The sequence below is a fragment of the Tropicibacter sp. Alg240-R139 genome, from assembly GCF_900537075.1.
In the GTDB taxonomy this organism is placed as follows: Bacteria; Pseudomonadota; Alphaproteobacteria; order Rhodobacterales; family Rhodobacteraceae; genus Falsiruegeria.
The window spans coordinates 228,374-343,087 of record NZ_UNRA01000004.1 but is presented as its reverse complement, the minus strand read 5'-3'; the positions used below and the strand labels follow the sequence as shown (position 1 = coordinate 343,087).

Annotated in this window: 110 protein-coding genes, 1 tRNA gene and 1 pseudogene (1 of these 112 running past the window's edge); 47 read left to right on the top strand and 65 right to left on the bottom strand. The window is 57.4% G+C overall.

What is annotated here, in order from left to right; genetic code table 11:
• Positions 1–44 precede the first annotated feature (44 nt).
• The 7 genes from mltG to fabD all read right to left on the bottom strand — a co-directional run bounded on the left by mltG (position 45) and on the right by fabD (position 6,362).
• A complete protein-coding gene (mltG, locus tag G6R15_RS17375; RefSeq protein WP_164661238.1) occupies positions 45–1,199 on the bottom strand; it encodes an endolytic transglycosylase MltG in 1,155 nt (384 codons plus the stop codon).
• Positions 1,199–2,464 (bottom strand): beta-ketoacyl-ACP synthase II, encoded by a 1,266-nt coding sequence (fabF, locus tag G6R15_RS17370; RefSeq protein ID WP_164661237.1) that lies wholly within the window; start codon positions 2,462–2,464, stop codon positions 1,199–1,201. Before fabF ends, mltG begins: the two co-directional genes overlap by 1 nt.
• 161 nt (positions 2,465–2,625) lie before the next feature.
• A complete protein-coding gene (locus G6R15_RS17365; RefSeq protein ID WP_164661236.1) occupies positions 2,626–3,369 on the bottom strand; it encodes a HisA/HisF-related TIM barrel protein in 744 nt (247 codons plus the stop codon).
• A 126-nt stretch (positions 3,370–3,495) separates the two neighbouring features.
• On the bottom strand, positions 3,496–4,035 hold the full coding sequence (locus tag G6R15_RS17360) for a GNAT family N-acetyltransferase (RefSeq protein ID WP_164661235.1): 540 nt from the start codon (positions 4,033–4,035) through the stop codon (positions 3,496–3,498).
• Between the two features lie 140 nt (positions 4,036–4,175).
• Positions 4,176–4,409, bottom strand: coding sequence for an acyl carrier protein (locus tag G6R15_RS17355; RefSeq protein WP_028091986.1), 234 nt, complete (start codon positions 4,407–4,409; stop codon positions 4,176–4,178).
• Positions 4,410–4,621: 212 nt separating this feature from the next.
• Positions 4,622–5,359: a 3-oxoacyl-[acyl-carrier-protein] reductase gene (gene fabG, locus G6R15_RS17350; protein WP_164661234.1), complete on the bottom strand. Its 738-nt coding sequence runs from the start codon at positions 5,357–5,359 to the stop codon at positions 4,622–4,624.
• A 64-nt stretch (positions 5,360–5,423) separates the two neighbouring features.
• Positions 5,424–6,362 (bottom strand): ACP S-malonyltransferase, encoded by a 939-nt coding sequence (gene fabD / locus G6R15_RS17345; RefSeq protein ID WP_164661233.1) that lies wholly within the window; start codon positions 6,360–6,362, stop codon positions 5,424–5,426.
• Between the two features lie 185 nt (positions 6,363–6,547).
• On the opposite strand from fabD, the gene G6R15_RS17340 reads away from it, so the two are divergent.
• A complete protein-coding gene (locus G6R15_RS17340; protein WP_164661232.1) occupies positions 6,548–7,771 on the top strand; it encodes a cytochrome b/b6 domain-containing protein in 1,224 nt (407 codons plus the stop codon).
• Between the two features lie 69 nt (positions 7,772–7,840).
• On the opposite strand, the gene G6R15_RS17335 is transcribed toward G6R15_RS17340, so the two are convergent.
• The 3 genes from G6R15_RS17335 to G6R15_RS17325 all read right to left on the bottom strand — a co-directional run bounded on the left by G6R15_RS17335 (position 7,841) and on the right by G6R15_RS17325 (position 9,990).
• Positions 7,841–8,413 carry a YceI family protein gene (locus G6R15_RS17335; protein WP_164661231.1) on the bottom strand — a complete coding sequence of 191 codons (573 nt, stop codon included), beginning with the start codon at positions 8,411–8,413 and terminating at the stop codon, positions 7,841–7,843.
• A gap of 137 nt (positions 8,414–8,550) precedes the next feature.
• Positions 8,551–8,997, bottom strand: coding sequence for a hypothetical protein (locus G6R15_RS17330; RefSeq protein WP_240336796.1), 447 nt, complete (start codon positions 8,995–8,997; stop codon positions 8,551–8,553).
• 372 nt (positions 8,998–9,369) lie between these two features.
• Positions 9,370–9,990, bottom strand: a complete 621-nt coding sequence (locus tag G6R15_RS17325) for a hypothetical protein (RefSeq protein ID WP_164661229.1) — start codon at positions 9,988–9,990, stop codon at positions 9,370–9,372.
• A 334-nt stretch (positions 9,991–10,324) separates the two neighbouring features.
• Between G6R15_RS17325 and rpsF the strand changes: the two genes are divergently transcribed.
• From rpsF to G6R15_RS17290, 7 genes are all read left to right on the top strand, one after another.
• Entirely contained in the window at positions 10,325–10,678 is a 354-nt protein-coding gene (gene rpsF, locus G6R15_RS17320) for a 30S ribosomal protein S6 (protein WP_164661228.1), read from the top strand.
• 28 nt (positions 10,679–10,706) lie between these two features.
• Positions 10,707–10,934: a 30S ribosomal protein S18 gene (rpsR, locus tag G6R15_RS17315; RefSeq protein ID WP_138165171.1), complete on the top strand. Its 228-nt coding sequence runs from the start codon at positions 10,707–10,709 to the stop codon at positions 10,932–10,934.
• A gap of 12 nt (positions 10,935–10,946) precedes the next feature.
• Positions 10,947–11,567 carry a 50S ribosomal protein L9 gene (gene rplI / locus G6R15_RS17310; RefSeq protein ID WP_164661227.1) on the top strand — a complete coding sequence of 207 codons (621 nt, stop codon included), beginning with the start codon at positions 10,947–10,949 and terminating at the stop codon, positions 11,565–11,567.
• Between the two features lie 194 nt (positions 11,568–11,761).
• On the top strand, positions 11,762–12,226 hold the full coding sequence (locus G6R15_RS17305) for an aggregation factor core (protein ID WP_164661226.1): 465 nt from the start codon (positions 11,762–11,764) through the stop codon (positions 12,224–12,226).
• A 19-nt stretch (positions 12,227–12,245) separates the two neighbouring features.
• The gene (locus tag G6R15_RS17300; RefSeq protein WP_164661225.1) at positions 12,246–12,725 is read left to right on the top strand and encodes a TspO/MBR family protein; all 480 of its coding nucleotides are present in this window, start codon (positions 12,246–12,248) and stop codon (positions 12,723–12,725) included.
• A 10-nt stretch (positions 12,726–12,735) separates the two neighbouring features.
• On the top strand, positions 12,736–13,287 hold the full coding sequence (locus G6R15_RS17295; protein ID WP_164661224.1) for a CIA30 family protein: 552 nt from the start codon (positions 12,736–12,738) through the stop codon (positions 13,285–13,287).
• Between the two features lie 132 nt (positions 13,288–13,419).
• Complete coding sequence (locus tag G6R15_RS17290; RefSeq protein WP_164661223.1) at positions 13,420–13,899, top strand: transglycosylase SLT domain-containing protein; 480 nt, start codon at positions 13,420–13,422, stop codon at positions 13,897–13,899.
• Positions 13,900–13,951: 52 nt separating this feature from the next.
• Here G6R15_RS17290 and aqpZ read toward each other — a convergent pair whose 3' ends face one another.
• Positions 13,952–14,641 carry an aquaporin Z gene (aqpZ, locus tag G6R15_RS17285; RefSeq protein ID WP_164661222.1) on the bottom strand — a complete coding sequence of 230 codons (690 nt, stop codon included), beginning with the start codon at positions 14,639–14,641 and terminating at the stop codon, positions 13,952–13,954.
• Between the two features lie 358 nt (positions 14,642–14,999).
• On the opposite strand from aqpZ, the gene G6R15_RS17280 reads away from it, so the two are divergent.
• The 3 genes from G6R15_RS17280 (at position 15,000) to G6R15_RS17270 (ending at position 17,121) form a co-directional block, all read left to right on the top strand.
• Positions 15,000–15,404 carry a helix-turn-helix domain-containing protein gene (locus G6R15_RS17280; protein ID WP_164661221.1) on the top strand — a complete coding sequence of 135 codons (405 nt, stop codon included), beginning with the start codon at positions 15,000–15,002 and terminating at the stop codon, positions 15,402–15,404.
• A 36-nt stretch (positions 15,405–15,440) separates the two neighbouring features.
• The gene (locus tag G6R15_RS17275) at positions 15,441–16,142 is read left to right on the top strand and encodes a LuxR family transcriptional regulator (RefSeq protein WP_164661299.1); all 702 of its coding nucleotides are present in this window, start codon (positions 15,441–15,443) and stop codon (positions 16,140–16,142) included.
• 97 nt (positions 16,143–16,239) lie between these two features.
• Complete coding sequence (locus G6R15_RS17270; RefSeq protein ID WP_164661220.1) at positions 16,240–17,121, top strand: acyl-homoserine-lactone synthase; 882 nt, start codon at positions 16,240–16,242, stop codon at positions 17,119–17,121.
• Positions 17,122–17,219: 98 nt separating this feature from the next.
• On the opposite strand, the gene tig is transcribed toward G6R15_RS17270, so the two are convergent.
• From tig to G6R15_RS17250, 4 genes are all read right to left on the bottom strand, one after another.
• Complete coding sequence (gene tig / locus G6R15_RS17265; RefSeq protein ID WP_164661219.1) at positions 17,220–18,551, bottom strand: trigger factor; 1,332 nt, start codon at positions 18,549–18,551, stop codon at positions 17,220–17,222.
• Between the two features lie 188 nt (positions 18,552–18,739).
• Positions 18,740–19,861, bottom strand: coding sequence for a porin (locus tag G6R15_RS17260; protein ID WP_164661218.1), 1,122 nt, complete (start codon positions 19,859–19,861; stop codon positions 18,740–18,742).
• 432 nt (positions 19,862–20,293) lie between these two features.
• Positions 20,294–21,400, bottom strand: coding sequence for a porin (locus G6R15_RS17255; protein ID WP_164661217.1), 1,107 nt, complete (start codon positions 21,398–21,400; stop codon positions 20,294–20,296).
• 363 nt (positions 21,401–21,763) lie between these two features.
• Positions 21,764–21,848 (bottom strand) — tRNA-Leu (locus G6R15_RS17250).
• A gap of 233 nt (positions 21,849–22,081) precedes the next feature.
• On the opposite strand from G6R15_RS17250, the gene G6R15_RS17245 reads away from it, so the two are divergent.
• Positions 22,082–22,591: a Hint domain-containing protein gene (locus G6R15_RS17245; protein WP_164661216.1), complete on the top strand. Its 510-nt coding sequence runs from the start codon at positions 22,082–22,084 to the stop codon at positions 22,589–22,591.
• On the opposite strand, the gene G6R15_RS17240 is transcribed toward G6R15_RS17245, so the two are convergent.
• Positions 22,588–24,180 carry an NAD(P)H-hydrate dehydratase gene (locus G6R15_RS17240; protein WP_164661215.1) on the bottom strand — a complete coding sequence of 531 codons (1,593 nt, stop codon included), beginning with the start codon at positions 24,178–24,180 and terminating at the stop codon, positions 22,588–22,590. The two genes, G6R15_RS17245 and G6R15_RS17240, sit on opposite strands and share 4 nt — an antisense overlap.
• Positions 24,181–24,348: 168 nt before the next feature.
• On the opposite strand from G6R15_RS17240, the gene G6R15_RS17235 reads away from it, so the two are divergent.
• The 7 genes from G6R15_RS17235 (at position 24,349) to G6R15_RS17205 (ending at position 29,967) form a co-directional block, all read left to right on the top strand.
• Positions 24,349–24,687, top strand: a complete 339-nt coding sequence (locus G6R15_RS17235; RefSeq protein WP_108789117.1) for a P-II family nitrogen regulator — start codon at positions 24,349–24,351, stop codon at positions 24,685–24,687.
• A gap of 42 nt (positions 24,688–24,729) precedes the next feature.
• On the top strand, positions 24,730–26,136 hold the full coding sequence (glnA, locus tag G6R15_RS17230) for a type I glutamate--ammonia ligase (RefSeq protein ID WP_164661214.1): 1,407 nt from the start codon (positions 24,730–24,732) through the stop codon (positions 26,134–26,136).
• 141 nt (positions 26,137–26,277) lie between these two features.
• Entirely contained in the window at positions 26,278–26,472 is a 195-nt protein-coding gene (locus tag G6R15_RS17225) for a hypothetical protein (protein WP_164661213.1), read from the top strand.
• A 130-nt stretch (positions 26,473–26,602) separates the two neighbouring features.
• Positions 26,603–27,121 carry a hypothetical protein gene (locus G6R15_RS17220; RefSeq protein WP_164661212.1) on the top strand — a complete coding sequence of 173 codons (519 nt, stop codon included), beginning with the start codon at positions 26,603–26,605 and terminating at the stop codon, positions 27,119–27,121.
• A 24-nt stretch (positions 27,122–27,145) separates the two neighbouring features.
• Complete coding sequence (locus G6R15_RS17215) at positions 27,146–27,985, top strand: amino acid ABC transporter substrate-binding protein (RefSeq protein ID WP_164661211.1); 840 nt, start codon at positions 27,146–27,148, stop codon at positions 27,983–27,985.
• Between the two features lie 59 nt (positions 27,986–28,044).
• Positions 28,045–28,845, top strand: coding sequence for a lytic transglycosylase domain-containing protein (locus tag G6R15_RS17210; protein WP_164661210.1), 801 nt, complete (start codon positions 28,045–28,047; stop codon positions 28,843–28,845).
• Positions 28,846–29,055: 210 nt separating this feature from the next.
• Positions 29,056–29,967: a hypothetical protein gene (locus G6R15_RS17205; protein WP_164661209.1), complete on the top strand. Its 912-nt coding sequence runs from the start codon at positions 29,056–29,058 to the stop codon at positions 29,965–29,967.
• Between the two features lie 31 nt (positions 29,968–29,998).
• Here G6R15_RS17205 and G6R15_RS17200 read toward each other — a convergent pair whose 3' ends face one another.
• Positions 29,999–30,748, bottom strand: coding sequence for a DUF3445 domain-containing protein (locus tag G6R15_RS17200; protein ID WP_164661208.1), 750 nt, complete (start codon positions 30,746–30,748; stop codon positions 29,999–30,001).
• A 114-nt stretch (positions 30,749–30,862) separates the two neighbouring features.
• Between G6R15_RS17200 and dddP the strand changes: the two genes are divergently transcribed.
• Positions 30,863–32,203, top strand: coding sequence for a dimethylsulfonioproprionate lyase DddP (dddP, locus tag G6R15_RS17195; RefSeq protein ID WP_164661207.1), 1,341 nt, complete (start codon positions 30,863–30,865; stop codon positions 32,201–32,203).
• Between the two features lie 4 nt (positions 32,204–32,207).
• On the opposite strand, the gene G6R15_RS17190 is transcribed toward dddP, so the two are convergent.
• Complete coding sequence (locus G6R15_RS17190) at positions 32,208–33,212, bottom strand: Hint domain-containing protein (RefSeq protein ID WP_164661206.1); 1,005 nt, start codon at positions 33,210–33,212, stop codon at positions 32,208–32,210.
• Entirely contained in the window at positions 33,203–34,072 is an 870-nt protein-coding gene (locus G6R15_RS17185; RefSeq protein ID WP_164661205.1) for a phosphotransferase, read from the bottom strand. Before G6R15_RS17185 ends, G6R15_RS17190 begins: the two co-directional genes overlap by 10 nt.
• 282 nt (positions 34,073–34,354) lie before the next feature.
• Between G6R15_RS17185 and G6R15_RS17180 the strand changes: the two genes are divergently transcribed.
• Positions 34,355–35,584, top strand: a complete 1,230-nt coding sequence (locus G6R15_RS17180; protein WP_164661204.1) for a bifunctional alpha/beta hydrolase/OsmC family protein — start codon at positions 34,355–34,357, stop codon at positions 35,582–35,584.
• An 8-nt stretch (positions 35,585–35,592) separates the two neighbouring features.
• Here G6R15_RS17180 and G6R15_RS17175 read toward each other — a convergent pair whose 3' ends face one another.
• Positions 35,593–36,180 carry a hypothetical protein gene (locus G6R15_RS17175; protein ID WP_164661203.1) on the bottom strand — a complete coding sequence of 196 codons (588 nt, stop codon included), beginning with the start codon at positions 36,178–36,180 and terminating at the stop codon, positions 35,593–35,595.
• Positions 36,181–36,324: 144 nt separating this feature from the next.
• Entirely contained in the window at positions 36,325–36,657 is a 333-nt protein-coding gene (locus G6R15_RS17170) for a hypothetical protein (protein WP_164661202.1), read from the bottom strand.
• Between the two features lie 87 nt (positions 36,658–36,744).
• Here G6R15_RS17170 and purB point away from each other — a divergent pair, with 87 nt between their 5' ends.
• The 7 genes from purB (at position 36,745) to G6R15_RS17135 (ending at position 43,110) form a co-directional block, all read left to right on the top strand.
• Entirely contained in the window at positions 36,745–38,049 is a 1,305-nt protein-coding gene (gene purB / locus G6R15_RS17165; RefSeq protein ID WP_164661201.1) for an adenylosuccinate lyase, read from the top strand.
• A 165-nt stretch (positions 38,050–38,214) separates the two neighbouring features.
• A complete protein-coding gene (locus G6R15_RS17160) occupies positions 38,215–38,877 on the top strand; it encodes a hypothetical protein (protein WP_240336795.1) in 663 nt (220 codons plus the stop codon).
• An 88-nt stretch (positions 38,878–38,965) separates the two neighbouring features.
• The gene (locus tag G6R15_RS17155) at positions 38,966–39,124 is read left to right on the top strand and encodes a hypothetical protein (RefSeq protein WP_164661200.1); all 159 of its coding nucleotides are present in this window, start codon (positions 38,966–38,968) and stop codon (positions 39,122–39,124) included.
• A gap of 101 nt (positions 39,125–39,225) precedes the next feature.
• The gene (locus tag G6R15_RS17150; protein ID WP_164661298.1) at positions 39,226–39,774 is read left to right on the top strand and encodes a hypothetical protein; all 549 of its coding nucleotides are present in this window, start codon (positions 39,226–39,228) and stop codon (positions 39,772–39,774) included.
• Positions 39,775–39,842: 68 nt separating this feature from the next.
• A complete protein-coding gene (locus tag G6R15_RS17145; RefSeq protein ID WP_240336794.1) occupies positions 39,843–40,955 on the top strand; it encodes a flagellar motor switch protein FliG in 1,113 nt (370 codons plus the stop codon).
• Between the two features lie 367 nt (positions 40,956–41,322).
• Positions 41,323–42,186: a DMT family transporter gene (locus G6R15_RS17140; protein ID WP_164661199.1), complete on the top strand. Its 864-nt coding sequence runs from the start codon at positions 41,323–41,325 to the stop codon at positions 42,184–42,186.
• 9 nt (positions 42,187–42,195) lie between these two features.
• Positions 42,196–43,110 (top strand): lysophospholipid acyltransferase family protein, encoded by a 915-nt coding sequence (locus tag G6R15_RS17135; RefSeq protein WP_164661198.1) that lies wholly within the window; start codon positions 42,196–42,198, stop codon positions 43,108–43,110.
• Here the strand turns inward: G6R15_RS17135 and G6R15_RS17130 are convergent.
• Positions 43,107–43,808, bottom strand: a complete 702-nt coding sequence (locus G6R15_RS17130) for a thioredoxin family protein (RefSeq protein ID WP_164661197.1) — start codon at positions 43,806–43,808, stop codon at positions 43,107–43,109. The two genes, G6R15_RS17135 and G6R15_RS17130, sit on opposite strands and share 4 nt — an antisense overlap.
• Positions 43,809–44,043: 235 nt before the next feature.
• Here G6R15_RS17130 and acnA point away from each other — a divergent pair, with 235 nt between their 5' ends.
• Together acnA and G6R15_RS17120 are read left to right on the top strand one after the other, a co-directional pair.
• Positions 44,044–46,731: an aconitate hydratase AcnA gene (acnA, locus tag G6R15_RS17125; protein ID WP_164661196.1), complete on the top strand. Its 2,688-nt coding sequence runs from the start codon at positions 44,044–44,046 to the stop codon at positions 46,729–46,731.
• 120 nt (positions 46,732–46,851) lie between these two features.
• Complete coding sequence (locus G6R15_RS17120; protein WP_164661195.1) at positions 46,852–48,354, top strand: BCCT family transporter; 1,503 nt, start codon at positions 46,852–46,854, stop codon at positions 48,352–48,354.
• A 76-nt stretch (positions 48,355–48,430) separates the two neighbouring features.
• Here the strand turns inward: G6R15_RS17120 and G6R15_RS17115 are convergent, their stop codons facing one another.
• The 10 genes from G6R15_RS17115 to yajC form a co-directional block, all read right to left on the bottom strand.
• Positions 48,431–48,970, bottom strand: a complete 540-nt coding sequence (locus G6R15_RS17115) for a DsbE family thiol:disulfide interchange protein (RefSeq protein ID WP_164661194.1) — start codon at positions 48,968–48,970, stop codon at positions 48,431–48,433.
• Positions 48,963–49,121, bottom strand: a complete 159-nt coding sequence (gene ccmD, locus G6R15_RS17110; protein WP_205520549.1) for a heme exporter protein CcmD — start codon at positions 49,119–49,121, stop codon at positions 48,963–48,965. The genes G6R15_RS17115 and ccmD overlap by 8 nt, the downstream gene beginning before the upstream one ends.
• On the bottom strand, positions 49,118–49,891 hold the full coding sequence (locus G6R15_RS17105; protein WP_164661193.1) for a heme ABC transporter permease: 774 nt from the start codon (positions 49,889–49,891) through the stop codon (positions 49,118–49,120). The genes ccmD and G6R15_RS17105 overlap by 4 nt, the downstream gene beginning before the upstream one ends.
• Positions 49,892–49,936: 45 nt before the next feature.
• Complete coding sequence (gene ccmB / locus G6R15_RS17100) at positions 49,937–50,593, bottom strand: heme exporter protein CcmB (RefSeq protein WP_164661192.1); 657 nt, start codon at positions 50,591–50,593, stop codon at positions 49,937–49,939.
• Entirely contained in the window at positions 50,590–51,204 is a 615-nt protein-coding gene (gene ccmA / locus G6R15_RS17095; protein ID WP_164661191.1) for a heme ABC exporter ATP-binding protein CcmA, read from the bottom strand. The genes ccmB and ccmA overlap by 4 nt, the downstream gene beginning before the upstream one ends.
• A 154-nt stretch (positions 51,205–51,358) precedes the next feature.
• Positions 51,359–51,712 carry an Mth938-like domain-containing protein gene (locus G6R15_RS17090; RefSeq protein ID WP_164661190.1) on the bottom strand — a complete coding sequence of 118 codons (354 nt, stop codon included), beginning with the start codon at positions 51,710–51,712 and terminating at the stop codon, positions 51,359–51,361.
• Positions 51,712–52,476, bottom strand: coding sequence for a sulfite exporter TauE/SafE family protein (locus G6R15_RS17085; RefSeq protein WP_164661189.1), 765 nt, complete (start codon positions 52,474–52,476; stop codon positions 51,712–51,714). The genes G6R15_RS17090 and G6R15_RS17085 overlap by 1 nt, the downstream gene beginning before the upstream one ends.
• Complete coding sequence (gene secF, locus G6R15_RS17080; RefSeq protein WP_164661188.1) at positions 52,469–53,437, bottom strand: protein translocase subunit SecF; 969 nt, start codon at positions 53,435–53,437, stop codon at positions 52,469–52,471. Before secF ends, G6R15_RS17085 begins: the two co-directional genes overlap by 8 nt.
• 1 nt (position 53,438) lies before the next feature.
• Complete coding sequence (secD, locus tag G6R15_RS17075) at positions 53,439–55,100, bottom strand: protein translocase subunit SecD (protein ID WP_164661187.1); 1,662 nt, start codon at positions 55,098–55,100, stop codon at positions 53,439–53,441.
• Between the two features lie 33 nt (positions 55,101–55,133).
• Positions 55,134–55,418 (bottom strand): preprotein translocase subunit YajC, encoded by a 285-nt coding sequence (gene yajC / locus G6R15_RS17070; RefSeq protein ID WP_164661186.1) that lies wholly within the window; start codon positions 55,416–55,418, stop codon positions 55,134–55,136.
• 207 nt (positions 55,419–55,625) lie between these two features.
• Between yajC and G6R15_RS17065 the strand changes: the two genes are divergently transcribed.
• From G6R15_RS17065 to serS, 3 genes are all read left to right on the top strand, one after another.
• Complete coding sequence (locus G6R15_RS17065) at positions 55,626–57,284, top strand: mechanosensitive ion channel family protein (RefSeq protein ID WP_240336793.1); 1,659 nt, start codon at positions 55,626–55,628, stop codon at positions 57,282–57,284.
• A 54-nt stretch (positions 57,285–57,338) separates the two neighbouring features.
• Positions 57,339–58,757 (top strand): pentapeptide repeat-containing protein, encoded by a 1,419-nt coding sequence (locus G6R15_RS17060; RefSeq protein WP_164661185.1) that lies wholly within the window; start codon positions 57,339–57,341, stop codon positions 58,755–58,757.
• 121 nt (positions 58,758–58,878) lie between these two features.
• On the top strand, positions 58,879–60,171 hold the full coding sequence (gene serS / locus G6R15_RS17055; RefSeq protein ID WP_164661184.1) for a serine--tRNA ligase: 1,293 nt from the start codon (positions 58,879–58,881) through the stop codon (positions 60,169–60,171).
• A gap of 51 nt (positions 60,172–60,222) precedes the next feature.
• On the opposite strand, the gene G6R15_RS17050 is transcribed toward serS, so the two are convergent.
• The 5 genes from G6R15_RS17050 to G6R15_RS17030 all read right to left on the bottom strand — a co-directional run bounded on the left by G6R15_RS17050 (position 60,223) and on the right by G6R15_RS17030 (position 65,823).
• Positions 60,223–60,849 carry a helix-hairpin-helix domain-containing protein gene (locus tag G6R15_RS17050; protein WP_164661183.1) on the bottom strand — a complete coding sequence of 209 codons (627 nt, stop codon included), beginning with the start codon at positions 60,847–60,849 and terminating at the stop codon, positions 60,223–60,225.
• A 92-nt stretch (positions 60,850–60,941) separates the two neighbouring features.
• Complete coding sequence (locus G6R15_RS17045; RefSeq protein WP_164661182.1) at positions 60,942–61,934, bottom strand: fatty acid desaturase; 993 nt, start codon at positions 61,932–61,934, stop codon at positions 60,942–60,944.
• A gap of 322 nt (positions 61,935–62,256) precedes the next feature.
• Positions 62,257–63,717: a ribosome biogenesis GTPase Der gene (gene der, locus G6R15_RS17040; RefSeq protein WP_164661181.1), complete on the bottom strand. Its 1,461-nt coding sequence runs from the start codon at positions 63,715–63,717 to the stop codon at positions 62,257–62,259.
• A gap of 52 nt (positions 63,718–63,769) precedes the next feature.
• A complete protein-coding gene (locus G6R15_RS17035) occupies positions 63,770–65,092 on the bottom strand; it encodes a PQQ-like beta-propeller repeat protein (protein WP_164661180.1) in 1,323 nt (440 codons plus the stop codon).
• A gap of 59 nt (positions 65,093–65,151) precedes the next feature.
• The gene (locus G6R15_RS17030) at positions 65,152–65,823 is read right to left on the bottom strand and encodes a hypothetical protein (protein ID WP_164661179.1); all 672 of its coding nucleotides are present in this window, start codon (positions 65,821–65,823) and stop codon (positions 65,152–65,154) included.
• Between the two features lie 226 nt (positions 65,824–66,049).
• Between G6R15_RS17030 and G6R15_RS17025 the strand changes: the two genes are divergently transcribed.
• Both G6R15_RS17025 and G6R15_RS17020 read left to right on the top strand, forming a co-directional pair.
• The gene (locus G6R15_RS17025; RefSeq protein WP_164661178.1) at positions 66,050–67,297 is read left to right on the top strand and encodes an efflux RND transporter periplasmic adaptor subunit; all 1,248 of its coding nucleotides are present in this window, start codon (positions 66,050–66,052) and stop codon (positions 67,295–67,297) included.
• Positions 67,294–71,076: an efflux RND transporter permease subunit gene (locus G6R15_RS17020; RefSeq protein WP_164661177.1), complete on the top strand. Its 3,783-nt coding sequence runs from the start codon at positions 67,294–67,296 to the stop codon at positions 71,074–71,076. The genes G6R15_RS17025 and G6R15_RS17020 overlap by 4 nt, the downstream gene beginning before the upstream one ends.
• A 17-nt stretch (positions 71,077–71,093) precedes the next feature.
• Here G6R15_RS17020 and G6R15_RS17015 read toward each other — a convergent pair whose 3' ends face one another.
• The 3 genes from G6R15_RS17015 to G6R15_RS17005 all read right to left on the bottom strand — a co-directional run bounded on the left by G6R15_RS17015 (position 71,094) and on the right by G6R15_RS17005 (position 76,261).
• Positions 71,094–72,650, bottom strand: a complete 1,557-nt coding sequence (locus tag G6R15_RS17015) for a phospholipase D family protein (RefSeq protein ID WP_164661176.1) — start codon at positions 72,648–72,650, stop codon at positions 71,094–71,096.
• Between the two features lie 69 nt (positions 72,651–72,719).
• Entirely contained in the window at positions 72,720–74,543 is a 1,824-nt protein-coding gene (locus G6R15_RS17010) for an ABC transporter ATP-binding protein/permease (protein ID WP_164661175.1), read from the bottom strand.
• 59 nt (positions 74,544–74,602) lie between these two features.
• Positions 74,603–76,261, bottom strand: a complete 1,659-nt coding sequence (locus G6R15_RS17005) for a LysM peptidoglycan-binding domain-containing protein (RefSeq protein WP_164661174.1) — start codon at positions 76,259–76,261, stop codon at positions 74,603–74,605.
• A gap of 131 nt (positions 76,262–76,392) precedes the next feature.
• Between G6R15_RS17005 and G6R15_RS17000 the strand changes: the two genes are divergently transcribed.
• On the top strand, positions 76,393–76,944 hold the full coding sequence (locus G6R15_RS17000) for a TIGR00730 family Rossman fold protein (protein WP_164661173.1): 552 nt from the start codon (positions 76,393–76,395) through the stop codon (positions 76,942–76,944).
• Here the strand turns inward: G6R15_RS17000 and rarD are convergent.
• On the bottom strand, positions 76,851–77,801 hold the full coding sequence (gene rarD, locus G6R15_RS16995; RefSeq protein WP_164661172.1) for an EamA family transporter RarD: 951 nt from the start codon (positions 77,799–77,801) through the stop codon (positions 76,851–76,853). The two genes, G6R15_RS17000 and rarD, sit on opposite strands and share 94 nt — an antisense overlap.
• 472 nt (positions 77,802–78,273) lie before the next feature.
• Between rarD and G6R15_RS16990 the strand changes: the two genes are divergently transcribed.
• Positions 78,274–79,779, top strand: coding sequence for an MFS transporter (locus tag G6R15_RS16990; protein WP_306432352.1), 1,506 nt, complete (start codon positions 78,274–78,276; stop codon positions 79,777–79,779).
• On the opposite strand, the gene G6R15_RS16985 is transcribed toward G6R15_RS16990, so the two are convergent.
• A complete protein-coding gene (locus G6R15_RS16985; RefSeq protein WP_164661170.1) occupies positions 79,776–80,723 on the bottom strand; it encodes a LysR family transcriptional regulator in 948 nt (315 codons plus the stop codon). The two genes, G6R15_RS16990 and G6R15_RS16985, sit on opposite strands and share 4 nt — an antisense overlap.
• Positions 80,724–80,807: 84 nt before the next feature.
• On the opposite strand from G6R15_RS16985, the gene G6R15_RS16980 reads away from it, so the two are divergent.
• Both G6R15_RS16980 and G6R15_RS16975 read left to right on the top strand, forming a co-directional pair.
• On the top strand, positions 80,808–84,140 hold the full coding sequence (locus tag G6R15_RS16980; RefSeq protein ID WP_164661169.1) for an SDR family NAD(P)-dependent oxidoreductase: 3,333 nt from the start codon (positions 80,808–80,810) through the stop codon (positions 84,138–84,140).
• Positions 84,141–84,195: 55 nt separating this feature from the next.
• Positions 84,196–84,588: a DUF2147 domain-containing protein gene (locus tag G6R15_RS16975; protein ID WP_164661168.1), complete on the top strand. Its 393-nt coding sequence runs from the start codon at positions 84,196–84,198 to the stop codon at positions 84,586–84,588.
• A gap of 66 nt (positions 84,589–84,654) precedes the next feature.
• Here G6R15_RS16975 and G6R15_RS16970 read toward each other — a convergent pair.
• The 10 genes and pseudogenes from G6R15_RS16970 to G6R15_RS16925 all read right to left on the bottom strand — a co-directional run.
• Positions 84,655–84,756: pseudogene (locus tag G6R15_RS16970) on the bottom strand (integrase); the annotation flags it as partial.
• A 358-nt stretch (positions 84,757–85,114) separates the two neighbouring features.
• The gene (locus tag G6R15_RS16965) at positions 85,115–86,041 is read right to left on the bottom strand and encodes a carbohydrate kinase (protein WP_164661167.1); all 927 of its coding nucleotides are present in this window, start codon (positions 86,039–86,041) and stop codon (positions 85,115–85,117) included.
• A gap of 71 nt (positions 86,042–86,112) precedes the next feature.
• Positions 86,113–87,609: a mannitol dehydrogenase family protein gene (locus G6R15_RS16960; protein WP_164661166.1), complete on the bottom strand. Its 1,497-nt coding sequence runs from the start codon at positions 87,607–87,609 to the stop codon at positions 86,113–86,115.
• A complete protein-coding gene (locus G6R15_RS16955) occupies positions 87,609–88,382 on the bottom strand; it encodes an L-iditol 2-dehydrogenase (protein ID WP_164661165.1) in 774 nt (257 codons plus the stop codon). Before G6R15_RS16955 ends, G6R15_RS16960 begins: the two co-directional genes overlap by 1 nt.
• Positions 88,379–89,383, bottom strand: a complete 1,005-nt coding sequence (locus G6R15_RS16950) for an ABC transporter ATP-binding protein (protein ID WP_164661164.1) — start codon at positions 89,381–89,383, stop codon at positions 88,379–88,381. Before G6R15_RS16950 ends, G6R15_RS16955 begins: the two co-directional genes overlap by 4 nt.
• A 9-nt stretch (positions 89,384–89,392) precedes the next feature.
• A complete protein-coding gene (locus tag G6R15_RS16945; RefSeq protein WP_164661163.1) occupies positions 89,393–90,226 on the bottom strand; it encodes a carbohydrate ABC transporter permease in 834 nt (277 codons plus the stop codon).
• Between the two features lie 12 nt (positions 90,227–90,238).
• Positions 90,239–91,177 carry a carbohydrate ABC transporter permease gene (locus G6R15_RS16940; RefSeq protein ID WP_164661162.1) on the bottom strand — a complete coding sequence of 313 codons (939 nt, stop codon included), beginning with the start codon at positions 91,175–91,177 and terminating at the stop codon, positions 90,239–90,241.
• Positions 91,178–91,328: 151 nt separating this feature from the next.
• A complete protein-coding gene (locus tag G6R15_RS16935) occupies positions 91,329–92,615 on the bottom strand; it encodes a sugar ABC transporter substrate-binding protein (RefSeq protein WP_164661161.1) in 1,287 nt (428 codons plus the stop codon).
• A gap of 117 nt (positions 92,616–92,732) precedes the next feature.
• Positions 92,733–93,764 (bottom strand): LacI family DNA-binding transcriptional regulator, encoded by a 1,032-nt coding sequence (locus tag G6R15_RS16930; protein WP_164661160.1) that lies wholly within the window; start codon positions 93,762–93,764, stop codon positions 92,733–92,735.
• Between the two features lie 528 nt (positions 93,765–94,292).
• Positions 94,293–94,730 (bottom strand): DUF4345 family protein, encoded by a 438-nt coding sequence (locus tag G6R15_RS16925; protein ID WP_164661159.1) that lies wholly within the window; start codon positions 94,728–94,730, stop codon positions 94,293–94,295.
• Between the two features lie 125 nt (positions 94,731–94,855).
• Here G6R15_RS16925 and G6R15_RS16920 point away from each other — a divergent pair, with 125 nt between their 5' ends.
• Together G6R15_RS16920 and G6R15_RS16915 are read left to right on the top strand one after the other, a co-directional pair.
• On the top strand, positions 94,856–95,491 hold the full coding sequence (locus tag G6R15_RS16920; protein ID WP_164661158.1) for a TetR/AcrR family transcriptional regulator: 636 nt from the start codon (positions 94,856–94,858) through the stop codon (positions 95,489–95,491).
• 418 nt (positions 95,492–95,909) lie between these two features.
• A complete protein-coding gene (locus G6R15_RS16915) occupies positions 95,910–96,926 on the top strand; it encodes a PIN domain-containing protein (RefSeq protein ID WP_164661157.1) in 1,017 nt (338 codons plus the stop codon).
• A 290-nt stretch (positions 96,927–97,216) separates the two neighbouring features.
• On the opposite strand, the gene G6R15_RS16910 is transcribed toward G6R15_RS16915, so the two are convergent.
• Positions 97,217–97,816, bottom strand: a complete 600-nt coding sequence (locus G6R15_RS16910; RefSeq protein WP_164661156.1) for a superoxide dismutase — start codon at positions 97,814–97,816, stop codon at positions 97,217–97,219.
• A 106-nt stretch (positions 97,817–97,922) separates the two neighbouring features.
• Between G6R15_RS16910 and G6R15_RS16905 the strand changes: the two genes are divergently transcribed.
• Positions 97,923–98,684, top strand: coding sequence for an FkbM family methyltransferase (locus G6R15_RS16905; protein WP_164661155.1), 762 nt, complete (start codon positions 97,923–97,925; stop codon positions 98,682–98,684).
• A 23-nt stretch (positions 98,685–98,707) separates the two neighbouring features.
• On the opposite strand, the gene G6R15_RS16900 is transcribed toward G6R15_RS16905, so the two are convergent.
• The 6 genes from G6R15_RS16900 to G6R15_RS16875 form a co-directional block, all read right to left on the bottom strand.
• The gene (locus tag G6R15_RS16900; RefSeq protein ID WP_164661154.1) at positions 98,708–99,208 is read right to left on the bottom strand and encodes a hypothetical protein; all 501 of its coding nucleotides are present in this window, start codon (positions 99,206–99,208) and stop codon (positions 98,708–98,710) included.
• A gap of 69 nt (positions 99,209–99,277) precedes the next feature.
• On the bottom strand, positions 99,278–99,856 hold the full coding sequence (locus G6R15_RS16895; protein ID WP_164661153.1) for a sarcosine oxidase subunit gamma: 579 nt from the start codon (positions 99,854–99,856) through the stop codon (positions 99,278–99,280).
• Entirely contained in the window at positions 99,849–102,866 is a 3,018-nt protein-coding gene (locus G6R15_RS16890) for a sarcosine oxidase subunit alpha family protein (protein WP_164661152.1), read from the bottom strand. The genes G6R15_RS16895 and G6R15_RS16890 overlap by 8 nt, the downstream gene beginning before the upstream one ends.
• A gap of 68 nt (positions 102,867–102,934) precedes the next feature.
• Positions 102,935–103,264: a sarcosine oxidase subunit delta gene (locus G6R15_RS16885; protein WP_164661151.1), complete on the bottom strand. Its 330-nt coding sequence runs from the start codon at positions 103,262–103,264 to the stop codon at positions 102,935–102,937.
• Between the two features lie 18 nt (positions 103,265–103,282).
• On the bottom strand, positions 103,283–103,609 hold the full coding sequence (locus tag G6R15_RS16880; protein ID WP_164661150.1) for a TfoX/Sxy family protein: 327 nt from the start codon (positions 103,607–103,609) through the stop codon (positions 103,283–103,285).
• Between the two features lie 76 nt (positions 103,610–103,685).
• Entirely contained in the window at positions 103,686–104,930 is a 1,245-nt protein-coding gene (locus G6R15_RS16875) for a sarcosine oxidase subunit beta family protein (protein ID WP_164661149.1), read from the bottom strand.
• Between the two features lie 189 nt (positions 104,931–105,119).
• Between G6R15_RS16875 and ccmI the strand changes: the two genes are divergently transcribed.
• From ccmI to G6R15_RS16860, 3 genes are read left to right on the top strand one after another with little or no spacing between them, the layout of a single operon-like run.
• On the top strand, positions 105,120–106,352 hold the full coding sequence (gene ccmI, locus G6R15_RS16870; RefSeq protein WP_164661148.1) for a c-type cytochrome biogenesis protein CcmI: 1,233 nt from the start codon (positions 105,120–105,122) through the stop codon (positions 106,350–106,352).
• Complete coding sequence (ruvX, locus tag G6R15_RS16865; protein WP_164661147.1) at positions 106,349–106,816, top strand: Holliday junction resolvase RuvX; 468 nt, start codon at positions 106,349–106,351, stop codon at positions 106,814–106,816. Before ccmI ends, ruvX begins: the two co-directional genes overlap by 4 nt.
• A gap of 24 nt (positions 106,817–106,840) precedes the next feature.
• Positions 106,841–107,071, top strand: coding sequence for a DUF1289 domain-containing protein (locus G6R15_RS16860; RefSeq protein WP_164661294.1), 231 nt, complete (start codon positions 106,841–106,843; stop codon positions 107,069–107,071).
• Between the two features lie 113 nt (positions 107,072–107,184).
• Here the strand turns inward: G6R15_RS16860 and G6R15_RS16855 are convergent, their stop codons facing one another.
• The 5 genes from G6R15_RS16855 to G6R15_RS16835 all read right to left on the bottom strand — a co-directional run bounded on the left by G6R15_RS16855 (position 107,185) and on the right by G6R15_RS16835 (position 111,634).
• The gene (locus tag G6R15_RS16855; RefSeq protein ID WP_164661146.1) at positions 107,185–107,913 is read right to left on the bottom strand and encodes an STAS/SEC14 domain-containing protein; all 729 of its coding nucleotides are present in this window, start codon (positions 107,911–107,913) and stop codon (positions 107,185–107,187) included.
• A gap of 36 nt (positions 107,914–107,949) precedes the next feature.
• Positions 107,950–108,735 carry a hypothetical protein gene (locus G6R15_RS16850; RefSeq protein ID WP_164661145.1) on the bottom strand — a complete coding sequence of 262 codons (786 nt, stop codon included), beginning with the start codon at positions 108,733–108,735 and terminating at the stop codon, positions 107,950–107,952.
• Positions 108,729–109,553 carry a sulfite exporter TauE/SafE family protein gene (locus G6R15_RS16845; protein ID WP_164661144.1) on the bottom strand — a complete coding sequence of 275 codons (825 nt, stop codon included), beginning with the start codon at positions 109,551–109,553 and terminating at the stop codon, positions 108,729–108,731. Before G6R15_RS16845 ends, G6R15_RS16850 begins: the two co-directional genes overlap by 7 nt.
• Before the next feature lie 39 nt (positions 109,554–109,592).
• Positions 109,593–110,621: a tRNA dihydrouridine(20/20a) synthase DusA gene (dusA, locus tag G6R15_RS16840; RefSeq protein WP_164661143.1), complete on the bottom strand. Its 1,029-nt coding sequence runs from the start codon at positions 110,619–110,621 to the stop codon at positions 109,593–109,595.
• Between the two features lie 113 nt (positions 110,622–110,734).
• The gene (locus G6R15_RS16835; RefSeq protein WP_164661142.1) at positions 110,735–111,634 is read right to left on the bottom strand and encodes a LysR family transcriptional regulator; all 900 of its coding nucleotides are present in this window, start codon (positions 111,632–111,634) and stop codon (positions 110,735–110,737) included.
• An 80-nt stretch (positions 111,635–111,714) separates the two neighbouring features.
• On the opposite strand from G6R15_RS16835, the gene tcuA reads away from it, so the two are divergent.
• Entirely contained in the window at positions 111,715–113,097 is a 1,383-nt protein-coding gene (gene tcuA / locus G6R15_RS16830) for an FAD-dependent tricarballylate dehydrogenase TcuA (protein ID WP_164661141.1), read from the top strand.
• Positions 113,087–114,163, top strand: a complete 1,077-nt coding sequence (gene tcuB / locus G6R15_RS16825) for a tricarballylate utilization 4Fe-4S protein TcuB (RefSeq protein WP_164661140.1) — start codon at positions 113,087–113,089, stop codon at positions 114,161–114,163. Before tcuA ends, tcuB begins: the two co-directional genes overlap by 11 nt.
• Before the next feature lie 142 nt (positions 114,164–114,305).
• Here tcuB and G6R15_RS16820 read toward each other — a convergent pair whose 3' ends face one another.
• Positions 114,306–114,714, bottom strand: the final stretch of a protein-coding gene (locus tag G6R15_RS16820; RefSeq protein ID WP_164661139.1) for a phage tail sheath subtilisin-like domain-containing protein. Its footprint extends 689 nt past the window's final position; 409 of the gene's 1,098 nt are visible here — the last part of the coding sequence; its start codon lies beyond the right edge, outside the window; its stop codon occupies positions 114,306–114,308.

The window sequence follows — 114,714 nt, the reverse complement described above, 5'->3', positions numbered from 1 at the left end:
GAATTCTTAAGTAGAAAGGAAAAGGGCAGCCTAAGCCGCCCATTTCAGTTGTTGTTTCTTTCAGCTTCAATCTCGCGCCATTTGGCCACGTTCCGATTGTGCTCTTGTAATGTCTCGGCAAAGGCATGACCGCCAGTCCCATCAGCAACAAAGAAGATGAAATCGGTCTCATCTGGGGCCACCGCAGCTTCCAAGCTAGCAAGTCCTGGATTGGCAATCGGCGTCGGCGGGAGACCATCGATCAGATAAGTGTTCCAAGGCGTAATACGTCGAAGTTCACTCCGGCGCAGGCCACGTCCCAGCACGCCCTGACCCTTGGTGACACCATAGATCACGGTCGGGTCTGTCTGCAGCTTCATCCCCTGGTTCAGACGATTGGTGAACACGCTCGCCACTTGCCCGCGCTCCCCGGCAATACCGGTTTCCTTTTCGATGATCGAGGCCAGGATCAGCATCTCTTCGGGTGTCGCCAACGGCAACCCGTCCTGACGGCTTTCCCAAACCGAATTGATGCGCAGCTCTTGCTTTTCCTGCATCTGGGTCAGAATTGCACCGCGCTGCGTCCCCGGCGACACTTCATAGCTGTCAGGTGCCAGCATCCCCTCGTCGGGAATCTCGGTCACGTTACCTTCCAGCACATCCAGCGCTTTCAGGCCTTCAACGATCTGCCAGCTGGTCACGCCTTCGGCCACAGCAATACGATACCGGGTATCCCGTTCGGCGCGTTTCTCGCCATAAACGGCAGGAACATCCTCGGCCGACGGATCAAACGAGGCCAGTTCCACGAACCGCTCGGTCCCCGGATCCAGCTCACGGATCTGGGTTTGCAAGCGAGTCACACCGATGCGATAGACAATCTCGGTCCCGCAGGTGCTCGCACCCCCTTTGGTGATCTGCTCGACGATCTGCTCCATGCTGGAGCGTTCGTTGATCAGAAAGCTACCGGCTTTCAGCAGGTTGGCCTTGTCACTGTAATCTGCGCCCAAGCGAAAGATCGTTCCGTTAGTTACGGCGCCAGTGTTCTCTAGCTCTTTGCTGACCTGCCCCATGTTCGAGCCGGTCTTGACCCGCAGACAAATCGCCTGATCCAAAGGCCCCTGGGCCGTGTACTGCGACTGTCCCCACAGGATCACACCCGCAACCAGAAACATGCCAACCACAAGGATGGTCAGCATATTCGAGGCAAGAGAACGCCACATTACTCAGGTTTCCCGAAGATCACGCTTGCGTTGGTGCCACCAAACCCGAACGAGTTCGACAAGGCCACGTCAATCTTGCGCTCACGCTTGGCATTGGGTGCCAAGTCAATTGCAGTTTCGACTGCAGGATTGTCCAGGTTGATGGTTGGCGGCGCCACCTGATCCCGGATCGCAAGGATCGAGAAAATGGCTTCGATCGCACCAGCAGCTCCCAACAGGTGGCCCGTGGCGGATTTAGTCGAAGTCATGGTGGCGTTTGCTGCGTGATCACCCAGCATACGTTCCACAGCACCCAATTCAATAGTATCCGCCATGGTCGAGGTGCCGTGCGCGTTGATGTAATCCAGATCCGAAGGTTCAAGGCCGGCACTGCGCAGCGCGGCACGCATCGAACGCTCAGCACCGTCACCATCTTCAGCCGGGGCCGTGATGTGGTAAGCGTCGCCCGACATGCCGTATCCCAGCACCTCGGCATAAATCTTGGCGCCGCGCGCCTTGGCGTGCTCATAGTCTTCCAGAACCACAATACCAGCGCCCTCGCCCATAACAAACCCGTCGCGGTCGTTGTCATAGGGGCGGCTCGCGGCCTGTGGGTTGTCTGCATATTTGGTCGACAGCGCCTTGCACGCGTTAAAGCCCGCGATCCCGATTTCACAGATACAGCCTTCGCCGCCGCCCGCAATCATCACGTCCGCATCGCCAGCTCGGATGATCCGGCTTGCGTCACCAATGGCGTGTGCGCCAGTAGAACACGCAGTCACAACCGAGTGGTTCGGGCCCTTAAAGCCATGACGGATCGACACCTGACCCGAGGCCAGGTTGATCAGCGCACCCGGAATAAAGAACGGCGACACCCGACGCGGACCTTTGTCGCGGATCAGATTGGCCGTGTTGGCGATCGAGCCCAGGCCACCAATGCCCGAACCGATCAAAACGCCAGTGCGCAACTTGTCTTCTTCATCTTCAGGCGTCCAGCCCGCATCCTGCACAGCCATATCAGCGGCCGCGATGGAATAGAGGATAAAGTCCTCAATCTTACGCTGCTCTTTCGGCGGCATCCAATCATTTGGATTAAATGTCCCGTCCGTGCCATCGCCGCGCGGTACTTCGCAGGCATAGGTTGTGGTCACGCCCGATGCTTCTGCATCGAACAACGTGATCGGACCCGCGCCCGATTGCCCATCCAGCAATCGCGACCAGGTTTCCTCGACTCCGCTGGCCAACGGTGTGACCAAACCCAAACCGGTTACAACGACTCTGCGCATAAACTGCCCTCTTGCCTGCTTGCCTTTGAAAACCGCTCATACCCCGCCCAAGGGTATGGGGGCAAGAGCAAGGGCCGAATTGACACAAGCGCAATTCGGCCCAAACGCCCAAATTGGGCTAATTTTCGCACCCTCAAGGGGTGCTGTGCAATTTTTCCTGACTACTGAAATTCGGCCACCGGTTCCGGCCCCGGTTGCGACACCGACAGGGCTTCGGCCAGATCCACGGACTTGCGGAACAAAGCCCTACCGACCAACGCGCCCGAGATGTTGGGCAAATATGTCAGTCGCGCGATGTCATCGACACTGCGTACAACCCCGCTGGCTATCACCGGGGTGCGCGACTTTTCGGCTAGACCGGAAATCAGACCCAGCTGCGCCTCGACATCGTCCATGTCGCTGTCGATGTCGGTTACCACGATGCCCGCAAAAGGCGTGTCACCAAAGGCCTCGACGAACCCTTCGGGCGTGAATGCGCTGGAACTGCGCCAGCCTTCGGTCATCACCTGGCCCTGCCAGACGTCAACAGCCAGAACGATCTGATCCGGGTGGTGCTTGGCCAGTTCCTTGATCAACTCGGGATCACGCGCCGCCAACGTACCGACAACAATGCGCCCGGCGCCTTTGTCGATCCAGCTCTCGATGGAATCACGCGTGCGCATGCCACCGCCCAGCTGAACCGGGATACCGGCCGAACGAATGATTTCTTCAACCAGTTCGGCATTTACGTCGCTGCCGTCAATGGCATCGAAATCGGTCAGGTGCATCCATTCGGCCCCCGCAGCAGCCCAGGCCCGTGCGGTTTCCACCGGATCGACATGCCACAGCATCGCCGAATCCAAGCGCCCCTTGTCCAGGGTCACGCATTTCCCCTGCTGAAGCTCCATGGTTGGGTAAATCATCATGAGCTTATTCCTCCGCTCAATGTGGCCACGCATTAATCGAGTGTACCATACAGCGGAGAATCTTGGGACTATGACCCAGTTTCGGCATCGCCCGTTCTGTTTGCGGCGTCCGAAACTCGGGGTGTTTCAAGACCGTGACGGTGGCCCTTTCCGCCGAAACAATTCGACCTCTGTCCCTAAGTACTCGGCTGTCCGCAGCGAGGTGTACCCGAGCTTGCGCGCCAGCTTAACCGATGGCTGATTCCGCGTGTCGACCATTGCCACAAGAACACCAGGAATGACCCGGTCGAACCAGTCGTGCGCAGCCTGCACCGCTTCAAACCCCAAACCTTGCCCTTGTGCTTCGGGCAACAAAACCCAACCAGCTTCAGGGTAGACGTCAAAGTCTTCACCCAACGCGCGGTCCTTAAAGAAAAATCCAGCCTGCCCAACCATCTGGCGCGAGCGTTGCAGCACGATGGCCCATTGGCCAAATCCCGTCATCTGCCAATGTCCCGCGTTGCGCAGAAACGCATCCCAAGCCTCGCCACGGGTCCTAGCGTCCCCGCCTATGAAACGGACGACGTCTTTATCGGTCCAAATCTCGACAAAGCGTTCGAAATCCTCGGGCCTCATACCGCTCAGAGTCACCCTGGCGGTGTTGATCATGGGAATGTTGCGATTCATTGCGCGTGTGGTCTTGTTTGATGCTGCCTCAGTCCCACCGTGCAACCGCCACACGTTTAGGGCAAGCGCAATTCAGCCGCGCAAAAGAAAAACGGCGCCTCCCCGCCGGGGAAGCGCCGCTTTTTTGCTCACGACAAAGCTTAGGAAGCTTCGGTGATGAATTTGACTGCGTCGCCAAAGGTCTGGATGGTCTCGGCTGCGTCATCAGGGATTTCGATGCCGAACTCTTCTTCAAAAGCCATGACCAGCTCGACGGTGTCCAAGCTGTCTGCGCCCAGATCGTCGATGAACGAGGCGTTCTCGGTCACTTTGTCTTCTTCAACACCCAGGTGCTCTACAACGATCTTCTTCACGCGATCTGCGACGTCGCTCATGTCAATTCCTCATTCATTCAGGGCACATGTGCCCGGTTCTGCCCTTGCCCGCTCGGGGTGGCTTGGTTTTGCCCGAACTGGGCGGTTAAGGTCCCGGGGTCCCGGGCAACTGCGGGAACCGGCCCCATCGCCCGTCCCCATCAAAGATGCGCCGCCTATAGCATAGACGGACGCAGAGGCAAACGATTTCGCCGTCTGCCCCTGCGCTGCGCCTACAACATGGCCATACCGCCGTTCACATGCAAGGTCGAGCCTGTGACATATGCTGCCTCGGGGCTTGCAAGGTACAAAACTGCTGCTGCGATTTCATTAGCTTCGCCCATGCGACCAGCAGGAACCTTGGTCAAAAGGCCAGCTTTTTGGTCGTCGGTCAGTTTGTCGGTCATTGCTGTGGTGATGAAACCAGGTGCAACCGTGTTAACGGTGATTCCCCGGCTGGCGACCTCATGTGCGATGGATTTAGCCATACCAACCATGCCCGCCTTGGACGCCGCATAGTTCACCTGTCCTGGGTTACCGATAGACCCAACCACAGACGAGACATTCACGATCCGGCCCCAGCGCGCTTTCATCATGGGGCGCATGACGCCACGGCACAGACGCATGGTCGCGCTCAGATTGACGTCGATGACGCTTTGCCATTCGTCATCTGACATCCGCATGAACAGGTTGTCGCGCGTGATACCCGCGTTGTTCACCAGAATATCGACCGATCCCATCGCCTCCACAGCTTGTTTGGGCAGCGCCGTGACGGCTTCGGCATCGCTCAGGTTGCACGGCAGTACATGGGCGCGCTCGCCCAACTCATCGGCCAGCGCCTGCAAAGGCTCGACCCGTGTACCCGACAAGCCCACGGTTGCTCCGGCCGCATGCAGGACGCGGGCGATCTCGCCACCAATGCCACCAGACGCCCCGGTGATCAGGGCGGTCTTTCCGGTTAAATCAAACATATTCATATCCTTCCTGCACCCCCGGCGTTAACCATGCCGCCAGGGGTGTGAATATTGCAAACATTCAAGAGTCGTTTTGGACGACTTTTTGCACATCTTCGGGTGTACCAACTGCTTTCGAAGCAATCGAACGGTCAATTTTGCGGATCATACCGGACAAGGCTTTGCCCGCACCGATTTCCCACGCCTCGGTTACGCCTTGTGCAGCCATATACTGTACGCTTTCGCGCCAACGAACAGAACCGGTGACCTGCTCGACCAGCAACTGGCGAATGGTGTCCGGGTCCGTCACGGCCTCGGCCCGCACATTGGCGATGACAGGCACTGCAGGTGCATTGACGGTTACACTAGCCAAAGCCTCGGCCATCGCATCTGCAGCCGGTTGCATCAAAGCACAGTGGAACGGCGCGCTGACGGGCAACATAATGGCACGCTTGGCACCTTTTTCCTTGGCAATCTCGGCCGCACGCTCAACAGCGGCCTTAGTGCCTGACACAACAACCTGCATCGGATCGTTGTCGTTGGCAGCCTGACAAACGTCACCCTGCGCGGCCTCTTCTGCCACGGCGCGTACAGCGTCCAGATCCAATCCAAGGATCGCGGCCATGGCACCCTCGCCAACAGGCACGGCGCTCTGCATCGCCTGACCACGGGTGCGCAACAGGCGCGCCGTATCGGCAACCGAAATCGCCCCAACCGCTGCCAAAGCCGAATATTCACCCAACGAGTGACCCGCCACAAACGAAGCGGCGCCCATCGTGACGCCCTCAGCCTCCAACGCGCGCACTGCCGCCATAGACGTTGCCATCAACGCAGGCTGCGCGTTCTGTGTCAGCGTCAGCTCGGCAATGTCGCCTTCCCAGATCAGCGCACTCAGCTTTTCCCCAAGCGCCTCGTCCACCTCGTCAAAGATGGCCTGCGCGGCAGGATAGGCGTCGGCCAGGGCCTTGCCCATGCCGATGGTCTGTGCCCCCTGACCGGGGAAAACAAAAGCTGTGCTCATTGCGATCTCGTCCTGAACTGTCCAAAGTTGACGCACGGTTTAGACTGCCCGGACCCGCCGCACAAGCAAATGCACAAGAACATACTGGAGCCTGCGTTTAGGCACGACATCTGTGCAGCATCGCATATTGTGCGTGGTGTCATCGCAGGTAGGGTGATCGCAAGAAAATACAGGAGCACTCCCCCATGTCCCTCTCCAACTCCTTCCAAAGCTACGGAGGTGTGGCCAAGACGTTTCACTGGCTCACCGCCCTGCTGATCTTGACGGCCCTGCCCCTTGGCATGCTCGCAGACAACCTGGCCGAAGCGGTCATTGATCCAAGCATTCCCAGCACCGATACCGAAGTGGCACGGGCCGCGCTCTTCTTCTCGCTCCACAAAACTGTTGGCGTCACGGTCTTCTTCGTAGCGCTCCTTCGCATCCTCTGGGCGTTGACGCAGCCCAAGCCCGGCTTGCTCAACGCCGACCACAAGGCCGAGGCATTGGCTGCCGAAACCGTACACTGGTTGCTCTATGGCTCGTTGGTCTTTGTCCCGCTAACCGGCTGGATCCATCACGCCGCCACCACTGGCTTTGCTCCAATTTGGTGGCCCTTTAGTCAAAACCTGCCGTTTGTCCCCAAGGACGCTGCCGTGGCTGAGTTCTTTGCTGGGCTCCATTGGGTACTGCAATGGGTGCTGATTGCGGCGCTGGCCCTGCACATTGCAGGGGCCGTCAAACACCACGTCATCGACCGCGACATGACCCTGCGCCGGATGTTGCCCGGTTCCGCCGACTTGCCGCAGCCCCCCCAACAGAAACACTCGCTCTTGCCGCTCCTTTGTGCGTTGGTTCTGTGGGGCGTTGCTCTGTCCTGGGGCGCGATGCGGGGCTCTTACGCTCACCACGAAGCAACGACCGAGGCGGCAATGCTGGACGCCGTCCAGTCGGATTGGCAAGTGACCGAGGGCACGCTGGCCATCACTGTGCAGCAATTTGGCAGCCCGGTGTCAGGCGCGTTCTCTGACTGGACCGCCGCGATCACCTTTGACGAACCGGCCGCCCCCGGCCCGGCCGGTTCGGTCGACGTCACCATCTCCATCGGCTCGCTAACATTGGGGTCGGTCACCGATCAAGCCATGGGCGCGGACTTCTTCAACGTCGAGGCCTTCCCAACCGCCACCTTCAAAGGCGAGATCACCAAGTCCGAGACCGGATACGAGGCCACCGGCCCCCTCACTATCCGAGACCAATCGGTGCCAATCACCCTACCCTTTGCCTTGAATGTGCGAGACGACACGGCCTCCATGACCGGCAAACTACAGCTCAACCGATTGGAATTTGCTGTCGGCGCTCACATGCCAGACGAAGGGTCACTGGGCTTTGGGGTGGATGTTGACATCTCCCTGACGGCCGCGCGCGGGCAGTAACGCCGCCAAAAACGAAAAGGGCCGCCAGATCATTTCTGGCGGCCCTTTCTTGTTTCTGGCGAAAGGCAATTATTCCGCCTTCATCGCCTCAACCGAAATCTTCAGGTTCACTTCGTCGCCAACAAACGGAGCGAACTTGCCCAAGTCGAAATCCGAACGCACCAGCGTGGTGGTCGCATCAAAACCGGCCCAAGGCTTACCAGCCATCGGGTGCTCGCCCGCTTGGTTCAGCTTTGCATCCAGAACAACGGATTTTGTCACATCGTTCAGTGTCAGGTCGCCAGTAATCTTGGCCGTGTTGTCACCGGTCACCTCGATGGCGGTCGAAGTAAAGGTCACCAGATCGCCTTCGGCTGCACCAAAGAAGTCATCAGACATAAAATGACCGTCACGCTGCTCCCAGCCCGTGAACATCGACATCACTGGCATCGAAACGGAAACGGACGAATTCGCCGGGTCTTCCTGATCGAACATAATCTCGCCCTCAAAGCCCGAGAACATGCCATATGTGGTCGAGAACCCCAGGTGGTTGTAGTCAAACAGAACCTGACTGTGGCTGGAGTCCAGTACATACTTTTCAGGGGCCGCAAGGCCCGCGGTTGCAACAGTTGCCAGGGCGGCGGCCAGCAGAGTGGTTTTCATTGGAATGGCTCCATGCATTGAATACGCAAAAATTACGCGGCCGCATCACGACCACGTGAAAAGAGATGTGCCGCCCGAGGGCGGCAAACAAGTCTCAATTATCCAACAGAGTCTGTTCCTAGATGAACACTCCGTGATCAGCTGGCGATATTCACCATGCCGCTCAGCTGGGCGCGCAGGGCCTGACGCACGTCAGGTGAGGCCAGCGGCAGCTTCATCAGGATAGAACCGTCTACGTCATACAGATCCATCTGGCGTTCGTGAAATTTGACGCTGCCCAGGCTTTCATAGCTGCGGCGCAGCACGGTTTGCGGGCGGCCACGGTTGTTCTTTTGCAGAACGCGCACCTCCCGGCGGATCGGGTCAAAATAGGCGTCAGGCTGGTTGTCCACATGGTGCATCATCAGCAAAACCATGCCACAGAGCAGCAGGAAAAACGAAACGCCCAGTTTCATCACGATCAGATCTGGATCAACGGATGTTCCCGGCAAAACCCACATGCCCGCGGACCCAAGGATCAGGGCTGTTCCGGCAATACGGAAGATCACCGTGCGAATGGGCCAGTTGGGCGCAAAGGTGATCATTAGGGGAACGGTCTCCTCGAACGACGGCATCGCGAGGGGGTGTTGAAGTACTTGCTGTTGAACCGCAGTCATCTCTGTCGTGTCCTGTCGCACTAAGCTCCTGAGACGAGCCAATCCCGCCTGCTTTGGTTAACCATGGGTAAGCAAGATGACGGGAATGGGGCAAAGGCGCGGCCAATTGGGGCAATGGCTGGGAAATACGCGGGCATTTGGTTAACGAAACTGGGGGGCACAGTTGGCCAACGGCTGATTTGCCATCACGTGTTTCGGTGAACTTCAATGGCAGCTATGAGCCCAATTCAGACGTCAATCTCGCAGAGTTTGCCTAAGTCTCCTGCGACAGCCCTACGTACCGAATTGGAATTGCTTTGATCATTCAATACCCATTCCGACATCGAATGATACAGGTTGTGCCCCCGCGTTGACGACTTCCACGACATGGTCGCCAGACTGCCATAACTGCCCTCGATACGGTGTGTCGGAGGAAGTCAGATCGAGCAGCAGAGAGCCGTCCGGATTGAAAATTTTGTAGTCCAGAGCTCCGCCGTACGAACCGACATCCACATTTAGAAACTTCCCATCGTTTGCGCCGAGAATGTAACGGACGGACGTACCGGGTTGGAGGGTTCCACTCATTGCTGTGCCACTGGTGCCCGCGTCGAATTTCACTCTCTGCTCACCAGACACAGTTTGCGATGCGGCACTTGCACCCGCCGATACACCGCCACCATTATTCGCTGCCTTGCCCTCGCCATTGAGGGGACGCAGCTCAGCGACCTCGGGGCCGGACCATACGATACATTCGTATTCGACACCGTTCCCGTCGCGTAGTCGCACCATGATTGCTGCTTCACTATACTCCTGACCCAAAACTTCTCCACCCACGTTGCCGTGGCGGGAGATCAGCTCATCAATACACGCATTCGCTTCATCGGAGATATCGGCAAGCGCCGAAACGGGAAACAGGAGAAGAGGAAGCATTTTCTTTAACATCGCGAAGCTCCAATCATCGAAGGACAGAAATTTTCTTGGCAGAAAATTAGCGCGAAAGGCTGATACCTCAACTAAAAGGCTGATACCTCAACTAAATAGTGCTCGATTTGATTTTCAGTCAATAGCGGCTTCGTCCCAAAAGCTGCCTTCCGCAAGGGCCCTGCTCCCCCTCCTGCCAAGGATCCGCGGCGATCCCCCCTTGCCCACACCGCCCAGCCGTGTATATGGGGCCATCCTTTCACAAAACGGATAACCGCGCAGCCTCTCGTGGCAGGGTCGTGAAAGGGATTTGACCCCGCCTTTGAAATGCGCCTAGATAGAAACAGGAGTTCGCATGCCGCTGTATGAGCATGTAATGATTGCGCGTCAGGACCTGTCCAACACGCAAGCCGAAGGTCTTATCGAACACTTTGGTGCCGTTCTGTCCGACAATGGCGGTAGCCTTGTTGACAGCGAGTACTGGGGCGTCAAAACAATGGCCTACAAGATCAACAAGAACCGCAAGGGCCACTATTCCTTCCTGCGTTCGGATGCACCTGCTCCGGCCGTTCAGGAAATGGAACGCCTGATGCGCCTGCATGACGACGTGATGCGCGTTCTGACCATCAAGGTCGACGAGCACAAAGAGGGCCCCTCGGTCCAGATGCAGAAGCGCGATGAGCGCGAAGGCCGCCGCGAGCGCCGCTGATCTTAGCTTGAGAAAAGGACACTAAACCATGGCCGCAAAACCATTTTTCCGCCGTCGTAAGGTCTGCCCCTTCTCGGGCGACAATGCACCGGCAATCGACTACAAGGACACTCGTCTGCTGCAGCGCTACATCTCTGAGCGTGGCAAGATTGTCCCCAGCCGTATCACCGCCGTTTCGGCAAAAAAGCAGCGTGAACTGTCCCGTGCTATCAAGCGCGCCCGCTTCCTCGCCCTGCTGCCATACGCTGTGAAGTAAGGAGAGACTGACATGCAAGTTATCCTTCTCGAACGCGTTGCGAAACTGGGCCAGATGGGCGACGTCGTAGACGTCAAATCCGGTTACGCTCGCAACTTCCTGTTGCCTCAGGGCAAAGCCAAAACCGCTTCAGCTGCCAACCTGGCCGCATTTGAAACGATGAAAGCTCAGCTCGAAGCACGCAACCTGGAAACCAAAGCAGAAGCCGAAACACTGGCTGAAAAGCTGGATGGCCAGCAGTTCATCGTGATTCGCTCGGCATCGGATGCTGGCGCTCTCTACGGTTCGGTCACGCCCCGTGACGCCGCAGACGCAGCAACCGAAGCAGGCTTTACCGTCGACAAGAAACAGATCGTCCTGATCGCTCCGATCAAGGATCTGGGTCTGCACGCCGTCGCGGTCAAACTGCACCCCGAGGTTGAAGTTACGATCAACATGAACGTTGCCCGTTCGCAAGAAGAAGCCGAGCTGCAGGCATCGGGCAAGTCGATCCAGGAACTGGCCGCCGAAGAAGAAGCCGCCGCAGAATTTGAGATCGCCGAACTGTTCGACGATATCGGTTCCGCTGCGTCGGACGACGACGAGCTGGCCCCTGCCGAAGAAGCACCGGCCGAGGACAACACCAACGCCTAAGCTTTTCTGCTAAAAACATCAAAAAGCCGCGCACTTCATTGCGCGGCTTTTTTTGTTGAGGCCAACGTCCTCAACTTATTTTGATCCCGCTCCCTGCCAGCTACGTAATTAACTTAACCGCGTCTGAAACCCCGAGGATCTCTGTGAATACTGCAATCTCAACAATCTGCACCGCCCTTTTCGCTGCAACCCTTATGTCTGCATCCGCAGCCCAAGCCGAGTTAAGCGTCACCTTTATAGAAAGCGCCCCAAAAGACCGTTTTGTGATCAGCAATAGCGGCTCTTGTGACATTGTTTCCGGAACCCTTCGTCTCGAACTGTCGTCGTCGAAAGGCGCATTGATCTTTGACGTGACCGGTTCCGGCGCCGGGGTTGAAGTTTATCAACCCTTTGAATTGATCGAAGGCCGGTCCGCGTTGTCGAAAATCCCATCTGTGATGGACGGTCAAACTGCTCTAGACCTCGATATTGATCACCTGAAGTCAGGTGCATCGATTGCCTTCACAATTGACGTCGATGATACCTTGGGCGCACGCGAGATCACAGTCACCGGTTCCGAAATTTCCGGTGCAACATTACATCTGACACAAGGCAATCGAACGAACTCTGCAGCTTTCTCGAGCGCAGCCACCGCAACCCTTCCATCTCGTTCCTGCTAGCCACGTAGGGTGAACTGAAATGAGCGCATCAACTCTTCAGTCGAACGGCCCAAGCCGGACCGTGCGTTTTGCTTTCCTTGTCTTAGTAATGGGCGGCGGCATTACCATCGGCATCATGACGGCACCGGGGGATTGGTATGTCGCGTTGAACAAACCGTGGTTCAACCCGCCCAATTGGGTGTTTGGCCCGGCTTGGACGCTGCTGTACCTACTGATTGCAATGGCCGGGTGGCGTTCCTTTGCGGCTGGTCCACTGTCGCGTCAATCAAGGCTATGGTGGATACAGCTTGGGCTAAACTTCGCTTGGTCGCCTGTCTTTTTCTTCCTGCAACAACCTGTGTTTGCCTTTGCAGTCATTGCAGCACTACTGTTCGCGATTGCCCTCTTCATCCGCATCAGCTGGATCTCTGATCGAACGTCCGCCCTGGCAATGGTTCCTTATCTGGCTTGGGTAAGCTTCGCTTCTTTACTGAATCTTTCGATCATATTGCTGAACTGAGAGGCACCCAATGAAACTTTTCAAACTTTCGCTGATCGTGGCTCCCGTCTGGCTTTTCGGAGGCGTGATTTTGAGCGCAGAACCTTTTGAAGCCTTTGAAGATAACCCGGAAACCCGTTGGCAATACGTCGCGGATACAGTGATGGGGGGCGTTTCAACTGGACGTTTGCAGTTCGAGCAAGGGCCCAAGGAATCCTTTGCCCGCCTCGAAGGTCAGGTCAGCACCGAAAACAACGGCGGCTTCATACAGTTTCGAAATACGCTCCAAACTCGCCCGCCTTCCGATGCCCAGGGCGTTCGGATTGTCGTCAGGGGTAATAACCAACCCTATTTCCTTCATTTGCGCACCACAGGAACCCTGTTGCCGTGGCAGTATTATCAGACCAAATTTGACACCCGCGACAACTGGACCGAAGTTCTTTTGCCGTTTTCAGCGTTTGAACGGTCTGGTCGCCTGTTGCGTTCGACAGTTTCCCCGGAGTCGGTAATTTCGGTTGGAGTAGTGGCCTTTGGACGTGATCACGCGGCACGGATCGATGTCGCAGAGGTCGGGTTCTACTAAGAGCGGCACCTGACAATCAGCTACAAGGTCCGAACACGATGGGTCGGCAAGTTTCGGCACATTTGGCTGATACGAGTTTCCGTGTAAGTCTTGGTGGGATAGGATTTGCTCAGCACAGAGCGGAGACCCAAAATGAAACATCTGACACGCCGTTCCGCCATTTTGATCACTTTGAGCTTTGCGACCACCGCGTGTAGCCGGGAGGAACCGTCTCCGCCCGCCTATGACCCGCCACTTTACCCAAACGAAACACCCGAGCTGCGCGCGTCCATCAACAAATGGGCGGATCACTATGAGTTACCTCGCGAAATGGTACACAAGCTGGCCATTCGGGAAAGTACGCATCGCCCGTGGGCCGTGAACCGCCCGTATTATGGCCTGTTGCAGATCTTGCCTGCTACAGCGCGGTCGATGGGGTTCAAGGGGCAGCCAAAGGACCTGCTGAACGCCGAAACCAATCTTGAATTTGCGGGCAAGTACCTCAAAGGCGCCTGGCTGCTGGCAGACGGCGATCAGGCGCGCGCCATACGGCTTTATGCCACCGGGTACTACTATGAGGCCAAGCGCCGTGGAATGCTGGTGGAAACGGGTCTGGTGAAGCCCAAAAACTGATCCTCTGCCCGCCCCTGATATTAAAGGGCGGGCAGAACATCTATTGCGCGGATCAATCGTCCGACGAAAGCACCTTCCAGATCACAGCACCTACAGCCGCCCCAATCAGCGGCGCGACCCAGAACATCCACAACTGCGCCATGGCTGGACCATCAGCAAAAAGCGCCACACCGGTCGAGCGAGCCGGGTTGACCGAAGTGTTAGTCACCGGGATTGAGATCAGGTGGATCAGCGTCAGCCCCAGACCAATCGCAATTGGTGCGAACCCGGCAGGGGCGCCTTTGGACGTAGCCCCCAAAATGATGATCAGGAAAAACGCGGTCATCACAACCTCGATCACGAACCCAGACATCATTGAATATCCTTGCGGCGAGGCCTCGCCATAACCGTTCGAGGCAAAACCACCAACGCTTTCAAATCCACTCTGGCCTGACACGATAATATATAGAACTACGGCGGCGGCGATTGCGCCCACCACCTGTGCAATCCAATAGGGCAACAGCTCTTTGGCATCGTGCCGTCCACCGATGACCAAGCCAAGCGTCACTGCCGGATTGAAATGCCCGCCCGATATATGCCCCACCGCAAACGCCATCGTCAAAACGGTCAAACCAAAGGCAAGGGACACCCCAAGCCATCCGATCCCAACGTCTGCCACGCCCGCAGCCAGAACGGCGCTACCGCAACCGCCCAACACCAGCCAAAAGGTTCCGACAAACTCTGCCGCCAATTTGTTCATCATGTCGCGTACTCCAATTCACTGCGGACGCCATTGGGCGACCCATATCCTTATTGCCACTTTTGCCTTGTTGCCCTGTTCAAACTTACGGAAACAGAGCCACTTCCCGGACTGGCCCATTGCACCGGAAATCGTTCACTACAAACACATGTATCTAGGACCTTTTTTTCAAATTTTTCAAGAAAGTCGTTTGTTACCCAACGAAACGATCAACCATAAGGGGAATTATTGTTGCTTGAGACACTCATGTCAGGCACTGTTTGGAAACAGATATGAGACCAGCGACCTCGGCACATGAGCCGCTTGAAATTGCGGTGAATTGAACGCCTTCGTTCGTTGATGATTTACAGGTGAGCAACGTATGAACTCGATAGACAGCCTAGTTGGCTCAAAGATACGCGCCCGGCGGAAATCCCTGGGCATCAGCCAGGTCGAACTCGGCCGTGCTATTGGAGTGCGCTTTCAACAGGTTCAGAAATACGAATCTGGGGCAAACCGGGTCAGCGCTTCGCGGCTTTGGTTGATCGCCGAGACTTTGGACCTTCACATCAATCATTTTTTCGAAGAAACACCGCTACTTCCTTCTCCCCTCAGCAAGCCATTTCACCGGCCCGATAATTTCGGCAAAACCCGCGACGAACAGGACACACTGGAACTAATTGAATTCTTTACAGACTTGTCAGCAGAACAAAAGCATGCTGTTCTTACCATAATCAAGAACATGTCGGCCCGCTCACACCCGTCTACAGTAGACATAGAAGGTTAAGTCCCGACATCCTAGCGGTCCTGGCTGATGTCTAAAATGGATATAGTGGATCTTGGCACCCTGCCAAAAACAGAAAGTCACTATAGTGGTTTTCTCGATCAGGTGCGCGAAAAATTTGAACTGGATAATGTTGCCTACGCAGGAATCAACCCTGTCAGTGGAACTATCCATGGACATGTCACTTATGACGACGCCTGGAAAACACATTACACCGAACAGAATTTTCAACTGATCGACCCGACTCTGCACATGCCCCAACGCAGTATCGCGCCAGTGGACTGGAGCAGGCTTGAACGCAGCGACCAGTTTCGTCAGGTGTTTCGAGACGCCAATGATTTTGGTATTGGTGACCAGGGACTGACCATACCCGTGCGTGGACCATATGGCGATGTTGGCCTGCTCAGTGTCACCCGCGACTGCAGCAAGTCGGAATGGAACAAACTGGTGGGGCACGTGATCAGCGACCTGCAATCCATGGCAGTACACATTCATGATTCCGTCATGAGTTCGGACGCCCTCACCCAGGTTTTGCTGCATCCTTCTTTGTCCAAACGCGAAGTAGAGATCTTGCAATGGGTGGCCGCAGGCAAGTCGCAACAGGATATCGGTGATATTTTGTCGATTTCCCACCGAACCGTAGAAGTTCATCTGCGTTCCAGCCGCGAAAAATTGTATGCGCTCACAACCGCCCAAGCCGTTGGTCGAGCTATTGGCTTTGGCTTGATTTTCCCCGGTTAAATTATCATTCCCGCCAGACTACGGGAATCCCCCAATAGTCCCTCCCGTCCAGATAGGTAACCATTGGTTTACCGTTAACCACTCGATGGGGGAAAAGATGATTATTGTGATTGATGCTCTTAACAAGCACCTGTTCAGTTCAGTTCTTGAGGATATGTTTCGTCTTCGCGGTAGGGTCTTCGGGGGTCGTCTGGGATGGGACGTGACGCTCGAAGATGGTAAGGAAATTGACGACTTCGACAACTTGGACCCTGCCTATGTGGTGGGACTTGATGACGACGGCAACGTCGTTTCGGCCGTGCGTGCCCTGCAGACAACTGGGCCCCACATGCTGGCCGACGTGTTTCACGCCATTCTCGATGGCGAGGCACCTCTACGCAGCGCAACCATGTGGGAATCAACCCGCTTTTGCGTTGACACGCAACGCCTGACCCGTGGCAAAGACCGCAATTCGGTCTCGTATGCGACATGCGAGCTGATGATTGGTTCGCTCGAATTCGCCCGCCGATCAGGAATCCAGGACATCGTAACAGTCATGGATCCTGTCATGGATCGTGTTCTGAAACGGTCCAACAACGCGCCATACGGCTATGTCGGCAGGACCGTTCCCATGGGCAAGGTCCCCGCGCTCGCCGCATTGCTGGATTGCACCGAAGAGCGCATCAACAATGTTCGTGAATTTGCAGGCATCGAACATGACGTTTTCCTCACTGAGGAAGAGGCACTGAGACTTTTAATCCACTCAAAGAGCACAACAAAAATGCCACTGGATACTACAACGGCCACCACTCCCGCTAACCGCGACCATAAACCGCTCAGTTCGTTGGAAAAGTACTTTGTCGAGCAAATGCGAGCGGCCAAGACAGAAGAAGAGGTCAAATCGGTTCTGGATCTGATCGAGGCGCTTAGCGACAGCTTTTCGGCCGAGCAACGCCAAACCTTGCGCCAAACGCCCTGGGCCCTGGCCAACGAAGCATGAATCGGGCCGACCGGCCCTGACCAAACAATGCTCCTCAAACGAAAAGAGCCGCCCATTGGGCGGCTCCTTCTGTTTCTGCTTGTGACAGCCTGGGACGATTATTCGTCTTCCAGCGCCTCAACAGCCTTCTCCAGATCGTCCTTAGAGACCTCTTTCTCGGTCACTTCGGCCAGTTCGAACACATAGTCGACGACTTTGTCTTCAAAGATCGGAGCGCGCATCTGTTGCTGCATCTGAGCGTTCTGCTGGATGAACTCAAAGAACTGACGTTCCTGACCCGGGTACTGACGCGCCTGCGCCATGATCGCCTGGGTCATCTCGGCGTCGGTCACTTCGACTTCGGCTTTCTGGCCAAGCTCGGCCAGCAGCAGGCCAAGACGCACGCGGCGCGCGGCCAACTTGGTGTGCTCTTCGGTCGCTTCAACCTCAGGGTGGTCGTGACCTTCCACTTCTGGGTTTTCTTCATGCCACAGCTGATGTGCGATCTGCTTGGCTTCGGCGTCCAACAGCGACGGCGGCAGGTCGAACGACACTTTGCCGTCCAGCGCGTCGAGCAGAGCGCGCTTTTGAACCGCACGCGATGCGCCAGCGTATTCCGCTTCCAGACGCTCGCTGATCTGACCTTTCAGGCCAGCCAGGTCTTCGGCACCGAACTTTTGGGCCATTTCGTCGTTGATCTCTGCAGCAACCGGCTCTTTAACTTCTTTGACGTTGCACGAGAAGACGGCTTCTTTGCCGGCCAAGTGTTCTGCCTGATAGTCATCCGGGAAAGAGACCGTTACGTCTTTTTCTTCTTCGGCTTTCACACCAACCAGCTGCTCTTCGAAACCGGGGATGAAGCTGTTGGAGCCCAGAACCAGCGGGTAATCTTCGGCGGAACCACCTTCAAACGCTTCGCCGTCAACCTTACCGACGAAATCAAACACAACCTGGTCGCCGTCTTTGGCCTTGGAGCCTTTGCGGCGCGCTTTGAAATCTTGCGCAGTTTCGGCCAGGTTGCCCAGGGCCTCTTCCACAGCGGCGTCGTCTGCTTTAACGACCAGCTTCTCCAACGAGATCGACTTCAGATCGACTTCGGGGATCTCGGGCAGCGCCTCATAGGCCATCTCGACGTGGACGTCGTCGCCCTCTTTCCAGTCTTCGTTGGTCATCTTGACTTCGGGCTGCAGCGCCGGACGGTCACCGCTGTCCTCAAAGTGCTGGTTCATGGCGCCGTCGATGGTTTCCTGCATCGCTTCGCCAAGCAGACGCTGACCAAACTGCTTTTTCAGCAGGGCCATGGGCACCTTGCCCTTGCGAAAGCCCTTCATTTCAACTTCGGGCTGCGCTTCGACCAGCTTTTCGTTGACCTTATCGTCCAGCTCAGCCGCAGTAACCACGATGTTGTAGCCGCGCTTCAGACCTTCGTTCAGCGTCTCGGTAACCTGCATTCTTAGTCCCCATAGGATTTGGGGCGCGCAAAACGGGCGCGCCGGGAAATTTGACGCCTTCTATTTGCCCTGCCCCGCCGGTGCAAGAGGCATTGCACAAGAACAGGCCAGGACTTGCCGTCAAACCAATAAAAAACACGCCGCACGAGGGAATGCGGCGTGTTCACTTTGACAGTCTGATCAGAAAATCAGAACTTCCAGCGGGCACCCAGGATCATCGACTGGTTGTCCTGGTAGGAAACCGCGGTCGAGTCGTGTTCGTGGCGCTGGACACCAAAGTATGCGTCGGCGTTGATCGGATCGATACGCTGCGCGATACCGATGCCGATCACTTTGGATTTCGACCCGTTGGTGTCAAAATCGCTGCCATCTTTATAGTGGATACCAATGCCGGTCTTGCCGATCGAGAACCAGTCCTGCTCATAGGCGATCTTGCCGTAAACATAGTTCGGATCAGTTGCACCAGCTGAGTCATCGCTACGCGTGCCGGCCGCCATGGTGAAGCTCAGGCCGTTTTGCAGTTTGACCGAGGCCGAACCGATGGTGTCCGAACGCTTGGCGCCGTTGCTGCGATCGCGCACCGAGTAGGCGACCGCAGCTGCGAATTCTGCGCCGCCAAAGTCCTTGGCGTAGTTCAGAGCGACGTCATAGTAATCGTCGTCATCAGTGGTCGACAGGACGTTTTTACCATAAGCAAAAGCGGCGATAAAACCGCTGAACTCGGGCGTGTCATACCGCACGCGGCCACGACGCGAGCCATCAAAGGTGCCGAAAGTGCTGCCAACAGTCGGGCCGTTCAGCGCGCCATTGGGGTTGCGGAAAATAAAGCTGTCGTTGACGTCGGTGGTGGCCGAGTTCAGCACTTCGCTCACATAAGACAGGTCAACGCTGGTTGCACCGTCTGCCGCCATGCTGCCCTGACCGGCCGAAAACGTACCGTAGTTGCCGCGCAACGCAAAGTCGACGTAACGGATATCCGTCCGCGACCAGCCGCTGGTGTTGCGACCGTTCTGGTCAATATCAGCCGACCCAGGCAGATTCAGGCTGGTTTCAAAGCGGAACAGGAAGGTGTTCGCACCAAAATCCTGCGCACCACGTACACCGATGCGGCTTGCCGAGATCGAGCTGTCCGTGAGGTTTGTTTCGGTCTGCTGACCATCATCTACGCGCGTGATCGATGGGTTGAACTGACCGTACAGACGGACCCAACCGCCCGAGCCGTTTTCATAGCGTAATTCAGCTGCAGCTGGCGCAGCAATGCTCGCCGCAACTAGTGCAGAGACAGACGTAAGTTTAAGTTTTTGTGACATTTTTTTCACCACGGTGTGTTTCTGATAGTAACAGTCAGGAATATGAACTTGGATGGCGAAACTTGAAGAGTTCATCCCGCCAGCGATGCTCTCTATTGCAATTCGGTCACAGTGAACTTGAGTCGGAAACACCTCTTAACCAACGGAAAAAGGGGTTTGAGAAACATGGCGCAATCTCGGGAAAACTGTCACAAGAGATAATCGTACACACATTTATGACGTGGACTCATATCGGCATTGCGAATGCGCGATAGCGGTGGCGTCGATCCGCTCATCACACCCATCGCTCCTGCAGCAATCCGCCTAAAATCAACTACCCACAACCCAGGACCGACTGACCTGCCAAGAACCTTTGAAACTCAATTCTGACAGATCACAAAAAAACGCCGCGCAACAACGCGGCGTTCCAAGATTTGTGTTCTCTGATTTAGATCAGAAGCGCCAGCGGGCACCAAAAAGGACGGCGTTCACGTCCTGATAGGCCACGCCAGGGTCCGACAGCTCGTGCGTCCGGTAACCCAGGTATACCTGCGTACTGATGCTGTCGATATTCTGGTTGAGGCCCACACCAATGCTCTTGGATTTCCGGCCTGCAAGACCAAAGTCGTTGCCGTTGTAGAAGTCCACCGCGATCGAGGTGGTTCCCGCCTGCCACCAGTCGGCTTCATACCCGGCCAAAAAGTAAGTGTAATCGCCGTCATTCTTCCGGCTACCGGCCGAGAATGCAAAGTTCAAACCATTCTCCAGTTTCACCGCGAGCGTCCCAAAGGTGTCGTCACGATCCACGCCGTTGCGATCCATCCGAGAGAAGCCGACGCCGCCAGCAACCTTGGTGCCACCAAACTCGCGCACATACTTCAGCGCGACGTCATAGTATTTGTCGTTGCTGTTGGGTGTCAGAACGTCCTTACCCGCCGACAGAGCGACCTGGAACCCGTTGAACGAAGGCGAATCGTAGCGAACGCGACCCTGCCGGCCGCCATCGAGGCTGGGTGTCACGCTGCTGATGCTTATGCCCGACAAAGCACCACCAGCTGCGGTGCGGAACTGAAAGCTGCCCGCAAAGTCGCCGATGCCGTTGTAGGTGGTCATAGCGTTATTGTTCAGCGATTTGTCAGCCACGCCGTCGGTCGCCATCGACCCCTGCCCCAAGTAGACCGTACCCCAGTCCCCCTTGAAAGCGAAATCGACCTTACGAATATCGGTGCGATCCCAATCGATCCCCTTAGGGGTCGAGGTCTGGCTCACGGCGCCCGAACTGCGCAGACCAAGAGCGGTTTCAAAGTTAAAGCTGAACTCGCCACTGGACAGGGGCTGACGGACCCACATGCCAACCCGCGTGTTCGAATGCGCGTTGTCCACCAGGTTATCGGTGGTCGTCACACCGTCATCGACGGATTGGAAGGCCGGGGAAAATTGGCCGTAAATCTTTACATACCCGCCCGAAGCGTTGTCCCATTTGAATTCAGCTGCAGCTGGGGCCGCGATACCTGCCGCCAACAGCGCAGCTGCCGAAGTTAGTTTAAGCGTCTGTGTCATATTCTTCACCACTGGGAGTTCTGGAATTGATGTATAAAACATGTGGAACCCCACCTTGTTTGTTGAAGAGGCCGCAACATCTGGCCCCGTTGTTATTGCATTAATGTAACAGTCAATTCGCGCCTTTGCATGAAAAACTCCATAAATTAGGGGGCTTAGCGCATAGTCAGATCACCGGCGGATACCATGACAAGCAAAATCCAAATCGCGATCCATGTTCCAACAACATATCCGATATTCATTGAGTATCAAACTCTTGGCATTGCCCCGCCCAAAACCTGCGACATGCGCGCCAATCCGCTCACAGGATCGGTTCGACCCCGGTGACTAAGCACCGGTTTCCAGTCACACATCTGAGAGTAGTGGTGCGGGCGGGGAGACTCGAACTCCCACACCTTGCGGCGCCAGAACCTAAATCTGGTGCGTCTACCAATTCCGCCACGCCCGCATCCATCGCTCGCCACAAAGCCCCAAGGGGCCCGTTCGCGAGACTCGGCGTCTGATACACATCCCCCGAACCGGGGGCAAGAGCCGCCGTTGCAGTTTTACGCCGCCTGGCTGCCCTCTGATCTGATTAATTGCAGATCCCAGAGGCATGTTTGTCAAAAAAAGCCGCGACTTGTGCACGATTTTGCCATATTCTGACATGCAATATATTGAGGCAACTGAGCGAGAAGCGCCATGAAACCGAATACGGTCAGGCGTGCAGGCGGGGAAACTCCGCTTTCGCACCCCTATTCCACTCCGATGAATGACATCGGATTTCTGTCTGGAACCATCCTGCTGACCCAGGATGGTGAAATGCCAGTCGAGTTCATCTCGGGCGGAGACAAAATCATCACCCGCGACGCGGGATTCGTGAAGGTTCTGGGCGTCACGCGCACGATTCAGACCGTACGGGCGATTTCTTTTGCTGCCGGATCGCTGGGTGATACCCGCCCGGATCAGGATCTTGTCCTGCCCGCAGGCCAACCTGTTCTGATCCGCGACTGGCGCGCCAAGGCGATGTTTGGTGCTCCCCAAGCGATGGTGCGGGCCGATGCCCTGTTGGACGGCGAGTTCATCCGCGATTTGGGCGAACGCGAAATGGAGCTTTATCAGCTGCAGTTCGAAGGGTCCCACATTCTTTATGCCGGAGGGCTAGAGCTGGGCGCACAAACGCTGGCTGCTGAAATTCGTCCTGCGGCTTAAACACCAAGCTTTCGGAAAACAGCCGGAAGCTGTTCCGGCAAATCCTCGGCGATCAGGCCAGGGCCAAACTCCAACGCGCATTCCACATGCAACCAGGCTGCCGTCTCGGCGGCCTGCATCGGCTTAAACCCGCGCGCTAACAGCCCTGTGATGAACCCCGCGAGCACGTCGCCGGACCCGGCGGTAGCCAGCCAAGGCGCCGACCGCTCATACTGCGCCGAGCTGACCGAGCAGTGCCCGTCAGGGTCAGCAATCACCGTATCCGCCCCCTTAAACAGAACCACGCACCCTGCCCGCTTGGCCGCCGCACGCGTCGCGTCCACCTTGGAATAGGCGGGGCCATTGATGGGCACCTCGTTCAGCTTGTCTGCGATGTCGGGGAACAAGCGCGCAAACTCCCCGCCATGCGGGGTCAACACGCAGGCCTTGTGCACCTGAGAAAACAACATCTCCGGATCATCTGCAAAAGCTGACAGCGCATCCGCGTCCAATACGGTTGCCCTTTTCGCAGCCAAGGCCACCGGCACCACGTCGCGCGCCCGCGCCTGTCCCAACCCCGGCCCAAGACACAGGGCGTTCAGACGCGGATCTTCCAAAATGACGCCCAGCCCCTCGCCGCCTTCAACCCGGGCCATCATCAACGCAGTTATATGTCCGGCCACTTCCATCATTGCAGATGGTGGAACACCCAATGTCACAAGCCCAGCCCCGATTCTGAGCGCACCACGTGCCGCCAAACGCGCGGCTCCACTCCTCCCGGTCCCGCCCGACAGGACAACCGCATGTCCATGATCAAATTTGTGATCGCCGATACCTTTCGAAAGCTGTTCAGAGCCAACAGACACAAGGTTCACCCCTCTATCCTGCGAGGGTCGATCATTCAGGTCAATCTGTTTGCAGACAACTTTGCCGCAATAATGAGGGCCGTCGTCCAGATGATGGCCTCTTCGTGGTCGGTGAAAAGTCACGGTCAAACTGGCATATACCGCCCCCCAATAGTCGGACAGGGCCCGGCCACTGTCCATGCACAACCCCGTCGGTGCATCAACGGCAACGATGTTTCCCAAGGCGCAACCGGACGTGAACAGCTCGGTCACCGGTGCCATAATCCTGTCCGATGGCGCGCGGCTCAATCCGGCACCAAACATCGCGTCAACAATCAAGTCAGCGACGCAGGTTACAGGATCCAACAATGACCAATCTGAAACGCCCCCCAAATGGATCCACCTGTCGTAATTGGTTTTGGCATCCGGTGGCAGTTTCTCGGGGTCTCCATACAAGAATACCTCCAGTTCCCACCCCAACTCACACAACAACCGCGCCACGACAAACCCATCTCCACCGTTGTTGCCCGGACCACACAGGACCACTGCCCGTTTCACCCTTTTGGAAATACTCCGGGGGGAGTCCGCAGGACGGGGGGCAGCGCCCCCCTCTTCGCTCTCGGCCAGTTCAGGCCACTCCTCGAATATCGCCTCAACCACTCCAAGGCCCGCGCGTTCCATCAGCTCCAGCCCGGTCACGTTACCTGACTCGATGGCGGCCTGCTCGATGGCCCGCATTTGCGCCGCTGTCAGCAATTCAGTCATGGCTCAAACCTCGTCCGATTCAATTCTGCGCATTTTTTGTGCAACCTGCTCAAAAATTAATACAGTCCGCAAAATTGCTGCGATGCAACAGCCGCCAAAGCGCAATCCGATTGTGAGCAAAACTTAGACGTGATCTGAGAGCCGATGACAAGCATGCGAGGTACCGCCATGAAGAAGATCGAAGCCATCATCAAGCCGTTCAAACTGGACGAGGTGAAGGAAGCGCTGCAAGACGTGGGCGTTCAAGGCCTTAGCGTGATCGAGGTCAAAGGTTTTGGCCGCCAGAAGGGTCACACCGAACTGTATCGTGGCGCCGAGTACGTCGTCGACTTTCTGCCCAAGGTAAAGGTCGAGGTGGTGCTGGACGACGATCAGGTCGATGCCGCCATTGACGCTATCGTGGGTGCTGCCAAGACCGACAAAATCGGCGACGGCAAGATTTTCGTCAGCCCAGTCGAACAGACAATCCGCATCCGTACCGGCGAGACCGGCTCGGACGCGCTGTAATTCACCATACAACCTGACACATCTATCAGAAGGACCAAGGGAATGAGCGTAGACGCAGTTCTCCAGACAATCCGGGATGAAGACGTAGCCTATGTCGACATCCGCTTCACTGACGTGCGCGGCAAGCTGCAGCACGTGACCGTGGACGTTGACCTGGTCGACGAAGACTTCCTCGAAGAAGGCTTCATGTTCGACGGTTCGTCCATCGCGGGCTGGAAGTCGATCGAAAACTCGGACATGAAACTGATCGCGGACACCGAGTCGGCTTATGTCGATCCGTTCTACGCCGAAAAGACCCTGTGTCTGCATTGCTCGATCGTCGAGCCCGACACCGGCGAAGCTTATGAGCGTGACCCGCGCGGCACCGCGCAGAAGGCCGAAGCCTATCTGAAAGCGTCCGGTATCGGCGACGTTGCTTATATGGGCCCCGAAGCCGAATTCTTTTTGTTTGACGATGTTCGCTTCTCGAACACCATCAACAAAGTGTCGTTCGAGGTGGATGCAACAGACGCGTCCTGGAACACCGACACCGAATACGAAATGGGCAATATGGGCCATCGTCCGGGCGTCAAGGGCGGCTATTTCCCTGTGAACCCGATCGACGAAGCCCAGGACCTGCGTTCGGAAATGCTGTCGACCATGAAGCGTCTGGGCATGAAAGTGGACAAGCACCACCACGAGGTTGCGTCGTGCCAGCACGAACTGGGTCTGATCTTTGACAGCCTGACCAAACAGGCCGACGAGCTGCAGAAATACAAGTACATCATCCACAACGTGGCGCATGCCTATGGCAAATCGGCGACCTTCATGCCGAAACCGATCTATGGTGATAACGGCACCGGCATGCATGTGAACATGTCGATCTGGAAAGACGGCAAGCCGCTCTTTGCAGGTGACAAATACGCGGATCTGTCGAGCGAAGCTCTGTACTTCATCGGCGGCATCCTGAAGCACGCCAAGACCCTGAACGCCTTCACCAACCCGGCGACCAACAGCTACAAGCGTCTGATCCCGGGCTTTGAGGCCCCCGTTCTGCGCGCCTACTCGGCCCGCAACCGCTCGGGTTGTGTTCGTATCCCATGGACCGAAAGCCCCAAAGCCAAGCGCGTTGAGGCTCGCTTCCCCGATCCGGCCGCGAACCCCTATCTGGCGTTTGCAGCCCTGCTGATGGCCGGCCTGGACGGCATCAAGAACAAGATCGATCCCGGCGAAGCCATGGACAAGAACCTGTATGATCTGCCCGCCGAAGAGCTGGCTGGCATCCCGACTGTCTGCGGCAGCTTGCGCGAAGCGATGGAGGCCCTGGCGGCTGATCACGACTTCTTGCTGCAGGGCGACGTATTCACCAAGGATCAGATCGATGGCTACATCGCGCTGAAAATGGAAGAGATCGAAACTTACGAACACACGCCGCACCCGGTTGAGTACGGTATGTACTATAGCTGCTGATCCTCGGCGACTTATCACACACTCAAGGGCGCCTTTCAGGGCGCCCTTTTTCTTTATTGCTGGAGGCACTCCCGCCCGTCGTCGAAGTTTCTGACGAAACATCTCCTCCCGTTGGGCCAGGCTCATGTGGGCAGAGCCCACATGAGCCTGATCGCCGCCGTATCCAGGGCGCAATACCAGTTGGCCGCGCAGTTTCTTCGATGCCGTTTGGCACGATCCGCAGCGGGCATCGGCTTGGATGGACTCGACAACGTCCTTGTCACTCGGCAGGACGTCGCCGACGCCGCCACAACCCAATCCGCCCGCAAGACTGCGATCTTGCGCTCCGGCACCTAAGGCCCCCTCAACTCTCTTGAAAGGGAACGTATCTACCGACAGTTCGACACCAATTTAATCGACCTGCTTGACATCACCACAGCCGGTCCGTCCTACATCCGCGCCGCCTGCCCCGCCCTGGCCCGGCCCGATGGTCAATATCGACTCTGTCGGTGGCAACATGGCCTTGCCCTTGGGCACTCTCTATCATCGCACGAAATTTGCTGTCGAGTGCCTCAGCGAGACCTCGCATTATGAACACGAGCCTCTTTGCATCCAAATGAAGATTGTCGAACCGGGCATGAACCCCTCCGATTTCGCTGCCCAGTCCTTCGGCTTTGTTCAAAGCGAAAACGTTCCCGGCCACGCCCCCATCATTCAGGCATTGATGCGGACCTTTACCCGGCTCGGTTCCGGTGATGCAGGATCTGACCCCAATCTGGTGTCCGAGGTAATCTGGGCCGCCGAAGCAAATGGCACGCCCACACTGCGCACTATAGCAGGGGCAGAAGCCGATTCACTCATGGCTGCCCGCAAGACACGAGATGATGAGACGCTTGTCGAAGGACTAAAGGCGCAATTTGGTCTGGCATGCGCCAGCCGTGAATTGACACCGGCCATGATCACATTCCCCTTTGGTTTCCCGGTCTATCCCGCTACGTTTGGATAAGTTTGAACGCAAAGGAAGTTTTTCATGCACCTGTTTTCCCTCGCCTTGGCAACCGCCACATTGGTTGCCGGGGTAGCCGCGGCCCAGACCCTGGACCGCATCAAAGAAACCAAACAATTCAACATCGGGTTCCGCACCGACGCGGCCCCTCTGTCTTACATAGACGGCAACGACAAGCCTGCCGGCTATTCCCCTATCATCTGCGATCAGATCGCACAGGCCATTGCCGACAAGCTGGACCTGAAAGAGATGAACGCGACTTTCATCCCTGTCGATTCCAAGACCCGATTTGAAAAAGTCGCCAGCGGAGAGATCGATCTGCTGTGTGGTGCCGCCACCATAACACTCAGCCGCCGCGAACTGGTGGACTTCTCGATCCCGACCTACATCGACGGCACCGATGTCTTGTTGCCACGCGACGCAAGCGGTGATCTGCGGCAATTGGCTGGCAAAAAGATCGGCATGCGCAGCAGCACCACCACTGAAGAGGCCGTTAAGAACTCGTTCACAGCCGCCGGGATCGAAGCAGAGATGGTGCGCTTTGACACCCACCCGGCCGGAATCACGGCCCTGAAGAATGGCGAAATTTCTGCCTATTTTGCCGACCAATCCATCCTGCTGGTGAATTATGTCGCCGCTGGCATGGCCAATGACTTCAAGATCTCAGGAGAGATCATGACCATCGAAAAGCACGGGCTGGCGATGGCGCGCGGGGATGCGGATTTCCGCCTGCTGGTCGACAGTGTCCTGTCCGATCTTTACGGCACTGGCGCCATGGCCGACATTTTCCAGACCGCCCTACCCGGCGTCGAGCCCGGCTTTGCCCTGGATGCCCTACACATGGTGGCACCCACGCTGCCTTAAACCCAGCCGCCGGAGGTCCGCCTCCGGCGCACCCATTTTGAAGAATTGAGAGTTACGCCATGCCACGATCCATTTTGATCCCCGCCTTCGTCGCCCTTGGTTTATTTGGCCAACCCATCCTGGCAGCAACATGCGGCAACACCGGCGCCGGGTTTGAAACCTGGAAAAAAGATTTTGCCAAACAGGCCCGCAAGGCCGGTGTGCGCAAACAGGGTCTCAACGCACTGGCCCAGTCCCGCTATGCGACACGCACCATTGCAGCAGATCGTAATCAAAAGAGCTTTCGCTATACGCTGGATAAATTCATGCAGATCCGGGGCGCCGACACGATTGTGGCCCAAGGGCGCAAGCGCAAGGCGCGCAATGCCCAATTCTATGCCACGCTGGAACGGCAATACGGGGTACCTGCTGGCGTTCTGATTGCCATCCACGGCATGGAAACCGGTTTTGGCAATTTCATGGGCGACAGTCAGGTTGTTTCGGCCATCACCACCTTGGCCTATGACTGCCGCCGCTCTGATTTCTTCATCCCACACGCGATCGGCGCGCTCAGACTGGTGGACCAGGGTGCAATCACGACCGCCACCAAAGGGGCAAAACACGGAGAGCTGGGGCACACCCAATTCTTGCCGGGAAATGCGTTAACCTATGGGGTCGATGCAACCGGTGATGGTAGGGTCGATTTCTACAACCTGACGGATGCACTCGCCTCTACGGCGAACTTCCTTCGCCAGAAGGGATGGAAGCCAGGCAAGGGATATCAACCCGGAGAGCCAAATTTTGCCGTGATAAAGCAATGGAATGCAGCAACGGTTTATCAAAAGGCAATTGCGATCATGGGAGCTAGGATAGACAACTAGAGGTCGCATCGCGGCCCTGCCCTCGCCGCGGGACCGCCGCAATTCCGACAGATTTAGACGAATTTTCCTTAAAAACACTGGTTTCCGATCTGTCATCAATCTTTGACAAAACCCAAGATTGCCCCGTGATCTGTCTGTTTGGGTCAAACTTTCTCCCTGATCGGTGAGTAGTTTTGATCTCGAGAACACACACAACGGAGGATTCTCACTGTGACACAGACAGGCAAGTATCACGGTGGACTAGTATTCCTGGGTAACCAAGACGGCTCTTTGGATCGGTTCAGTCGCATTGTTACGGCGACGCTCGAGGACTACGGCCATTCAGTTGAACGACAAACATTGTCGGGCCCGCACGAGGCTCGGATCGTCACCAGCCAGTTCCACATTAAGCTGACGCTCGATCCAAATCCTATGTGCGCCGACCATACCGTGCGTTTGGATGACGCGGCGGGTTTAAAGCGTGGCAAAAGGGAAATCCGTGTCCGCGAACGCAACCGGCTGGTGATTTCGCTCAGCCCCGTGTCCGAGCAGACCGACGACCGTGACGTAACGGAATTGATGTTGGTGGTTATGCTGTATCGCATGGTCGACCTTTACGCGTCAGAGCACATCGAGTGGCTGGACCCCAACGTTTCGCTAACCATCGATCAGTTTCTGGGCGCCTTTGCAAATGTCTCGCCGCGCCGCGTGCGGGGACGGCAAGAGATCATCTATGATAACGGCGATCGCTTTGCGCCGATTGATGATACGGCCCCCGATTTGGCCATGCGTTACGACACAATCGCAGGACAAAAGCCTCACGGAGGCGAGTTCGGATTGATCGAATTGACCGATGAAGAGGCGCTCTCGCTTGCATTCCGCAGCGACCCCCACCCCGACGAGTTAGACGGATTGTCGCCCGAAGATCGAGCACAAAACGACATCCGCCGTCTGACCAGTTGGGCAATGACCGGTACGCTCGCCTTTGTCTCAGCCCCGGTTGCATTGTCACTGGCAGCAGTCAACTTGGCTCGCGGCGAGGACTTTCGCCTGAACACTCAGGTGCTATCGCTGACCGGCGCTCTGGTGTTCCTGCAAAGTTCAGGCGCCATGGCAAGCGTCATGTCGATGCTTCCTATGTGAAAATAGATTGATTACTGCAAAGCTCCGCACCCTAACGGGTTGCGGAGCTTTCACCGTTTGGCGCATCTTTTTGTGCCAAAATGTAGGTATGAATTGAAAAAACAACCGCGTCACTTTGCGGTAATCTACGGATGCATTGTCGTTCCGAGCGAAAGTAACTGGCCTTGGTCGGTTCCGGTTTTCGGCGTCTGTCGTGAACACTGCGCGGTTGGTACAGGTCGGGATCGACATACCATAGCGCATTGAACCGCCATATTGGACGGTCCGACTTTACCCCGTCAAACAAGCGCTGCACTCGCTTGGCAATGCCATCGTCATACTCGTTCACCGTGTCATGTATTGCGATCAACGGGCGCATGAACTTCTCGGACAAGGTCCAGCTGGCGGGAAAACACAAAACGGCCCCCGTCAGAATGTGCTCGTCACCCTGTTTTTGCAAAATACAGAAATCTTCCTGAACGATGCGCCCCAGGGTTCCCAACGGGTCACTTCGGTCGATTGAAACCATCACGCCATCCCGACGCCGGACCTGTCCCCCCTGTCCCGGATAAACCTGCGCCAACACGTCATCCAACAATTCCACAGCTGCAGGGAGCGCTTGATCATCCAACGCCAGAACCCGGTCGCGTTTATGGGTCAGCAACTCTTCGCGATAAGCCACTTGCTCGGCAAAAGCCTCGTCCTGATGCAGCCAACCCTCGTTCCCAATAGGGGCGATACCCGGCAAAGCCTTGGGTGATCGAAAATCATAGGGGATCGAAGTCTGAAGGATCTCTTTCATTCCCTTGCCCTAGCACCTTTCAGCAAAAAACGACACATGTGTCGGTCGCTTTCCGATAGGACAACGCATCCTTCCCGATGGCACAGTGACGGCCAAAAGATAGGGAGCCAGTCAGTGAACCAGCATTACCGAGATCGCCGCAAGATTGCCCCCAACAAGGGCGCGACTTTGGGTGATGGAACCCCCAATGATAACGACCGCGTCGAGATTGGCCCAACCCAACTGGCCTTTGCCGAGTGGGAGGCCGCCGGATTGGTTCTGCCCAATCTCGAAGCCATGCGCAAACATCGCTGGCAACGGCTGACCCAGCATGTTGTCGATCGCGGCTATGGCGGTGCGCTGCTGTTTGACCCGCTCAATATCCGCTATGCTACCGACAGCACCAACATGCAGCTTTGGAACACCCACAACCCGTTCCGCGCCCTACTGCTATGCGCGGATGGCTACATGGTGATTTGGGACTACAAGCAGTCGCCATTCCTGAGCACCTTCAACCCACTCGTGCGCGAGCAGCGCTCGGGCGCGGATTTGTTCTATTTCGATCGGGGCGACAAGGTTGATGTGGCCGCCGACAAGCTGTCCAACGAGGTGCGTGAACTGATCTCTGAACACGGTGGTGGCAACATGCGCCTGGCCGTGGACAAGATCATGCTGCACGGTTTGCGCGCTTTGGAGGCGCAGGGGTTCGAGATCATGGAGGGCGAAGAGCTTACTGAAAAGGCGCGCGCCGTCAAAGGCCCGGACGAAATCCTGGCGATGCGCTGCGCCAACCACGCCTGCGAAACTTCCGTGCGCGCGATGGAGGAGTTCGCCCGCGCCAATGTGGGCGACGGCAAGACCAGCGAAGATGACATCTGGGCGGTGCTGCACGCCGAAAACATCCGTCGGGGCGGCGAATGGATCGAAACCCGCCTGCTGGCGTCCGGTCAGCGCACCAACCCCTGGTTCCAAGAATGCGGCCCCCGGATCACACAAGCAAACGAAATCCTTTCGTTCGACACCGACTTGATCGGGTCTTACGGAATCTGCATCGACATCTCGCGTAGCTGGTGGATCGGTGATGAAAAACCACCCGCCGAAATGGTCTATGCCATGCAGCATGCACATGAGCACATCATGACTAATATGGAGATGCTTAAACCCGGCGTGATGATCCCCGAGTTGTCAGCCAACGCGCATCGTCTGGACGATCAGTTCCAGGCGCAGAAATACGGCTGCCTGATGCATGGCGTGGGCTTATGTGATGAGTGGCCGCTTGTGGCCTACCCCGACGCCGCCGTCGAAGGCGCCTATGACTATCCGCTGGAACCCGGCATGGTTTTGTGCGTCGAGGCCTGCGTGGGGGCCGTCGGCGGCGCCTTCTCGATCAAGCTCGAGGATCAGGTTCTCATTACCGAAGACGGCTATGAGAACCTGACGACATACCCCTTTGACGCTGCCCTGATGAGAAAATAGTGCCTCAAAGCGCCATCATGGCCCTGATCTCGGTCGGTTTTAGGGCCATACGATAGAGCGGACCGAAAGCGTTCAAATCGACGGAAAGTTCCGGAAATATGGCGCAAATCTCGGTTCGGGCATCCGCAGGCAAGGCGTTCACCGCCATCTCGGCCGGCATGAGCGTCTCACATTCCACCCCGTTGGCAAAAATGGTCTGATGGCCGTCCAGCAGCAAGTGGAAATATTCAACCTGCGTGCAGTCCATGTCAGGTCGAATAGTGTCGTCGTTGACCAGCGCTGATGCCGAGGCCAACACCTCACCCTCGCCAAACAACAGCTCGGCTCGCCAGTCGCGCAGCAACACGCGGTGTTGGGGTGACAGGTAAAGATCGCGTGCGGGATATCCCGGCTCTAATGCGCCCGCCTTGAACCGCACTGGACGCAGTTCGGGGTGCAAGTCGAGCGTTTGCTGATCTATCGCACGCCCCCCGATCCAGCGGATCGGACGCGGGATGCCGTCGCCGCAGTGAACCATGTCACCAACCTGCAAATCCTCGACGGAAACCTGCCCGGCTGGCACGCGGATCTTGGTGCCCTTGGCAAAGCAAACCACGATGCAGGCCACGCCGGTGCCATTGGTGGATTCCGCGTCGATTGACACAGTATGCGGTTGCCCGTCTGAACCGGTGTATTCAAACGTCCAAACGTTGCCGACGACGCTGTAACTGTCGAAGTTGGTGAAAATGAAGCAATCGTCTTCGTCGAAGCTTTTGACCTCGATATCGAAGTCATCGTCAAAACCGGAGAGGTCAAACGAGAACTGGTCATCCCCGCCCGGCCCGGCCCCTGGTTCAGTCGGAGTATCTTTGCCCCAGAATTCAAAAACGTAAGGATCGTCGTCATCCAGATCGCCGCCGTCCAACACAGTAACGATTTGATTGTCGTCCCGATCACCGGTGATGTAATCCGTGCCTTTGACCTTGTCCTCGTTTTCGGTCAGCGAGATCGTCAGCACCTCTACAGCCATGCCAGTGCCTCACGATCCTTGCGACCTGCCACGGCCTCGGCGCAGAACAGAGTGCGCGCGACAACGTTCAGCTCATCCGCAATCAAGGCACCCTTGTGTTCGGCGGCATAGCCCGCAGCAAACGCCTCGACCGCATCCGAGGCCCGGTCAGCAAAACGCATAACCAGCGCGCGATAGAGCTGCAGATAATCCCACCCCCTTGGGCGCATGGTCGCTGCCTCGAAGTCACAAGCGATGATGTCGCCCTTGTGGGTGAGCATGAAATTGCCAAGCGCCGCATCATTGCGCGCCAGGGAACGGCCGCACAGCGGGATTTCCAACAGCAGATCCTGCGCGGTCTCAACGGCCTGCAAATCAATCTCTGACCCAAAGCGGTTCAGATAGGAATACCAATTGCCACAGGCGGATTCCGCCGGGCTGACGGCGTCATATCGCGCCAGCCAACGACCCAGCTTGTCACCTGTTCCCTCGGCGCTGAGCCGGTCCAGACGGTCGTGCACCTGCCCTTTGCTGATCCATTCGGTGATGACAAAGCGGCCGGGATTGCTGAACGCCAAGATACGTGGCACCAAACCGCTGCCACGAAAGGTCAGCAGGCAGGTTTTTTCGCGCATATACGCCAGTTGGTCCGCTTCTGTCTCGCCGTCAAACAGCTTGAGGAACGCGCTCTGCCCACCGATCTCAACTTCGGCACATACGGATTGCGCCGATTCCTTGATCAGCGTGAACGTCATATTGCGGGCGTCGGTGTCGCCGACAATGGCCTGCGCAACCTCGTTAATCTTCCCCTTTAGACCTAAACAAACCCGATCACGCCAGGGTGGCGTCACAACTACATGTTCACTCGTCAGGTCCAGCATTGCTGATACCCCCGTTTGCCGGGACAAGCGCGCAGCCCCCAAGCCGCACTGTCGGTTACATGTCGTTCTTCACGTGTATTCTGGTATTCAATTGAGACTTGATATGGTCAGAACAGTTTGAGGAAACTTTGAGAGAATTGCGGATACAATGAGGTCAATTGTGGGGAAACTGTGGCTCCGTTTCTCTCACCATGCCGTGACTGGGCTGTCACAGGCCTTGTCGCAAGGGGGTGTCCCGGCCCATCTTGGCGCCATCCCTTGCGCACAGACAAAGAGCCCGACATGCCCACAGAACGCATCACCTTTCCCGGTCACGATGGCAACCAACTCGCCGCCCGACTTGATCTGCCGGATGGGCCAGTACTAGCGACTGCGCTTTTTGCCCATTGCTTTACATGTTCCAAGGATATTCCGGCGGCCCGCCGTATCGCTGCACGCTTGTCTGCCATGGGGATCGCCGTGCTGAGGTTCGACTTTACCGGTTTGGGGCACTCCGAGGGTGAGTTTGGCAACACCACTTTTACCTCGAATGTGCAGGACCTGATCGCGGCGGCTCAGTATCTTGCGACGCGCCGGATGGCGCCTGCGCTGCTCATTGGGCACTCGCTTGGCGGGGCTGCGGTCCTACGGGCTCGCGCGGGCATCCCGTCAGTCAAAGGGGTGGTTACATTGGGCGCCCCTGCCGATCCTGGCCATGTCTCGCACCATTTCGACGCCGCCTTGCCCGAGATCGAGGCCGAAGGATCAGCCGAAGTCTGTCTGGCCGGTCGTCCCTTCCGCATTGGGCGTGACTTTGTTCACGACATCTCGGGCGCAGCCCTGAAACCAGCCATCGCCGAGCTGAACACCGCCCTTCTGGTGCTGCATGCGCCGCTGGATGACACCGTCAGCATCGACAACGCGGCCGAGATTTTTCTTGCCGCCAAACACCCCAAAAGCTTTGTCACACTTGATGACGCTGATCACCTGATCACCCGCGCGGTGGATGCGGAATACGCCGCCGACGTCATCGCGGCCTGGGCAGCACGATATGTGGATCTGACCCCGCCTGCCCCGCCCCCCGGTGCGCCCGAAGGGATCGTGCGCGTGTCCGAGGCAGATCCGGGCGGGTTCCGCCAAGATGTGCAATCGGGCCCTGATCACCATGCGGTGGCTGACGAGCCGTTGTCCTATGGCGGCACGGACCAGGGCATGTCGCCTTATGGATTTGTCGCGGCTGGCCTGGGCGCGTGCACGTCGATGACCATCCGCATGTATGCCCGCCGCAAGGGCTGGTCGTTGGACAATGTCAGCGTGGATGTCAGCCACAACAAGGTCCACGCCCAAGACGCCGACTCTGCCGCCAGCGGCAAGATCGACCGATTTACGCGTCGCATTCACTTGCAAGGCGCACTGACGGCGGATCAGCAGAAAAGGCTGCTTGAGATCGCCGACAAATGCCCAGTGCACCGCACGCTTGAAGCCTCCAGCCAGGTCGAGACCATTTTGGACCGGATCAAGGAACCCGCCTGAGCAGGCGATTAATTGATCTGCAGCTTATCAAGGTCGGTGAGGCCCGCGCCGTAAAAGCTGAGCATTTCCATGACCCGGTGCGGAGGAACATTCAGCCGGGTCACGCGCTCGGCATCATAGGCCGCGATGATCCCGGTGCTGGCAGCAGGGGCGTTTGGTAGAAAAACCACAACCTTGCCGCTGTCGGAACGCTCGATCTCGAACCCGATGCGGGTGCTGTCCACGGTGTCGACCAACACCGGACGAAACCCTTCTGTCATGGCGTCTTCGTGAACCACCCCACCGATGAACCCCTTGATCATCGTGTAACCGGGCACCAGCAGAACCAGCAACCGATCCAAGCGATTGACCCGATCTTTGATCACCTGCAATTCAGCCGCGTACCCCAACAGATACAGGGTCACACCAGCGGCAAATCCTGCAAGCACATGTTCGATTGCGGAATCAAAGGGTGTTCCGGTGCCAATCAGGCCAAACAGCGGATCACCTATGAATTGAATAACCTCGAACACAGTATAAAGGGCGATCCCCAGAACCACGATTGGAATCGCAATAAGAAGTCCAGCCACAAACCGGCGCAGCAGGTTTGATTTCATATCAACCTCGTATACGGATCAGCATTTACCTCAACTTCGGCCGCACAATCGGCGTCCCTTCGGGCGATGCGCTTCGTCCCCTGTTCAATCACAACAAATGTCGGGTGCAAATTTGCGTTTGTAAACTGGAATTCCGGCGTTGCCTCAATCCGTGTAGCTGCCTGTCGTGATGTCCCCGCGCTCGCCCACAAAACGAACACCGTCTTCGGTGAGTTCGATGTCATAGCAGGCCCACAGGCTGGAGGGCGGCCATTGGGAGCAATATTGGCCGTCGCGCACGGCCCAGTATCCCCAGCTGGGTCGACCAGAGTGGTAAAGCGTCTTCATCGAGGGGCGAAACTCCTGCCAGGCGCCTTCGCCGTAATCCAGCTTTTTGCCCATCAACGCGTCGAGCACGCGCGCGTCTTCGGGCTTTTCGTTGGCGTTTACCGCCGTTGCCCCCGCCAAAACTGCCAAAATCAGGGCAAACCGTCTCATGTACCCGCTCCTGCCTTGTTCATTTGTCGTTGCGAGTTTAAGACCCGCGCGATCCCCCGTGCCAATCACAATAAGGTGCCGCCGCCAATGATTCCCCGCTATTCCCGCCCCGACATGGTCGCCATCTGGTCGCCGCAGACCAAGTTCCGCATCTGGTACGAGATCGAGGCGCACGCCTGTGATGCGATGGCCGATCTGGGCGTGATCCCGAAAGAAAACGCCGAAGCGGTGTGGAAAGCCAAAGATGTCGAATTTGATGTGGACCGCATCGACGAGATCGAAGCCGTCACCAAACATGACGTCATCGCGTTCCTGACCCACCTGGCCGAGCATGTCGGTTCCGAAGAGGCCCGTTTTGTCCATCAGGGCATGACCTCCTCGGACGTGCTGGACACCTGCCTGAACGTGCAATTGGTGCGCGCCGCCGACATCCTGCTGGAAGGCATGGACCGGGTTCTGGCCGCGCTGAAAACCCGTGCGTTTGAACACAAGGACACTGTCCGCGTTGGCCGCAGCCACGGCATCCACGCCGAGCCCACAACCATGGGCCTGACATTCGCGCGTTTCTACGCCGAGATGGACCGCAACAAAAACCGCCTGGAAAAAGCCCGCTGGGAAATTGCCACCGGTGCCATCTCGGGCGCTGTCGGCACATTTGCTAATATCGACCCGGCGGTCGAGGATCACGTCTGCGAAAAACTGGGCCTGCGCCCCGAACCAATCAGCACACAGGTGATCCCACGCGACCGTCACGCGATGTTCTTTGCCACTCTGGGCGTCATCGCCAGCTCAATCGAAAACGTCGCTGTTGAAATCCGCCACATGCAGCGCACCGAAGTTCTGGAAGGTGCCGAGTTTTTCTCGATGGGCCAAAAGGGCTCGTCGGCGATGCCGCATAAGAAGAACCCCGTTCTGACTGAAAACCTGACCGGACTGGCCCGTCTGGTACGCATGGCTGTTGTTCCGGCAATGGAAAACGTGGCGCTCTGGCACGAGCGCGACATCTCGCATAGTTCGGTCGAGCGAGCGATTGGTCCCGACGCCACCATCACGCTGGACTTTGCCCTGCACCGTCTGGCCGGTGTGGTTGAAAAGATGCTGATCTTCCCCGACAACATGCTGCACAACATGAACAAGTTCCCCGGCCTTGTCATGTCGCAGCGCGTTCTGCTGGCCCTGACCCAGGCCGGCGTCAGCCGCGAAGACGCCTATTCCATGGTGCAGCGCAACGCGCTGAAAGTCTGGGAACACCGCGTCGACTTCCGCGAACAGCTGCTGGCGGATGCTGATGTTGTTGCCGCACTTGGCGAAGACGGCATCAACGAGAAGTTCGACATGGGCTATCACACCAAACACGTCGACACGATTTTCAAGCGTGTCTTCAAAGACTAATGCGATCAAAGGCCTCGAAATTCGGGGCCTTTTCTTTTTCTGCTCCACCCGTTCAGGACATGTCGTTCACCAAAGTTTGACGGCGCCCAACCTGCGGTTTCCTGTCATTTAGCACCAATTTTCGTTATCATCAGGGGAACTGTTCCATAACCATGGAGAGTTCTCATGCGAATACTTTTAACTTTGGCTTTTTCAATCATGCTGCCTTTGGGCGTCATGGCTGCCGGTGGCGGTGACGGTGGCGGCAGTGGTGGGGGCAGCGACGGCGGTGGTGCAGGAGGCAGCGGCGGAGGAGGCAGCGCGGGCGGTGCCAATGGTGACGCAGACGGTGGCGGCACTGAGGGCAAGACTGGAACACTCTGGGTCAACCCGCCTGAAAAGACTGAAAACACCACCATCTGCCAGCACGTGACCATCTGGGACACGGCCAGTGAAACCTGTCAGGCCCCGACATTTGCAAGCTTTGACACGCAAACTCTCTATCATGCTGTGCGCGAACTGGCCTATGCGGGCCGCTACCGCGATGCTCAAAGCATCCTGCAGGTGATGCACGACCAGACCGACGACCGTGTTCTGACCTATTGGGGCTTTACCCATCGCAAATTGGGCCACCGCGAACTGGCAGACGCCTATTACCGCTCGGCCATCGCCATCAACCCCGACAACATTCTGGCACGCAGCTACATGGGTCAGGGCTTTGTAGCTGAGGGCAAGCTGGATTTGGCCATCGCCCAATGGCGCGAGATTAACGTGCGTGGCGGACAAGGCACCTGGGCCGAGTCATCACTGCGCGAGGCCATTCGAACCGGCGTCACTTACAGCTATTGATGACGTGGGCGGACAACGCACGAAATCTTTTACTTTGGAAAATGCGGGGCTCAGGCTATCCTGACCCCACATCAGAGGAGGACGGATTATGAAAGTCGGAACTCTTGTCCTGACCGCGGCACTCTTGTTGCCGTCCATGGCTGCGGCCATGGGCTGCTCAGGGCGCGAACATCAGGTGCAGTCCTGCGCGGCAGGCTCGACTTGGGATGCAAACAGTCAAAGCTGCGTCAAGATCGTCAACAGTTGACGCAAATCTCACAAGTTTTTTATTGCAGGCGCGCCGTTTTGAGGGGCGTCCTCATCTTTTTGCACTAAACTCATTCCAAGTGATCATTTGGAGTGAGTTTAATGCGTATGTTGCTTTCATTGGCCGTTGCCATGCCCGGATTTGCTTTTGCCGCAGGTGGCAATGGAGACGGCGGCACCACTTGGACCAACCCGCCTGAACCGTCTGAGACCACCAAGACCTGCAAGGGTGTGCGCGTCTGGGATGAGAAAAAGAAGCGTTGCGTGAAACCCAAGAACTCGTCGTTGGACACCGATACGCTTTACGGCGCGGTGCGCGAACTGGCCTATGCCGGGCGCTATGCGGACGCACAGGGTGTGTTGACCGCGATGCAGGATCAAAGCGACGACCGCGTGTTGACTTACTGGGGCTTTACCCACCGCAAGCTGGGTCAGGTCGAGTTGGCAAACGCCTTTTACGAAAAGGCTATCACCACCAACCCCGACAACATCCTGGCACGCAGCTACATAGGCCAAGGCTTTGTCGAACAAGGGAAACTTGATTTGGCGATCGCGCAATGGCGCGAGATCAAAGCACGCGGCGGCGAAGGGTCCTGGGCCGAAGCCTCGCTGCGCGAAGCCATTCGCACAGGAACCACATACAGCTACTGATTTTCAGTCTTTCTTTACTGCCTGTGGGCTAGCGTGCCCATGATGATGACGGACCTACAGGCGGGCAGATGCAAGAAGACAGAGCATTGATGCAATTGGCCCCACTGGGAACCCCGGTGGGCGATAGTGTTATCACGGTGAATACCGACGCCCCGACGGTAGAGGTTCGTGTCGCTCGACACCTTAGCGGGCGGGCCAAAGCCGCCATCGTGGTCCGGCTTTTGCTCAATGACGGCGCGGACATCCCGTTGGAGGAGTTGCCTGAAGAGTTGCAAACCAAGTTGACCGAACAAATGGGGGAAATCGGCCTGGTGGACCGCGTGACGCTCGGGGCCGTGGCGCATGAGTTTGCCGAAGCACTCGAAGGGATCGGGCTGTCGATGCCTCATGACCTGGCAGGAGCACTCAGTGTGCTGGACGGCAAGATCGGCGCACGCACTGCCGCCAAATTACGCAAGCAGGCAGGCGTCAAGCAATCGGGCGACCCGTGGGTTCGGCTCAAGGCTATGTCAGCCGCTGAACTGGCGGAACTGGCGCAGGCTGAAAGCACCGAGGTGGCCGCTGTTCTACTGTCAAAGCTCGACACCCCCAAGGCCGCCGAGATGCTGGGCCAACTGCCAGGACCCATGGCACGTCAGATCACCTATGCGGTGTCAAAAACTGGCAATGTTACGCCAGAAGCTGTTGATAGAATAGGGTTTTCCTTGGTTGCGCAAATGGACCAACGCCCGATCTCGGCCTTTTCTGATGACCCCGACAAACGTGTTGGTGCCATCCTTAACCAGTCTGCCGCAAACACCCGCGACGACATGCTGACCTCTCTGGATGCCGAGGACGAGGTATTTGCCACTTCTGTTCGCAAGATGATCTTTACCTTTGCCCACATCCCCGATCGGGTGAGCGAACGCGATGTTCCTGCTGTGGTGCGCGCCGTGGACCAGGAGGAGCTGGTGACTGCATTGGCGGCGGCAACCGACGAAAAGAACGCCCCTGTTAGTGAATTCCTACTTGGCAACATGTCCAGCCGCATGGCCGACAACCTGAGGGAAGAGGTTCAGGAACGTGGCACCGTCAAACGCGCCGATGGCGAACGGGCCATGAACGCGGTCGTCAACGCGGTCCGCGGTTTGGAAGAAGAAGGCACCATTACCCTGGTGGTTGAAGAAGAGGACGAAGAATAATCCCATAGCGCACTGACTTAATCGTGGTTACTTAAGGCAGCCGACCATTCTGTTCGAACCTAGTCCAGAACGCGCGTTCTGGGTCCGCACCCTTCTGTCATCAAATGACTTGGTGCAAAGGCATTGATGGTCTGGTGGCAATCGAAGCCCCAGATCACTGAGAAAGAGCCCTACCTAGGCAAGTGATATTATACACCATGTGCCTAGCGTCACTGCCAGGAAGCAAAGAACGCTGCGGTGTTTGTTAGGCCAAGCATTTCCCGCATGGACAGCCGTGCGGGCCGCGCCTATGACGTTAGCATGCTCACAATAATCGAGCGATGATCAGCTGCAGGCCGCGTATGATTTCATTGAACTGTTCCCGCCCATGACCAACGGGTCAGACACCCATAGCAAGGCCATACTTCTGATGGTTGGCGCAGTCCTGTTTTTCTCGCTGATGGATGCCTCGGTCAAGGCGCTGGCCCCACGCATCGGGGTAATCCCCAGCCTTTGGGCGCGTTATGCGGGTCAGATGCTGTTTGTTTTCATCCTGGTATTGCCCCGTCTGCATCGCGTGGTGCGCACCCGCTATCCCGGCTTGCAGTTCCTGCGCTCGCTCTTGCTGATGGGGGCCACCGGTTTCTTTTTTCTCGCGCTCACGCTGATCCCGCTCACCGACGCCTCGGCGCTGATGTCCGTAAATCCGGTCCTGATTACGCTGGGGGCTGCGCTGTTCCTGCGTGAACCGCTCGGACCCCGCCGAATCTTCGGTATCATAATTGCACTTTGCGGCGCGATCGTGATCATCCGCCCTGGCAGCAGCGTCTTTTCGCTGGCCTCGCTTTACCCGCTGGCCGCCGCCTGCTGTTACTCGGGCTATGCGCTGCTCACCCGCAAAGTCGGCCCGGACGAGGATGTCTGGACCTCGCTGTTTTACACCGGCCTTGTCGGCACCATCATCCTGAGCCTCGTTGCCCCACCTTACTGGACCATGCCAGATGCGACCGGATGGGGGTTGATTGCCCTGGTTTCAGGCTTTGGCACGATGGCGCAATTGCTGCTGATCCGGGCCTTTTCGCTTGGTCAGGCCTCAATGCTGGCGCCTTATGCCTATTGCGGGTTGGGTTTTGCCGCTGTCTGGGGCGCGGTGTTTTTTGGCGAGCGTCCCGACATCTGGACGATCTGCGGTGCGCTTGTGATCGCTGGGGCGGGACTATATGTGTGGCATCGCGAAACAAGAAACACCTGAGGCGCAGCCATGCCCGTTGAAAAATCAGAACTCTCCCGGTTTGAGCGGGCGAAATATCGTGCGTCTTTTTTCTTCCTGCGCGCCTTCATTGGCGGCATGCGCAAGCTGCCTTATGACACGCGGATCGCGACCATGGGGTGGATCGTCAGCGCAATCTCGCCCCTTGTGGGGTTCCGCAACCGCATCCGCAAGAATCTGAATCTGGCTTGTCCGGACCTACCAGAAGCCGAGGTCAAACGCCTGACCAAGGCCGTGCCCAACACAGCTGGCCGTGCCGTGATGGAACATTTTTCGCCCGAGGAATTCACCGAACGTCAGAAGAACGCCAAAGTTTCTGGTCCCGGGTTCGAAGCTTTTGAAAAGGCTTGCGCCGAGGGGCGCCCAGTCATGTTCATCACCGCCCATTTTGGGCATTATCTGGCCGCGCGCCCTGCCCTGCAACATCGTGTCGGCAAGCCTATCGGGTGCCTGTATCGCCGCATGGCGAACCCCTATTTCAACAAGATCTACGTCGAAGCCTTTCACAAGACCGGCAAACCGATGTTCGAACAGGGCCGCCGCGGCATGATGGAGATGGTTCGCTCGCTGAAAAAGGGCGGCATCATCGCGATTGTTTCGGACCTGCATGCCCATGGCGGCGAAGAGCTGCAATTCTTTGGTCAGCCTGCGGTGACATCCGTGCTGAACGCGGAATTGGCGATCAAGTACAATGCTGTGACCATCCCCTGCTACGCCGTGCGTGAACCCAACGGTCTGGATTTCGAGATCGTGCTTCATGACCCGATAGAACATAGCGATCCCACGACCATGACCCAGCAAATGAACGACGACCTCGAAGCTATCGTTCGCAAACACATGGATCAGTGGTTTTGGATTCACCGCCGCTGGAAAATGTGGAACGGCTTGGGGTCGGCTGACGGTTAATCCAGCTTGGCGGCTGCCACGATTGGGCCATAGCCAGGCACCTGCACCAACACGGCGGTTTTCAGGCCATCAGCCAAGTGCACGGTAAAAGTTGCGTCTGCGTTCCCGTCCCAGCGTCCCAGCAAGTTCAAACTGTCGACCACATTGGCGTAATCCAGATCGTGACCAGCAAGCTCACCTCGCTTGATGCTTGCGTGACGCATCGGGGCATACCGGACCAGTTGCACGGCATAGGTTCCTTTGGGCAGCTTATCGGATGCCGAAACGCTGACTTCGACCTCATTACCTGATTTGGTTGTTTCAACCGTGGCCATCGGGGCGCGGTCGCGATGCCGAGCAATAAGTTCCATCAACTCCATACCACGCGCACCAACCACGCTCTCGTTACCGTTGATCACCATTTGCGGGGTGTAAATCATCGTGCGCCCTCCAGATTGTGCGTACCCCTGCTGGCGCGTGGTGTGGGAAGGTTTGGCGTATTCGTCCTTCCATCCAATGTAGTCCCAGTAATCCACGTGCAGCGCTAGCCCCAGCACGTCGTCCCGTTGAGCCAATTTCTGCATCAGGGCATCGGCCGGGGGACAGGATGAACACCCCTGAGACGTATAAAGCTCGACAACAACCGGATTGCTGTTTTCGGCAAAAGCTGCGGTGGCCGACAACACGGTCAGGGCGATGGAAAAAAGGGCGCGTTTCATGGCTGGCACTATCCTGCTTGGGGTGATTACAGGTCTAGGACGCAGCGTAATCAAAGGCCAATCAAGGTTTCTTGAGAGGCAAGTGAATAAATCAATGTCCGCGCATTGCAAATTGCATACCATTGCATACATTTTTATCTAAGCAGCGCCATTCCCCTTGAAACACGACGCCCGGTCATGCAGAAAACCCATAGCAAAACCTCATTTTCACATCTCATTAGAGGGAAGCCACCTTATGCCCATCACCGTTGGACAAGACACCGCCAAGACACGCCGCGAGCTAAGCGTGAATGGCAAGACCATCTCGTATTTCTCGATCCCCGCCGCGACCGAGGCCGGGCTTGGTGATTTTTCCAAGCTGCCCGCCGCGCTGAAAGTCGTGTTGGAAAACATGCTGCGGTTCGAAGATGGCGACTTTTCCGTTTCGGTCGACGACATCAAGGCGTTTGCCGAATGGGGCGCGAACGGCGGCAAGAACCCGCGCGAGATTTCATACCGCCCTGCCCGCGTGTTGATGCAGGATTTCACCGGGGTTCCGGCCGTTGTGGATCTGGCGGCGATGCGTGACGGGATCGTGGGCCTCAAGGGCTCGGCGTCCAAGATCAACCCTCTGGTGCCGGTCGATCTGGTCATCGACCACTCGGTCATGATTGACGAATTCGGCAATCCGCGTGCGTTCCAGATGAACGTGGACCGCGAGTACGAGCGTAATATGGAGCGCTATACCTTTTTGAAATGGGGTCAGAACGCGTTTAACAACTTTCGCGTTGTGCCCCCCGGCACTGGCATCTGTCACCAGGTCAACCTGGAGTATCTGGCCCAGACCATCTGGACCGACACGGACCAGAACGGGGTCGAGGTCGCCTATCCCGATACGCTGGTGGGCACCGACAGCCACACCACCATGGTCAACGGGGTTGCGGTTCTGGGCTGGGGCGTTGGCGGGATCGAGGCCGAGGCCGCGATGCTGGGCCAGCCGATTTCCATGCTGATCCCCGAGGTGATCGGGTTCGAACTGACCGGTGCGATGACGGAAGGCACAACCGGCACCGATCTGGTGCTGAAAGTTGTTGAAATGCTGCGCGAAAAGGGTGTTGTCGGTAAATTCGTTGAATTCTATGGCGACGGTCTGGACCGTCTGCCTTTGGCCGACCGGGCCACCATCGCCAACATGGCACCAGAATACGGCGCCACCTGCGGCTTTTTCCCGATCGACGGCGAAACCATCCGCTACCTGACCAATACGGGCCGCGACGAGGACCGTATTGCACTGGTCGAGGCCTATGCAAAGGCCAACGGGTTCTGGCGCGATGCCGATTACGCCCCGATCTACACCGACACCCTGCATTTGGACATGGGCACGATTGTTCCGGCGATTTCCGGCCCCAAACGCCCGCAGGACTATGTCGCGTTGAGCGATGGCAAGACGGAATTCCTCCGCGAGATGGATGAGACCTTCAAACGCCCCATGGGCAAAGAAGTCGCCGTCGCGGGCGAGGATTACACCATGGAAAGCGGCAAAGTCGTCATCGCCTCGATCACGTCGTGCACCAACACCTCGAACCCCTATGTCATGATTGGCGCCGGTCTGGTGGCGCGCAAGGCCGCTGAATTGGGCCTGAACCGCAAGCCCTGGGTCAAGACCTCGCTGGCGCCGGGGTCACAGGTCGTGAGCGCCTATCTAGAGGCAGCAGGCCTGCAGGATGATCTGGACGCCATCGGGTTCAACCTTGTGGGCTATGGCTGCACCACCTGCATCGGCAACTCTGGCCCCATCCAGAAAGAGATCAGCGACGCCATTGCCGAGGGCGATCTGGTGGCAACATCGGTCCTGTCGGGCAACCGCAACTTTGAGGGGCGGATCAGCCCGGATGTGCGCGCCAACTACCTCGCCTCACCGCCGCTCGTGGTGGCCTATGCATTGGCCGGGACGTTGGACATTGACCTGTCGTCGGATGTGATCGCGCAGGACAAGAACGGCAATGACGTCTATCTGAAAGACATCTGGCCCTCGACCGAAGAGATCGCCGAACTGGTGCAGCAGACTGTAACCCGCGAGGCATTTCAGTCGAAGTACGCCGATGTCTTCAAAGGCGACGAAAAATGGCGCGGGGTCGAGGTTCCGCAGCAGGAGACTTATGATTGGCCCGCCAATTCGACCTACATCCAGAACCCGCCCTATTTCCAGGGCATGAGCGATGAGCCGGGCACCATCAAAAACATCAAAGGCGCCAAAGTGCTGCTGGTTCTGGGCGACATGATCACCACCGACCATATCTCGCCCGCCGGGTCCTTTGCCGCCTCATCGCCCGCTGGTCAGTATCTGATCGAGCGTCAAGTCCAGCCGCGCGAATTCAACTCTTACGGCTCGCGCCGGGGTAATCATGAGATCATGATGCGCGGCACCTTTGCCAACATCCGTATCAAGAACGAGATGCTTGATGGTGTCGAAGGCGGCTATACCAAAGGGCCGGATGGCGCGCAGACCAGCGTCTATGACGCCTCGATGGCGCATCAGGTCAATGGCACGCCTCTGGTGGTCTTTGGTGGCGAGCAATATGGTGCTGGGTCGTCGCGAGACTGGGCAGCCAAGGGCACCGCGTTGTTGGGCGTCAAGGCCGTGATTGCCGAAAGCTTTGAGCGCATCCATCGCTCGAACCTGGTTGGCATGGGCGTCATCCCGCTTGAATTCACCGGTGGGGACTCCCGCAAGTCGCTAGGTCTGACCGGCGAAGAAACCGTTACGATCACCGGTCTGGACAGCGTCCAGCCGCTGCAAGAGGTGCCCTGCTCGATCACCATGGCGGACGGCTCGGTAAAAGACATCACCCTGAAGTGCCGGATCGATACCGCGCCCGAGATTGAATACATCGAACACGGCGGCGTGCTGCACTACGTGCTACGCAATCTTGCCAAGTTGTAGGACGCTAGAACCTATCACGAAAAAACCCGGCCACAGCGCCGGGTTCTTTTGTTATCTTCTGGACCTTTGTCCTGGGTTTGGGCAGTCTTTGCAGGGTCACCCCCTGATCGGAGCCTGATAATGGGCAAACCCAACGCATTGCTTTTGTGTTCATTGATCGTCATCGCGACGGTCGGTGTCTGGGGCATCGTCGACATCGGCGGTCTGGTCGATTGGGCAGACGGAATCGTGCGCAAGACATTTCACAGCCGTGGATGGTTCGTGATGCTCTCGGCAAGTGGGATGCTGGTAAGTTGTCTATTCCTTGCCTTTTCAAAATACGGGAACATCCGCCTCGGTAAAGACGAAGATCGCCCCGAGTTTTCGACCCCATCGTGGATTGCCATGTTGTTCTCGGCGGGCATGGGCGTGGGTTTGCTGTTCTGGGCCGTGGCGGAACCCCTGACCCACTATCGCTTTATTGACGAATTCGAAGGATCGCCCGAAGCGGCTAGGCAGGCCATGCTGGCCACAAATTTCCATTGGGGGCTGCACGCTTGGGCCATCTATGGTTCAACAGCCCTGACTATCGCGTTCTTCAGCTTCAGGCGGGGCACCGGAATGATGGTCAGCGCACCGCTCATCTCGTTGTTCCCAGGCGAACGTTGGGCAAAAGCGGTGGGCTGGTTTTCGGATTTTTCCGCTATCATCGCGATTGCCATCGGAGTCGGTGGTTCCATGGCAATGGGCGTGTTTCAGGTCGCCGATGGCATTTCAGCTTTGACCAACTGGCCGGTGTCGTCCTACTTGATTGGCGGCGTTCTTGTGGCGATGGTTGCGGCTTATGTCCCTGCCCTGCTCATCGATCTGGGTCAGGGCATGGCCAAGCTTTCGAACACGGCAATGCTGATCGCAATCGCACTGGTGCTTTACACAATCATCCTCGGCCCGACCGAGTATCTATTAAACACCGTGGTGCAGAGCTTTGGAGATTATGTCGCGCATGTTATTCCGCGCGGATTTCAGACGTTTACCTTCTATGGCGACGCAGTGAACCAATGGTTCAGCGACTGGACGCTCACGTATATGGTCTGGTGGATCGCTTGGGGACCGTTTGTTGGTGTTTTCGTGGCCCGGATTTCCCGCGGACGCACGATCCGAGAGTTCGTTTTGGGCGTGCTCTTTGCTCCGACGCTGTTCTCGATTTTCTGGTTCAGCGCCTTTGGCGGCATCGGCCTGTTCGAGGCCCTGAACGGAGCCGGAGAACTGCTTTCGATGACTGAGACCAACGTCGAGCGGGTCACCTTTGGCCTGCTGGATCGCCTGCCCCTGACCCGGGTGACAACACTGGCGACGGTTCTGGCGGCCTTTTTGTTTATCGTCACCAGCGTGGTCAGCGCGGCCTTTGTGTTGGGGACGTTTTCAAGCGGTGGCGATGCGAACCCCGCGCCGCGCATCCGCCTGATTTGGGGTCTGCTTCTGGGCCTGCTAAGCGTCGCGATGATCCTGTCGGGCTCGGTCGACTCGGTGAAAATACTGATCTCGATGGGCGCGCTGCCCTTTGTCTTTATCTCGGTGATGCTGCTGGTCTGCCTGTTCCGCGGGCTTCGCGAAGAAAGGGTGCATCAAAATGCTGACCGGTGATCTGACGGATACCATGATGAACCTGACCACCTTTGCCTTTATCGGCGCGATGGTCTGGATCTTAGTGCGCAAGTGATCAGTTTCCGGCTGCCTGTTCCAGCGCCGGGCGAATCCGGCTTTCGATCACCCGCTGCGTGATTGGCCCGGCAAAGCGCAAAATGATGGTGCCATCGCCCGCGATCACATAGGTCTCGGGCACGCCATAGACGCCCCAATCCAGCGCCATGCGGCCCTGCTCGTCACGGCCAATGCCAGCGTAGGGATCACCAAGTTCATCAAGGAAGTCCGAAGCGTTGCCTTGTGAGTCCTTGTAGTTCACGCCGTAAACCGGAATGCCCTGCTCGGACAGCGCCTCAAGGCTGGGGTGTTCCGCACGGCACGGCGCGCACCAGCTGGCCCAATAGTTGACCAACTTGACCTTGCCATCACGCAAGGTGGCGTCGTCAAATCCGGTTTTACCCGGGAATTCAGTCATCACCACAGGCGGCGCTGGTTGCCCTTCGCGTGCTGATGGCAGGCTGTCAGGATCTTCGCGGAACATGCCGACAGCGGCGAGCAGCACGAAGCCGCTAAAGATCAGCGGCGGGGCGATCATCAGAGGTGAAAACTTAGCCATCTCGACGCACTCTCTTTTCGATCTCTTCCATCTCGGCGCGTACCTTGCGCCCGCGAAGAACAGACATCACCACCAAGACAACCAGCAACACCAGAGAGGCCGCATAGGCCGACAGCACGGTATCCGCGTATTTCCCCAAATCGGGCATCATGCGCTCATCCTTTCGCGGGCTTGCAGGGCCTTGATCCGGCGCGCCCGAATCTCGGTTCCGGTGCGGTAAAACACCAGTGCCACAAACAGCAGAACAAAACCGATCATGCAGATCAGCAGCGGGTAGAAATAGACATTGCTCACCTTTTCGGCGGTGTCTGCCCCGGTCACCGCTCCCGCGCGGAACACCGATGCCCCCTGATGCAGTCCCTGGTTCCAGAAGTTGACGGCATAGCGGCTGAGGATTGCGAACACGGACCCCACCAGACACAGGACCGAGGTCAGATCGGCGGCAGTGTCGGGGTCCTCGATCGACTCCCACAAGGCGATGTAGCCCAAGTAGAACAAGAACAGGATCAGGAACGACGTCAAGCGTGGGTCCCACTCCCACCATGTGCCCCACATCGGCTGGCCCCAGATCGCCCCGGTCACCAGCGCGATGAGGGTAAAAACGGCACCCACTGGCGCGGCAGCGCGAGCGGCCAAGGCACTCACATGGTGGCGACGGATCACCCAGATCAACGAGGTTACCAGCATCATCAGCCACGCATTGATCGCCATCAGCGCGGCAGGCACATGCAGGTAAATAATCTTGACAGTCGAACCCTGCTTGTAGTCGTCACCGGTGAAGAAAAACCCCCAGGTCAGCCCGACTACCAGACATAGGGCCGTGATGATCCACAGGCCGGGCAAAAACCGCTCGGTCGTGGACAGAAACTTTTTCGGGTTGGCGTATTCCCACAGGGAATTGAGCTTGGTGGTCTGTGTCATGTCTTGGTATCTAGCCCGGATTTCATACGGCCTCAATTCACATCGCTAGCGCAGATTGACGCGCAGCACAGCGGCGCTGGCGAACGGCAACAACGCGATGACCGCCGCCGTGATCCCGGCAAGCAGCAACAGCGGCGTCGAGGTCGCCATCCCCTCAGCCCCGCGACGCGCAACTTCGGCCCCGAAAATAAGCGTTGGCACGTACATCGGCAGCACCAGCAAGGACAGCAGCAGCCCACCACGTTTTAGGCCAACGGTCAGCGCCGCGCCGAATGTGCCAATCACCGACAGCGCAGGCGTGCCAACAAGCAGCGACACAACCAGCCACGCATAGCCCGGTGTCGGCAAGTTTAGCAGAACACCCAACACAGGGGCTGCCAGCACCAGCGGCAAGCCCGTGGTCAACCAATGAGCCAGCGCCTTGACCGTCACGACCGATTCCAACGGCAATGGTGCGGTTGCCAACAGATCAAGCGTCCCGTCCTCCCAATCCAGAGCCAAAAGACGATCGAGAGACAATAGACAGGCCAGCAAGGCCCCAAGCCACAAGACACCCGGTGCGATGACGGCCAGCAAAGCTGATTGCGGCCCAACCGAGAAAGGCACCAAAACGGTCAGGATCAGAAAGAACGCCAAACCCAGCCCAAATCCGCCACCGGCCCGGAGGGCAAGCCGCAGATCGCGTATCAAAAGCGCGATCACAGGAAGCCCCCATCAAAATCATCGAGCGCGGGCAGCTTGGCGCGAAACGCTCCGACATCGAGAACTTGCGCGTCCAGCCCAAGGTCGATGTGGGTTGCAATCAGCGCCGATCCCCCCTGCCCCAGATGCGCATGCACGGCGTCGGCAAACATCCCCACGGCGCGGGTGTCCAGCGATACGGTGGGCTCATCCAGTACCCAAATCGGACGACCGGTCACCAGCAAGCGCGATAGGCCAAGGCGACGTTTCTGTCCCGCAGACAGATTTCCGGCATGTCGGTCAGACAACTCGTTTAATTCAAACGCATCCAATGCGGGTTGGATGGAGCCCTGGCCAAAGACCGCGGCCCAGAACAACAGGTTCTCGGCAACCGTCAGCGTGGGTTTCAACCCATCGGAATGCCCGGCGTAAGCGATGGTCTCATCTGCGCCCTGCATGTCTCCAGCAACGGCGGGCTGCAAACCAGCGATGGTTCGCAAGAGTGTCGTCTTGCCGATCCCATTGGGGCCACGGATCACCAATGCCTGCCTCGGTGCAAGCGTCAGGTTCAGCCCTTCGAGGACGGGCACGCCACCCCGGGCGATGGTCAGGTTTGAGACGGTCAGTGTCATGAAACCCGCTTAGCCGATTGATGCATCACGCAAAAGGGGCGTTGTTGCCGCAAAGTTGGGAGCGAGTATCGTTCATGGTTCGCCATTGGTTCAAGAACCATGGACGATGCCCCTGGCGCTCCCCGGAATATTCTTGGCCAGATCAAGAAGCGGATCAGACAGGCAACGCGGCCAATGCGATGCGGCGGCCTTCGGACAACAGGACGTTGTAGGTGCGGCAAGCGGCGGGCGAATTCATCACTTCGACACCCAGGCCTGCGGCTTCGAGAGATTGGCGCAGGTCGGCGGGAACATGGGCGATCTCGGCGCCTGTACCGACAAAGAGCACGTCGATATCGTCTGCCAGAGCCAGCAGGGCTTCGGTATCCTCGTAACCGCCCCAGTTGGCGGTGCCATTGGGACCTGTAATAAGCCCGCCTTGAACCACGTTTCCACCCACGCGGAAGAACCCCGGTCCATATCCATCAACTGGGACCGCACCTGTGAATGACATCTCGTTCAGCTGCATCAGTGCGCTCCAGTGTTCCAGAAAGGCAGCCCCGAAATAGCCGAGGCAGCGATGATGACATAGGCGGCAGTGCGATACAGCCGCTCGCGGTCAGGATTGAAGATAGCAGTTCCGATGAGATTGCCAATGAATGTCGGCACAACCATGAACAGGCCGATCCAGGCGGCGGTGCCCACAAAGCCCCCCTGCAAGATCAGAGCAGTGAAAAACAAGATATCAAAAGCCCAGAGATAGAGCAGCGTGTTGGCACGAATCACTGTTGGGCCATGGCGGCTGGCCATGTAGAACAGGATCACAACCGGTCCCGGCAAGCCGGCGACGCCACCGACAAACCCTGCACCGCCGCCGATGCCATAGACCATCGGGCGCGAGACCTCTCCCGAATAGCGAAAGCCCGAGAGCAAAATTACCAGCATGATCAGCGCCAGCCCGGAAATGCCATAGCGATAGATGTCGGGGTCAGTGTTGCGAAGGATCAGCACACCAATTGGGACTGTGACAACCGTGCCAATCAGCAATCTGCGCAGGTCATTGCGGTGGCATTCACGCCAGGCGCGCGGCAGGATCGGCAGCGGACCAAAGGCGTCCATCACTGTCAGCACGATCACGGCCCAAACGGGGGGCAGCACCTGGGCAGCGGCGGGTAGAAACACCAGCGCCGTGCCAAAGCCCGAAAACCCGCGCACCACGGCGGCGACAAAGGCCGCCCCGGCAAGCCACCAGAGGCCCGACGTCTCAAGCGCCGCCAGAAGTGTCTCAGGCATCGATGTCTGCGTATTGACTGCCGGCGGTGTTCGACGGTTTGGACCAGTCGCGCTTGACGCCAAGATACAGCAGGATGGCTGAGGCCACGAAGACTGACGAATAGGTCCCCACGATCACGCCCCAGATCATCGCAAAGACAAACCCACGGATCACATCGCCACCGAGGACGTAAAGCGAAATCAGCGCAAGCAGGGTCGTGACCGACGTCATGACCGTTCGGCTGAGGGTTTCGTTGATGGACACGTTCAGAACCTCTTTGAGGTCCTTTTTCTTGTATTTGCGCAGGTTCTCGCGAACCCGGTCAAAGACGACCACAGTATCGTTCAGCGAATAGCCCACGATGGTCAGCAATGCGGCGATGATGGCCAGATCGAACTTGATCTGCAGTTCGGAAAAGATGCCGATGGTCAGGACCACGTCATGCACCAGCGCCGCAACCGCGCCAAGCGCGAACTGCCATTCAAACCGCAACCAAATGTAAACAAGCACCGCCCCGATGGCGAGCGCCACGGCCAGAACGGCGGTCTGGACCAGCTCGCCCGAAACCTTGGGTCCCACGGATTCAACCGAGGGGAACTTGATCTCGGGGTCCAGTGCCTGCAAGGCTGTCTGCACGTCGTTGACGACCTGAGCCGTGACTGATTCCGCGCCTTCTTGGGCTTGGATGCGGATCATGGCCACGTTTTCGTCGTCTTCAAAAGTTGGGTCGAACACCTCGGTGATCGAGATGTCACCCAGGCCAAGTGGGGCCATCGCGGCGCGATAAGCCGCGACATCCACGGGCTGTGCACTTTCAGTTCGCACCGTTGTACCGCCGCGGAAATCGATGCCGAAGTTCAGGCCCTGATAGGCGAACGACGCCATACCAACCACCATCATCAGGGCCGAAATACCCAACCACAGCTTCCAGCGGCTGAAAAAGTCGAACGAGGTACTTTGGGGGACAAGTTTCAGTCTCATATCAAACCTCGATCATCTTGGGGCGGCGGCGTTCGAACCAGATGACAATCATCAGGCGCGTCACGAAAATGGCGGTAAAGACCGAGGTCAAGATCCCCAGCCCAAGCGTGATGGCAAAGCCGCGCACAGGGCCAGACCCCATGGCAAACAGGATTACGGCCGTGATGAATGTGGTGATGTTGGCATCCAGAATGGCCGACAGCGCCTTTTCATAGCCCAGCTCGATGGCGCGCGCCGGGCCCTTGGCGGTTTTCAGCTCTTCGCGGATACGTTCAAAGATCAGCACGTTGGCGTCCACCGCCATACCGACCGTCAGCACGATACCAGCGATCCCCGGCAGGGTCAGCGTCGCACCGATTGTGGACAACAGACCAAAGATCAAGCCGACGTTGATGATGAGAGCGATGTTGGCAAAGATGCCAAACAGACCATAGCTGAGCGCCATGAACACCAACACGGCGACAAAGGCTACAACGGTTGCGATCTTACCCGCGTCAATGCTGTCTTGACCCAACTCGGGACCGATGGTGCGCTCTTCTAGGAACTCAAGCCCAGCAGGCAGGGCACCAGCTCGGAGCAAAACAGCCAGATTGGTGCTTTCCTCGACAGTGAAGCTACCTGTGATAATGCCCGAGCCGCCGGGAATGTGGCTTTGGATCACCGGGGCGCTGATCACCTCGTCATCCAAGACAATGGCAAAGGGCGAACCGATGTTGTCTCGGGTATAGTCGCCAAATTTGCGCGCACCGGATGTGTTGAACCGGAAACTGACCGCCGGGCGACCGTTTTGATCAAAGCTGGGCTGTGCATCGACCAGCTCTTCGCCGGTCACGACCGGCGCGGATTCGATTGTGTAGTAAACGCTGTCTTCGCCGATTGACGGGATGATTTCGTTTCCGACACCTGCGATTGCATTGGCGTCCGTGCCGCGCGACACAACCGGGTTGAATGTCAGCTGCGCGGTTGTCCCGATGATCTCTTTCAACTCAGACGCGCTGCCGATGCCCGGCACCTGAATCAGGATGCGGTCGGCGCCTTGGCGTTGGATTGTAGGTTCACGGGTTCCAACCTCGTCAATCCGGCGGCGGATGATTTCCAGCGCCTGACGCACGGTGCGGTCGTCCGACGCCAGCTTTTCTGCCTCGGACAGGCGCACGGTCAGAACATCGCCCTGCCCGCTTACCTCTATATCGGTGGAACCGGCACCGGTCAGTGATTGGATCGGGCGGGCCAATTCACGCACAACTTCTATCGCACGCGACATGCCCTCGGGCTGAGAGATGCGAACGCGAATCTCATCCGCAGGGGATTGCTGCAGTCGGACGGTGCCAATGGTGGCGCGTTCGGGACGCAAAACATCGCGGATTTCCGGCCACATGGCCTCCATCCGGCTGGCATAGACGTCCCGAACCTTGACCTCGGCCAGCAGATGGGCCCCACCGCGCAGGTCCAGACCAAGGTTGACCAGAGAGGATGGCATCCAGCCGGGCCAGTTTTCCGCCAAAACGAGCCGCTCGGGAGTTTCACCCTTCAGCTCGATCTCGGCGATCGCGTCGTTGCTTTGCTCGACGCGCGTGTAGAACGCATTCGGCAGGGCCATCAGCAGGCCGGTCACACAAACCAGCCAGATCAGAACCCGCTTCCAGGTATCAATTTGCAGCATTACCCTGCCTTTTGAATGTGTTATAGGTCGCGATTACTTTGCTGGCTCGGTCTTACTCAGAACCTGGGCGATGGTGGCCTTGACCACGCGCACCTTGACGTTTTCAGCCAGTTCAACCTCTAGCTCGCCGTCGTCTTTCACCTTCACAACCTTGCCGATCAGACCACCTTGAGTGATCACCTGATCGCCGCGACGCACAGCATCGACCATAGCCTGGTGTTCCTTGACCTTCTTCTGCTGCGGGCGGATCAGCAAGAAGTACATGATGGCAAAGATCAGGATGAGCGGCAGAAACTGACCGAGTGCACCAACGTCCATGGGATATTCCTTTGTGTCAGAGGCAAGGGGCTGTTCCCCTCGCAAATTTGGCCGGAACCTATGCGCAGACCGGGGGGTTTGCAAGGGAACCTGACGCCGCGCGGGACATCGACGTTGTCACGGCCCTGCTCTTTCTCGGGCACCGTTGCAGATAAGTCCTAGGCAGGCCCGCTCGCGCCGATATAGTCGAGTTAAGGGGAGAAGATCATGACACAGGAACGAACCGCGCTTTGGCCTCTCTGGCGCCAGATTTTGATCGGCCTGTGTTTTGTCCTGATCGCGATGACCCCACCACCGGCTCAAGCTCAGAGCGAGGTTCCCCCGCCGCCCTTGGCCGAAGAAGAACCCGACGGCACCTTTCAGGCCACCGTCATTGTCGACGGGCATGAATTGTTTCTATTGCGCGGCTCCAGCGCCCTGCCCGCGGCAGAACGGGTGGCTCTGGTTCAGGAACGCATCGTCGCGTTGGCCGCAAATTCCACCAAAAAGACCGTCGATATCACATTCCAGGAGACCGAACTGGGCATCGAGATCCTGGCCGATGGCACCCCCATCAGCATCGTGACGGCCGCTGATGGCGAGCTGGACCAGATGGATGTGGATGTGCTGGCTCAACTGCAGGGCGATGCAATCCGCGATGCCATTCTGTCCTATCGGAACGAACGCACGAACGAAGCCCGCGTCACCGGCGCAATCGAGGCAGGTCTATGGACCGTCGGGTTTGCGCTGTTCTCGGTCCTTATCTTTTGGCTGCGCAGGCGGTTCAAACTGGGAATCAATGCCATCGTGCGCCGAAACTTTGCCGAGGTTGAAACTGCCACCAATGAGCAAGTCCAGGCCGACGCCATCGCGGCCTTGATCCGGTTCGGCGTGAACTTCATCCTCTTCGTGCTCTTCTTCCTGGGCGCCTATTACTACCTGTCGTTCATCCTGCTGGCCTTTGCCGAAACCCGCTATGTGGCGCAGATCCTTCTGGTCTATGTGACCGAGCCGGTGCTCAATATCGTGCTGGGGTTCGTAGGCTATCTGCCCAATCTGATCACGCTGCTCATCATCGGCCTGCTGACCCAATACGTGATCAAAGGGATGCGGGTGTTCTTTGACGCGGTCGAGGCCGGGACCTTTCGCTTGCGCGATTTCGAAAAGCACTGGATCAACCCGACCTTCAACATCGCCCGCACGGTCATCATCCTGATCGCGTTGGTCTTTTCCTTTCCCTACATCCCCGGCTCGGATTCGGCGGCCTTTCAGGGGCTGACCATTCTTGTGGGGGCAATGCTGTCGCTGGGGTCAAACTCGGTCGTGGGCAATGTGATCGCCGGGCTGTTCGTGATCTATCGCCGCTCGACCTCGCTGGGGGACCGCATCCAGGTCGGTGAACACATCGGTGACGTGGTTCAGATCAAACTGATGGAGACGCATCTAAAGTCGATCAAGAACGAGCTGATCTCGATCCCCAACGCACAGCTTCTGAATTCTGAAGTGATCAACTACACCAAGAAAATCGACGGTTCGGGCCTGCTGCTGCACACCACCGTCGGCATCGGCTATGAAGAGCCCCCCGAAAAGGTCGAGGCGATGCTGATCGAGGCCGCGCACCGCACCAAGGACCTCAAGGCGCGCCCCGCCCCGTTTGTGCTGTGGACCGCGCTGGCCGATTACGCGATCAACTATCAAATCAACGCCTACACGACCCGAGGCGCATCCATCCCGCGCATCAAATCCGACCTGCACCGCAACATCATGGCGGTGTTCACGGAAAATGGCGTGCAAATCATGACGCCGTCCTACATCGCCGACCCGCCCGAGGCCAAAATCCCCCCCAAAGACTGGAGCGGCCAACTGGCCCATATGGACGACACCTAACCCTCGACCCTGACGTTCAATGGCGTCATAGTGTGCGCAACCTATTCGAGAGTTGTGTGTATCGCGAAACAATCAAACAAAATATCCGACTGGCTGGGGATCAACACCCTGCCCGATTTCACCAAGGCGCGTTGGTTGGGTGGGTTGATCTCAGTTGTTGGAACGATCCTAATCGTCGGCTTTGTTGGCCTTGTCTTCTACGAGTTCTTCTTGGCGCTCACTGGAATGGGTGGCTTCGAGGACACCGTGTCCCAAAGCGCCGCCATCCGCAACATCGGCCTTGTGGTTGCCGCTATCATCGGTGTGCCGTTTGTGATCTGGCGGACTGTTGTCGCTCAAAAGCAAGCGCATACAGCAAACGAAGCGCTGTTTAACGAAAAAATTATTGCTGCAAGCGCCGACCTTCACGCGACTCGACAAAGGTGGGATGACAATCTGAAGCAGAATATCTGGGAGGACGACATCGTCCGCCGCAACGTAGCTATCGACAGGCTCAAGGGGTTAGCAAATGAGCGGAAAGACGTCGCTCTCCGAATTTCGATGATGCTGAGCGTTTACGTTAGAGAACTGTCCAAAGAACATCCTCCTGTTCCGCCTCCTAAAGATATGACGCTAATCGAGTTGAGAGCATGGGCCAGAAATTTGACCGTCGTTCGCTCAGACATGGAAAACGCGACGCAAGTGCTAGGACGATTGACGAAATCTAGAGGAGTAAATTCGGAGGACATAGTCATCGATCTTCGCGAAGCCAATTTGCAGGGTTTCGATCTCAAGGATTTGAATTTCCAAGCGGCGAAGCTCACTGGGGCCCAGTTGCAGGGAGCAATGTTGCTCCGCACTAATATGCAACAGGCAAACCTTGAATTGGTGGGTGCACAATGGGCGAACTTTGGCTGGGCCGATATGAAAAGGGCGTCCATCAGTTTAGCAGACATGCAAGGGGCAAACCTAACCGGCGCAAAGTTGCAACGAGTGTTCTTCATCGAGGCACAAATGCAGCAAGTTGACCTCACACGTGCAGATCTACGGGGCGCAAGCCTTTTAAGTGCGAAAATGCAAGGGGCAGACCTCAGTTTTGCAGATTTACAAGAGGCCTACTTCGATTCAGCCGACATGCAAGCCGTCGACCTAACAGGGGCCAAAATGCAAGGCACGAACTTTGGGTCAGCAAAGATGCAAGGGGTAAACTTAGTCGGGGTAAAAGTGAGCGCTTCGACCAGTCTTGAGGCCACCTCTCTCCGCGGTGCAGCTTTGAAGCTGACTGATTATTCAGATTTAATTCTGTCTCAGCTTCAAATCGACGAGACATTCTACGACGGCTCGGTGACTTTACCAAAAGGTTTAACTAGAGCAATCGACAGGGACGAAACATTAGAAATCAGTAAATTCCTTGAACAGTGGCATGTCTTTCCTAACGTAATCGACTTTGATCCTGACGACTCCTCGACATGGGACAGCCCAAACGCGGAGTGACATTCAGGGGCTGCCCAGCCTTTGTCCGAGCGGGACAGGTTGACAGCTTCGCACCCTCTACCCTTCCCCCCGTACATCAGGCATAACGCCCACAGTTGAATCACCCAAAGGGACAAGACCCATGCACGACATCCGCGCTATTCGCGAAAATCCTGCCGCCTTTGATGCCGCTCTGGCACGCCGTGGGGATGATGCGATGTCGTCGTCGCTGTTGGAACTGGACGAGGCGCGCCGGGCCAAGATTCTGGCGGCCGAGACCGCTCAGGCCGAGCAGAACAAGGCCGCCAAGGCCATTGGGGCCGCCAAGGCCAAGGGCGATGAGGGTGAATTCGAGCGGCTGCGCGCCGAGGTTTCCGCCAAAAAGGCCGAAGTGGCCACGATGCAGACCGAGGCCAAAGAGCTGGACGCCAAGCTGACCGATCAGCTGGCCCGCATCCCCAACCTGCCCGCCGACGATGTGCCCGAGGGCGCGGATGAGGACGACAACGTCGAGGTGACCCGCTGGGGCACCCCGCGTGAGCTGGGTTTTGCCCCCAAAGAGCATTTCGACATCCCCGCCGTGGCTGCGGCGATGGACTTTGAAACCGCCGTCAAAACATCCGGCAGCCGGTTTGTGAACCTGACCAAGGGCGTCGCCCGTATTCACCGCGCGCTGGCGCAGTTCATGCTGGACACCCATGTGGACAAGAACGGGCTGACCGAGACGCAGACCCCGGTTCTGGTGCGCGATGAGGCGATGTATGGCACCGACAAGCTGCCCAAATTCGGCGATGACAGCTATCAGACCACCAATGGCTGGTGGCTGATCCCGACGTCTGAAGTGACGCTGACCTATTCGGTGGCCGGTGACGTTCTGAATGAGGCCGACCTGCCCCGCCGCATGACCGCGCACACCGCCTGTTTCCGTTCCGAAGCGGGCAGTGCGGGCAAGGACACATCGGGCATGCTGCGTCAGCACCAGTTCGAAAAGGTAGAGATGGTGTCAGTGACCCACCCCGACAAATCGGACGACGAGCAAAAGCGCATGCTGCGCTGCGCCGAGGATCTGCTGGAACAGCTGGGCATTCCTTATCGCACCGTCATACTGTGCACCGGCGACATGGGCTTTGGTGCGCGCCGGACCTTTGACATCGAGGCCTGGTTGCCCGGTCAGGACACCTATCGCGAAATCTCTTCCGTTTCGAGCACAGGTGCATTCCAGGCTCGCCGCATGAACGCCCGGTTCAAGCCTGCTGATGGCAGCAAGCCGCAATTCGTGCACACGCTGAATGGTTCTGGCCTGGCGGTGGGGCGGTGCCTGATTGCGGTGCTGGAAAATGGTCAGAACGCAGATGGCACCGTAACCCTGCCGCAGGTTCTGGCACCTTATATGGGCGGCAAAACCACGTTGCGGTTGGACGGCAACCTGGGCTGAACCTAGGGGGCTGATCGCCCGCTGAAACAAGAACCAAAATGGCGAGGAAGGTTACTTCTTCGCCTTTTTCTTATCCTTCTTCTTGGATGTCTTGCCTTTCGGCTTGTTCTTAGATTTGTCTTTATCCTTGGACTTGGCCTTTTTGTCCTTTTTGGCCCAGGCGTTCGATTTCGCCTTTTCCTTGGCCTTCTGGATCTTGGCCTCAAGCTCTTCGATCTTCTTTGCTGCCTTTGCCGCCTTGGCCTTGGTCTTGGCCTTCTTCTTGGCCTTTTCCGCCTCTTTATGCGCTTTCTCATCCTTGCGGGCCTTCTCGGCCTCTTTGCGCATCTTTTCAGCGGCTTGCGCTTTGGGCTTCACAGCAGCTGTCTTGGCCGCCGCCGAAGACACCGTCGGCTTGACCGTTGCCTTGGCAGGGGCTTTGCGCGTGACAGGTGTCCGGGCGCCAGATTTGCGGGGCGCGGCTTTGCGGGCTGGTTTTGATGCGATCGCTTGCGCCGTAGTTGCGTCGGCCCTGGCCGCCGCCAAAAGCGCTTTGGCGCGCGCTGCCCCGACGCGAGGGACCTGCCTCAACTGCTCCTCCGTCGCGCCAGCTACATCTTCGAGCGACTTAAATCCAGCCGCACTCAACGCTTGTTCCAGTGCTTTACCGACACCCCGCAAAGAGGAAACAGATGTCATTATAAGTCCTTTCAATTCAACGTCTTCATCTCTTGAAAAATTGTATATACATTAGATATACAAACTGCGAATAGCGGGCCCTCAGGTCCATTTTACTGGACAAGCGCTCCTTCGTTTTTGTCCGCCCTATTGGCTTTTGGGAAAGGAACGAGACGCTTGTTGTCCTCGTCCCAGAGTTTGAGGTTGAGCGCACCAATTGCCTCGGGGAATTTGATCCGGCGCGGCGCAACCTCAGGCGGCAGGCTGTAATGGCACGCTCGCAGGCGGTACGACGGTATACGTGCATTGAAATGATGAATGTCGTGCAGGGTAATACAGGCCACAATCAAATCAAAGAACCAGCCGAAATCCAACGCTGATGACCCCTGCAGGGCCGCGATCTGCGGATCGAGATCAGGGCGGCGATCCCAATATGTGTCCTCAAAGTTATGCTGCAAGTAGACAAGAAACACGCCAATCATCCCGCCCAGGAAAGAAAACACCAGCCACACCAATACGCCGGTTGATCCGGCCAGGGCATAGAGCGCACTCAGATAGACCAGGATCGAAAGATTGTGCAGCAAGACGCCCACTAGACCGAAACGCATGGTATTCTTGGGCCAGCGGTAGCGTACAAAATAGGTAAAGGCCGCACCCACAGGCACCAGCACAAACGGGTTGCGATAGAGCCGGTAGAACAGGCGTGGCCAAAAGCCGGCCGCGTTCCATTCGCGCAGGGTCATGGTGTTGATCTCACCTGTTTCGCGATGATCCAGGTTCCCGATGCCGCCGTGATGCAGGTTGTGGTTCTGCTTCATCACCTCAAACGGCGCAAAGGTGAACGGGGACAGGCCATGGCCTGCCAATTCGTTCTGCTGACGGGTCTCAAACAGGGAATGATGGCCGCAATCATGTTGCAGCACGTAAAGGCGCACGGCGGAAAAGGCGTGCACTATCCCCGCCGGCAGCATCAAATACCAGACGTCCACAAATGTGATGGCCAGGTAAAGCGATAAGAAATAGACCGCAAATGTGGCGAAGTAGCTGAGCTTCGCAAGTCGGTTGTCTTTCTTGCAATAGGCCCGCGTATGTTCCCGTAGATCCATGCCCTTCCTCTCCCCTGGATGGCCCGGTTCATTTCAACTTAATCATTTCAAAGCCCATCCCAGTCCGAGGGGTTGGGTAAAAACTTGTGCGTTAACAACATGCTTAGCCGGGTTTTTATAGCGCGTCACCCGTGTTGATGGCAACTTGGGTGAAATCATGACGTCGGGTCGAGGCAATTCGGGGGGCTCCCGCCCGTCGTCGAGGCCCCTTACGGGGCATCTTCTCCCGTTGGGCCAAGCAGGCGCGGGCTGCGCCCGCGACTGCTTGGCGCCTGTGGCCACCCGATGAAGGCACATCAAAGCGGCGGAGTAATTTTCCAACTCAGGAACTGGGACGTCCCTTGAGGTGTTTGCTTAGTTTGCTGGGTTGTTTCTTGCGCTTGCCCTTGAAGGGGTTCTTGTCCCCTTGCCCGCGCAACACCAGACGGATTGGGGTTCCGGGCATGTCGAAATCCTCTCGCAGCCCGTTCACCAGATAGCGGGAATAGCTGTCCGGGGTCTTGTCTGGGCGTGAACACATGACAACGAAATGCGGCGGGCGCGTCTTGGCCTGGGTCATATAGCGCAATTTGATGCGTTTGCCCTGGGGTGCCGGTGGCGGGTGCTGTTCAAGCATTCCGATCAGCCAGCGATTCAATGCGGCCGTCGGAACGCGGCGATTCCAGACGTCATGTGCGCGCAGGATGGCGTCGTGAAGGCGTTCCAGCCCTCGGCCCGTTTTGGCCGACACCGTGATCAAAGGAGCGCCTCGCAGCTGCGGCAGCAGGCGATTGAATGCTTCTTTCAGGTCACGCAGTTTTTCCTGCTTGTTCTCTTCGACATCCCATTTGTTGACCGCGACAACAACAGCCCGTCCTTCGCGTTCGGCCAAATCCGCAATCCGCAAGTCCTGCTGTTCAAACGGAATCTCTGCATCCAGCAAGACCACCACAACTTCGGCAAACTTTACCGCGCGCAAACCATCCGAAACCGAAAGCTTTTCCAGCTTTTCCTGCACTTTGGCCTTTTTGCGCATGCCAGCAGTGTCAAAAATCCGCATCGGCGTGCCGGACCATTCGGTGCGCAGCGAGATGGCATCACGGGTGATTCCAGCCTCTGGCCCGGTCAGCAGACGGTCTTCACCCAGGATCTTGTTGATCAGTGTCGATTTACCCGCGTTAGGACGCCCGACAACAGCCACCTGCAACGGTTTGTCCGCCGTAATCGCGGGAACCTCAAACTCGTCATTGTCGTCTTCGGACAACTCAACGTCAGTGACAGGCGCATCCTCTTCGGCCTTCTCGGCCATCTTGTCGGCCAACGGCATCAGGTGAGTATAAAGTTCGTTCATCCCTTCGCCGTGCTCGGCGGACAGTCGAACGGGTTCGCCCAGGCCCAGAGCAAATGCTTCGAGCACACCTGCATCTGCGGCCGATCCTTCGCCTTTGTTGGCGGCCAGAATCACGTGATCGGCACGTTTGCGCAGAATATCGGCGAAGATCTCGTCCGTAGGCGTGACGCCCGTGCGCGCGTCGATCATGAACAGACACACGTCAGCCATGTCCACAGCACGCTCGGTCAGGCGACGCATGCGGCCCTGCAGGCTGTCGTCGGTCGCGTCCTCCAGACCGGCGGTGTCGATCACGGTAAAGCGCAGGTCGCCAAGGCGGGCCTCGCCTTCGCGCAGGTCACGTGTGACCCCCGGTTGGTCATCGACCAGGGCCAGGCGTTTGCCCACAAGGCGGTTGAACAGAGTGGATTTGCCCACATTGGGGCGCCCCACGATGGCGAGGGTCAGCGACATGGTTCCAAACTTTGCAAAGGACTCAAGATGCGCCCTTTAGCGCATCTGGTCGTCAACGGAAAGCGTGCAATTGCCCTTTGGCGCCGACAACGTAAAGCGTGTTGCCTGCAACCACAGGGCCTGTCGTGGCGCCACCAGGGACCGGAACCTGCCCCAGAAGAGCGCCATCAGTTGGGTTATAGAGCCGCAGATAGCCATCATTTGAGGCCAAAACTATGCGCCCACCGGCCAGAATCGGACCATAGTGAGCAAAGATCGCGCCGCGTTTTCTGGGCTTGTCTTTGACGAACCCCGGCAGATCGCGTGCCCAGATCACCGACCCGTCTGACGCGCTCAACCGCATCAGCTGGCTTCGGTCACTGACCAGGAACACACTGTCTCCAACAGGCCAAACCGGTCCAATTGCGCCTTCGGTCGCGGTCCACTTGCGTTCGCCGGATTCGGTGGAAAAGGCTACGGTACGGCCCGAGTGGTTGGCAGTATAGACGGTGCTGCCCGAAACCACTGGACTACCGGTCACATCCCCGATGCGCGAGGCGGCGCGTCCTTTACGCTCCCCTGTTACCGAGGCAAACCAACGCCGGATGCCACCCTTGCGAAACGAGGCAACGATATCGCCAGAACCAAATGCAAAGATCACCAGATCCGAAGTCAATGCCGGAGCCGGAGCACCCAAAACGTTGCCGACACTTGGCGTGCCGCTCAATTGCCAAGCAATGCGACCGTCTTTGGTGTTGATGGCCCAGGCAGTTTCATCGCCCGCCACAAGATACAGAAGGCCGTCGCGCACAGTAGGCGTACCGCTGCCAGTGGCGTTCAACCTTTGACGCCAACGCACAGCGCCCGTCTTGGCATCCAGCGCGGTCAAGCGGCCAAATCCGGAAGATACGTAAAGCACGCCCCCATCATAAGCCATACCACCCCCGGTTGCCTGGCCAGCATCCTCACCATCGGGCACAAGGTTGGTTGACCACACGACGCCACCATTCGGCGCAACGCCAGTCACGATAGCGCCGGAATCGAGCGTATAAATCAGCCCCCCCGCCACAACCGGATCAGCAGTGATCCGGCGACGTTTTTCATCGCCATCCCCGATTGGAGTAGACCAGATCAGCTGAGGTGAGGCCCGCATTGCGGCGTTATTGGTGCGAAACGCCGGCGTGCCGTAGTTCTGTGCCCAGGTCGTGTTGCTCACCTGTTTTGGCAGGCTGATCGGTTTGGACTGGTTTACGGCCTCAACCGGCGCATCTGCGCCGCGAATGTCCTCTCGCTCACCCGGTAGGATGACCTCGGGCTCTGCGCAGGCCGACAAGAGCAGCAGTGATCCGCCCAAAAACGCGGCCCCGACACGGGAAACGGAAAACTTTGCAATCATCGCTCTGGCCTGTTGTCCTGTTCAATTCCTGTTAAGCCCGGGCTCTCAGTCGGCCCGGCTTAGCCTTGTTGCCCCGGCAGGGGTTCGGGCGTGGCACCCAAGGCCACAATCAACTGGCTTGCGCGCTGTTGCAAGTCAGTGGTTGCCTCGGAATCCTGCAAGATCGCCTGCAACCGGTCAATGGCTGCCGATGCGTCGCCTTCGGTCACATCGATCAAGGCCAATTGTTCTTCGGCCAAAAGGCGCAGCGGCGCGCCCGGTGCCGCCAATGCGCTGAACTGTTGACGACGGTCGGCCACGTCCAGGGTGTCGGCTTGCAGGGTCAACGCCTTGAAGGTGGCGATGTGGCGATAAATCTCGGGCAGTTCACCATTTGTGGCCACATTGTTCAGCCCTGCGACCGAGGCCGCCAATTGATCCGAATTGGCCTGTGCCGCCGAGGTCAGCATGTCAACCACGGCCTGACCGCCGGGAGAACCGGCCTCTATCGCTGCCAGGTTCGTTGCCCGGTCGGCGGCGTCATTGACGGCCAACGCGGCTATGATGTCATCACCCAAGCTCTGCGCACTTGCAGTGATCTGCGATTTGCGGAATTCGTTGAACGCTGCCCCACCGACAACGCCGACGACAACCACGGCTGCAATCCAACCGTAACGGCGCAGCAACAGATACATCCGGTCTCGGCGGACCTCTTCGGTCACCTCGTCAATGAAACTGTCCGTATCGCTCATCCCTGCCCCCTGGTGCATAGTGTTGAAGCCCCTCATACCGTGCCCCTCGCATCAAGCCAAGTGTTGGAAATGCGTCATTTGCCTGCCGTATGTGTGCTATAAGTAAAAAAAAGTGATCTGAACTGTTCGGTTCAGTATAGACATCGAGAAACCCAACCCCCATGTGGTGCCCAAGTGCCGACTGTGGCGCGTGGGACAGAACCGAGAATTTTCAGGAAGGCGCAACATGCGATTGATCCCTTTCATCACCGCGATTTTGGTAACAGCTGGGTTGTATCTGGCTGTGTTCGAGCGTGAGGCGTTGTTGGCCTTTGCTAAGGGCGACGCCGCACAGGCCCAGGATGCGGCACCTTCAGACGCGCCCGAGGACACATCCGAAGCGGTGGCACAGGCAAGCGAAAACGCTGTTGGCGTGGTTGCCCTGAAATCCGTTGCGCGTCAGATCGACAGCGCGGTGGTTCTGCGCGGCCAGACCCGAGCCATCCGGCAGGTAGAGGTGCGCGCCGAAACCTCTGCGATCGTTGTGTCAGAACCCAAGCGCAAAGGCGCCTTTGTCGAAGAAGGCGACTTGCTTTGCCAACTGGACACCGGCACCCGCGACGCCGTGCTGGCCGAAATGCACGCCCGCAAGCTTGAGGCTGAAAGCCGTGTTCCCGAAGCCCAAGCCCGCCTGGAAGAGGCCAAAGCCCGCCTGCTAGAGGCCGAAATCAACAACAATGCCGCGCAAAAGCTGTCCGAAGGCGGCTACGCCTCGGAAACCCGCCGCGTCGCCACCGAAGCCGCCGTAAGCTCGGCCGAAGCAGGCATCGAAAGCGCTAAGGCACAGCTGGAGGCAACAAGCGCCGGGATCGAAGCCGCCAGCGCTGCGGTGGCTGCAGCCGAACGCGAAATTGCGCGCTTGTCGATCACTGCGCCGTTCCGTGGCTTGCTGGAAAGCGACACCGCCGAGATTGGCAGCCTGATGCAACCCGGCACCCTGTGCGCCACGGTGATCCAGTTGAACCCCATCAAGCTTGTGGGCTTTGTCCCCGAAACCGAAGTAAACCGTGTGACCGTGGGCTCGCCCGCTGGCGCGCGCCTGGCCACAGGGCTTGAGGTGCAGGGGCGCGTGACCTTCCTCAGCCGTTCGGCGGATCCTACCACCCGCACGTTCGAGGTCGAGATCACCGTGCCCAACGACGAATTGCTGATCCGTGACGGCCAGACGGCCACCATCGGCGTCGCCTCGGACGGCACATTGGCGCATCTTCTGCCGCAATCTTCGCTGACGTTGAACAATGATGGTCAGCTGGGCGTGCGCGCGGTCGGGGCAAATAACATTGTTCAGTTCCATCCTGTTACACTGATCAAGGATCAGGCTGACGGCGTCTGGGTTGGCGGCTTGAGCGAGCGGACGGACGTGATCGTTGTGGGTCAGGAATTCGTTACCCAGGGCGTGCGTGTTGTGCCCACCTACCAGGAGGCCGCGCAATGACCGGTATCGTCGACTGGGCCGCGTCCCGGGCGCGGATGGTCATCGCCTTCATCATCATCTCGCTGGTGATTGGGGGCTATTCTTACGTGAACCTGCCCAAAGAGGGCGAGCCGGACATCGACATTCCGATGCTCTTTGTCTCGGCTCAATTTCCGGGGATTTCAGCCGAAGACAGTGAAAACCTGCTGATCAAGCCGATGGAAACCGAAATGGTGGACATCGACGGCCTAGACAAGATGACGGCCACCGCTGCGGAAAACTATGCCGGTGTGTTGCTCGAATTCGAATTCGGCTGGGACAAGTCCGCAACCATTGCCGATGTACGCGACGCGATGAACACAGCGCAGGGGAATTTCCCGGACGGTGCCGAACAATACACGATTACCGAAATCAATTTCTCGGAATTTCCGATCGTCATCATCAGCCTGACGGGTGATGTCCCCGAACGCACCATGGCGCGCATTGCCAAAGAGCTTCAGGACGACATCGAAGCACTTGATTCTGTGCTCGAAGCCGGGATCGCGGGCAATCGGGACGAAATGCTAGAGGTCGTGATCGACCCGCTGCGGCTTGAGGCGTACAACGTCACCGCCACTGAGCTGATTAATGTGGTGAACAACAATAACCAGCTGATCGCAGCCGGTGAAGTTGAAAGCGAACAGGGCACGTTCTCGGTCAAGATCCCGTCGTCGTTCAAGAAGGCCGAAGACGTCTATGGTCTGCCGGTCAAGGTCAACGGCGACCGCGTTGTGACCTTGGGCGAGCTAGCACAGATCAATTATACGTTTGAAGACCGCGCAGGCACTGCACGTTTTGACGGTGAATCGACCGTTGCTTTGCAAGTGGTAAAGCGCAAGGGCTACAACCTGATCGACACAGTGGATCAGGTCAAAGAAACGCTTGCACAATCGCAAACCGAATGGCCCGACGAGCTAAAAACCGCAATTCACGTCGACACATCAAATGACCAAAGTCGCGTTGTGGGTTCTATGGTCAGTCAGCTCGAAGGCTCGGTTCTGACAGCTGTGGCATTGGTGATGATCGTTGTTCTGGCCAGCCTTGGCAGCCGCGCTGCGTTGTTGGTTGGCTTTGCGATTCCGACCTCCTTCCTGTTGTGCTTTGCCTTTCTCGCTTTGATGGGCATCAGCGTTTCGAACATCGTGATGTTTGGCTTGATCCTGGCCGTGGGGATGCTGGTCGATGGCGCCATCGTTGTGGTGGAATACGCCGACAAGCGTATCAAGGACGGCATCGGCCCGATGCACGCTTATGTCGAGGCCGCCAAACGCATGTTCTGGCCGGTGATTTCGTCCACGGCAACAACGCTTTGCGCTTTCTTGCCGATGCTGTTCTGGCCCGGTGTTCCGGGTGAGTTCATGGGTATGTTGCCCGTGACCCTGATCTTTGTTCTGTCGGCCTCGCTGGTGGTTGCGCTGGTGTACCTTCCCGTCGTGGGCGGTGTATCGGGCCGCATCAGCCGCACGTTCACCTATGCATCAGATTGGCTGCGTGCGCGCACACCTTGGATTGTGCGCGCATTGCTGGTGCCACCATCGCTCTACGGGATGTTCTTGGGCGCGATGCAAATGCTGAACCCCGGTTACTTTCTGCCCGGCGGGTCGATTGCGGGTGCCTTGTTCTTTGTCCTTTCAGCGTTTGCCTCTTCGATCACGCTGAGCGCCGCCAAGGTCACATTTCAGGCGCGTCAGGTTCGCACCCAGACGGGGCACACCCCGTTTGGCCATGTGGTGAAGTTCCTCGTTGGCAACCCGATCATGCCGATCGTGTCGATCGCGGCCGTCTTTGCGGCGGTGTTCTATGTGGTTGCGGTCCTTTTCCCCGCCAACTCGCGCGGGGTTGAATTCTTTGTCGAAAACGAACCGGAACAGGCCACCACCTATGTGCGCGCACGGGGCAACCTGTCGCTGACCGAAAAGGACGAAATGGTCCGTCAGGTCGAAGACATCATTGCCGAGCATCCGGCGGTCATCAACGTCTTCTCCTTCGCGGGCGAAGGTGGCTTGGACACCGGCGGCCCCGGCGGCGGTCAGTCCCCTGCTGACACGGTTGGTCAGGTCCAGTTCGAAATGATCCCGTGGGAAAACCGCCCCACCGAGACCGAAACATGGTTCTATGGGTTGCTCACCCGCGAAGTCACCGCGACCGATTATGACGGCAACACGGTGATTGACGAGATCAACGTTGAACTGGCGAAACTGCCCGGTATCGTGGCCGAAATCGAGGCGCTGGAACAGGGCCCCGGATCAGCCAAACCCATTCACCTGCGCATCAAAGGCGATGATTGGGACCAGCTGGTCGCCAGCACCGAAGTGGCGCGTGCGCATTTCGACACGGTCCCCGGTCTGATCAAGATCGACGATACGCTGCCCCTGCCCGGCATCGATTGGGAAATCTCGGTCGACGTGGCCAAGGCCGGTCGCTATGGCGCCGATGTCGTGACCGTGGGCGCAATGGTGCAGCTGGTGACGCGCGGTATCCTGCTGGGTGAAATGCGCCCCAACAACAGCGACGAAGAGATCGAAATCCGCGTGCGCCTGCCCGACAACGACCGGGTGCTGTCGACGCTCGACACCCTGCGCGTACGCACGCCGGATGGCTTGGTGCCGCTGGCAAACTTCATCACTCGCAAACCGGTAGCGAAACTGTCAGAAATCAAACGCGTCGACCAGAAACGGTATTTCGACGTCAAATCGGATGTGGAACCGGGGCTGATCAGCCTGGAAGTTGCCGCCGACGACGGCAGCAACACCCGTCTGGCGGTCCTGCGCGCTGTGCCTGATGGAGATTCTGCCCAAGGGCCTGCCTTAGTAAACGCAACCGGCGCGGAATTTGATGTCGTTGCCTTTTTGGATGACGCTGACCTTGACACACTGACCACGGCCATCGACGACGGAGCGAAATTCGTACCGATCAACCCCAACGAACGCATCGGCGTGCTGACCGAATGGCTTGAGGCCAATCCCCTGCCCGCAGGTCTGGAATGGGAATGGACAGGCGATCAGGAAGAACAGGCCGAAAGCCAGGCCTTCCTGTCCAGCGCGTTTCTGGCGGCCTTGGGGCTGATGTTCGTGATCCTGTTGGCGCAATTCAACAGCTTCTACAACTCGGTCCTGGTTCTGTTGGCAGTGATCCTGTCGACCACCGGCGTCCTGATCGGAATGATGGTGATGCAACAACCCTTCTCGATCATCATGACCGGCACCGGCATCGTGGCGCTTGCGGGAATCGTGGTGAACAACAACATCGTTCTGATCGACACTTACCAGGAATACAGCCGCTACATGCCCCGGATCGAGGCGATCATTCGCACGGCCGAGGCGCGTATCCGTCCGGTTCTGCTGACCACCATCACTACGATGGCCGGTCTGACACCGATGATGTTCGGCCTGAGCCTGGACTTCATCGGCGGCGGCTATTCCATCGACAGCCCCACTGCGCTGTGGTGGAAGCAGCTGGCGACAGCGGTGGTCTTTGGCCTGGGCATCGCGACGGTTCTGACGCTGATCGTGACACCTTCGTTCCTGGCGCTGCGGGTCTGGTTCACGACCTACGCGGTCTGGATCGGTCGGCTGTTGGCCCGCGCCACCCGCGGTCGGTCCAGCAGGATTGCCCGCGACATGCGGTTGAACAAGTCAGCGAAAAAGCTGCAAGCGACCGAGATCATCTGGGATGACGCTCCGGTTTCAACACCAAAGCCCGACACCGAGACGGATGACACCCAGCCGACAATCGGAGCGCCCCTGCGCGCCGCCGAATAGATCGGATCGTTTGCTCATCAGAGCATCCATTGAATGGGCAACAACCCCATGATCCAAACCACCGTGCGGCTGAGCGCGGTGGTTTTTGGTTCTTTGGGGTAGATGTGATCTGCCCCATTCTGTTCGGTTTCAATCCAATGCAGTTCTCCGCTATCGCCCCGCTCGACCTTGTAGGCCCGTTCGGGCAACTGTCGGTCCAGCCCCCGCGCCATGTTCCCGGCCAACTCAGAACTGTCGATCAAAAAGCCCATTTCGGTGTTCAACCGGGCCGAGCGCGGATCGAAGTTGAACGACCCGACGAAAATATGCTGCCCGTCAATTTCAAACGTCTTCGCGTGCAGGCTGGTGTTCGATGAGCCCACCAAACCGAACTGTTCCAGAAGGTCAGGTTTAACCTGATTGGACTTCAGCTCATAAACCTCGACCCCGCCGTCGATCAAACGGTCTCGATAAGGCACATAGCCCGAGTGCACTGGCAGTACATCTGTCGCCTCTTGCGCGTTGGTCAGGGTGCGCACCCTGATCCCGTCCCCCGCCCACGTCGTCAGAACTTCGGTAAATCGGTTGCCGGGCACAAAATAGGCTGAGATTACGCTGACTTCGATTTCAGGATTGGGCAGCAGTTTGATCAGCCGCGTCATCATCAGATCATCCTCCTGCGCCGCCCCCTGCCCCTTGACCGGACTGTCACTGACCATCTGCATCGGCACCCAGTCAAAGCCGCGCGCATCGTCCAATAACTCCTCCATCAGGTTCGAGGCGCGGACGCTTTCGGCATAAGCCTCACCGCCCGGCAGCGCCTTGATCTGCGCTACCGAGGCATCCAGAATCCCCCCATCCACAGGCCGTGGCACCAGCACATCCGAGACTGGAACGGCCGAAGAGCTGGCCCAGTAAATGTCGAAATCAACCGACACATCCGCCGCCGCATCGCCGATGGCCACCACATCCATATCGAAATAATTCACCCCTTCGCTGCGCGAAAAATAGATGTCGCCCACGTTGCGCCCGCCGACCACGGTCGCAACCCCGTCCACGGTCAGGCTCTTGTTGTGCATCCGGCGATTGATCCGGCCAAAGTCCAGCGCATAACTCGCCATGCGCGGGCTGCGCAGCATGAAAGGGTTGAACAGACGTACCTCGATGTTTTCATGCGCGTCCATCTCGGCCAGTTCTGGGTCCAGATCAGGCGTGCCGTTGTCATCCAACAACAACCGCACCCGCACGCCCCGCTCTGCTGCGCGCTGAAGCGCGTCCAGCAACAACAGGCCGGTGATGTCTTTTTGCCAGATGTAGTAACGCACATCGAGGCTCTGCTCGGCGGCATCAATCAACAGAAGTCGCGCGGCAAAGGCCGCCGCCCCATCCTGCAAACCCGCCACCCCCGAAGTGCCCACGTGTTGTTCCATCAGCGGCAAGACAACCCCGCCCAATGTGGTGTCGGACCTTGCAGGCAACGCAGATGAATTCTCGCGACCCGGATCGTGAGGCACCGGGAAAAGCCACTGGAAGCCAAAGCTGGCGAAAACATAACAAAGCGTAGCAATGATCAGAAATCGCAGGGTTTTCAGCATTTAGGCCTCCGGGATGCAGATGCAATCCGGTTCAGCCTAGCCGCGCAAGTCGCCCCCGCGCAACCGCCCTTAAGCCGCGTCAGCGTCCGCCTGTTGTCGGTTCCAGAGCTGCGAATAGCGACCCTTGCGCGCCAACAGTTCATCATGGCTGCCCTGCTCGACGATTTCGCCCTTGTCCAGAACCACAATGCGGTCTGCTTCGGCGATGGTGCTCAGACGGTGTGCAATGGTGATCACCGAACGCCCCTCGCCCGCGCGTTCCAGCGCCTCTTTGATGTCCTGTTCGGTCTCGGTGTCAAGCGCGCTGGTCGCCTCGTCCAGCAACAGGATCGGCGGGTTCTTTAGCAAGGTGCGCGCGATGCCAACGCGCTGTTTCTCGCCGCCTGACAACTTCAGTCCACGTTCGCCGACCTTGGTGTCATAGCCTTCGGGCAACTCTTCGATGAACTCGTGAATTTGCGCAGCACGCGCGGCGGCCTCGACATCGTCTTGTGTGGCGTTTTCGCGACCGTAGGCGATGTTGTAGCGGATCGTGTCGTTAAACAGCACCGTGTCTTGCGGCACCACACCAATGACGTCGTGCAGGCTGGACAGTGTCACGTCGCGCACGTCCTGCCCGTCGATTTTTAGCGCCCCGCCAGTCACGTCATAGAACCGGAACAGCAGCCGCCCGATGGTGGATTTGCCCGACCCTGTCGAGCCAACAATGGCCACGGTCTTGCCCGCAGGCACGGTCAGCGACACGCCTTTCAGGATCTCGCGGTCGGGATCATAGCCGAACCGCACATTTTCCAACGTAATCTCTCCGCCGTTCACCTGCAGGGCCTTGGCGTTTGGTTTGTTCGACACTTCTGAGGGCTGTTCCAGCAGATCGAACATTTCGCCCATGTCCACAAGCGACTGACGAATCTCGCGATAGACGGTGCCCAAAAAGTTCAATGGTACGGTGATCTGGATCATATAGGCGTTGACCATGACAAAATCGCCTACCGTCAAACCACCCTTTTGCACACCGACTGCCGCCAGAACCATGACGCCCACCAGACCGGCAGTAATCAACAGCGACTGACCAAAATTCAGAAACGCCAGCGAATAGGACGTTTTCAATGCTGCGCGTGCATAGGCCCGCATCGAAGCATCGTAACGCATGGCCTCGCGCTCTTCGGCGCCGAAATACTTGACCGTTTCAAAGTTCAGCAGACTGTCGATCGCCTTTTGGTTCGCGTCCGTGTCCTGATCATTCATCTCACGCCGCAGTTTCACCCGCCACTCGGTCACGGCAAAGGTGAACCAGATATAAAGCGCGATGGTGACGGCGACGATCACCAGATACCAAACATCAAACAACCACAGCAGGATCACCGCGATCATCAACAGTTCCAGGATCAGCGGGCCGATGGAAAACAGCATAAAGCGCAGCAGGAATTCGACGCCTTTGACGCCACGTTCGATGATCCGGCTAAGGCCACCGGTCTTGCGTGTGATGTGGTAGCGCATCGACAATCGATGGATATGGCGGAAGGTTTCCAGCGCCAAAGCCCGCAGTGCGCGCTGCCCAACAGGGGCAAAGATCGCGTCTCGCAGCTGTTGAAAGCCCACGGTCATCATCCGCGCCACGCCATAGGCCACAGTCAGCCCCACGGCCCCAAGCGCCAAAGGCGGCACACCTTCGCCGGCCAGGCCGTCTACCGCGCCTTTGTAAAGGATCGGTGTGTAAACGGCGATGATCTTGGCAAACACCAGCATCACCAGGGCCAGAACGACCCGCCGTTTCACCCAAGCCTGGTCATCGGGCCACAAATAGGGGGCCACCCTGCGCAAGGTGCGCCAGCCCGAGCTGCGCTCGGCATCTGTTACGCTGTCATCAGAATGGGTTGGCGCACTGCGTCGCATGGCCTGCCTTTAATTTGTTTACGTCTGACATGTTGGCCCGAAGGGGCCGGAATGCAACGCTATTCGGGAATGTTGAACACCTGGCCGGGGTAAATCAGGTCGGGATTGCGAATTGCCCCTCGGTTGGCCTCGAACACTTTGACGTAAAGCACACCGTCGCCGTAGCGGGCGCGAGAGATCGCCCAAAGCGTATCGCCCTTTTGCACCGTTACCGCACGGATCGCAGGTGTTTCCGGCGCGATTCCCGGTTCGGCCGCCTTGGGCAGCAACACCTCAGGTGCCTCGCGTTTAAACGGGGTTTCCAAGCGGCTCAACACCACGTCTCCGGGGCCAAGCTCATCCACGCGCAGGGTGTAGATACCGGGGCTCACGTCATCCAGCTGACCCCGCCAACGGCCTTCGGTATCAGTGACGACATCCGAGACCGCGAGGTTGTTCAGATAAACCCGAACAAGCGCCCCTTGCGTGGCACGACCGGTCAGTTGCACATCCCCCGCGTCGGAATACCCGATGGTATCCAGCGCGATTTGAACCTTGGCGTCAGGCGTTGCGGGCGTCGGCGCTTGAACCAGCTCGACACCTTTTTCGTCAGATTTCAAGATCGCGACGGCACGCGGTTCTTCTTCGACCGCCTCCTCGGATTCTGAGGCAGTTTCATAAATCACAATTCCCGTTTCTGCGGCGGAAGCCTCCTCGGCCGCATTGGCCGCATTGGCCGCAACTTGAGCTGTAGAGTCCTCTGCACTTTCTTCAGACGGCGCGGCGGTGCTTTGGGCCAATTCTGTGTCTTGAACCGGCTCAGGATCTGCCGATTGTTCGGCCTCGGCCACTTGAACCGGCTCGGGTGCGCTGTCTTGCGTCTCTGCACTCTCACTGTCCGGAGCGTCGTCAACCGGTGTCGGATCTGCGGGTGCTTCGACTTCGGCCACTTGGCCCGCTTCTGCCGTATTTGCCGTCGTTTCGGGTTGCGGTTCTAGCGATGACGTCTCGACCTCTTGCTGAGGGTCAGTCTGCGCCGCCTCGGTTGCTGGCGCTTGTTCTTCAGGTTCCGCCACCGCCTCTGCCACCTGGACGGGCCGCGGTTTCGGCAATGCAGCCAACAAATAGTCGTCGGACTGCGCGGTTTGACCGTCCAACTCGGCGGTCAGGTTCAGCCCACGGGGTGCGTCGCTGAACGGTAGTGTCAGGAACAAGGCGAAAGCGCCACTTCGATCAACCTGAGCGCGCTCGATCTCTTGCCCATCCAGATGCACGGACAATTCGCTGCCGGGTGCGGCTTTGCCCGCAAGAACAGCCGAACCATCCGGCTCGATGCGAATGGTATCGAGCGACGGGGCTGCAAGCGGAGGTACAACCGGTTCAGGGGCGACCTCAGGCTCTGTTGTCGCCTCAGGATCGGCCTCGGTCGTCTGATTGGATTCGGTTTCTTCGGGCGCAGGATCGGCCTCAGGTTCCGCCGTCTCGCTTACGTCTTCAGCTGGCTCGGGATCAGAGGCTCCGACCGGCGCCGGTGCTTCGACGACTGGATCGGTTGCCTCGACGGCCTTGGCGGGTGCATCTTCCGGCTTGGTGTCAACAACAACAACTTGTTCGACTTCTGGCGCAGGTGTCAAAACCCCTGAAAAATAAAGCCCTGCTGCTCCGGCAACGGCAACGCCGCCTGCCACAACGACCCATCCAAGGGCACTTAGCCCCCCAGCTCCGGCACTCGCTGCCATGTTCTTCCTTCCCCATCCACGGCGCATGACCCGGGCCCCATCCCGAACCATCAACCGCGTAGTTGAGCCAGCCTAGCAATCCCGCTATCAGGGGGCAAAACGCATGTTTCATTCCCACTGAAAGGCCAGCCATGACTGTCAAATCCGTCTGTGTGTATTGCGGATCGCGCTTCGGAGCAATGCCTGCGTATTCACAGGCCGCTGAAACCTTTGGCACGTTGCTCGCCAACGAGGGTTGGCGGCTGGTCTACGGCGCGGGCGATGTGGGGCTGATGGGGGCGGTTGCACGCGCTGCACAAGCGGCTGGCGGCGACACGTTTGGCGTGATCCCCACCCATCTGCTGAATCGCGAAGTGGGCAAGACCGACCTCACCAGCTTTGTCGTGACCGAGACGATGCACGAGCGCAAGAAGGTGATGATCATGAACGCCGATGCGGTGGTCGTGCTGCCCGGCGGCCCAGGATCACTGGACGAGTTTTTCGAAGCACTCACCTGGCGTCAGTTGGGCCTGCATGAAAAGCCGATCCTGGTGATGAACGTGGACGGCTATTGGGACACGCTGCGTGATCTGATGAATCACACTATGGATCAGGGCTTTGCCGATGCATCGCTTGGGGACTTCATTACATGGGTTGACGATCCCGAGGCCACGGTGGCGGCTTTGCGCATGGCCCTCTCCTGACGCAAAGCCGAGACCGAAAACACCGCCAGAGCGACCCAGATCAGCGGAAAGGCGATGGCGTGCCATTCTGAGAATGGCTCGCCAAAAACCACCACGGCACACAGGAATTGCAGCGTTGGGTTGATGTACTGCAATAACCCGATCGTCGACAGTGCCACCCGACGCGCAGCGTAGCTGAACAAAATCAGCGGCACCGCCGTCAGTGGCCCCGACAGCATCAAAAGCAAGCTGGTGCCCAGATCCGACCCAAAGCTCCCCTGCCCCTGCAGATGGAACCAGCCCATCACCATCAGCCACAGTGGCAACACCAAAAGAACCTCGGCTGTGACCGAAACGACTGGCCCCAATGCAAGCCCCTTCTTGATCGCTCCATATAGCGCAAAAGTGGTCGAGATGATCAACGCAATCCACGGCGCCACGCCCAGACCCCAGGTCAGGATCACCACGGCCATCGCCGCCAATCCCACCGCCAACCACTGTCCCAGGGCCAACTGTTCCGAAAACCAAATACGGGCAATCACCACAGCGATGAGCGGAAAGATATAATACCCCAGCGACGCTTCGGTGGCTTTTCCGATCTGGATCGACAGGATGAAGCAGAACCAGTTCGTTGCCACCATAAGTGAGGCCATTGCAATCAACGCCACTTGTTTGCGCCCCCGCAGGACTTTGCGCAGATCTGACAAGCGTCCCTGCACGGCCAGTAGCACCACAAAGAAGATCACCGCCCACAGGGTGCGATGAGAAAGCAGCTCGGCCGGGGGCACATGCTCCAGCAGCTTATAATACAGCGGCGACAGGCCCCACACCAAGCAGGATGTAATCATGGCCAGTATCCCGCGCAGTGTGTCGCTCATGGCCTACCCTCTTCAGATTTACAGCTCCCGGTGTGACCGTTGGTGAGCGACTTGGCAAGAACCGTCATTGAAAGAGAAACCTGGGCGACACGTCACTTCAAAACGGCTGCACAACACGCAACCTTGTCAAAACGAGCCAGAAGACCAACGGCTGTGTTTGTCCGTTATGCGGGACGAAACAGTCATTCTCACGGGCGCCGGAGTGGCTGCTCTCAGTCCAAAGCAGACATGGCTTTCTTGCTCCTCGGGCGGACAGCGGAAGTTCGCTGCGGGTGTTAGTGACTCCGGTCTCCGGCTTGGAAGCGGACATTTGGATTGCAGAGTTTTCGTCCAATCGAAAGCGTCGATCCGTCGGGTGGGAAGTGGATGTTCACTGCAATTCGCGCTTAATTCGAAGGCGCGCAGTCGCTCTTCTTCGCAAAATGATGAGAACTGATCGTCAAAGAAAGCAGTCAGTCAGGATGCAGGCTTTCTGGTTATAAGGTTCATTATCGCACCGTCCCTGCGCTCCAGTAAGCAACCCTTACGCAGTTTACGAACATTTACCCCTTGGACATCATGGCGACCGGGAGGAACGGCCATGACGCAAAAAGTGGGTTTGGGAGGTATTGTTTCATACGGCATCGGATCGATTGCCTATGGGATCAAGGACAACGGGTTCTCGACATTCCTAATGATCTACTTCAACCAGGTGCTAGGGCTTCCGGCGTATCTGGTCGGGATCGCCTTGTTGATTGCGATGTTGGTTGACGCAGTTTCAGACCCCTGGGCCGGTTACTTGTCAGATCGTTGCACTTCCCGGTGGGGGCGACGACATCCGTTCATGTATGCCTCAATTGTACCGATTGCGATCACCTATTACCTGCTTTGGACTCCGCCCGAGACCAGCGAGTTCATGCTGTTTCTCTATCTGACATTCATGTCTGTGGCGGTTCGACTGACGCTTACTTTCTTTGAGATCCCCAACTCGGCGTTGATCGGTGAAATCTCTCATGACTACGACAAACGAACGGCAATCACCGGTTTGCGCCTTATGTTCGGCTGGCTGGGTGGGGTCTTCATGGCGGTGGTTGTCTATCAGGTGTTCTTGCCGGATTCGGTGGATTATGATCCGGGCATTCTGAACCCTGAGGGTTATACACGATACGCTTTCTGGGCCACGCTTGTCATGGTGGTGACGATGTTGATGTCATCGGTTGGAACCCACCGTTCCATCAAGGTTTTCAGCACCCCCGACACCAGTAGCCAAGGTTACGGATTCCGGTTCTTCAAGAATGTGGGGCATATCTTTGCCGACAGTTCCTTTAGGTCGGTTTTTCTCGCTTCGCTGTGCACCAACCTTGTGTCGGGCATTGCCATGTCGTTGCAACTTTATTTCGGGATCTTTTACTTCGGCCTAAGTTCGACCCAAATCGCCCTCGTGACATTGACGATGGTACCTGCAGCGATCATCGCGTACCTGTCCACTGCATTTGTCGTGCGCGGTTTTGAAAAGAAATCTGTAGCTGTCACACTAAGCTGGATGGCACTGGTGTTGTCCGTTTCCCTGATTGTTGGAAAATACTTTGACTTGCTTCCAGCGCCGCGCAGCTCGGAATTGTTTTACGTGGTCGCGATCCTGACTTTCCTGACGACAACCGTGACGGTTCTGCTGAGCGCTGTGAAGTTTTCGATGACAATTGATCTTGTGGAAGTCGATCAAATCCGCACCGGTCACCGCGCGGAAGGCATGTATTTTGCAGCGTTTTCCTTCACGCGCAAGGTCGTGACGGGTCTCGGAATCTTTGTGTCGGGCGTTATGCTCAGCCTCGGAGCGCAAAGTGGCAGGCTGATCGACCAGAGTACGATGCAGTCAATCGCCATCCCCTACGTCATCCTGATCGCGGTGCTCTACGTGATCTCTGTTTGGGTGCTAAAGGGGTTCACACTGACCCGTTCCGAACATAGCGATAACCTCCAAGCTCTTGGAAAAGGCTAGGCTTCACTCCCGTTGCGACGCAGGTAGACGGATTGATCCAACATGCGCTGCACTTGGGACAAAAGCTGTTTGGCCGCCGGTGGCAGTGGGCGTTCACGCAGCCATGCAGCAACGCCCGATATGGTGCCTTCGCTAAACGGCCACCCTTGGATTTCGACCTTGTGCACAAGACCCTTGGCGATCTCTTTCTGGACAACGAATTCGGGCAATATGGCCAACGCGTTGGTCCTTAACAAAAGCTGACGCAGCAAGCCGAAATCCTGCGAGGTCAGAAACGTACCGCGCAGGTCTTGAAGGCCCGAGAATGCATCGGGATACGCATCAAGAATACGCCACAGGAACCAGTCAGGAACATCCCCACCTATCACCGACATATGCCGCAGTTCATGGATGAGAATACGTGGTTTCGACAGCAGATCGTGATCAGCTCGGCAAAACAACTCAGGTGGTTGAAGAACAAGTTTGCGATAGCTCAACACCTCCTCCTCGCGATCCGGTTGCAGGCCAAGATACATGTCGATTTCGCGGTTGCGCAGGCGCTTTTCCCAACGGGCGCGATTGCACGCGAGGACGGTAAATTGCAACGATGGATATTTGTTCATCATCTTCGCAAGAGGCAAAGAAAGCAGGCTTTCGCTGACCGCGGGGTCCACTCCGATGACCAGCCTGCCGCCTTGATGGCTTTCCATAAGTTGCAGATCGCGCGCCGCAGTTTCCATGTCGTTCAATGAACGTCTCGCCGATTCGATCAGTCTTTCGCCAAAAGCCGTGGGCACTGTGCGCCCTCGGGTCCGATCAAACAGCTCGACACCGTAGTTATCTTCAAGCTTGCGTATTGTTTGGCTCACGGCCGAATGGGAAACACCTAAAGCCTCACCAGCCAAACGAAAATTGCCAGTGTCACCAAGCGCGACGAGCTGCCTGAGAGAGTTAAGACCATCCATTTCGAGTCCTCTGTAAGCAATACTTACAGTGTTTACAAATAAGGTTAGCAGGTCAAACTTTGAATTGTGAGTTGAGGATGATGCATGGAATTCGAAGGTAAAATCGCATTTGTCACGGGAGCCGCGAATGGCATCGGTTTGGCAATTTCCAAATCGCTGGGTCGGCGCGGCATGCGCGTCATGCTCACGGATATTGACGGCGACAAACTGATTGCAAGTTGTGCCATGCTTTGCAGCGAAGGCATTGATGCTGCGTGGGTAGAATGTGATGTCTCGGACCCGGCTTCGGTAGGCCGGGCCGCCGAAGCCACCCTTGCGCGGTTCGGCAAGGTTCATTTTCTTGCCAACAATGCCGGTGTGTCCTTGGGGGGGCAGACAGGAACAATTCCCATAAAAGACTGGAATTGGATTCTTGGTATCAACTTGATGGGCGCGGTACATTGTACCGAAGTGTTCGTCCCCGTTTTCAAAGCGCAAAACGAGGGTGGCTTTATCCTGAATACAGCGTCCATGGCTGGGCATCTCGCTTTGCCCGGTGGTGGCCCTTACAATGCCTCCAAGTTTGGTCTTGTAGGCTATAGCGAAGCGCTACGCCAGGAATTTGCATCGACAGATATTGGTGTTGGCCTTTTGTGCCCCGGCTGGGTACGCACGGACATTCACAAAAGCGCCCAAGAGAGTCCTTCGAACAAAGAAGGTGATGCCACACGCGAAGAAACGGATCAGGATCGGCAGGTGGCAGCCGCAATCGACGCGGGATTAGAACCCGACGTGGTCGCGGAATGGACCCTGGATCAAATCGGCAAGGGCCGGTTTTACATTTTCACTCAAGCCGATCTTGCGCCTTTTGTTGCTGGCCGGTTCGCCGAAATAGAGACTGGTTTGCAAGCAAGCACCAGCATTGAAGATTATGCGCTTGAGCATGCGATTGCCAGCGGACAGGAACCGTTGGATGTGGCAGTTATCGGTGCTGGATTTTCCGGTGTCTGCGCGGCAATCAAACTGCAGGAAAGTGGCATCGTTAACTTTCGTGTCTTTGAAAAAAGCAGTGGCATTGGTGGGACTTGGTGGCACAACCGTTATCCTGGGGCCGCCTGTGACATCCCCTCGCATTTCTATTGTTACTCTTTCGAGATGAACCCCGACTGGAGCCGGTTTTACGCGCCCCAACAAGAGATTCAGTCCTATATCGCGCATTGCGCCGACAAATATAGCGTGCGGGACCGGATAAGCCTGAATTGCGAGATAACGGACCTTCAATTCGACGAATCCAGCTCACTGTGGATCGTGCTTTTTGCAGACGGTTCCGAAGTTCGCACGCGCTTTGTCGTGAACGGGGCTGGCGGGTTGCACAAGCCGTTCATTCCCGAATTGCCGGGGCGCGAGAATTTTGACGGCATAGAAATGCATACAGCAGAATGGGACGAGGGTTTCGACCCGTCCGGCAAACGCATCGCTGTTATTGGCAGCGCGGCAAGCGCGATCCAAGCAGTTCCCCAACTGGCGAAAACCGCAGCGCAAGTCACACTATTTCAGCGCACGCCCAACTATATCGCAGCGCGTCAGGATTTTGCCTATTCCGACGAGCAAAAACACAGCTTCCGCCGAGATCTCGCCCAAATGCAGGCGGTTCGGGATGAACAGTTCAAAGACAAGGACACCCGGCTTTACCCGATCGTCGTGAGCCCCGCGATCCGAAGGGTTGCCGAGGCTGAAATCAAGGCTCACATGCGGTCGCAGATCGACGATCCTGACCTTGCTGAAAAGCTGATGCCGGACTACGAACTTGGATGTAAACGCATCCTGATATCGGACGATTTCCTGCCAACGCTCAATCGCTCCAACGTCGCGTTGGAAACAGCGCCGATCACGGCAATTGAACCGACTGGTGTCATCTCCAAAGAGACACTGACGCAGGTGGATGCAATCATCTATGCGACCGGGTTTGACATCGAGGGGCAGAGGTCAGCATTCCGTGTAACCGGCCAACGTGGCCGTTCTTTGGATGACATCTGGCAGACCCGCGCAGACGCCTATAAATCCAGCATGGTTCCGGACTTGCCGAACTATTTCTTGGTGACCGGCCCCAACTCCGGAGTAGGCACAACTTCGGTTGTGTATCTGATCGAACAATCGGTGGATTGGATCGTTGACGTTATCAAACTGGCCGGGCGAGATCGCCTGGTGTCCGTGAGCAAAGAGACGTGTCTTGGGTTCGGTGACGCGATGCAATCGCAATTGGACAACACCGTTTGGGCGTCCGGGTGTGACAGCTGGTACATCGGATCAAACGGCCGCATCGAAACGCTTTACCCGGGCAACGCACAGGATTTCGCGAACCAGATGAGCCATGTGGATGAAGCAGAGTTTGTTCTGACCAAACTCACCGCCAACAAGGGCAAACCGCCCCACAACTGGACACCCAGAAGACAAGTAAACAAAGACCTGGCACTGGCACGTAAACTGGATTCCACAATCGGGGCAATCTTGTCATCGCCGGACGCCAAGAATGGGCCCAAGATGCACGAGATGTCCGCCGTGGACGCCCGCGTGCTGTTTTCGGCGATGGTCGAAAGATTGGAAGCTCCGATCTCGATCGTATGCGCGGTTGAAAACGGGACTATGGAACTTGACGGCAGAACCTTGAACTATCGCGTCTACAGGCCAGACAAAGCGGGTTCGGAAGAGGCTGGAATGGTCTATTTCCACGGCGGCGGATGGGTGATCGGGGATTTGGACACACATGACAATGCCTGCCGCGCCCTTGCTGCGGGCAGCGGTGTAACACTGGTTTCTGTCGACTACCGCCGCGCACCCGAGTTCCAATTCCCCGCGCCTGTCGAGGATGCCCAAGACGCATATCTCTGGGTGGTTCGGAACGCAGCCGCGCTTGGGCTGGATGCGACGCGCATAGGCGTAGGAGGTGATTCCGCAGGCGCCAATCTGGCGGCCGTCACTGCTCAGTTGTTGCGCGACGCAGGCGGTCCGCAATGTGCCTGGAGCGCGTTGATCTATCCTTCGGTCGCTGCGGGGCATGAAACGCCATCGTCCATCGAGTTTGCCGAAGGGTTCGGGTTGGATGCCACGTTGCAGGATTGGTTTGCGCGCCACTACATCCCCGAGGGCGTTGATTGGGATGATCCGCGAATTTCACCACTAAAGGCGGACAGTCATGCAAACCTGCCGCCTGCGTTGATTGCGACCGCAGGTTTTGATCCGTTGCGTGACGCAGGACAGGAATTTGCCACCGCGCTAAGGGATGCGGGCGTACCGGTTGATTATGTCGAATACAGCAGCCTGATCCACGGGTTCAAAAGCTGGGCCGGTATCGTTCCGGACGCCGCTGAGGCCTTGCACGACATTGCCGCACGTTTAGGAACGCTGGCCGGTACACAAGGGCGAAAGGCTGCAGAATGACGTGGCCCCTTAAGCCCATCACTCACAGAACACTCAGATCCAAGAGGAGGAGATCATGAAAAAACTGTATGTCGGCGCTGTGGCGCTGATGCTCGCTGGACCGGCTCTCGCCAACGAACCATACGGCATCTGGCGCACGATCACGGATGACACTGGTGCTCATTTGTTGGTGGACATCCACCCATGCCAAGATGCCGACGAAAACCTGTGCAGCACAGTGACCGAAGTTGTAAATTCGGACAATCCGGCAGCACAGGAACTGATCGGGCGCGCCATTTTCTGGGACATGGAACGTGTCGAGGAAAACCGCTGGGAAAACGGAACGGTTTATGACGTTCTAACTGACGCTGACTACGACGCACGCGTTACACTGGGCAAAACTGCTATCAGAGTAGAAGGCTGTGTTTCTGGTTTCTGCGACGGTCAGAACTGGAAGCGGCCAGAGTAAGAAAATTCGTTGCAGACCCGAGTAAAAATACTGATAATTCAGGTCTGCGATAGCCAAGGCATCTTCCTATTCAACTCCGAGAAACCGGACGGTGCTATCCATCTTCGTGGGACCGAGCAGCAGTTGGACCGTGCTCAGGTTGCCAGTCTTCTCGAAAATCTGCGCCACAGCGTCCTGCTTAAACTCATCGGTAAACCGAATGCCCTTGTTCATATCCGTCTCTCTTTGGTTCCAAAATTTCCAAGCAAGGCGTCTATCAACCTAAGGGCACCTCAGGTGACCGAGGCAATATATCCCAGAATGCTGCGTCGCATCCGAGGTCTGGTCAGAGCCCCAATGGGACAATGCTGCGAGTTGCATGAATGGCGGAGATGCGAAAGAGCGGACAAGACAGGTTTACATTGCGGGCGTACTAGCGGGGCTGTCATTTTAAGATGTTGGAGGCGGACGTCGACTTAACACTATGTCCTGGTCCTTGCTGGCACTGAAGATCGGCAGTTCCGAGCTACACGGACTCTTGGCGTCGTCAAAGCTCATCACGCCATGGCGGATTTGCGCCGGCCCGGCTTACATTGATTGCTGCAACCTGCGCGCCAAATTCAATTGCCCGCTCGATGACCCGCACTGAAACCGTTTGCATTGCAGATTTGGTTAACACGCCTGCCTCGGACAGTCCTGCAAGCACACCGGCATTGAACGTGTCGCCTGCGCCAACGGTGTCGACGACATTGACTTTTCGACTGGCAACAAAAACAGATTGCCCGTCCGGCAGCCATGCCTGGGCACCCGAGCTGCCGCGCGTCAAGATCACGACAGAGGGACCAAGCGAGCATAGTTGGGCAACTTTCGTTTCAAGCGCATCGGTTGTTGGAATGATCCAGTTCAGATCTTCGTCGGACACCTTTACGATATCCGCCAGCTTGAGCATCCGTTCGATGCGGTTTCTGAAATTCGGCTCATCGGTGACAAAGCTGGGTCGAATGTTGGGATCGACCATCACAACACAATTTCCTGCGTGCATTTGCGCAAACTGCATGTATGTTTCAGCCCCCGGATCACAGGCTAAACTGATGCCCCCAAAGTAAAGAGCGGAAACATCGCCCACATTGCCAGGTAAATCATCGGTTGCGATCATCCGCCCGGCCGAGTTCTCGTCAAAAAATGAATACGACGCGTGACCTTCAGACAGTTTAACAAAGGCCAAAGTCGTAGGGCGCTCTGATCGTATAACCCAGTGCGTTTCGACGTTACTTGCGCGCAAGTCGGCCATAAGCTGATGACCGAACATATCAGTTGAAATCCCGCTCAATAGGCCCGTTCGGCAGCCAAGCCGCCCCAACCCAATTGCCGTGTTGAATATCGCGCCACCCGATCGCGGTACATAGCCATCCGAACCCCCAAGCGTTGGCTCGGGGATCATGTCGATGAGAGCTTCACCGCAGCACAGGATCATTGGCTTCCCTCAACAAAGGCTAAGATACTGAATCGTGTTGCACACATGGTTATTCCAAATTTTGGCAATTCTCACTGGGCGAGGTAAGTTGCGATCGCTGTTTCAAGCCCTTCGTCCCAGATCAAGTTTAGCCACTTTGTGAAGTTGTCCGAAAATTGAGGCTGATCTGCCAGGTCTCCGTAGATCTGGCGCATCTCAAGCCATACACGTGGGTTTTCGCGCGCTTGATTGGCTTTCGTTCTCAATTCGTCCCAGAATGGGTCATTGGGTTCGATTGTGCTGCCATCCTCGCGGGTGCCTTGGCACATCCGCGCCCAGGCCGCTTCGATCAGGGCAAGCCCCTTGATTGGCGTGCCATTCGTCAGACCATCACGGATTGACGGGATCACAAAACCAGCATGGCGAGACGAGCCATCAAATGCTACCCGCCGGGTTGTATCGACAATCTTTGGGTTCGAGAACCGGCCATGGATCAGTACGACATAATCTTTGGGTGTCGTTCCCAAGACAGGTTTTACCGATGGCGCGATTTCTTCCGTTGCAACCTTGGTGAACAACTGGCTGATCAGATCATGTTTCATACAATCCGCAATCGTCTTGACCGCAAGAACTTCTCCGGGCACCGAGATCACCTGATGACCGCCGTTCAGTATTCGGATTTTCATCGCTTCATAGCCGTGAACATCATCTGTGAATGTCACGCCGACGTCGTCCAGATCAGGCCGTCCGGCACAGAAGTCATCTTCGATCACCCATTGCCGGAAATTTTCATGGGTCACCGGGGCCTGATCACCGATGCCAAACTGATGGACCAAGGCCAGCTCATTCGGACCTGTTGCCGGGACGATGCAATCGACCATTGAATTCGGGAACGTACAGTTGAGATCAATCCAATCTGCCAGCTCGGGGTCGGACATGCGCGCCAAAGACACCACCGTTTGCCGCAATACATCTCCGTTGCCCTGCAAGTTGTCGCAACACAGGCAGGTAAACGGACCGGATCCATTTTCGCGACGCAAGCGAAGCGCTGCAACAACTGCACCAAATGCGGTTTTGGGCTGGTTGGGTTTGCGGCTGTCATGGACAATATCCGGGTGCGTCGGGTCAAATCCCTTGTTGGCGGGGTCAATAAAGTAACCGCCCTCGGTCACAGTCATCGAAACAATGCGAATGTCTGGGCGAGCCATCCGTTCGATCAGCTGCCCGTTACCTTGTTCAATCGGCAGGAAATCAATCATCGAGCCGACGACTTCGGCAAATGAGGATGATGGGTCCAACTCAATCAGGGTTGTCAGGCAATCCTGTGCCACCAGCTTTTGCCGCATGGTGGCATCGTGGGGTCGAACACCGGCGCCAATGATCGCCCAATCCAACGCCGCGCCGCTTTGCATCAGGCGATGTAGATACCATGCCTGATGGGCACGATGGAAGTTGCCAAGGCCAATGTGGACAATACCCGGTTTCAACTTGGCACGATCATAAGACGGGCGCAAAACAGCCTCTGGAAGTTCACTCAGAGTTGCATTGCTCAGTTTCACCAGATCGGTTCCCTGCGATTGATCTTCCATCAACTCATCCAGTTTCCACCGTCCACATTGTAGGTTTGCGCAACAATGTAGTCGGCGTCTTGCGAGGCGAGATAAACCGCCATTCCAGTCAGATCTTCAGCCTGTGCCATGCGCCCAAAAGGAACAGCTTCGCCAACTTCCTTTTTCTTTTGTCCGGGGGCTTTGCCTTCGTGCTTTGCAAAAAAGGCATCTACACCGTCCCAGTGTTCACCATCCACCACACCCGGTGCGATGGCATTCACGTTGATCCCATGTTTGATCAGGTCGAGACCCGCCGATTGGGTCAAGCTGATAACGGCGGCCTTGCTGGCGCAATAAACGGCGACCAAAGGTTCACCGCGTCGACCGGCCTGGCTGGCCATGTTGATGATCTTGCCCTTGATGCCGTGATTAATCATGTGTCGCGCAACGGCTTGCAGCGTGAACAATGGCCCGGCGACATTTGCATCAAAAACCCGCGCGTATTCCTCGCGTGTGATTTCCACAATCGGGGCAGCCGTGAACACCGCCGCGTTGTTGATCAAGATGTCTATCTGGCCCAGGCTTTCGACGGTTTGCGCAACGGCGGCATCAATGCTGTCTTGCCGGGTGACATCCATTTCAATGGCAATAGCACCCCCATCGATTTCGGCAGCGGCGTCCCGCGCGCGATCACCGTTGATGTCCGCGATGGCAACTCGGGCGCCTTCGATGACATAGGCCTTGGAAAAGGCCAGCCCGATCCCCCGGGCAGCCCCCGTAATCAGCGCCGATTTACCGTCCAGCCGTTTCATTCGATCCGCAGCCCCTGCGCACCGAATTTATGGATCTGGTTGGCTTGGGGCGTCAGGTAAATCGTATCGCCGTGTTTCACCGAAATGTCCCCGGTAATGCGGACGGTGACCATGTCGGCAAGCCCGGTGTCATGAACGTGGATGAATGTGTCGGACCCCAGATGTTCGGCGACGCCAACGCGCCCTTCCCATTGGCCTGCAGTCATGCTGACCTCGGTATGCTCCGGGCGGATGCCGATCGTATGCGCGCCATGTTTCTCGGCCTCTGGCCCAGTGAAAAGGTTCATCTTTGGTGAGCCGATGAAGCCGGCAACAAAGACATTCTGTGGTTTGTGGTACAGATCCAGCGGTGAGCCGACCTGCTCGATCACACCTGCCTGAAGAACCACGATCTTGTCGGCCATTGTCATCGCCTCGACCTGATCGTGTGTCACGTAGATCATGGTGGTCTGCATGCGCTCATGCATCTCGCTGATTTCAAGCCGCATTCCCACGCGCAATGCAGCGTCGAGGTTCGATAGTGGCTCGTCAAACAAAAAGGCCGAAGGGTCCCGAACAATGGCGCGGCCAATGGCGACCCGCTGCCGCTGCCCACCGGACAGTTGCCCTGGCTTGCGATCCAGATAATCCATCAGGTTCAAAGATCGGGCCGCAGTTTCAACACGCTTGTCGATTTCTGCCTGATCCATCTTTTCCATACGAAGTGGAAAGCCAATGTTCTTGCGCACCGTCATATGCGGGTAAAGCGCATAGGACTGGAACACCATGGCCAAGCCCCGTTTCGACGGGGGCACTTCGGTCATATCCATGCCGTCAATCGCGATGCCGCCGGAGGTCAGGTTTTCAAGCCCGGCGATCATGCGCAACAGCGTGGATTTACCGCAACCGGACGGGCCGACAAAAACTGCGAACTCACCGTCTTCGATGGTCAGGTCCAGCGGAGGAATGACTTCGACATCACCGAACCGCTTGGATACTTGATCGAGTACAATACGTCCCATGGTCTTTCCTTATTTCACGGCGCCAAAGGTCAAGCCTTGGACAAGTTGTTTCTGGCAGAACCATCCAAGGACAACGATGGGCCCAACTGCGGCGGTCGATACGGCGGACAGGCGGCCAAAGAACAAGCCTTCTGGTGCACGGTTGCCTTCGATGAGCTTGGAGAGCGTTGCGGCATCGATCGTAGTCAGACGGACCGTCCAATAGGCTTCGTTCCAGCAAAAAATGAAAACCAAAAGCGCAGTAGAGGCGATGCCACCCCAGGCAAGGGGAATAAGGATCTCCTTGATCTCACCCCAGGTATTGACGCCGTCCATCTTGCCCGCTTCGATGATGTCCCTTGGGATTTCCTTGAAGTAGGTGAACAGCATCCAGATTGCGATTGGCAGGTTGATCAGGCTCAGCACGGTAATGATCAAGATATGCGTGTCATATAGCCCGATGCCTTTGGCAAGAAATATCATCGGATAGAGCACTGCCGCTGCCGGAAGCATTTTGGTCGACAACATCCACATCAGGATGTCTTTGGTCGCACGGCTTGGATTGAACGCCATCGAATATGCTGCGGGGATACTGACAAAAAGCGTAAATATCGTGGCCGATACAGCCGTGATGATCGAATTGCGTGCAAAGCGCCAGTAGTCGTAGTTTTCCACCATGTTGAAATAGTTCTCAAGCGTTGGTGTGAAAAAGACCAGGTTCTCTGGCTTTACCGCGTCGGCATCTGTCTTAAAGCTGGTCAAAACCATCCAGAAAATCGGAAAGAAAAAGAGCAATCCGACACCCCAGGCCAGAACAGGCCGCCCAAAGGTGCTGAATTTCGAAGTTTGTGCAACGATTGGCATGATCTGGCGCTCCTATTCCATCAGGGTCTTGCCAACCATCCGCAGCAGGAAAATGGCTACGATGTTGGCTAGGATGACGGCAAAGATGCCGGTTGCGCTGGCGGCGCCAATGTTGTTGTTGGCAAACTCTCCAATCAGGTACGGCAGGTTCTTGTTGCCATTGCCCCGGCTGACGATTTCTATTTCCGCATAAAGCGACAGGTGAAAAATGGCTTGGATCATCACCACGATTGCGATCGGTCGGCCCAGATGCGGCAACGTCAAAAAGCGGAACTGTGACCAGGTGCCCGCGCCATCCAGAACCGCCGCTTCTTTTTGCTGCTGATCCTCGGACTGAAGCGAGGTCATAAAGATCAGTACAGCAAACGGCGTCCACTGCCACGTGACCATCATGATAACGGCGATGGCCGATGTCTGTGTTGCACGAAAGGATATCGGTTCGAATTCAGGCCAAAGCGAAAAGAAGCTGCCCAGCACGGGCATTTGCCTCAGGCTGTCCAGCATGTCGTTCACGCCGGCAACTGCGATGCCTTGCAGGCCAAGAACGGGATCAAGGATCATGTTGATCCAGAGAACCGCATTGACCGCAGGCATCACAAAAAACGGCGAGATCAGCAGTACCCGCACAATCCCCTGTCCGGGAAAGGCCTTGTTGATCAGGACGGCAATCAAAATACCCAGTATGACCGTCAGGAACAGAATGCTGCACACGATGAACAGGCTGTTCTGAATGGCGAGAACGAAGTCCTTGGATTTCAAAACAAATTCGTAGTTGCCGAAACCACGCCAGTTGCTCAGGCTTGGCGATGTCCATTCGGGTCGGCGCAGGTTGTTCAGCACGTACCGAATGAAAGAGAAATAAAGGGTCATCCCAAGCGGGATCAGCATCCAAATCAAAAGCAGCAAAACCGCAGGTGTTTGAAGAAGCCGGGGAAGCTTTCTGTCAGACATGAATCTATCCTTCGAGCGGAACGGTGATTTCGTTCAGCTTGTGATGAGAGCGTTGCGAATGCTTGAACTGTATCTGCGGCTTGATCGTTTTATCAACAAAAGCTGCAGGGTTATGAGAGGGCCCGGGGAACCTGGGCCCTCATCAGTGTTGTTAGTCGTAATAACCAGCTTCGCGCATAATCGAATCTGCTGCGTCCTGCGATGCGGCCAGGGCGTCTTCGACGGATTTGGCGCCAGACAAAGCGGCTGCCATTTCCTGCGCAACGGCTGAGCCCACTTCTGGGAATTCAGGGATGGCCGCGAACTGAACGCCAACATAAGGCTTCAGGTCGGTTGCAGCAGGTGCTGCGCTGTCGATCGCGGCCAGTTCAGCCGCTGCAAAGCCAGCTGCGGCCTGGAACTCGGGGATCGCATAGGTCGATGCACGCTGGCCGGTCGGAACAGCCCCCCAACCAAAGTCCGGATGGTTTCCAACAGCCTGGACATATTCTTTTGACGTTGCCCATTCGATGAAAGCACCCGCCGCTTCGGCGTTTGGTGAACCTGCCGGAATTGCCATTGCCCACGCCCACAACCAGTTGGCACCAACCGGGTTTCCAGCGTTCGGCGACTGAGCATATGCGACACCGTCAACTTCAAGAAACGAAGCCGCGATGGTCGCGTCAATCCACATGCCGCACTTGCCTTCGTTGTAAAGCGCTAGGATCTCGTTGAACGAATTGCCTTCTGAACCCGGAGGGCCGTAGTTGCCAAGCAGGTCAACGTAGAAGTTGATTGCAGCGTTCCACTCTGGAGAGTCCAACGCAGGCTTCATGTCTTTGTCGAACCATGCGCCACCAAAAGAGTTCACGACTGTCGTGATAAACGCCATGTTGTCGCCCCAACCCGGCTTGCCGCGAAGGCAGGCGCCATAGACACCGTTGTCCGGGTCGTGGATCGCGGCTGCCGCTGCTTTGACATTATCCCAGCTGTCATTGTCAGCGATGGAAACACCAGCCGCGTCCGTCAAATCCTTGCGGTACATGACCATCGACGATTCACCGTAAAACGGGGCTGCATAGAGCGTTCCGTCGTGCGACAAACCATTACGCATGGCGGGCAGGATATCGTCTACGTCATAGTCAGTTCCGAAAGTCAGTGGTTCGATCCAACCAGCCGCGCCCCAGATCGGTGCCTCCTGCATGCCGATATTGATGATGTCGTATTGACCGCCACCGGTTGCAGTATCGGAAGTGACCTGCTCGCGCAGAACACCTTCTTCGAGGGATACCCAGTTAAGCTCGACACCAGTTTCGGCGGTGTAAGCTTCGGCCACCTTCTGCATGTTGATCATATGGCCGTTGTTTACGATCGCGATTGTCAGACTTTCAGCAGTCGCAGCAGAGCCCGACATGAGAGCAATGGCGCTGGCCGCGCAAAGTGCTTTTCCAAAGGACATCCGGGTTCCTCCCTAGGTTGGATGTGATGCAGGAACGGTAGCAAGTTCTATTGCTTCGCGTCAATTACAATATTTACGCGCGTAAATTTCTATAATCGTGCACTGTATTTCAACCACTTACGCGGAGCCTCGCATCTCCAACTTACCTTCAAACAACGTTTCTTCGCGCGTTTTCATGCGTTCCTTAGATTCGATCAGCAACAAAGCCGTCTCAACACTTCTGGCGGCAATGGCATCATAATTTTGCGAAACAGTGGTTAAACTTGGACATGTAAAACGCGAAAATGGGTGATCATCGTGCCCCGCGATCCTAAGAGCGTCGCCCTCACGCAGCCCAACCCGGATACCGTTTTCATAGGCTGCCGAGAGCAATCCGATGGCGAGCCTGTCATTCGAGCAAAGAATTGTATTCGTCGGAAGTTTGCGGCTTGTGAGCACCCGTGCGCCCTCGCGAAATCCGATCTCTTCGAAATTCCAGCCCTGTCCATCGACCTGGATAAGATGGGGTTCATGCCCCAGGCGTTCCATCGCTGCTTTATAGGCCGTGCGACGTTTGTAGGCATTCGGATTTATCGGCTGCCTTACTTCAAAGAACGCGGGGGCTTCTCCGGATCGGCACAGATACTCGACGATCAAGTTGACACTTTGTTCGTTATCCGAGCCAAAAAATGCCTCGCCGACGTTATCGAGGTTGGCGTCAAAAAGTACCGTCGGAACTTCGCGCGCGAACTCTGCGACCTGCTCATCAAGCGATGCCCGACCGAGAGGGGCCAACAGCACAGCCGCAGGCTTGATGGAACGAAGGCTATCAAGGTTGGCAATTTCTTGTTCCGGCCCGCCATGCGAGCTGAGCAACAATGGATTGAAGCCAGCCTTGACGATAAGCCCCTCGATTGTTCGCGCAATACCGGCAAAAAACGGATCAGTTAAGTTAGGAACCACAAGACCGATGTTCTTGGTCTGGCGTCGGTTCTGATTGACCGCATAAATGTTCGGTCGATAGTTGTGCTTCTTGAGCGCAGCCTCGATTTTTTCGCGTGTCGACTTTCGAACACTGTCCGGATCATTGAAGTATTTCGAAACCGTTGGACGGGAAATTCCGCTAACGGCTGCAAAATCCTCCATATTCCTGATTTTGGGATCGCTCATAGGCGAGGCCTTCTATAGCTCTGCGATATCTGCGCTTTCCAAAAGTTCTCAGAAACATGTATCTATGTAAAGATAACGTTTTGCGCGCGTAAAAGAGAGATTATCTTGCAGCAATATCCTGATCGGCCACGCATCTAGTAGGAGCCATTCGCCGCGGTGGCACTTTCCTTCGGCAATTGTTGCTGTGTCCGGTAGTGTCGAAAAAATCCGATTTTAGCTCAAGGCGACTCAGCTTTTTGACCAAACAAGGCCAGTAAGTAGTATTGGCGGAGGCCTGTCGGCCAAAACACCGGCTCGCGCATTAGAGGGGACCTCTTGACCTCTTCTGCGCGACAAGAGCTAGCTTCTCCGATGCAACGGGGTTGGACGAAAAAATGTAAGATCAGGTTTCTCTGCTTCTTCAGCAATATCTCCGCAAACTGTGAGTTCCGCCAGTTCGAGATTTTGCACTCGCAGCGAAAGGCGGCTCTGACGGGCCGCGCCACAGCATATCGACCCTTCGACCAGCGGCAGGAATGGGCCGAGTTTCTACAGCCTGGCACCAGAATCCACCCGTACTGCCCTATTGGTCGCCGTGAAGATCCACAAACCCAGCAATGGAAATAGAAAGAGTTCGGCGATAAGCGAGGGAGCGATCTCGATACTTGATAGCAGACCGGCATCCGCTGAAGACAGACGCATCAAGCCGCCAACAATAACCATAGCTATCAGCGACAGTAAGACAATTCGCATTTGCTGCAGAAAAAACGAGCCGATGATCATAAGCAAACCGACGGAGAGCCAGACGCCTGCAATGAACCTGATATGGTTGTCTCGCACTGCGAATACGTCTGCATCGGTCACATTGACAAAGGGAGTTGCCCCCTGCCAGCCGAGGGTTTGGATCCCACCCAAGCTCACATTCAGGCCGAGCCAAATGATGACACACCCGGTGAGGGCTAAAACCGTTCTCAAGACGTGTTGCATTGTTTCATCTCTCTTATTGAAGTCTAAAGCATCCGTAGTTTAATTTACGTGTATATTTTATATCTGCACTTGGCCACAAAAAAATTTACGCGTACATATAATTGTGAGAAGGGATCAGATTTCGGATGACTGGTGATCAAAGCAAGCAAAAAGCAAAGCTTAAACGAGGTCGGCCAGCATTGTCCGAGGATGAGTTTTCAGTTCGGCGTGCAGAGATCGCCGCGGTGGCGCTACAGTTGTTTAAAACAGAGGGCTTTGCATCGGTTTCAATGCGCCGTCTTGGCAGAGAAGTAGGGCTCACACCCATGGCGCTCTACCGGTATTTTCCGAGCAAACACGAAATCCTGTCTACTCTCTGGAGTTATATTTTAGGCGAGGCATTCAAGGATGTAGCAACCGCCGTTCACCAGGCCCATAGTCCCGACGATAAGCTACGCAGCGCTAGCCATTCCTATGTTGGCTACTGGTTCCGCAACATTGAGCACTATCAGCTCGTCTTCATGAATTCAGGCGTCACCAACAGGGATGTGACGTCATTCGTGTCGCAAGAATCCGTGATTGATGCCTACGAGATCTTTTTCGACAATGTGGCACAAGCCCTTAAACTTCCGTGCAGCCATGCAAAGGTGAAGACGTCGACGGATGGACTGATCTGCCATCTCCATGGGATCATGCATTCTCTCATAACTATGCAAGGGTATGATTGGACGGCGCGTGCGAACCTCATCGAGCTGGCCGTAAACAACGCGATCAGACGCTGAAAATATTGCGACCCCAAATAGGGTTGCAAAAGTCCGCTTCTGGGAAACTACACGGTAGCATATGCGCTGCCAGCTGAACGGCAGGAATGGGCCGTCGTCACTAGAGCGTGGCGACCCAGCGTGCTTGATGATGCACCGGTTCCGACGGCTGCAATAAGCCCTGTGTCACGAATGCTGCTCAAGAGAACTACGGTGGGCGGATACTAAGACGCATTGTCAATTCTGTTAAGACATATCTCGGTAACGGTGGATCGGGGTAGTTGACCCGATGCGCCAAAAGCGCCAGCAGAAGACACAAAAGTGCGAGGCGAAGCTAATGTGACGGTCTCGATGATTTTTTAAGGGAATCCCCTGACAGAGCTTGGTTTGAGGGTGGAAGTATTAGAGGGCAATGAGAATGGCAGTTTCGCTCTAAAGGGTGCTGATCGACACCAGTGTTTGGCTGGACATGGCTGGGAGCTATAGAGCAGCGCCGCTGGTCCGCGCTCTGCACGAGATGTGTGACGACGCTCAACTGGAAATCATTGTGCCGGACATCGTTCGCGAAGAATTCGCCCGAAACAAGGATCGGGTGGCAACACAATCCACGAAGGCCCTGCAATCCCACGTGAAATCGCTCCTTTACGCCCTGAAAGGACATGCGGACCAAGACATCGCTAAACAGGCGCAAGATGTCCTACAGGGTTTAGATTTTTTGAACGCGACTCAAGAAATCAGCATCGTGGATCAGGTGCAGGAGTTGATGGATCACGGTGAGAATATCAATCTTGAGACTTCCATTTTCCATCGGGCAAAAGCGGCAAATCGCTCCCTGTATGGTGAGGCACCTTGCCATCGTGACAAAGGCAGTATCGCCGATGCCATTCTCTTTGAGGTCTATGACGAAATGCGACAGGAGCCTGTCAGGGCCCACATCGCGTTCGGTTTCGCGACGACTAATCACACCGATTTTAGCGATCCCCGAGGTGACAACCGCACGCCACATCCAGAGCTGGCTCATTCGTTCGGTGTACGGTCTCAATACATCTTGGACATTGCCAAGTTCGTCGAAGAGGCAGACCCCGGCGCACTTGAACTGGGGGATTTCGAACTGGGCTATAGCCCTGAATTCCGCACGTTTACAGAGCTAACCGAGGCGGAAAACCTTCTTCTTCGAAAAGTCTGGTACAACCGACTTATGAACCTTCGCTACCGTGTGGAGCAGGGAATTACGAAAGTGGTGCCCGAGGCTGATTATTCTCGAAGCCCGAACAGATCGGACCAGATACTTGATTCCGTCTGGGAAGGGGCACTTGCTGAGGGCGAACGAACTCGTCAGGAGGTCGGGATAGAAAATCTCGGGCCATGGGACGATTTCGAATGGGGTAAGCTGAATGGCAAACTCTCCGCTCTACGTTGGGTATTGGGTGACGACTGGGACATGCTCGACACATAATTACACGGGGGAATTCTGGGTCATCTTGCGCCTTGCCGTTGGGCGATAGCGAAGATGCAGCGAATGTCCGGAAAGCGGGCTGCAAGTGCAGCATCTAAGGTTGTGAGTCAACGGCAGCAATGGGCCGTTCTCGCGACTTTGAAAAGGTCGCTACCTGCGCGGAGCCGCGGTTCGCAAACTCTACATCATTGCTCAAAGGTGGCTGAAACCGGACTTTTCCGCAAAATCCTCCGACCGAACCAAAAAACCCGGCCTGTTGGCCGGGTTTTCGGTGACCTCAGGGTCCATAGTCACATGCGCGAGGCGACGTTTTCCCAGTTCACCAGATTGTCGAGGAAGTTCGACAGGTAAACGGGGCGCTTGTTGCGGAAGTCGATGTAGTAGGAATGCTCCCACACGTCGCAACCCAGCAGAGCGGTCTGATTGAAGCACAGCGGGTTCACGCCGTTTTCGGTCTTGGTCACGGCCAGCGAACCGTCGGCGTTCTTGACCAGCCAACACCAGCCCGAACCGAACTGACCGGCACCTGCGGCGGAAAACTGCGACTTGAACTCGTCGACCGAGCCAAAGCTTTCAATCAGTGCCTTTTCCAGCTCACCGGGCATGGCGTTGCCGTTCGGGCCCATCATTTCCCAGAACTGGTTGTGGTTCCACAGCTGGCTGATGTTGTTGAAGATGCCGTTCTGCGCAACCGAAGTGGCGTTGTAGGTGCCAACGATGATCTCTTCCAGCGACTTGCCGTCCCATTCGGTGCCTGCAATCGCGGCGTTGCCGTTGGTGACATAGGCGTTGTGGTGCAGGTCGTGGTGATATTCCAGCGTTTCCGCCGACATGCCCTTGGCAGCCAGAGCGTCGTGTGCGTAAGGAAGATCAGGAAGTTCAAAAGCCATGGTGGCCTCCTGTATAATAAATGTTGCGGTTCCCAAGGTTACATGCTTTGACCACGCGCGCAGGTCAAGGGCCGAGAGGCGAAAACAACCACAAGGAGGCAGGGCAATGCTGACAAAGCTGCGCAAAATGGTTTATCGCGCGCGTGGGTATTACGCGGGCACCCTGAACGGCGAACCCTTTCGTCTGGACCCCTATCATTCGAAATTCTGGCGCAAAGCCTCCGCTGGCACCTGGGAGCCCGAGACTTTTTCCATCCTCGACCGGCACCTAAACGCCGCGAGCGATTATCTGGACATTGGTGCCTGGATTGGCCCCACGGTGCTCTACGGCGCGCGCAAGGCGCGCCGGGTGATGTGTTTCGAACCCGACCCCGTGGCACTGCGGCATCTGCTATGGAACTTGGAACTGAACGACATCCGCAATGTCTCGGCCTTTGGCGTGGCACTGTCGGACAGTTTTGGCGTGACCCGCATGGCGTCGATGCATGGCGAAGCGGGCGATTCCACCTCGTCCCTGCTGAATGACGGCACCCACGGCACGGACGCGCTGACCATCAGCTGGGATCAGTTTGCGGGAGCAAATGATCTATCGCGTGTCTCGCTGGTAAAGATGGACATCGAAGGCGCGGAATACGGCGTTTTGCCCTCGTTGCTGCCCTGGCTGAAAGAGCACCGACCGACCCTCTATCTGTCGACCCATGCGCCATATCTGGATGAAAGCACACGGGTTGAGCAGACACGGCAACTCATGTCATCGCTGTCCTTTTATGACAGCTGCACAGACGACACTGGTGAGGCGGTGAAGCCGGAGGATTGGACATCACCCCAAGTGTTGTCCAGCTTCCGCAGCTATTTATTCAAAGCCTGACATACCCCTGCTCCGCCCCCGGTTTAGGTTTTTTTCTGCGGCAAATTTTTGATCTTCTTGCAAGACAAGTTGCCAATGACGGTGCCGCCATCGACCAGTCGCGACGGGATGTGCGAGCGGATCGTGCCAGTCATCGACGTGGGGTTGAATACAACCTTCATGTTCCCCCCCATCTGGAACCCCTCGGTGGTCGGTACCTGCATGCGCCAAGCCAATGTGACACTTCCGTCCTCTGCAAAAGTCTGTTTGGCCTTGGCGATTTTTCCATAATGATAGTTTAACGGATCAACGGCCAGTCCCTTTTTCGCCCCTTCAATAATCTGAAAAGCAACGTCATCCGGTCTGAATCCTTTTGCGTGGCTCTTTGAAAAATCCGTTTCGCACAAATAGCTGTTGGCGGATTTTGCGACGGTTTGTGTCGGTACGAAGGACAACGCCGATACAACCAGAACAGGTATGATACGAGGTGAGGTCAAGTGTAGTCTCCAGAAATCAAATAGTTCCCAGGCTTGTTTTTCAAACAAAAACAGCCCACTGTGTTCAGTGAGCTGCTTAAATGACGCTAATTAGATTCGCAACCGTAAGAAGTTTTCTTAGAACACCCCAACCTCACTGCCTGGCTGCGCCGCAACGCTAAGAAGTTTGAACACGTAATCCGCGACCGAGCGGAAGCAGATCACGCGGAATGCGCCATCTTCTTCCATCCAGATTGCGCCGGCCACCTGAGCCAAACGCGTGCGGCGGATTTCGCCGGGCTCAAATGCGCCGGGCGACAGATCGACAGGGGCAAGCTTGGCCATGACCTCGCGTGCGGGGCCGTTCGAAACGCGGAACACGGCGCGGGCGTCCGATACGTTGACCGCCAATGCGTGCTCGCCTTTAAGCGTCTCGTTCAGCGCCGCCAGTTTAGCTTCGACCTCAGCATAAGGCACCAAAAGCAGGAGTTCGTCCGGCGACATCCAGCAGGCGCCGCTGTCGCCGTCCACGGCCACGCGGCGGACATCCGGGACGCCTTGACCGGTGGCGGCCTTTATGGCCTTGCCCAAAGTGGCCGAGGACAGATCACCGCGCAGGGTGATCATGCCTTGCAGGCCGGTTTCTTCGACGCGGGCGATGCCCACATACGAGGCGTGGTTCATGGCACTTACGGGCGCGCTTACGGGATCAGACATTCTGCTTTTTCCCTTCCTTGTCATAGAACACAGGGTCCACGATTTTTGCTTTGTAGATCTTGCCGTCGGTTCCGGGGAACTCGATCACCTCGCCCATACGGTCGGGGCCGTGCAGCACCAGCCCCATGGCGATGCCGCGATCCAGGTTGGCCGAGTAATAGGTTGAGGTCACCCGCCCAATCACGTTGCGCTGGCCGTTGGCATTGACTCCCTCGCCCGCCGCATAGGCGCCATCCGGCAGAACCGAACCGTCGACGGTTTCCAGGCCCACCAGTTTCCAGCGGTTGCGGTCGGTCATGTGGCTGCGCTGTTGCGCTCGCTTGCCCAGGAAGTCCTCTTTCTTTTTCGAGATCGCCCAGTTCAGGCCCAAGTCCTGCGGAATAATAGTCCCGTCGGTCTCGTCCCCGATCATGATAAAGCCCTTCTCGGCCCGCAGGATGTGCAGCGCTTCGGTGCCATAAGGCATCACGCCGAACTCCTTGCCCGCCTCAATCAGAGCCTCCCAGAAAGCCAGACCCTGACTTGCCGGAACCGCGATTTCGCAGGACAACTCGCCCGAAAACGAGATGCGGAACATGCGGCAGTCAAAGTCACCGATCTTGCCGTCGGCCCAACCCATGAACGGGATCGCCGCGTCGCTGACATCCATGCCACCAAGCTTTTCCAGAACCTTGCGGGCATTGGGGCCAACAACGGCGATCTGAGCGTATTGCTCGGTCACGTTGGCGACATAGACGTTCCAGTCCCACCATTCGGTCTGCATCCATTCTTCCATGTGGCCATGGATACGCTCGGCCCCGCCGGTGGTGGTGTGACACAGCCAGGTGTCGTCATCCATACGCGCCACAACACCGTCGTCGATCAGAAAGCCGTTTTCCGAGCACATCAGGCCATAGCGGCATTTGCCCGGTTTCAGGTTCGACATCATGTTGGTGTACATCATGTCCAGGAACTTGCCCGCGTCCGGGCCTTTGACAATGATCTTGCCCAAGGTCGAGGCATCGAGAAGCCCAAGGTTTTCCCGCGCGTTTTTGACCTCGCGGTTCACCGCGTCATGCACACCTTCGCCCGGACGGACATAGGCATATGGACGGCGCCAATGGCCTACCGGTTCCCAATCCGCGCCGTTGGCGTCGTTCCACTCGTGGACCGGCGTCTTGCGGATCGGCTGGAACACTTCGCCACGCGCCTCGCCGCCGATAGAACCCATCGAAATCGGGGTGTACGGCGGGCGGAAGGTGGTGGTGCCGACTTGAGGAATGTCTTCACCCAGTGCATTTGCAAGCGTCGCCAGACCATTGATGTTGCTTAATTTACCTTGATCGGTTGCCATACCCAAAGTGGTGTAGCGTTTGGTGTGCTCGACGCTTTCGTACCCCTCGCGCGCAGCCAGCTGCACATCCGAGACCTTGACGTCGTTCTGAAAATCCAACCAAGCCTTCATGCGCAGCGGCATATCGGCGTTGGCGGGCATCAGCCAGACGGGTTCCAGAGGCAGTTCAAGCTCGGACACGCCTTTCGGCGCATCCGCGGTTTTGGGCGTAAAGCCAGCCGCATTGGCCGCAGCCTCACCCGCAGTCTGAGCATCTGCTAGAACATCACCCAGCGAAACGGGACCGTTGGCGGCCCCTGCAGGCACAACAAAACCGTTGCCATCTGCACCAAGTGGCGGACGCGCAGGATCGGGGCGGAAATGGGCCAGTGCGTCGTCCCAGATCAGCTTGCCACCGCAGTGCGACCACAGGTGCACAACCGGCGACCAGCCGCCCGACATGGCAATCGCATCGCACGCAACTTCTTCACGCGCACCTCCGATGCCATCCTGATTACAGATCGCAACCTTCTTGACCCGCTTGCCACCTTTGACCTTGGCAATCGCCTTGCCCGGATCAACACGAATGCCAAGGCTACGTGCCTCGTCCGCCAATGCGCCACCGCCCGAGGTGCGCGCATCAATCACGCGCAGCACGTCAACACCGGCTTTTTTCAGAGAAATCGCCGTGCGGTAAGCGTCGTCATTGTTCGTTGCGACAATCACGCGCTGACCGGGGGTCACGCCCCAGTTCACCACATAGTCGCGCATCGCCGAGGCCAGCATGACACCAGGAACATCGTTGCCCGCAAAAGACAGCGGACGCTCGATCGCACCGGTTGCGGTGACGATCTGCTTGGCACGAATACGCCACAGACGGTGGCGCGGCCCCGGTGCGCCGGGTGTGTGGTCTGTCAGGCGTTCGTATGCCAAGGCATAGCCGTGGTCATAGACGCCCGACCCCATGGTGCGGGTGCGAATGGTAACATTGTCCGTCGCCTTAAGTTCGGTCAGCGTCTGCTCGACCCAAGCGTCAGGCGCCAGGCCATCAATGGTGCCGCCATCAACCGGTGCACGACCGCCCCAATGGCTGGTTTGCTCAACCAGCAGAACCTTGGCACCAGACTGAGCCGCTGCCTTGGCCGCTTGCAGACCGGCAACACCGCCGCCCACAACCAAAACATCCGCAAAGGCATAGAAATGCTCATAGGTGTCGGCGTCCTTGGTTTCTTTGTCAGGTGCTTTACCCAGACCCGCCGAGTGGCGAATGATCGGCTCGTACACGTGCTTCCAGAAGGGTTGCGGGTGGATGAACATCTTGTAGTAGAACCCGGCAGGCAGGAATCGCGCCAACGCCGTATTCACTGCCCCCACGTCGAATTCCAGGTTCGGCCAGTGGTTCTGCGAGATGGATGTCAGCCCTTCGAACAGCTCGGTGGTGGTGGCGCGCTGGTTCGGCTCGAACCGCGCCCCCTCGCCCAAGCCAACCAGAGCATTGGGTTCTTCGGCACCACTGGCCACCACGCCACGCGGACGGTGGTATTTGAACGAACGGCCCATCATCATCTGGTCATTGGCCATCAGGGCCGAGGCCAGCGTGTCGCCCTCGAACCCACGCATGGTGGTTCCATTGAACTTGAATGTGATCTGTTTCGACCGGTCAATCAGACGGCCTTGTTTTGCGAGACGGGTGCTCATGGGTCAGAACCTTTCGCATGAGGAGGCGTCGGAGCCTCCGGCGGGAGTATTTATGAAAAGATGAAGGCTCATTCGAACTCTCTCCATGACCAGCCGGGGCGCTTGGCGCTGATGGCGTCCTTGATGTCTTGGGGCGGCTCATAGACCTGCGCGGGATAGGTGCCAAACACCTCGAGCGTGGCCGTGCAGCGCGCCGCGTGGAACCACTTGCCGCAGCCCGCAGCGTGACGCCAGCGTTCCAGATGGACGCCTTTGGGGTTCTCGCGGGTGAACAGATAGTCGTGAAACTGATTATCATCCGAACCGGGGCCATGGCGCTTGATATGCGCCTCGCCACCGGCATCCAATTCGGTTTCATCGGCGTTCACGCCGCAATAGGGGCAATGCAGGGTCAGCATGTGATCATCCTTACATGTTCATTTCGGTGGCAGGCGGGCCGCATTGGCCAGCGACAATTCGGTTAGTGTGGCGCGCAGGGCTGCGTCTTCGAACGCGCCTGCGTCAACCTCGACCATGCCGCCCATGGGGCGACCGGTGAATGACAGTGGCTCAGCGCCCGCCTTTAAAGCCTGGGTTTCGCGGTCCTTGCCGGGGCGATACATCGCCCCGTCTTTGGTCACACCGCAGACCATGTTGCCGTGGAGCAAAAAGCACAGGCCGCCGAACATCTTTTTCTCGGACAGGCCCGGCTCGACCCCAAGGTCGGTCCGCATGGTTTCAGCCAAAGCTTCGGAATAGGCCATCACACGCCCCCGTTCCCACAGGCGCGGGGCAGAGTTTCGTCGAAACTCTGTGCCAGATTTTTTGAAAAAATCTGGCTCAATGCGCCACCCCGGCGGCGACGCTTTCGTCGATGAAGCGGCCCTCTTTGAAGCGGTCAAGCGAGAAGGCTTCGGTCAGCGGGGAATGACCCGTGGCCATCAGCTGCGCCATGCCCCAGCCCGAGCCGGGGATCGCCTTGAAGCCGCCCGTGCCCCAGCCACCGTTGATGAAACAGCCACCCAAGGGGGTTTTCGAGATCAGCGGCGAGCGGTCGCCGGTCATGTCCACGATCCCGCCCCACTGGCGCAGCATTTTCAGGCGTGAAATCATCGGGAAGGTTTCGACCAAGGCGCGCACGGTTTCCTCGGCATGATGGAAGCTGCCGCGTTGAGTGTAGTTGTTGAACCCATCCGTGCCGCCGCCGATGACCATCTCGCCCTTGTCCGATTGGCTCATGTAACCGTGCACGGTGTTGGCCATCACGACCACGTCCATGCAAGGTTTGATCGGCTCGGATACCAGAGCTTGCAGCGCGATCCCTTCAAGTGGCAGGCGGAAACCCGCCATCTCGGCCAGCTGGCCCGAATGACCCGCGACCACCATTCCCAGCTTGTCGCAGTCGATCGCGCCCTTGGTGGTGTCAACGCCCACAACGTGGCCGTTTTCGGACCGCACGCCGGTGACTTCGCACTGCTGGATGATGTCCATGCCCATAGCCGAACAGGCACGCGCATAGCCCCAGGCCACGGCGTCGTGGCGCGCAGTGCCGCCTCGCTCCTGCCAGAGCGCACCCAGAACCGGATAGCGCGGGCCGTCCAGATTAATGATCGGCACCAGCTCCTTCACACGCTCGGGTGTGATCCATTCGGTCTTGACGCCCTGCAAGGCGTTGGCATGTGCCGTGCGCTGATAGCCGCGGATCTCGTGCTGGGTCTGGGCCAGCATCATGACGCCGCGCGGGCTGAACATGACGTTATAATTCAGGTCCTGGCTGAGACCTTCGTAGAGCGAGCGCGCCTTTTCATAGATTGCAGCCGACGGATCTTGCAGATAGTTGGAACGGATAATGGTGGTGTTGCGCCCGGTGTTGCCACCGCCCAGCCACCCCTTTTCGATGATGGCAACGTTCTGGATGCCATAGTTTTTGCCCAGGTAATACGCCGTGGCCAGACCATGGCCGCCAGCGCCGACAATGATCACGTCATAGCGCTTCTTGGGCTCCGGCGAGCGCCACGCGCGCTCCCATCCGGTGTGATAGCGTAAGGCTTCTCGCGCCACAGCAAAGGCTGAGTAATGTTTCATGAGCGAATCCATCCGGTTCGTAGGTTGTCGCAGATATGCCGCGCATAGGCATTTTAGCCACGCCGCGTTCCGCCGCAATAATGAGCAGTTGCGACATGGTATCCAACATTGCGACATCCAGCGGCCTTTTGCCTCTTTTGTCAGCAGCCTTACAAAGATAGATGAAAGGCACATGACGCGGGAGACCCCATGACATTCTGGATCCTTATTGCCTTGATGGCCTTGGCCGTGACCTGCCTGCTGCTGTTGGCTTTGCTAAGGGGGCGTGCCGGTCAAACCCCGGCAGCGGCCTTTGATTTGCAGGTCTATCGTGACCAACTCAAGGGTGTGGATCGCGATCTGGCACGTGGTGTGATCGCCGAAGGCGATGCCGAACGTATCCGGTCCGAAATCTCGCGTCGGATTCTGGCCGCAGATACACAGATGCAGGCCGAGGTTGATGGCGCGGGACAGCCCCGCAACCTGACGACACTTGTTGCTGGTGGCGTCGCCGTGATCGTCATTGCAGGCGCGTTTTTCATGTATCGCGACATGGGCGCACCTGGTTACGGCGACCTGCCGCTGTCGCTGCGTGTGGAACTGGCGCAAGAGGCGCGCGAAAACCGCCCCGACCAGACCCGCGCCGAAGAGCGGATGCCAGCGATCCCGAAACCCGAGATTGATCCCGGCTATGCCAGGCTGATCGAACAATTGCGTGAAACGGTCAAAAAGCGCCCCGATGATCTGCAAGGTCAGATCCTGCTGGCCCAGCACGAGGCCAACAGCGGCAACCACAAGGCCGCGTATGAGGCCAAGGCGCGTGTCATCGAAATTCTGGGCACGCAGGCCAGCGCACAAGACTATGCCGAACAGGCCGAAATGATGATCCTGGCGGCGGGGGGCTATGTCTCTCCACAAGCCGAGGCGGTGCTGGAAACCGCGCTGGAGCGCGATCCAACGCACGGGCCTGCTCGCTATTACTATGGCCTCAGCCTGTCGCAAACTGGTCGCCCCGACATCGCGTTCCGCATCTGGGAGGAAACCCTGCGCGAAAGCCCGAGCGATGCACCCTGGGTGTCCGCGATCCGATCGCAGATCGTTGATCTGGCGTTCCGCGCCGGGGTGGATTATCGCATGCCTGATGCCCCGAACCCCATTGCCCTGTCTGGTCCAAGCGCTGAAGATATCCAGGCCGCAGGCGACATGAATGCCGAAGAGGTCAAAGACATGGCGCGCGGCATGGTCGAGCGCCTGTCAGAACGGCTGGCCACTGAAGGCGGCTCGCCGCCCGAATGGGCGCGCTTGATCCAGACGCTGGGGGTCCTGGGCGAAACGGACCGCGCGCGCGCAATCTATGCTGAGGCGCAACAGGTCTTTGGCAACGATGCCAATGCAATCGCCTTGTTGAAAGCCGCAGCCCAAACCGCGGGGATCGACGGATGATTTTTGACGCCTTCGAAGACTTCGCCGCGGCCGTGCCAAAAATGTCTGCCCTTACCGGGTTGGATCTGGGTGACAAGACCATTGGTGTCGCCGTGTCTGACCGGATGTTGACCGTGGCTTCGCCGCTGGAAACCATCCGGCGCAAGAAATTTGGCGTCGATGCCGAAAAGCTCCTTAAGATCGTCAGCGACCGCGAGATTGGGGGGATTCTTCTTGGATTGCCCCGAAATATGGACGGCACAGAAGGCCCACGGTGCCAGTCCACCCGCGCCTTTGCCCGCAACCTTGGTCGTCTGACAGAGCTGCCAATCGGGTTCTGGGACGAGCGTTTGAGCACAGTTGCGGCCGAAAAAGCACTTCTTGAGGCGGATACGACACGAAAACGTCGCGCAGAGGTGATTGATCACGTCGCCGCCGGGTATATCTTGCAAGGAGCGCTCGACCGGATGCGCTTTCTGAACTAGCCCTTGCCGGAGCCTGACGACGATATGAACGACATGGTCTGGAAACGCGACGAGATTGAATCGCCCTGCATTCAGATTTGCGTGGTGCACCCCACCGAACGCATCTGCACCGGTTGCTATCGCACCATCGACGAGATCACCCGATGGTCCAAGATGGAGAGCAACGAGCGTGCCGAGATCATGCAAGACCTGCCCGATCGCGCCCCGCGTCTGGCCAAACGCCGCGGCGGCCGTGCTGCGCGGGTCAAACGCTAGAACCCAAGGCCAACGGATTCTGGTGGTGCCAATTTCTTTGAAAGAAATTGTGCCCAGAAACTTTGAAAGTTTCTGGGATCTAGTTTCACCCTGAGCCTACTTAAAACGACCGTTCATCCTGCTGCCAGCCAGGCCTTGGCGTTGTCCATCTCTTCTTCGGGAAAATACTGAATCTTGGCTTTGATCAGCTGATTTCCTATCCGTTGGGCCATGTGTTGCCAGCCTTTATTGCCGACAATTGCAGCCTTTTCCAAAAGCGGCGCATGGGTGCGGCCCAGATGGAAATGTGCATCCAGCGCGGAAAGCCCCTGCCAGCCGTCGAACTCGGTCAGGTCGACAAGCAGGCGGAACCCCTGTTTCTGATCAATCAGTGCATCCAGATCACCGGTGGCCTGCGCATACTCAGACGGGTCCACCTGCCCCAACAGCCGCACCTGCACGCATGGGCCGCCCAGGTCGATCACATGGATCGCCCCCAACGACTCGCGCAGCCAACGACGCGCCTCTTCAATGCCCTCCAGTGAAAACGTCTGCATCGGGCACGGCATCATCGGTGACGCCAGCTTTGCCGCGGTCTGCGCCCAGCCGGTATCAGTAACCAATGCAATCCGATCAAACCCGCGCCAGTGACTAAGGCCCAGCTTTGTGTCGGCCCAGACCGCGGACAGATCAAAGCCTGAAAACTCTTGGCCCACCTTGATCAACAGCCTGATCTGATCATGATCGATCAGCGCCGCCTCGATGGCAGGCATCAAGATCTTGTCATAATCCGAGCTTGTGATTGTACCCGACGCGGTCATTTCCAAAATCGCGCCATCATTTTGAATTTCTATGGAAATCATCGAAACATAATCCTCTCACACAATGATGAGCCAAGGTTATGGGGATTCGATCCATCCGGCTACACCGCCCGGCATTTCGGGTCGGAAATAGGCGATCATCCGACCATCCGGGCCAGCAGCGGCTTCCGCGCCCCAGGGGGCTACCCCGTGCAGGCAATGCCGATGAAGCAGATAAGCCTCGCCGGGTTGTGCATGCACCTCGACCCGTGGGCAGGTTTCAAACACTTCGCGGCGGGCGGCCTGATAAGCGTCGGTCACGTCGACCTTATGCATCGTGGCTGGGTCGTGGCCCTTCAACGCCTCGCGAAACGCATCAGCCATGATCTTGTGGCTGCCGTCCCAAACAACCATAGGCGCCGCCGTCGGACTGGCCTTGGTCAACGGCAGGCCAAGGATCCAACTGTGCGGTTCGTCCACGTGGCGGCGGCGATCGGGTCCCGAGGGTTTCAACCCATCCACATGCGCCGCATCCCGGTTGCGGCGGTACCGCAACGCCGCCTCACCCTCACCCCTTCGCGCCTGAGGATAGCCGGGATAGATCACCGAGACCTGCCCCGAGTGCAGCGGCTGCAACCCATACTCCTGCGCGATGAAATTCATCGCGGCCCCCGCCAGTGGCGTTAATCCGTCGACACAGCCCGTGGGATCGTTGGGCAAAGCGTCGACCCCTATGAACCACGTCCCCTTGCAATCCAGCCATGGCGCGTGGGCCGGGCTGGTCACGGATGCTCGCGCTGCAGGAAGCGCGCTCCGCGCCCAGGCGCGTGTTAGCGGGTCAGATGAAAACCGAACCCAACCCCGCGCGTGGAACGCCTCTACCACCCGAGCGCCTTGCGCAACATGTTGAGAGCGACCAATGTCAGAAACACCGCAAAGACACGCTTGAGCGGTTTGGGGTCCATCGCATGGGCCAGCTTCACACCCCAAGGCGCGGTGATCAAAGTCATACAGATGACGATAACAAAAGCCACCAGATTGACGGCCCCGATGGTCAACGGCGGACGCTGAACTGGGTCGATTTCCAGAAACAGAAAGCCCAGAACCGACGGCACCGCAATGATCACGCCGAACCCGGCTGCCGTGGCCACGGCGCGGTGAATGGGTGAGTCGTAAAGGCTCATGAGCGGCACGCCAAAGCTGCCCCCGCCAATGCCCATCAGCACCGACAGAAAGCCAACCATAGGCGAAAGAACCGCGCGGCGCAGACCGCGAGGCATGGCTTGTCCCAGCCGCCATTCAGCTTTGCCCAATCCCAGATAGGCACCGATCACGATCCCCAGAACACCGAACAAAGCCTGCAGCGCAACTGACTTTAGCGAGGCAGCAGCCAGAACCCCCAAAACCGCCCCTACGGCGATCCCTGGTCCCCAGCCGCGCAGGATCGACCAATCTACCGCCCCCTTCTTGTTGTGGCTCAGAACCGAGCGCAGTGAGGTTACGATGATCGTCGCCAAAGAGGTCGCCAAACACATTTGCATCAGTTGCGGACCACCATAACCAAGCGTCTGAAATGCATAGAAAAACGCAGGCACCAGAACGATCCCGCCGCCCACGCCCAACAGCCCTGCCAAAACCCCGGCAAACCCGCCGATTACCAGCAACATGACCAGCATCTGCACCAACAACATGGTATCCGGCATGGACCTCTCCCCCTCTTTGTCGCGCTATGCCTAGCCCGATCAGCCCGCCTGCGCCAGAGGGGTCACGCTCGCCAGAGCCTGAAGGAGTACATCCGTCCCGGCGTCCTTACGCGCGGCCCCTTCGGACAGCGTCCGGCGCCACTGTCGGGCACCTGGGCGACCTGCAAAGAGGCCCAGCATGTGACGGGTGATCTGGTGCAAGCGCCCCCCGTCGGCAAGATGTGCCTCGATATAGGGCACCATCTTGTGAACGACTTCGACCGGGTCTGTGGTCGCGCCAGTCCCAAAAATCTCTGGATCTGCTGAACAGAGAACGTCTGACGGCTGATGATAGGCCGCGCGCCCGATCATAACGCCGTCCAGCCCCGCATCCAGGTGCGTCTTGGCCTGTTCCAGCGAGGTGATGCCGCCGTTGATCGATATATGCAGCTCAGGGAAGCGTGTCTTCATCCGGTGCACCAGATCATAGTTCAAGGGCGGAATATCGCGGTTTTCTTTGGGACTCAGGCCCTGCAGCCAAGCCTTGCGGGCATGGATCGTCACGCGATTGCAGCCTGCCTTAGAGATATGTTCCAGAAAGTCTGGCAGTACCAATTCGGAGTTCTGATCATCCACCCCAATGCGGCATTTCACCGTGACGTCCACGTTCACTGCTTCTCGCATGGCGGCAACACAATCGGCAACCACCTGCGGATGCTGCATCAACACAGCCCCAAAAGTCCCGGATTGCACCCGGTCCGAAGGGCAGCCGCAATTCAGATTGATTTCATCATAACCCGCATCTGCGCCCAACTTGGCCGCCTTGGCCAATTCCACCGGGTCCGAACCCCCGAGTTGCAAGGCCAGAGGGTGTTCATCGGCGCTGAAATCCAGCAAATGCAAAGCCCCCCCCCGAACCAACGCGGGCGCAGTCACCATTTCGGTGTAAAGCAACGTCTTACTGCTCAGCAATCGATGCAAGTACCGGCAATGTCGATCCGTCCAATCCATCATGGGTGCCACGCTAAGACGCGCGGCTTGAGCCAGATCGTGAAATGTTCGTGTTGGGTGATCTTGCAAGATCGACATTCGGCTCGCGGTCCTTGTTCGCACTGCAACGGCATGCTGGGCCGTGCAGCGTATGATTTTCCTGAATGTGCCTGTAACATCATTTCGGGACTGGTTGCCACCACAACCACCTGTCAGCCCATGGCCACAGACCGGATCGCCTGTTTGAGAGCGGCGGCGGCGGCTGTGTCCGCCCGCCCTGCTCGCGTCAGCAACCCGATGGGGCGCCGAATGTCAGGCAGGTCCAGCGCGCAGATTGCGACCCGGGCACGCTCGATGGCCGATTGCGGCACCAATGCCAGGCCAAGCCCGTCGGCGACCATCTCCAATGCGGTCGCGGTACGCCCTACCTCATAGGTCCAACGCAGCGGCACCATTGCCCGCGCCATCGCCTCGTCAATCAACAGGCGATTACCCGTTCCTCGGGCAGGCAGGATCAGCGGCTCGTCCGACAAGTCCGACAGGTTCACCAGTTCAGTGCCGGTCAGCCCGTGCCCGATCGGAGCAACAAGAGAGATCCGATCGTCCAACAATGGTTCAAACACAGTGCCCGGATCCATCGCAGGGATGGAACACAGGCCGAAATCAGCCTCGCCTCCGGCCACCGCTTCGGTGACCTCGTTGGCATCCGAATCCAGAACGCGAATACGCGCCTTGTGACCCGCTGTGCGAAAAGCCGCCAATGCAGGAGTGATTACACGAGAGACCACTGTCGGTATCGTTGCCACCGTTACCACCAGGTTTCTTTGGTGGGCAAAGGCCACGCTTTCATCGCGCATGGCGCGTGCGGTTTCCTGCGCATCCTCAAGGATCGCTTCGGCCCGGACCTGCAACCGCTTGGCCGCAAGCGTCGGCTTCACCGCTCGGGTTGTGCGCTCGAAAAGGGTCGATCCCAGTGCTTCCTCCAGCTTGCGCACCCGCCGGGTGACTGCCGGCTGGGACAGGTTGAGCCGGTCCGCCGCCATGTGAAAGGACCCTGTTTCCTTGACCGCCAGAAAGGCCTGAAGGTCCCCGAAATCAAAATTGATAACCATTTCGCATTAATTATCGAAAACCGATGATTGGTCAAATCAAACCCGCAGACCTAGAACCAAGGCAGCAAGGGAACTCAGCCATGAGTGATTACGACATCGCAGTGCTCGGAGGCGGCAACGCAGCCTTGTGTGCAGCTATGGTGGCTGCCCGCGCGGGCGCCCATGTGCTGATCTTGGAAACGGCACCGCAGGCCTATCGTGGTGGCAACTCACGCCACACCCGGAATTTTCGCTGCATGCATGCCGCCCCGCTCGGCCCCCTGACCGACAGCTACGACGAAGAAGAATATCTGGCCGACCTGCTCAAGGTCACGGACGGCAAAACAGACCGGGATCTGGCGCGGCTTGCCATCCGCACGTCCGAAGAATGCCTGCCCTGGATGGAGCGGCACGGCGTGCGCTTTCAGCCCTCTCTCTCTGGTACACTGTCCTTGGGCCGCACCAATGCGTTTTTCATGGGCGGGGGGAAATCGCTGGTGAATGCCTATTACCGCACAGCGGATGCGCTCGGGGTCACGGCGCTTTATGAGGCGCATGTGACCCATTTGGAGCTTAGCGGCAATCGCGTCGTATGGGTCGATTATACCCATCAGGGCCGATCCCACCGGATCACCCCCAAGGCAGTGATCGTGGCCGCGGGCGGGTTTCAGGCCGACACCGATTGGCTGACGCGGGCCTGGGGTCCAGCGGCGCAGAACTTTCTGATCCGCGGCACGCCTTACAATCGCGGCGTCGTGCTGGCCGATCTGCTGGACCAGGGCGTCGACAGCGTCGGCGATCCGACACAATGCCACGCGGTCGCCATCGACGGGCGAGCACCCAAGTTTGACGGTGGCATTGTCACCCGTTTGGACTGCGTGCCCTTTTCCATCGTTGTGAACAAGAACGCCGAGCGGTTCTATGACGAGGGAGAGGACGTCTGGCCCAAGCGCTATGCGATCTGGGGTCGACTGGTGGCGGCACAACCCGATCAGGTGGGGTATGCCATCATCGACGCCAAGGCGCGGGACCTGTTCATGCCGTCGGTCTTCCCTCCGCTTCAGGCCGACACGGTCAGGGGGTTGGCAGAGCTCATGGATTTACCCGCCGACCGTCTGCAAGCAACCGTCGAGGCGTTCAACATGGCCTGTGGCGATACCGCAGGCTTTCATCCAACCGAGCTGGACGGGGTCACCACGTCCGGGATCATGCCCGAAAAAACCAATTGGGCGCGCCCTATCTCAGAGCCGCCCTTTTACGGCTATTCCTTGCGAACCGGCGTGACCTTCACTTACCTGGGCCTCAAGGTTGACGAACATGCACAGTGTTCCGCGGGCGGGCAAAAAGTCGAAAACCTGTGGGCCGCAGGTGAAACCATGGCCGGATCAATCCTTGGCCAGGGTTACTTGGCAGGGTTTGGCATGACGATTGGTACCGTGTTTGGCCGTATCGCAGGGAAAGAGGCTGCAGGCTATGCAAACTGAGACCACCGCCCAATTGATCGAAGAGGTCCGTCGCCAGGCCACCATCTGCAACGCGTGTCGGTACTGTGAGGGCTATTGCTCAGTCTTTCCGGCACTGCATGCAGAACGCGCCTTTGCAGACGGCACGATCACGCAGTTGGCCAACCTCTGCCACAACTGCCGGGGGTGTTATTACGCGTGCCAATACACCGCCCCGCATGAGTTCGACCTGAACCTTCCCAAAACCCTTGCAGAGGTGCGCCGCGACAGTTGGGAAACCTATGCCTGGCCCGCCCCGCTGGCGCGCCGGTTCCACACGCAGGGCGGTGCAATTGCGCTGGCGCTGGTCGCGGGCTTTGCCCTGCTGTTCTGGGCCATCCGGGCTCTTGGCTCGCCCCGTGGTGACGGGTTCTATGGCGTTCTGTCCCACAACGCGATGGTGGCGATCTTTCTGCCCGCCTTCCTGATACCGCTTGTTAGCCTGACAATCAGCCTGCGTCGCTATTGGCGCGCAGTAGGCGGGAGCATGCTGAACGTGTCGGATGTCAAGATTGCCTTCACCCGTGCCGCGCGGATGACCGATCTTGCCGCGGGACATGGAGAGGGATGCAATTTCGAAGATGAAGACCGCTTTTCCCAGGCCCGCCGCCATCTGCACCAAGCCGTCATGTGGGGGTTCTTGCTGTGCTTTGGTGCGACCAGCATGGGCACTGTTCTGCACTACGTGTTCGACATGCCCGCGCCTTACCCGTTCTGGTCGCTGCCCAAGCTTTTGGGCGTCTCCGGCGGTCTGCTGCTGACGCTGGGGTGCAGTGGAATGATTGCCCTGAAATTGCGTGCCGACCGCCAATTGGGTGATGTTGCGGCCTGGGGCGGCGACATCGGGTTCGTCGCGCTCTTGGGATTTGTCGGGCTCAGCGGCCTATTGCTCTACTGGCTGGGGACGACATCGCTGATGCCCTCCCTTTTGGCCATTCACCTGGGCGCAGTGCTGAGTTTCTTTCTGCTGACACCCTACACCAAGATGGCACACGGGTTTTATCGACTGGCCGCTCTGCTTCGGGACGCACAGCGCAAACGTGGTTGACCGGCAGGATTTCGGGTGTAGGTCGCGCTCTCAAAGACGGCAAAGCCGCTCTGAAACTCGCACCTTGTCGACAGGCCGACCATACCCTTTGCCGTAAATGCGTGAGACGGGCACGACGTGAACCCTCAGACGGCGTCGGAATCTACTCTATCGCCGTCTGAAATTCCAACCGCAGCATTGAAAACTCAGCTGGTCGCAACATGCTGATGCCCACCTCGCAGATCAACCTGCCTTGATCCAGATCGGCCTGCGACATCGTCTCGTGGCCGCAGCGCACAAAGAACGACTGCTCGACTGTTTCGCCAACCAACGCGCCGCTGCGCCACAGAGCGTTCATGAAGGTGTCGACCTGCTGGCGCACGTCGACCCAAAGCGCCGCGCCGTTGGGGTCAAACACCACCCAATCCAAACCACGCTTAAGCGATTGTTCCAGCATGCACATCAACCGCCGCTCCGAGATATACCGCATCTCGTGCCCTTCGGGAGCTCGGGTCCGCGCGCCCCAGATGCGCACGCCGCGACCCTCAATCTCGCGGATGGCGTTGACGTTA

Bases quoted from the DNA above. Each gene is read 5' to 3' on its own strand.
- G6R15_RS17340 (WP_164661232.1), top strand. From the start codon at position 6,548: ATGTCCCTCTCCAACTCCTTCCAAAGCTACGGAGGTGTGGCCAAGACG.
- G6R15_RS16950 (WP_164661164.1), bottom strand. From the start codon at position 89,383: ATGGGACGTATTGTACTCGATCAAGTATCCAAGCGGTTCGGTGATGTC.
- G6R15_RS16960 (WP_164661166.1), bottom strand. From the start codon at position 87,609: ATGGAAGATCAATCGCAGGGAACCGATCTGGTGAAACTGAGCAATGCA.
- G6R15_RS17135 (WP_164661198.1), top strand. From the start codon at position 42,196: ATGCCCGTTGAAAAATCAGAACTCTCCCGGTTTGAGCGGGCGAAATAT.
- G6R15_RS17215 (WP_164661211.1), top strand. From the start codon at position 27,146: ATGCACCTGTTTTCCCTCGCCTTGGCAACCGCCACATTGGTTGCCGGG.
- G6R15_RS17305 (WP_164661226.1), top strand. From the start codon at position 11,762: ATGTCTGCATCCGCAGCCCAAGCCGAGTTAAGCGTCACCTTTATAGAA.
- serS (WP_164661184.1), top strand. From the start codon at position 58,879: ATGCACGACATCCGCGCTATTCGCGAAAATCCTGCCGCCTTTGATGCC.
- G6R15_RS17050 (WP_164661183.1), bottom strand. From the start codon at position 60,849: ATGACATCTGTTTCCTCTTTGCGGGGTGTCGGTAAAGCACTGGAACAA.
- dusA (WP_164661143.1), bottom strand. From the start codon at position 110,621: ATGTCGATCTTGCAAGATCACCCAACACGAACATTTCACGATCTGGCT.
- G6R15_RS16885 (WP_164661151.1), bottom strand. From the start codon at position 103,264: ATGCTGACCCTGCATTGCCCCTATTGCGGCGTGAACGCCGATGAAACC.
- G6R15_RS17175 (WP_164661203.1), bottom strand. From the start codon at position 36,180: ATGAAATCAAACCTGCTGCGCCGGTTTGTGGCTGGACTTCTTATTGCG.
- G6R15_RS16875 (WP_164661149.1), bottom strand. From the start codon at position 104,930: ATGAAACATTACTCAGCCTTTGCTGTGGCGCGAGAAGCCTTACGCTAT.
- rarD (WP_164661172.1), bottom strand. From the start codon at position 77,801: ATGAGCGACACACTGCGCGGGATACTGGCCATGATTACATCCTGCTTG.
- G6R15_RS16905 (WP_164661155.1), top strand. From the start codon at position 97,923: ATGCTGACAAAGCTGCGCAAAATGGTTTATCGCGCGCGTGGGTATTAC.
- rplI (WP_164661227.1), top strand. From the start codon at position 10,947: ATGCAAGTTATCCTTCTCGAACGCGTTGCGAAACTGGGCCAGATGGGC.
- glnA (WP_164661214.1), top strand. From the start codon at position 24,730: ATGAGCGTAGACGCAGTTCTCCAGACAATCCGGGATGAAGACGTAGCC.
- G6R15_RS17145 (WP_240336794.1), top strand. From the start codon at position 39,843: ATGCAAGAAGACAGAGCATTGATGCAATTGGCCCCACTGGGAACCCCG.
- secF (WP_164661188.1), bottom strand. From the start codon at position 53,437: ATGAGACTGAAACTTGTCCCCCAAAGTACCTCGTTCGACTTTTTCAGC.
- ccmI (WP_164661148.1), top strand. From the start codon at position 105,120: ATGACATTCTGGATCCTTATTGCCTTGATGGCCTTGGCCGTGACCTGC.
- G6R15_RS17020 (WP_164661177.1), top strand. From the start codon at position 67,294: ATGACCGGTATCGTCGACTGGGCCGCGTCCCGGGCGCGGATGGTCATC.
- G6R15_RS16965 (WP_164661167.1), bottom strand. From the start codon at position 86,041: ATGATCCTGTGCTGCGGTGAAGCTCTCATCGACATGATCCCCGAGCCA.
- aqpZ (WP_164661222.1), bottom strand. From the start codon at position 14,641: ATGATGAACAAATTGGCGGCAGAGTTTGTCGGAACCTTTTGGCTGGTG.
- G6R15_RS17185 (WP_164661205.1), bottom strand. From the start codon at position 34,072: ATGCTGGACCTGACGAGTGAACATGTAGTTGTGACGCCACCCTGGCGT.
- ruvX (WP_164661147.1), top strand. From the start codon at position 106,349: ATGATTTTTGACGCCTTCGAAGACTTCGCCGCGGCCGTGCCAAAAATG.
- G6R15_RS17325 (WP_164661229.1), bottom strand. From the start codon at position 9,990: ATGTTAAAGAAAATGCTTCCTCTTCTCCTGTTTCCCGTTTCGGCGCTT.
- G6R15_RS17045 (WP_164661182.1), bottom strand. From the start codon at position 61,934: ATGGATCTACGGGAACATACGCGGGCCTATTGCAAGAAAGACAACCGA.
- tcuA (WP_164661141.1), top strand. From the start codon at position 111,715: ATGAGTGATTACGACATCGCAGTGCTCGGAGGCGGCAACGCAGCCTTG.
- G6R15_RS17085 (WP_164661189.1), bottom strand. From the start codon at position 52,476: ATGCCTGAGACACTTCTGGCGGCGCTTGAGACGTCGGGCCTCTGGTGG.
- G6R15_RS17155 (WP_164661200.1), top strand. From the start codon at position 38,966: ATGAAAGTCGGAACTCTTGTCCTGACCGCGGCACTCTTGTTGCCGTCC.
- G6R15_RS17280 (WP_164661221.1), top strand. From the start codon at position 15,000: ATGAACTCGATAGACAGCCTAGTTGGCTCAAAGATACGCGCCCGGCGG.
- G6R15_RS16845 (WP_164661144.1), bottom strand. From the start codon at position 109,553: ATGCCGGATACCATGTTGTTGGTGCAGATGCTGGTCATGTTGCTGGTA.
- G6R15_RS17220 (WP_164661212.1), top strand. From the start codon at position 26,603: ATGGTCAATATCGACTCTGTCGGTGGCAACATGGCCTTGCCCTTGGGC.
- G6R15_RS17225 (WP_164661213.1), top strand. From the start codon at position 26,278: ATGAGCCTGATCGCCGCCGTATCCAGGGCGCAATACCAGTTGGCCGCG.
- fabG (WP_164661234.1), bottom strand. From the start codon at position 5,359: ATGTTTGATTTAACCGGAAAGACCGCCCTGATCACCGGGGCGTCTGGT.
- G6R15_RS17210 (WP_164661210.1), top strand. From the start codon at position 28,045: ATGCCACGATCCATTTTGATCCCCGCCTTCGTCGCCCTTGGTTTATTT.
- G6R15_RS16895 (WP_164661153.1), bottom strand. From the start codon at position 99,856: ATGTCTGATCCCGTAAGCGCGCCCGTAAGTGCCATGAACCACGCCTCG.
- G6R15_RS17065 (WP_240336793.1), top strand. From the start codon at position 55,626: ATGACACAGGAACGAACCGCGCTTTGGCCTCTCTGGCGCCAGATTTTG.
- G6R15_RS17115 (WP_164661194.1), bottom strand. From the start codon at position 48,970: ATGGCTAAGTTTTCACCTCTGATGATCGCCCCGCCGCTGATCTTTAGC.
- G6R15_RS17140 (WP_164661199.1), top strand. From the start codon at position 41,323: ATGACCAACGGGTCAGACACCCATAGCAAGGCCATACTTCTGATGGTT.
- G6R15_RS17335 (WP_164661231.1), bottom strand. From the start codon at position 8,413: ATGAAAACCACTCTGCTGGCCGCCGCCCTGGCAACTGTTGCAACCGCG.
- G6R15_RS16975 (WP_164661168.1), top strand. From the start codon at position 84,196: ATGAAAAAACTGTATGTCGGCGCTGTGGCGCTGATGCTCGCTGGACCG.
- G6R15_RS17200 (WP_164661208.1), bottom strand. From the start codon at position 30,748: ATGAAAGAGATCCTTCAGACTTCGATCCCCTATGATTTTCGATCACCC.
- mltG (WP_164661238.1), bottom strand. From the start codon at position 1,199: ATGTGGCGTTCTCTTGCCTCGAATATGCTGACCATCCTTGTGGTTGGC.
- G6R15_RS17005 (WP_164661174.1), bottom strand. From the start codon at position 76,261: ATGGCAGCGAGTGCCGGAGCTGGGGGGCTAAGTGCCCTTGGATGGGTC.
- G6R15_RS17275 (WP_164661299.1), top strand. From the start codon at position 15,441: ATGGATATAGTGGATCTTGGCACCCTGCCAAAAACAGAAAGTCACTAT.
- G6R15_RS17030 (WP_164661179.1), bottom strand. From the start codon at position 65,823: ATGAGCGATACGGACAGTTTCATTGACGAGGTGACCGAAGAGGTCCGC.
- G6R15_RS17295 (WP_164661224.1), top strand. From the start codon at position 12,736: ATGAAACTTTTCAAACTTTCGCTGATCGTGGCTCCCGTCTGGCTTTTC.
- purB (WP_164661201.1), top strand. From the start codon at position 36,745: ATGATTCCCCGCTATTCCCGCCCCGACATGGTCGCCATCTGGTCGCCG.
- G6R15_RS17025 (WP_164661178.1), top strand. From the start codon at position 66,050: ATGCGATTGATCCCTTTCATCACCGCGATTTTGGTAACAGCTGGGTTG.
- yajC (WP_164661186.1), bottom strand. From the start codon at position 55,418: ATGGACGTTGGTGCACTCGGTCAGTTTCTGCCGCTCATCCTGATCTTT.
- G6R15_RS16985 (WP_164661170.1), bottom strand. From the start codon at position 80,723: ATGGATGGTCTTAACTCTCTCAGGCAGCTCGTCGCGCTTGGTGACACT.
- G6R15_RS17360 (WP_164661235.1), bottom strand. From the start codon at position 4,035: ATGAATCGCAACATTCCCATGATCAACACCGCCAGGGTGACTCTGAGC.
- rpsR (WP_138165171.1), top strand. From the start codon at position 10,707: ATGGCCGCAAAACCATTTTTCCGCCGTCGTAAGGTCTGCCCCTTCTCG.
- G6R15_RS16955 (WP_164661165.1), bottom strand. From the start codon at position 88,382: ATGAAACGGCTGGACGGTAAATCGGCGCTGATTACGGGGGCTGCCCGG.
- G6R15_RS17365 (WP_164661236.1), bottom strand. From the start codon at position 3,369: ATGATGATTTACCCAACCATGGAGCTTCAGCAGGGGAAATGCGTGACC.
- G6R15_RS17130 (WP_164661197.1), bottom strand. From the start codon at position 43,808: ATGAAACGCGCCCTTTTTTCCATCGCCCTGACCGTGTTGTCGGCCACC.
- fabF (WP_164661237.1), bottom strand. From the start codon at position 2,464: ATGCGCAGAGTCGTTGTAACCGGTTTGGGTTTGGTCACACCGTTGGCC.
- G6R15_RS17330 (WP_240336796.1), bottom strand. From the start codon at position 8,997: ATGATCACCTTTGCGCCCAACTGGCCCATTCGCACGGTGATCTTCCGT.
- fabD (WP_164661233.1), bottom strand. From the start codon at position 6,362: ATGAGCACAGCTTTTGTTTTCCCCGGTCAGGGGGCACAGACCATCGGC.
- G6R15_RS17255 (WP_164661217.1), bottom strand. From the start codon at position 21,400: ATGACACAGACGCTTAAACTAACTTCGGCAGCTGCGCTGTTGGCGGCA.
- G6R15_RS17105 (WP_164661193.1), bottom strand. From the start codon at position 49,891: ATGACACAGACCACCAAGCTCAATTCCCTGTGGGAATACGCCAACCCG.
- G6R15_RS16930 (WP_164661160.1), bottom strand. From the start codon at position 93,764: ATGAGCGATCCCAAAATCAGGAATATGGAGGATTTTGCAGCCGTTAGC.
- G6R15_RS16860 (WP_164661294.1), top strand. From the start codon at position 106,841: ATGAACGACATGGTCTGGAAACGCGACGAGATTGAATCGCCCTGCATT.
- secD (WP_164661187.1), bottom strand. From the start codon at position 55,100: ATGCTGCAAATTGATACCTGGAAGCGGGTTCTGATCTGGCTGGTTTGT.
- ccmA (WP_164661191.1), bottom strand. From the start codon at position 51,204: ATGACACTGACCGTCTCAAACCTGACCATCGCCCGGGGTGGCGTGCCC.
- G6R15_RS17150 (WP_164661298.1), top strand. From the start codon at position 39,226: ATGCGTATGTTGCTTTCATTGGCCGTTGCCATGCCCGGATTTGCTTTT.
- G6R15_RS17260 (WP_164661218.1), bottom strand. From the start codon at position 19,861: ATGTCACAAAAACTTAAACTTACGTCTGTCTCTGCACTAGTTGCGGCG.
- der (WP_164661181.1), bottom strand. From the start codon at position 63,717: ATGTCGCTGACCCTCGCCATCGTGGGGCGCCCCAATGTGGGCAAATCC.
- G6R15_RS16880 (WP_164661150.1), bottom strand. From the start codon at position 103,609: ATGGCCTATTCCGAAGCTTTGGCTGAAACCATGCGGACCGACCTTGGG.
- G6R15_RS17245 (WP_164661216.1), top strand. From the start codon at position 22,082: ATGAAACCGAATACGGTCAGGCGTGCAGGCGGGGAAACTCCGCTTTCG.
- G6R15_RS17035 (WP_164661180.1), bottom strand. From the start codon at position 65,092: ATGATTGCAAAGTTTTCCGTTTCCCGTGTCGGGGCCGCGTTTTTGGGC.
- G6R15_RS17010 (WP_164661175.1), bottom strand. From the start codon at position 74,543: ATGCGACGCAGTGCGCCAACCCATTCTGATGACAGCGTAACAGATGCC.
- G6R15_RS17235 (WP_108789117.1), top strand. From the start codon at position 24,349: ATGAAGAAGATCGAAGCCATCATCAAGCCGTTCAAACTGGACGAGGTG.
- G6R15_RS16925 (WP_164661159.1), bottom strand. From the start codon at position 94,730: ATGCAACACGTCTTGAGAACGGTTTTAGCCCTCACCGGGTGTGTCATC.
- G6R15_RS17190 (WP_164661206.1), bottom strand. From the start codon at position 33,212: ATGGCTGTAGAGGTGCTGACGATCTCGCTGACCGAAAACGAGGACAAG.
- G6R15_RS16920 (WP_164661158.1), top strand. From the start codon at position 94,856: ATGACTGGTGATCAAAGCAAGCAAAAAGCAAAGCTTAAACGAGGTCGG.
- G6R15_RS16945 (WP_164661163.1), bottom strand. From the start codon at position 90,226: ATGCCAATCGTTGCACAAACTTCGAAATTCAGCACCTTTGGGCGGCCT.
- rpsF (WP_164661228.1), top strand. From the start codon at position 10,325: ATGCCGCTGTATGAGCATGTAATGATTGCGCGTCAGGACCTGTCCAAC.
- G6R15_RS17120 (WP_164661195.1), top strand. From the start codon at position 46,852: ATGGGCAAACCCAACGCATTGCTTTTGTGTTCATTGATCGTCATCGCG.
- G6R15_RS17180 (WP_164661204.1), top strand. From the start codon at position 34,355: ATGCCCACAGAACGCATCACCTTTCCCGGTCACGATGGCAACCAACTC.
- acnA (WP_164661196.1), top strand. From the start codon at position 44,044: ATGCCCATCACCGTTGGACAAGACACCGCCAAGACACGCCGCGAGCTA.
- G6R15_RS16940 (WP_164661162.1), bottom strand. From the start codon at position 91,177: ATGTCTGACAGAAAGCTTCCCCGGCTTCTTCAAACACCTGCGGTTTTG.
- G6R15_RS17355 (WP_028091986.1), bottom strand. From the start codon at position 4,409: ATGAGCGACGTCGCAGATCGCGTGAAGAAGATCGTTGTAGAGCACCTG.
- G6R15_RS17160 (WP_240336795.1), top strand. From the start codon at position 38,215: ATGCGAATACTTTTAACTTTGGCTTTTTCAATCATGCTGCCTTTGGGC.
- G6R15_RS17015 (WP_164661176.1), bottom strand. From the start codon at position 72,650: ATGCTGAAAACCCTGCGATTTCTGATCATTGCTACGCTTTGTTATGTT.
- G6R15_RS17170 (WP_164661202.1), bottom strand. From the start codon at position 36,657: ATGAGACGGTTTGCCCTGATTTTGGCAGTTTTGGCGGGGGCAACGGCG.
- G6R15_RS16855 (WP_164661146.1), bottom strand. From the start codon at position 107,913: ATGATTTCCATAGAAATTCAAAATGATGGCGCGATTTTGGAAATGACC.
- G6R15_RS17240 (WP_164661215.1), bottom strand. From the start codon at position 24,180: ATGACTGAATTGCTGACAGCGGCGCAAATGCGGGCCATCGAGCAGGCC.
- G6R15_RS17090 (WP_164661190.1), bottom strand. From the start codon at position 51,712: ATGCAGCTGAACGAGATGTCATTCACAGGTGCGGTCCCAGTTGATGGA.
- G6R15_RS16835 (WP_164661142.1), bottom strand. From the start codon at position 111,634: ATGGTTATCAATTTTGATTTCGGGGACCTTCAGGCCTTTCTGGCGGTC.
- tig (WP_164661219.1), bottom strand. From the start codon at position 18,551: ATGCAGGTTACCGAGACGCTGAACGAAGGTCTGAAGCGCGGCTACAAC.
- G6R15_RS16890 (WP_164661152.1), bottom strand. From the start codon at position 102,866: ATGAGCACCCGTCTCGCAAAACAAGGCCGTCTGATTGACCGGTCGAAA.
- G6R15_RS17000 (WP_164661173.1), top strand. From the start codon at position 76,393: ATGACTGTCAAATCCGTCTGTGTGTATTGCGGATCGCGCTTCGGAGCA.
- G6R15_RS17270 (WP_164661220.1), top strand. From the start codon at position 16,240: ATGATTATTGTGATTGATGCTCTTAACAAGCACCTGTTCAGTTCAGTT.
- G6R15_RS16980 (WP_164661169.1), top strand. From the start codon at position 80,808: ATGGAATTCGAAGGTAAAATCGCATTTGTCACGGGAGCCGCGAATGGC.
- G6R15_RS16910 (WP_164661156.1), bottom strand. From the start codon at position 97,816: ATGGCTTTTGAACTTCCTGATCTTCCTTACGCACACGACGCTCTGGCT.
- G6R15_RS16935 (WP_164661161.1), bottom strand. From the start codon at position 92,615: ATGTCCTTTGGAAAAGCACTTTGCGCGGCCAGCGCCATTGCTCTCATG.
- G6R15_RS17290 (WP_164661223.1), top strand. From the start codon at position 13,420: ATGAAACATCTGACACGCCGTTCCGCCATTTTGATCACTTTGAGCTTT.
- tcuB (WP_164661140.1), top strand. From the start codon at position 113,087: ATGCAAACTGAGACCACCGCCCAATTGATCGAAGAGGTCCGTCGCCAG.
- G6R15_RS17300 (WP_164661225.1), top strand. From the start codon at position 12,246: ATGAGCGCATCAACTCTTCAGTCGAACGGCCCAAGCCGGACCGTGCGT.
- ccmD (WP_205520549.1), bottom strand. From the start codon at position 49,121: ATGATGCCCGATTTGGGGAAATACGCGGATACCGTGCTGTCGGCCTAT.